General features: G+C 62.4%; 75 protein-coding genes and 1 tRNA gene (1 of these 76 running past the window's edge). 38 read left to right on the forward strand and 38 right to left on the reverse strand.

The genetic code is table 11. The features are described 5' to 3' along the window. The 6 genes from ABM562_RS24490 to ABM562_RS24515 form a co-directional block, all read left to right on the forward strand. A protein-coding gene (locus ABM562_RS24490; RefSeq protein WP_115085611.1) for an amino acid ABC transporter permease crosses the window boundary here: on the forward strand, positions 1-380 show its 3' portion. 367 nt of this gene lie to the left of the window's left edge; only the last 380 of its 747 coding nucleotides appear in the window; the start codon falls outside the window, past its left edge; the stop codon is at positions 378-380. Then, a complete protein-coding gene (locus ABM562_RS24495) occupies positions 377-1045 on the forward strand; it encodes an ABC transporter permease subunit (protein WP_166675653.1) in 669 nt (222 codons plus the stop codon). The genes ABM562_RS24490 and ABM562_RS24495 overlap by 4 nt, the downstream gene beginning before the upstream one ends. Beyond that, entirely contained in the window at positions 1042-1776 is a 735-nt protein-coding gene (locus ABM562_RS24500; protein WP_115085609.1) for an amino acid ABC transporter ATP-binding protein, read from the forward strand. The genes ABM562_RS24495 and ABM562_RS24500 overlap by 4 nt, the downstream gene beginning before the upstream one ends. A 65-nt stretch (positions 1777-1841) precedes the next feature. After that, positions 1842-3749 carry a two-component sensor histidine kinase AauS gene (gene aauS, locus ABM562_RS24505; protein WP_115085608.1) on the forward strand — a complete coding sequence of 636 codons (1908 nt, stop codon included), beginning with the start codon at positions 1842-1844 and terminating at the stop codon, positions 3747-3749. Then, on the forward strand, positions 3746-5071 hold the full coding sequence (aauR, locus tag ABM562_RS24510; RefSeq protein ID WP_115085607.1) for a two-component response regulator AauR: 1326 nt from the start codon (positions 3746-3748) through the stop codon (positions 5069-5071). The genes aauS and aauR overlap by 4 nt, the downstream gene beginning before the upstream one ends. A 33-nt stretch (positions 5072-5104) precedes the next feature. Next, positions 5105-5431 (forward strand): GlpM family protein, encoded by a 327-nt coding sequence (locus ABM562_RS24515; protein WP_162195932.1) that lies wholly within the window; start codon positions 5105-5107, stop codon positions 5429-5431. Positions 5432-5527: 96 nt separating this feature from the next. Here the strand turns inward: ABM562_RS24515 and ABM562_RS24520 are convergent, their stop codons facing one another. Continuing rightward, the gene (locus ABM562_RS24520) at positions 5528-6520 is read right to left on the reverse strand and encodes an alpha/beta fold hydrolase (protein ID WP_115085606.1); all 993 of its coding nucleotides are present in this window, start codon (positions 6518-6520) and stop codon (positions 5528-5530) included. 196 nt (positions 6521-6716) lie between these two features. Here ABM562_RS24520 and ABM562_RS24525 point away from each other — a divergent pair, with 196 nt between their 5' ends. Beyond that, the gene (locus ABM562_RS24525; RefSeq protein WP_460423630.1) at positions 6717-12146 is read left to right on the forward strand and encodes a dermonecrotic toxin domain-containing protein; all 5430 of its coding nucleotides are present in this window, start codon (positions 6717-6719) and stop codon (positions 12144-12146) included. Positions 12147-12195: 49 nt separating this feature from the next. Here the strand turns inward: ABM562_RS24525 and metE are convergent, their stop codons facing one another. Beyond that, the gene (metE, locus tag ABM562_RS24530; protein ID WP_460423632.1) at positions 12196-14505 is read right to left on the reverse strand and encodes a 5-methyltetrahydropteroyltriglutamate--homocysteine S-methyltransferase; all 2310 of its coding nucleotides are present in this window, start codon (positions 14503-14505) and stop codon (positions 12196-12198) included. Between the two features lie 110 nt (positions 14506-14615). Between metE and metR the strand changes: the two genes are divergently transcribed. Continuing rightward, positions 14616-15533 carry a transcriptional regulator MetR gene (gene metR / locus ABM562_RS24535; RefSeq protein ID WP_045197692.1) on the forward strand — a complete coding sequence of 306 codons (918 nt, stop codon included), beginning with the start codon at positions 14616-14618 and terminating at the stop codon, positions 15531-15533. Between the two features lie 3 nt (positions 15534-15536). Here the strand turns inward: metR and ABM562_RS24540 are convergent, their stop codons facing one another. Together ABM562_RS24540 and ABM562_RS24545 are read right to left on the reverse strand one after the other, a co-directional pair. After that, on the reverse strand, positions 15537-16175 hold the full coding sequence (locus ABM562_RS24540) for a LysE family translocator (RefSeq protein WP_115085603.1): 639 nt from the start codon (positions 16173-16175) through the stop codon (positions 15537-15539). Between the two features lie 22 nt (positions 16176-16197). Beyond that, positions 16198-16611 carry an NUDIX hydrolase gene (locus tag ABM562_RS24545; protein ID WP_115085602.1) on the reverse strand — a complete coding sequence of 138 codons (414 nt, stop codon included), beginning with the start codon at positions 16609-16611 and terminating at the stop codon, positions 16198-16200. 184 nt (positions 16612-16795) lie between these two features. Here ABM562_RS24545 and ABM562_RS24550 point away from each other — a divergent pair, with 184 nt between their 5' ends. Beyond that, a complete protein-coding gene (locus tag ABM562_RS24550; protein WP_460423635.1) occupies positions 16796-21097 on the forward strand; it encodes a DEAD/DEAH box helicase in 4302 nt (1433 codons plus the stop codon). Here ABM562_RS24550 and ABM562_RS24555 read toward each other — a convergent pair. Next, the gene (locus ABM562_RS24555) at positions 21090-21353 is read right to left on the reverse strand and encodes a type B 50S ribosomal protein L31 (protein ID WP_115085600.1); all 264 of its coding nucleotides are present in this window, start codon (positions 21351-21353) and stop codon (positions 21090-21092) included. The two genes, ABM562_RS24550 and ABM562_RS24555, sit on opposite strands and share 8 nt — an antisense overlap. A 201-nt stretch (positions 21354-21554) precedes the next feature. On the opposite strand from ABM562_RS24555, the gene ABM562_RS24560 reads away from it, so the two are divergent. Continuing rightward, entirely contained in the window at positions 21555-23165 is a 1611-nt protein-coding gene (locus ABM562_RS24560) for an FMN-binding glutamate synthase family protein (protein ID WP_460423637.1), read from the forward strand. A gap of 5 nt (positions 23166-23170) precedes the next feature. Here the strand turns inward: ABM562_RS24560 and ABM562_RS24565 are convergent, their stop codons facing one another. Genes ABM562_RS24565 through ABM562_RS24575 form a run of 3 tightly spaced genes read right to left on the reverse strand, consistent with a single transcriptional unit; the run spans position 23171 to position 26054 of the window. Continuing rightward, a complete protein-coding gene (locus ABM562_RS24565) occupies positions 23171-24721 on the reverse strand; it encodes a glycosyltransferase family 39 protein (protein ID WP_460423639.1) in 1551 nt (516 codons plus the stop codon). Continuing rightward, positions 24718-25683, reverse strand: a complete 966-nt coding sequence (locus ABM562_RS24570) for a glycosyltransferase family 2 protein (RefSeq protein ID WP_460423641.1) — start codon at positions 25681-25683, stop codon at positions 24718-24720. Before ABM562_RS24570 ends, ABM562_RS24565 begins: the two co-directional genes overlap by 4 nt. Continuing rightward, complete coding sequence (locus ABM562_RS24575) at positions 25680-26054, reverse strand: GtrA family protein (RefSeq protein ID WP_115085596.1); 375 nt, start codon at positions 26052-26054, stop codon at positions 25680-25682. Before ABM562_RS24575 ends, ABM562_RS24570 begins: the two co-directional genes overlap by 4 nt. Positions 26055-26317: 263 nt before the next feature. On the opposite strand from ABM562_RS24575, the gene ABM562_RS24580 reads away from it, so the two are divergent. Beyond that, positions 26318-27442, forward strand: coding sequence for an OpgC family protein (locus ABM562_RS24580; RefSeq protein ID WP_460423643.1), 1125 nt, complete (start codon positions 26318-26320; stop codon positions 27440-27442). A 143-nt stretch (positions 27443-27585) separates the two neighbouring features. Here the strand turns inward: ABM562_RS24580 and ABM562_RS24585 are convergent, their stop codons facing one another. Continuing rightward, positions 27586-28176, reverse strand: coding sequence for a hypothetical protein (locus ABM562_RS24585; protein ID WP_460423645.1), 591 nt, complete (start codon positions 28174-28176; stop codon positions 27586-27588). A 243-nt stretch (positions 28177-28419) separates the two neighbouring features. Further along, a complete protein-coding gene (locus tag ABM562_RS24590; protein ID WP_115085593.1) occupies positions 28420-29841 on the reverse strand; it encodes an amino acid permease in 1422 nt (473 codons plus the stop codon). 437 nt (positions 29842-30278) lie between these two features. Here ABM562_RS24590 and ABM562_RS24595 point away from each other — a divergent pair, with 437 nt between their 5' ends. After that, the gene (locus tag ABM562_RS24595) at positions 30279-33404 is read left to right on the forward strand and encodes a transglycosylase domain-containing protein (RefSeq protein ID WP_460423647.1); all 3126 of its coding nucleotides are present in this window, start codon (positions 30279-30281) and stop codon (positions 33402-33404) included. Here ABM562_RS24595 and ABM562_RS24600 read toward each other — a convergent pair. After that, positions 33401-33979 (reverse strand): C40 family peptidase, encoded by a 579-nt coding sequence (locus ABM562_RS24600; protein ID WP_460423649.1) that lies wholly within the window; start codon positions 33977-33979, stop codon positions 33401-33403. The genes ABM562_RS24595 and ABM562_RS24600 overlap by 4 nt on opposite strands. A 143-nt stretch (positions 33980-34122) precedes the next feature. On the opposite strand from ABM562_RS24600, the gene ABM562_RS24605 reads away from it, so the two are divergent. Continuing rightward, entirely contained in the window at positions 34123-34692 is a 570-nt protein-coding gene (locus ABM562_RS24605; protein ID WP_134061526.1) for a PadR family transcriptional regulator, read from the forward strand. Continuing rightward, positions 34689-35456 (forward strand): siderophore-interacting protein, encoded by a 768-nt coding sequence (locus ABM562_RS24610; RefSeq protein WP_115085589.1) that lies wholly within the window; start codon positions 34689-34691, stop codon positions 35454-35456. Before ABM562_RS24605 ends, ABM562_RS24610 begins: the two co-directional genes overlap by 4 nt. Before the next feature lie 9 nt (positions 35457-35465). Here the strand turns inward: ABM562_RS24610 and ABM562_RS24615 are convergent, their stop codons facing one another. After that, a complete protein-coding gene (locus ABM562_RS24615; RefSeq protein ID WP_115085588.1) occupies positions 35466-36119 on the reverse strand; it encodes a Pr6Pr family membrane protein in 654 nt (217 codons plus the stop codon). Between the two features lie 4 nt (positions 36120-36123). Further along, positions 36124-36345 (reverse strand): VF530 family protein, encoded by a 222-nt coding sequence (locus tag ABM562_RS24620; protein WP_045197670.1) that lies wholly within the window; start codon positions 36343-36345, stop codon positions 36124-36126. A gap of 197 nt (positions 36346-36542) precedes the next feature. Here ABM562_RS24620 and ABM562_RS24625 point away from each other — a divergent pair, with 197 nt between their 5' ends. The 7 genes from ABM562_RS24625 to cmoB all read left to right on the forward strand — a co-directional run bounded on the left by ABM562_RS24625 (position 36543) and on the right by cmoB (position 47616). Continuing rightward, positions 36543-38609: a TonB-dependent receptor gene (locus tag ABM562_RS24625; protein WP_460423652.1), complete on the forward strand. Its 2067-nt coding sequence runs from the start codon at positions 36543-36545 to the stop codon at positions 38607-38609. Between the two features lie 266 nt (positions 38610-38875). Continuing rightward, positions 38876-40234: a carbohydrate porin gene (locus ABM562_RS24630; protein WP_134061523.1), complete on the forward strand. Its 1359-nt coding sequence runs from the start codon at positions 38876-38878 to the stop codon at positions 40232-40234. 30 nt (positions 40235-40264) lie between these two features. Further along, positions 40265-42673 carry a glucose/quinate/shikimate family membrane-bound PQQ-dependent dehydrogenase gene (locus ABM562_RS24635; RefSeq protein WP_115085585.1) on the forward strand — a complete coding sequence of 803 codons (2409 nt, stop codon included), beginning with the start codon at positions 40265-40267 and terminating at the stop codon, positions 42671-42673. 156 nt (positions 42674-42829) lie between these two features. Further along, positions 42830-45250 carry an endopeptidase La gene (gene lon / locus ABM562_RS24640; protein ID WP_460423654.1) on the forward strand — a complete coding sequence of 807 codons (2421 nt, stop codon included), beginning with the start codon at positions 42830-42832 and terminating at the stop codon, positions 45248-45250. A 191-nt stretch (positions 45251-45441) separates the two neighbouring features. Continuing rightward, a complete protein-coding gene (locus ABM562_RS24645) occupies positions 45442-45834 on the forward strand; it encodes a protease inhibitor I42 family protein (protein WP_115085583.1) in 393 nt (130 codons plus the stop codon). Positions 45835-45919: 85 nt separating this feature from the next. Then, positions 45920-46663, forward strand: coding sequence for a carboxy-S-adenosyl-L-methionine synthase CmoA (cmoA, locus tag ABM562_RS24650; protein WP_115085582.1), 744 nt, complete (start codon positions 45920-45922; stop codon positions 46661-46663). Further along, positions 46660-47616, forward strand: coding sequence for a tRNA 5-methoxyuridine(34)/uridine 5-oxyacetic acid(34) synthase CmoB (gene cmoB / locus ABM562_RS24655; RefSeq protein ID WP_115085581.1), 957 nt, complete (start codon positions 46660-46662; stop codon positions 47614-47616). Before cmoA ends, cmoB begins: the two co-directional genes overlap by 4 nt. Positions 47617-47686: 70 nt before the next feature. Here the strand turns inward: cmoB and ABM562_RS24660 are convergent, their stop codons facing one another. The 5 genes from ABM562_RS24660 to ABM562_RS24680 form a co-directional block, all read right to left on the reverse strand. After that, complete coding sequence (locus ABM562_RS24660; RefSeq protein WP_115085580.1) at positions 47687-47893, reverse strand: hypothetical protein; 207 nt, start codon at positions 47891-47893, stop codon at positions 47687-47689. 98 nt (positions 47894-47991) lie between these two features. Further along, complete coding sequence (locus ABM562_RS24665; protein WP_115085579.1) at positions 47992-49320, reverse strand: OprD family porin; 1329 nt, start codon at positions 49318-49320, stop codon at positions 47992-47994. 100 nt (positions 49321-49420) lie between these two features. Continuing rightward, on the reverse strand, positions 49421-52582 hold the full coding sequence (locus ABM562_RS24670) for a CusA/CzcA family heavy metal efflux RND transporter (protein WP_460423657.1): 3162 nt from the start codon (positions 52580-52582) through the stop codon (positions 49421-49423). A gap of 13 nt (positions 52583-52595) precedes the next feature. Continuing rightward, entirely contained in the window at positions 52596-53810 is a 1215-nt protein-coding gene (locus tag ABM562_RS24675) for an efflux RND transporter periplasmic adaptor subunit (RefSeq protein ID WP_460423659.1), read from the reverse strand. A 37-nt stretch (positions 53811-53847) separates the two neighbouring features. Further along, positions 53848-55101, reverse strand: coding sequence for a TolC family protein (locus tag ABM562_RS24680; protein WP_460423661.1), 1254 nt, complete (start codon positions 55099-55101; stop codon positions 53848-53850). A 204-nt stretch (positions 55102-55305) separates the two neighbouring features. On the opposite strand from ABM562_RS24680, the gene ABM562_RS24685 reads away from it, so the two are divergent. Both ABM562_RS24685 and ABM562_RS24690 read left to right on the forward strand, forming a co-directional pair. After that, positions 55306-55980 (forward strand): heavy metal response regulator transcription factor, encoded by a 675-nt coding sequence (locus tag ABM562_RS24685; RefSeq protein ID WP_045197646.1) that lies wholly within the window; start codon positions 55306-55308, stop codon positions 55978-55980. Beyond that, complete coding sequence (locus tag ABM562_RS24690; protein WP_346617322.1) at positions 55977-57368, forward strand: heavy metal sensor histidine kinase; 1392 nt, start codon at positions 55977-55979, stop codon at positions 57366-57368. The genes ABM562_RS24685 and ABM562_RS24690 overlap by 4 nt, the downstream gene beginning before the upstream one ends. Before the next feature lie 139 nt (positions 57369-57507). On the opposite strand, the gene pdxJ is transcribed toward ABM562_RS24690, so the two are convergent. The 10 genes from pdxJ to rpoE all read right to left on the reverse strand — a co-directional run bounded on the left by pdxJ (position 57508) and on the right by rpoE (position 67539). Then, positions 57508-58233, reverse strand: a complete 726-nt coding sequence (gene pdxJ, locus ABM562_RS24695; protein WP_267954166.1) for a pyridoxine 5'-phosphate synthase — start codon at positions 58231-58233, stop codon at positions 57508-57510. A gap of 63 nt (positions 58234-58296) precedes the next feature. Continuing rightward, positions 58297-58980 (reverse strand): DNA repair protein RecO, encoded by a 684-nt coding sequence (recO, locus tag ABM562_RS24700; protein WP_115085574.1) that lies wholly within the window; start codon positions 58978-58980, stop codon positions 58297-58299. 57 nt (positions 58981-59037) lie between these two features. After that, positions 59038-59940 carry a GTPase Era gene (gene era, locus ABM562_RS24705; RefSeq protein ID WP_115085573.1) on the reverse strand — a complete coding sequence of 301 codons (903 nt, stop codon included), beginning with the start codon at positions 59938-59940 and terminating at the stop codon, positions 59038-59040. Beyond that, positions 59933-60622, reverse strand: coding sequence for a ribonuclease III (gene rnc, locus ABM562_RS24710; RefSeq protein ID WP_115085572.1), 690 nt, complete (start codon positions 60620-60622; stop codon positions 59933-59935). Before rnc ends, era begins: the two co-directional genes overlap by 8 nt. 248 nt (positions 60623-60870) lie before the next feature. After that, positions 60871-61725 (reverse strand): signal peptidase I, encoded by an 855-nt coding sequence (gene lepB / locus ABM562_RS24715; protein WP_115085571.1) that lies wholly within the window; start codon positions 61723-61725, stop codon positions 60871-60873. A gap of 5 nt (positions 61726-61730) precedes the next feature. Further along, positions 61731-63530: a translation elongation factor 4 gene (gene lepA, locus ABM562_RS24720; RefSeq protein WP_115085570.1), complete on the reverse strand. Its 1800-nt coding sequence runs from the start codon at positions 63528-63530 to the stop codon at positions 61731-61733. A gap of 225 nt (positions 63531-63755) precedes the next feature. Next, a complete protein-coding gene (locus tag ABM562_RS24725; RefSeq protein WP_166675652.1) occupies positions 63756-65153 on the reverse strand; it encodes a DegQ family serine endoprotease in 1398 nt (465 codons plus the stop codon). Between the two features lie 204 nt (positions 65154-65357). After that, positions 65358-66323 carry a MucB/RseB C-terminal domain-containing protein gene (locus ABM562_RS24730; protein WP_134061517.1) on the reverse strand — a complete coding sequence of 322 codons (966 nt, stop codon included), beginning with the start codon at positions 66321-66323 and terminating at the stop codon, positions 65358-65360. Positions 66324-66335: 12 nt separating this feature from the next. After that, positions 66336-66926, reverse strand: coding sequence for an RseA family anti-sigma factor (locus tag ABM562_RS24735; RefSeq protein ID WP_115085567.1), 591 nt, complete (start codon positions 66924-66926; stop codon positions 66336-66338). A 31-nt stretch (positions 66927-66957) separates the two neighbouring features. Beyond that, on the reverse strand, positions 66958-67539 hold the full coding sequence (gene rpoE / locus ABM562_RS24740) for an RNA polymerase sigma factor RpoE (protein WP_010220971.1): 582 nt from the start codon (positions 67537-67539) through the stop codon (positions 66958-66960). Positions 67540-67971: 432 nt separating this feature from the next. Here rpoE and nadB point away from each other — a divergent pair, with 432 nt between their 5' ends. Beyond that, on the forward strand, positions 67972-69588 hold the full coding sequence (gene nadB, locus ABM562_RS24745; RefSeq protein ID WP_115085566.1) for an L-aspartate oxidase: 1617 nt from the start codon (positions 67972-67974) through the stop codon (positions 69586-69588). Here the strand turns inward: nadB and ABM562_RS24750 are convergent. Both ABM562_RS24750 and ABM562_RS24755 read right to left on the reverse strand, forming a co-directional pair. Continuing rightward, positions 69557-70009: a protein YgfX gene (locus ABM562_RS24750; protein ID WP_115085565.1), complete on the reverse strand. Its 453-nt coding sequence runs from the start codon at positions 70007-70009 to the stop codon at positions 69557-69559. The two genes, nadB and ABM562_RS24750, sit on opposite strands and share 32 nt — an antisense overlap. Then, a complete protein-coding gene (locus tag ABM562_RS24755) occupies positions 69993-70247 on the reverse strand; it encodes an FAD assembly factor SdhE (RefSeq protein ID WP_115085564.1) in 255 nt (84 codons plus the stop codon). The genes ABM562_RS24750 and ABM562_RS24755 overlap by 17 nt, the downstream gene beginning before the upstream one ends. A gap of 165 nt (positions 70248-70412) precedes the next feature. Between ABM562_RS24755 and ygfZ the strand changes: the two genes are divergently transcribed. Then, positions 70413-71354, forward strand: coding sequence for a CAF17-like 4Fe-4S cluster assembly/insertion protein YgfZ (gene ygfZ, locus ABM562_RS24760; RefSeq protein WP_115085563.1), 942 nt, complete (start codon positions 70413-70415; stop codon positions 71352-71354). 54 nt (positions 71355-71408) lie between these two features. Continuing rightward, positions 71409-72215: an HDOD domain-containing protein gene (locus tag ABM562_RS24765; protein ID WP_115085562.1), complete on the forward strand. Its 807-nt coding sequence runs from the start codon at positions 71409-71411 to the stop codon at positions 72213-72215. Here ABM562_RS24765 and ABM562_RS24770 read toward each other — a convergent pair. Continuing rightward, positions 72212-73591: a sensor histidine kinase gene (locus tag ABM562_RS24770; RefSeq protein ID WP_134061515.1), complete on the reverse strand. Its 1380-nt coding sequence runs from the start codon at positions 73589-73591 to the stop codon at positions 72212-72214. The two genes, ABM562_RS24765 and ABM562_RS24770, sit on opposite strands and share 4 nt — an antisense overlap. Beyond that, complete coding sequence (locus tag ABM562_RS24775) at positions 73584-74255, reverse strand: response regulator (RefSeq protein ID WP_115085560.1); 672 nt, start codon at positions 74253-74255, stop codon at positions 73584-73586. Before ABM562_RS24775 ends, ABM562_RS24770 begins: the two co-directional genes overlap by 8 nt. 201 nt (positions 74256-74456) lie before the next feature. Between ABM562_RS24775 and ABM562_RS24780 the strand changes: the two genes are divergently transcribed. The 5 genes from ABM562_RS24780 (at position 74457) to ABM562_RS24800 (ending at position 79830) form a co-directional block, all read left to right on the forward strand. After that, positions 74457-75746: an OprD family porin gene (locus ABM562_RS24780; RefSeq protein ID WP_346617324.1), complete on the forward strand. Its 1290-nt coding sequence runs from the start codon at positions 74457-74459 to the stop codon at positions 75744-75746. A 34-nt stretch (positions 75747-75780) separates the two neighbouring features. Continuing rightward, positions 75781-76761, forward strand: coding sequence for a Bug family tripartite tricarboxylate transporter substrate binding protein (locus ABM562_RS24785; protein WP_115085558.1), 981 nt, complete (start codon positions 75781-75783; stop codon positions 76759-76761). Between the two features lie 70 nt (positions 76762-76831). Next, entirely contained in the window at positions 76832-77290 is a 459-nt protein-coding gene (locus ABM562_RS24790; RefSeq protein ID WP_115085557.1) for a tripartite tricarboxylate transporter TctB family protein, read from the forward strand. A gap of 1 nt (position 77291) precedes the next feature. Then, positions 77292-78806 carry a tripartite tricarboxylate transporter permease gene (locus tag ABM562_RS24795; RefSeq protein ID WP_115085556.1) on the forward strand — a complete coding sequence of 505 codons (1515 nt, stop codon included), beginning with the start codon at positions 77292-77294 and terminating at the stop codon, positions 78804-78806. Next, complete coding sequence (locus tag ABM562_RS24800; RefSeq protein WP_115085555.1) at positions 78799-79830, forward strand: AbrB family transcriptional regulator; 1032 nt, start codon at positions 78799-78801, stop codon at positions 79828-79830. Before ABM562_RS24795 ends, ABM562_RS24800 begins: the two co-directional genes overlap by 8 nt. A 44-nt stretch (positions 79831-79874) precedes the next feature. Here ABM562_RS24800 and ABM562_RS24805 read toward each other — a convergent pair whose 3' ends face one another. From ABM562_RS24805 to ung, 4 genes are all read right to left on the reverse strand, one after another. After that, positions 79875-82139, reverse strand: coding sequence for an autotransporter outer membrane beta-barrel domain-containing protein (locus ABM562_RS24805; protein ID WP_460423670.1), 2265 nt, complete (start codon positions 82137-82139; stop codon positions 79875-79877). A gap of 221 nt (positions 82140-82360) precedes the next feature. Further along, a complete protein-coding gene (locus ABM562_RS24810; RefSeq protein WP_460423672.1) occupies positions 82361-84256 on the reverse strand; it encodes a hypothetical protein in 1896 nt (631 codons plus the stop codon). A gap of 187 nt (positions 84257-84443) precedes the next feature. Beyond that, on the reverse strand, positions 84444-86378 hold the full coding sequence (locus ABM562_RS24815) for a hypothetical protein (protein WP_460423674.1): 1935 nt from the start codon (positions 86376-86378) through the stop codon (positions 84444-84446). A gap of 128 nt (positions 86379-86506) precedes the next feature. Continuing rightward, complete coding sequence (gene ung, locus ABM562_RS24820) at positions 86507-87199, reverse strand: uracil-DNA glycosylase (RefSeq protein ID WP_115085551.1); 693 nt, start codon at positions 87197-87199, stop codon at positions 86507-86509. A gap of 126 nt (positions 87200-87325) precedes the next feature. Between ung and ABM562_RS24825 the strand changes: the two genes are divergently transcribed. Beyond that, the gene (locus ABM562_RS24825) at positions 87326-88435 is read left to right on the forward strand and encodes an enoyl-CoA hydratase/isomerase family protein (RefSeq protein ID WP_134061510.1); all 1110 of its coding nucleotides are present in this window, start codon (positions 87326-87328) and stop codon (positions 88433-88435) included. Between the two features lie 8 nt (positions 88436-88443). Here ABM562_RS24825 and ABM562_RS24830 read toward each other — a convergent pair whose 3' ends face one another. After that, positions 88444-88821 carry a hypothetical protein gene (locus tag ABM562_RS24830; RefSeq protein WP_115085549.1) on the reverse strand — a complete coding sequence of 126 codons (378 nt, stop codon included), beginning with the start codon at positions 88819-88821 and terminating at the stop codon, positions 88444-88446. 213 nt (positions 88822-89034) lie between these two features. Between ABM562_RS24830 and ABM562_RS24835 the strand changes: the two genes are divergently transcribed. The 5 genes from ABM562_RS24835 to ABM562_RS24855 all read left to right on the forward strand — a co-directional run bounded on the left by ABM562_RS24835 (position 89035) and on the right by ABM562_RS24855 (position 92898). After that, positions 89035-90525 (forward strand): sensor domain-containing diguanylate cyclase, encoded by a 1491-nt coding sequence (locus ABM562_RS24835; protein ID WP_115085702.1) that lies wholly within the window; start codon positions 89035-89037, stop codon positions 90523-90525. Then, positions 90522-90743: a cysteine-rich CWC family protein gene (locus ABM562_RS24840; RefSeq protein ID WP_115085548.1), complete on the forward strand. Its 222-nt coding sequence runs from the start codon at positions 90522-90524 to the stop codon at positions 90741-90743. The genes ABM562_RS24835 and ABM562_RS24840 overlap by 4 nt, the downstream gene beginning before the upstream one ends. A gap of 27 nt (positions 90744-90770) precedes the next feature. Beyond that, a complete protein-coding gene (locus tag ABM562_RS24845; protein ID WP_460423677.1) occupies positions 90771-91463 on the forward strand; it encodes a pseudouridine synthase in 693 nt (230 codons plus the stop codon). A gap of 319 nt (positions 91464-91782) precedes the next feature. Continuing rightward, positions 91783-92667, forward strand: coding sequence for an alpha/beta fold hydrolase (locus tag ABM562_RS24850; protein WP_115085546.1), 885 nt, complete (start codon positions 91783-91785; stop codon positions 92665-92667). Between the two features lie 157 nt (positions 92668-92824). Further along, positions 92825-92898 (forward strand) — tRNA-Gly (locus ABM562_RS24855). A gap of 58 nt (positions 92899-92956) precedes the next feature. Here ABM562_RS24855 and ABM562_RS24860 read toward each other — a convergent pair. Beyond that, entirely contained in the window at positions 92957-93364 is a 408-nt protein-coding gene (locus tag ABM562_RS24860) for a DUF2388 domain-containing protein (RefSeq protein WP_233673913.1), read from the reverse strand. Positions 93365-93512: 148 nt separating this feature from the next. On the opposite strand from ABM562_RS24860, the gene ABM562_RS24865 reads away from it, so the two are divergent. Beyond that, a partial coding sequence (locus tag ABM562_RS24865) for a SulP family inorganic anion transporter (RefSeq protein WP_460423680.1) occupies positions 93513-95223 on the forward strand: 1711 nt, incomplete at its 3' end.

Here is a 95223-nt window from a genome sequence, read left to right on the forward strand (position 1 = left end):
CTGCGCGGGTTTGCGAACAAGTGCGTACCGGTATCCAGGCGTTGCCCCGCGGCCAGGAAGCCGCCGCCCGCGCCATGGGCTTCAGCCTGCCGCAGGTGTACTGGAACGTGCTGCTGCCGCAAGCCTACCGGATCATCATTCCGCCACTGACCTCGGAATTTTTGAACGTGTTCAAGAACTCCTCGGTGGCCTCGCTGATCGGCCTGATGGAGCTGCTGGCGCAAACCAAGCAGACCGCCGAGTTCTCGGCCAACCTGTTTGAAGCCTTCACCCTGGCCACCCTGATTTACTTCACCCTGAACATGGGCCTGATGCTGCTGATGCGCATGGTCGAGAAAAAAGTCGCGGTACCCGGACTGATCTCCGTGGGGGGCAAATAATGGACTTCAGTGGAATCATCCCTGCCCTGCCGGGCCTGTGGAACGGCATGGTCATGACCCTGCAACTGATGGTCATGGGCATTGTCGGCGGTATCGTGCTCGGCACCATCCTGGCCCTGATGCGCCTGTCGTCGAGCAAGCTGCTGTCGAATTTTGCCGGCGCCTACGTCAACTACTTCCGCTCCATCCCGCTGCTGCTGGTCATCACCTGGTTCTACCTGGCGGTGCCGTTCGTGCTGCGCTGGATCACCGGCGAAGACACCCCGGTCGGGGCCTTCACCTCTTGCGTCGTGGCGTTCATGATGTTCGAGGCGGCGTATTTCTGTGAAATCGTCCGTGCCGGCGTGCAGTCGATCTCCAAGGGCCAGATGGGCGCCGCCCAGGCCCTGGGCATGACCTACGGCCAGACCATGCGCCTGATCATCCTGCCCCAGGCGTTTCGCAAGATGACCCCGCTGCTGCTGCAGCAGAGCATCATCCTGTTTCAGGATACCTCGCTGGTGTACACCGTCGGCCTGGTCGACTTCCTCAACTCGGCACGGGCCAGTGGCGACATCATCGGGCGCTCCAATGAGTTCCTGGTGTTTGCCGGCGCCGTGTACTTCGTCATCAGCTTCTCCGCTTCCTTCCTGGTCAAGCGTCTGCAGAAAAGGATAACCGTATGATCTCCATCAAGAACGTCAACAAGTGGTACGGGGACTTCCAGGTTCTGACCGACTGCAACACCGAGGTCAAGAAAGGCGAAGTGGTCGTGGTCTGCGGCCCGTCGGGCTCGGGCAAGTCGACCCTGATCAAGTGCGTCAACGCCCTGGAACCCTTCCAGAAGGGTGACATCATCGTCGACGGCACCTCGATTGCAGACCCCAAGACCAACCTGCCCAAGCTGCGCTCGCGGGTCGGCATGGTGTTCCAGCATTTCGAGCTGTTCCCGCACCTGACCATCACCGAAAACCTGACCATTGCCCAGCGCAAGGTGTTGGGCCGCAGCGAAGCCGAAGCGACCAAGAAGGGCCTGGCCCTGCTCGAGCGCGTCGGCCTCAGCGCCCACGCCAAGAAGCACCCGGGGCAACTGTCCGGTGGCCAGCAGCAACGTGTGGCCATTGCCCGCGCCCTGTCGATGGACCCGATCGTCATGCTGTTCGACGAACCGACCTCGGCACTGGACCCGGAAATGGTCAGCGAAGTACTGGACGTAATGGTCGAGCTGGCCCATGAAGGCATGACCATGATGTGCGTGACCCACGAAATGGGCTTCGCCCGCAAGGTCGCCAACCGGGTGATCTTCATGGACAAGGGCAACATCATCGAAGACTGCACCAAGGAAGAATTCTTTGGTGACCAGAGCGTACGCGACCAGCGTACCCAGCACTTCCTCAGCAAGATCCTGCAACACTGAGGTCACAACGCTGCTTGTCCGGTGTACGCCGGGCAGGCAGCGCTGTTAGTTACCGGGCTACTGTGATGAAATGCGACCCTACGCTCTTTCGCCCTGCCAAGCCTGCCCTTGCCGTGAAACCCCGTCTGATCCGCCAACTGCTGTTACCGCCACTGATCATCCTGCTGATGATCGGTCTGGGCGTGGCCGGTTTCATGATCAGCGAACACAACGGCATCCGCACCTTGAGCGAAAACGGCGAGCGCCAGCTCGAGCTGCACGCGCGCGCGGTCGAGAGCGAGATCAGCAAGTACACCTACCTGCCGAGCCTGCTGGAGCTTGAAAACAACGTTTCCAACCTGCTCACCGAAGCCGATGGCGAACACCGCCAGGCGGTCAACGAATACCTTGAAGGCCTGAACCGCCGCAGCCGTAGCCGGGCGATCTTCGTCCTCGACACCACCGGCCGGGTCCAGGCCACCAGCAACTGGCGCGATGTCGACAGTTTCCTCGGTGAAGACCTGTCGTTCCGCGCCTATTTCCAGGACGCCGTGCGTGGCCAGCCAGGGCGCTTCTACGGCATCGGCAGCACCACCGGCGAGCCGGGTTATTTCCTTGCCCACGGCCTCGAAGAACACGGCAAGATCATTGGTGTAGCGGTGATCAAGGTGCGCCTGGAGGCCATGGAAGAACGCTGGCAACGGGCACGCCTTGAAGCTTTTGTCAGCGACGAGAACGGCATCATCATCCTCTCCAGCGACCCGGCGCGGCGGCTCAAGTCGGTGCGCCCGCTGACCCCGGAAATCAAGGAGCGCCTGGCGCGCAGCCTGCAGTATTACTGGTGGCCGCTGAATGAACTGGAACCGCTGTCGCGAGAGAAAATCGCCGACGGTGTCGAGAAGCTGAGCTTCCCGGCCAATGCCGAACTCGGCGACGGCCGCCGCGAAGTGGCTTATCTCGCGCAAACCCGGCGCCTGAGCGATACGCCCTGGCACTTCACCCTGCTCACGCCCTTGCAGGACCTGCGCCGCGAATCCATGGTCCAGGGCATCCTGGTCGGCGTCGCCTTTGCCTTGCTGGCCATCCTGCTGATTGCCTGGAACGAACGGCGCAAGGTGATTGCCACCCGCCTGGCCGCTCGTGAAGCGCTGGAAGAAGCCAACAGTCAACTGGAACGCAAGATCGCCGAACGCACTGCCGACCTGCGCGCCAGCAACGAACGCCTCAAGGGCCAGATCCGCGAACGCCGGCATGCCGAACAGACTTTGCGCCACGCCCAGGATGAACTGGTCCAGGCCGGCAAGTTGGCAGCCATCGGCCAGATGTCGACCAGCATCGCCCATGAACTGAACCAGCCGCTGGCCGCCCTGCGCACCTTGTCAGGCAACAGCGTGCGCTTCCTCGAACGCGGCGCGCTGGAAACCGTCAGCACCAACCTGCGCACCATGAACGACCTGATCGACCGCATGGGCCGTATCACTGCCAGCCTGCGCTCCTTCGCCCGCCGCGGTGAAGACAGCGGCAAGGCCTCGCTGAGCAAGGCCGTCGAGGCCAGCCTGCAGGTGCTGGGCAACCGCATCGCCGGCTGCCATTTGCAGCTGCACAGCAACTACGAAGACCAGAAGCTGGCTATCGACCAGACCCGCCTGGAGCAGATCCTGGTCAACCTGATCGGCAACGCCCTCGATGCCATGGCCGCGCAACCCATGCCGCAACTGTGGCTGGAAGGCGAGCTGCTGGGCGACAAATACCGCCTGCGGGTGCGCGACAACGGTCACGGCATCGATGACGAAACGCGCAAGCACCTGTTCGAACCGTTTTTCACCACCAAACCGGGAGAGCACGGCCTGGGCCTGGGCCTGACCCTGTCTGCCAGCCTCGCCGCCGCCGCCAAGGGCAGCCTCAGCGTCGAACATCCCGCCACTGGCGGTACCGCGTTCGTGCTTAGCCTGCCGCTGGTCAATGCCCCCACAGAATCAGCCGAGTCCCTATGAACCAAGCGCCCCTTACCGTCCTGATCGTCGAAGACGACCCGCATGTGCTGCTCGGCTGCCAGCAGGCGCTGGCGCTGGAAGACATCGCCTGCGAAGGCGTCGGCAGCGCCGAAGAAGCCCTGCAGCGTATCGGCGATGACTTTGCCGGCATCGTTGTCAGCGATATCCGCCTGCCCGGCATCGATGGCCTGGAACTGCTCAGCCGCTTGAAAGCCCGCGACCGCAGCCTGCCGGTGGTGCTGATCACCGGCCACGGCGACATCGACATGGCGGTCGGTGCCATGCGTAACGGCGCTTACGACTTCATGGAAAAGCCCTTCGCCCCGGAACGCCTGGTCGAAGTGGTGCGTCGTGCCCTGGAACAACGCGGCCTGTCCCGCGAAGTGTTCGCCCTGCGCCGCCAACTGGCCGGGCAAAGCACCCTTGAAGGGCGCATCATCGGCCGTTCGCCGGCCATGCAGAACCTGCGCGAACTGATCGCCAACGTCGCCGATACCTCGGCTAACGTGCTGATCGAAGGCGAGACCGGCACCGGCAAGGAACTGGTCGCCCGCTGCCTGCACGATTTCAGCCGCCGCCAGGGCGCGCCGTTCGTGGCGCTCAACTGCGGCGGCCTGCCGGAGAACCTGTTCGAGAGCGAAATCTTCGGCCACGAGGCCAACGCCTTTACCGGCGCCGGTAAACGGCGGATCGGCAAGATCGAGCACGCCAACGGCGGCACGTTGTTCCTCGACGAAGTCGAAAGCATGCCACTCAATCTGCAAATCAAGCTGTTGCGTGTATTGCAGGAGCGCACCCTGGAGCGCCTGGGCTCGAACCAGAGCATTGCCGTGGATTGCCGGGTGATCGCCGCGACCAAGTCCGACCTCGACGCCCTGGGCCAGAGCGGGCAGTTCCGTAGCGACCTGTACTACCGGCTGAACGTGGTGACCCTGGAGCTGCCGCCACTGCGCGAGCGCCGTGAAGACATCCTGCAACTGTTCGAACACTTCCTGCAGCAGTCGTCCCTGCGCTTCGACCGGGAAACCCCGCAACTGGACAGCCAGACCCTGTCGCGGCTGATGGCCCACGACTGGCCGGGCAACGTGCGCGAACTGCGTAACGTCGCCGAGCGCTACGCCCTGGGCCTGCCCGCATTCAAGAAGGCCGGGGCCAGTGCCAACCAGGGCCTGGGCTTTGCCGAGGCGGTCGAGGCCTTCGAGCGCAATCTGCTCAGCGATGCCTTGCAGCGCACCGGCGGCAACCTCAGCCAGGCGAGCCAGGAGCTGGGCATGGCCAAGACCACGCTGTTCGACAAAGTGAAAAAGTATGGCCTGGGCTAACCGGCCGGTGAAACGGGACAAGACGTGGACCTGATACTCAAAGCCTGCCTGGGCGCTGCCGTAGTGGTGATCCTTGCCGCCCTGGCGAAGACCCGCAACTACTATATTGCCGGCCTGGTGCCGCTGTTCCCGACCTTCGCCCTGATCGCCCACTACATCGTCGGCAAGGGCCGCTCGCTGGATGACCTGAAGACCACCATCCTGTTCGGCATGTGGTCGATCATCCCCTACTTCGTCTACCTGGCGGCGCTGTACCTGCTGGTCGATCGCCTGCGCCTGGAGGCTTCGCTGGCCCTGGCGGCGGTGGCCTGGCTGGTGGCGGCGACGGTGCTGGTGAGTGTCTGGGTAAGGCTGCATTAAGGCTCTTGGGGGCTACTTCGTAGCCCATCGCCGGCAAGACCGGCTCCCACAAAATCCGGTGCATGCAGATCCTGTAGGAGCGGGCTTGCCCCGCGATCAGTACACCGCCAGATGGGTATCGGCCAGCCGTTGCGTCTTCAGATAGGGCAGCACCGCACCCAGCAACGGCCCCTTGAACTGCTCCTGAAAACGATGGGCCAGGCCCGGAATCAGCCGTAACTGGCTGCCCTTGATGTGCGCAGCCAGGTGCACACCGTGCATCACCGGCAGCAGCGGGTCGGCGGTGCCGTGCACCACCAGGGTCGGCAGGCGCAGGGTGTTGAGCATCTCGACCCGGCTCTGTTCGGCCAGGATCGCCATGATCTGGCGCTTGACCCCTTCGGGATTGAAGGCGCGGTCATAGGCAAGCGCCGCCTGCTCGAGCAGCGCCTGGCGGTCATCCTCGACCTCGGGGCTACCCAGGGCCGCCAGCAGGTCGGCCTGCTGCTCAAGCGCCACCTCGCGATTCGGCGCGCCACGCCGGGCCAGCAACTGCACCAGCGCCGGGTTCGGTGCCGGCAAGCCCTGGGCACCGGAACTCGACATGATCAGGGTCAGGCTCTCGACCCGCTCCGGCGCCTGCGCCGCCAGGTGCTGGGCGATCATCCCGCCCATGCTCACGCCCATGACATGAAAGCGCCGCACCTGCAGGGCATCCATCAGCCCCAGGCCGTCTTCGGCCATATCGCTCAGGGTGTAAGGCGCGGCCACCGGCAGGCCGAGCTTGTAGCGCAGCAGCTCGAAGGTCAGGTTGGCGCCGTTGGGGGCCTGGTTCCAGCTGGACAGGCCGACATCGCGATTGTCGTAGCGGATCACCCGAAAGCCCTGCTGACAGAGGGCGACCACCACTTCATCGGGCCAGTGGATCAGTTGCCCGCCCAGGCCCATGACCAGCAGCAAAGCCGGGTCCGAATCGCGGCCGATACTCTGATACGCCAGGCTGACCTGCGAAAGCTCGACCCGTTCGGTCGGCACGCTGACGTCGCAACGCGACGCCGCAAAAGAAGGAACGGCGCACATCAGCGCCAGAAAAAAAGCAAAAGCCCGCATGAGCGAAACACCAGAATGCAAATCCCCAGTAGAGCGCGAGTCTGATGAACTTCGTTCAAGCGCGCTGCCACAGTTGCGTGACAGTTTGATGAATGGCGCCCAACGGTATTCAGCAATATGTACCGCAGCGATCAACCCGGTTTCCCGCCCAATGTTGAATGCCATTACCGGCATTACCTGAATCAGGAAATCTGCGATGAGTGAGCTACCTGAAACACTCGAACGGCTGTCTCTATCCCCTGTCGAATTTGTTGCCGATCGGTCAACTGCGTCGGTCATACCCACCGCCATCGTCAGACGCTGGGAAGATCATCTGCAAACCTTCAACACCTTGCTAACCGAAGCCCCTGGCGTTCACCAGGCATTACTCGGGCTGGTGCGCACACAATTGCGCGCAGACCCGGTTACCACCGCCCTGCGCTTTCCGGTGGGCACCGGGGGGCATACTTCGGATGTCAGCCTGGTCGCGCTTGCCGCACATGTTCGCCATCACCCACAGCCCCCCGCCAACCTGGACGATACGGCCCAGGTGGTGGCCCTGGACAACCGCAGCCCGCTCCTGCACCTGACTCCCACGCAACTACTGGCTCGTGTCGCCAGCCTGGACATCGTTGGTGCTGTCCGACAGCAATGGAACAGCTACTGGCAAGCACGGGCCAAAGGTACGCCGGTCAGCCGCCGCACCCACGCCCAAAACCAGTACCACGGCCTGCTCAGTGCACGCTGGGAAGCGGCGCTGGCAGCAGGTGAGTTCAATGCCCAGCAGCAACGTCCGGTCAACGGCGTGCTGGCCAATCCTGAGTGGTTACGCCTGGACAACAAGCAGCTCTATTTGCAGACACCCTCCCTGGCAGGAAAAGCAGTGGCTGGCGCGCTGCTGTTCAGTGTCGAGAATGAGCCTGGGCTAATTCTCTACAGACCTGGCAATCAACCTGCATTCACTGCCTATGAGACGCACCAAGCGCTGACAGACGCCCTCATGGAACACCCCGGCGACTCGACGGACACCGTGAGTTTCCAGAACCACGACACCCTCTCGGCCGGGTTCACCACACTGTTCGACAGCTTGCTCGATGCGCGATTGAAGGCTCTGGACCATGACCCAGGCGCCGATATCCGACAATACGCTGAACTCGCCCTGTCCCTTATCCATTGGGTCGATCACGAGCAACGCAATCCATCCGTGCTTCATCCCCCTCCTGTGCTCGTGGAAGAAGACCACGAAGAGGTGCCACAACCCTCGTTTTTTGACTTCGGCAATCTGCGAGTCGACATTCCCTACCCTGTGCGCTTGCAGCAGATCAACCGGCAAAGGCATCTACTGGACAGTATTACCGAGCAAAACCTGCAATCGCTGCAAGATCAGCACAACGCGCTGGTCGCCGCCTGCGAGGACGCTGAAAAGGCCGCTGAACAACAGCTACTGGTTGACCCATGGCGCACGGATGAAACGCCCACGGCCGCTGGCGACCTTATCGCAGCCCATCATAAAGGCCTGCGCGCTCATGCTCGCCTGCAGAACCTGCTGGGGCAGCTCGATAACGAGGAGTTGCGCTGGGTGGAAAGCCTGCTCGATGCCCCCGACGCCTTTCCGAGCCTGGGCTCGAGCATTGCCGCCGCCCATCCGGTACTGAATACCACCAGTGTTCAACAAGGTACTGAGACTGTAACCAGCACCGTTGTCCAGGACTGCATTGTCGTGACGCTGCAGGAACAGCATGCGCAGCACAGCCTGCTACTGTATTGGCCAGGCGAACAGGGAGGGCTGCTACGTTGCGCCAACCAGAGTGAATTAGAGCGATGCTTCGGCCTCTCTGATTCAAGCCAGCAGTCGTTGAGCCTTTCGGCCATAACCGGTGATGTGCTGGCCAAGGTGCTGACTTACCACCTGACCCGCTGCAAGGCAGCGGCCCAAACCAGCGCGTCGGCATCGGCAAGCACTGCGGATGATTCGCTTGCACGTATTCGAGAGTCGCTCACGCACGCCTTGCAGGTTCCGCGTCATGCCGCGCGTGAATATGCCTTCGGCCTGATGAAAGAGCAGCAAGCCAGCGCCACCTTGAGCAACGTCTCCTTCCCCTGGCTGGCAGGCCTGACGACGCCCATTCGAGCGGCCCTGAAATCGGACATGCTGGAGTATATCGACGCCATGCGTCGCTCCCAGGCACTGATCGCCCGCGACCTGCCTCATCTCTCGCTGTTTTGCCGTCAACACATCTACAGTCGCCTGGTGCAGGATTTCCCGAGCTACGACGGCAGCCCTATCAGCATTGACCTGCCGAAGAGTACGTCCAAACGCAAAGAGCCGATCGCCGGCAGCGGTGCCCCTGGTGTTCCGTACCGAGAAGTGTTGGTGGCCAGTGACGAACGGGAGGTCATGAGCCTGGAAACGCTGCTCCTGGAGCACATCGATGATGCGATGAAAGGTCGACTGCAGTTCATGACTTTGCACATAGCAACGTCGCAGCCAGTGCTTGAACAGGCTCTGCAAGGCGGTATCAACGCGGCGTATCTAGTGGCGCTAACCCGAGATCTCGACCTGGCCCAGAAACGCGAAGACATGATTCTTGCCGCCTATCGTGGCACCCACGAAGATTCCTTCGCCCGCCAGTTTCGCCGTGAATGCCTGGGTGCCCCCTTGCGTCTGATGCTCAAGATGCAAAGTACCCACGCCAGGGCAACCGGCGATATCAACGCCCAGGGACAGGCGATCTTCGACATCGCCATCGATGCCGACAACGCTGAAGCCTTTCTGGCCGATGGTCACAGCATTCGTCTGATCCCCGCCCGGCTCACCGCGGGTGGGGAAGATACCGAAGGATATGGTGTCACCCTTTCCGGCGTGACCTTCGTTACCGACGAAAAAAGCGACACGACCTTGCTCTACCGCCCTGATCATCCGAAAAAATACCTGCGCCAGTACTCCAGCCTGGAAGATGCCCGCATGGGCTTGTACGAGTTGATCAAGCAAAGCGCAGAGATCGATTACCTGGCCGACCGTGCCTTGCTGGGCGACCCGGACACACACAAGTCACGCATGCGCCAGGCCATAGGGCATCGCTTCAATGGCATCATCGGACTAGGATCGGTGTGGCCATCGACCACCTCGCTTGCCCAGCACCTGCTTGACGCCCAAGGTGGCCGGGTACTGGAGGCTCATCGCGCGACATCGCGATCGAACAATCAGCTGTGGCTGGAAAACTTCGCCTATCAAAGCGGCATGATCTTCAACCACATCAAGATGGCGCTGGGCCTGGTGCCGGTAGTTGGCACCGCCGTTGGCATCTATGACTTCTTCGAAGCCAGCGCCAAGGCCGCTTCGGCATTGGTCCACGGCCAGGTAGGCAAGGCATTGGACGAACTGGAGCAAGCGCTGCTGGCCTTCATTGATGCGGCGATGGACGTGCTGCCCAGTGTCGTCGCCAAGGCCAGCGCGGCACGCCTACTGACCGGCCAACGCCAACTGCGGGTACTGCAAAGCGGCCCTCAATCAGGGTTCAGGCCTGGCTCGGCTGACGCCAGCCAGCGCCTGTCGCGCTTTGCCGGTTATGAATATCAAACACCCCTTTCACTGACCGCGATCCAGCCTGGTAACAGTGCCAAATACCGGGGCATCTACCGGCATGCCGAGGGGGATTTCATCCTCATCGAAGACCGCCCTTGCCAGGTGGAGTGGCTCGAGACCGAACATACCTGGCGTCTGCGCGGTACCACCGGGAAAACCTGGAAGAAAAACATCGCTCTGGATGAGACTGGCCAATGGGATACCCATTTCGCCCTCTACGGTGTGCATCTGCAAGGTGGCGGTTCGGGTGGTGGCCAGATAGTCGGACGCCTGGCCGACCTCGCTGATCCTTTGTGGCCTGCCCCTATACGTGATCGGCTGCCCCGCTGGTGGACTGATGCCACCCATCGTCGTCGCTTGGCTCTGAAGGAAAACACTGAACGCACCTACAGCAAGCTGGCTGATCAGTATGACCCCAATGACCAACTGAAAAACAACGGTTCTTCCGACCCCATCGAACTCGCGCGCATCGACCGGGCTTGCGCAGACGAAATCGCCGAAGCCAAAGCCGTGTTCAAGACGCTGGAGGAATACCGCCCCTTGCTCTCCGGTAACAACCTGGCCGACAACAGCCGATTCAAGAACAGTGCTGTAACCATCATCGTCCATCGCTCGTTCAATCGGGTTAGCCACGCCAGGAAGCTCGCCAAGACGGTGCAAAACAGCATCGGCCACTCAGGAACCACCCTACTGACCCAGGCACAATTTGATCAATACATCCAACGAATCAAGAAGTTCATCGAAACCCTGGATCACATCGAGAACCTGGAAAAAGACATCAGGACCTGGCTTGCGCGTACGACGAATAAACAGACGATTACTGCTGTGAATGCCGACTTACCCAAGATACTCAACGTCAATCATTTCACCACAAAAACCAGCGAACTTGCCCAGCTCGTACATATTGCCCGCCCAACAAACGACCTGGCCTGGCAGTATTTCAATGACAGCATCAAGCAGGCGGTAAAACGATTTGAGCACGCCTTGAGCAATCATCATAACGTGCACAAAATCAGCCTTGCGAGTGAGCGCAAGACACTCTTGAGAGACTGTGTCGTGGTCTATCAGCAGCACATTTCAAATCTCAGGCTGTGGTCGGTCAACTACCCGCAGTATTTTGATTCAACCTTTATTGCGCCAATCGGCGAGGCCATGGAGCAACTGACCCGGTTGGCCAACAAGGAATTGGGCACAGCGGGTGCAGCCGGTGCAAGCCAGACAGTAAAGCCCAAACCTGCGGCCCCAGGGCAGCCGCCCTCTCGTGTATTTGAAACGGAAGATGAGTATTTTCTGATCGGCTCCGAATCCGTTGCCTCAGGCGCTCAGCCGCACCGATTCAGCGTCACTGGCCCCGGAGGGCTCACGGAAACCTATGTGCAAGGCCCTCGGGGTAAATGGCAATTGGAGTCGCCACGGCCCCCCGCTGCCGGGACGCGATTCAGCCTGCAACAGCTGATGACTGAAGCAAAACAGCGGCTGGGCAACATCGAACAGGATGCCACTCGCATTCGCGCCTACATAAAACCTGACTCAATTCCCGCAGAGTTGGAAGACTTGATGAATGAGTTGGCCGAACAATTGAGATCCCGTGCTCAAAAAATTCATCAACTCGACGACAAACAGCCACTCATTGCCAGCCTAAGAAGCAAAGCGGCGCAGCTTGCCGTACAAGGCAAGCAGCTGCGAATCACGCAGGCATTGGCCAGCCAGAAACCCAATGCCGGCCATCTGGATTACCTGGTTGCACAGCAGGCAGTCGACATTATAAAAAAGGAAGGGCTTATCGAACTTGCCCGAAGCCCAGAGGGGCGCCGCGACTTCATGCAGGAATACGAAGTTCGCGACTTGACGCAAACACCACCACGGCCCCTGTGGTATGCGCACTTCCATTACAACGCACAGTCAGCAGCGTTCAGCGACTTTGTCAAAGCCCACCTCAAGTTGCGCGACTACCGCTATCTGGGGTCAAAATGGCAACAATCGCTGGGCGCTCAGGCTGAAACTATCTGGCGCGGAGACATCAACCGAGAAATCGTAAGCAAGCATTTTCAATCGCTATGAGCTAATCCAGGCGCCAAGGGAACAGGCAAGCTGCTCCCTTGGCGTATTCTCAGGCCAGCTCGCTGCGCAATTGCCGCGCCGCCGCCACCATGTTCACCAGCGCCGCTTCCGTCTCCGGCCAGGCGCGGGTCTTCAGGCCGCAGTCCGGGTTGACCCACAAGCGTTCGGCCGGGATACGCTTGACCGCCTTGCTCATCAGCTGGACCATCTCGGCAGTGTCCGGCACCCGTGGCGAGTGGATGTCATAGACGCCCGGGCCAATGTCGTTGGGGTAGTCGAAGGCTTCAAAGGCTTCCAGCAGTTCCATGTCCGAGCGCGAGGTCTCGATGGTGATGACGTCGGCGTCCATGGCGGCGATCGCTTCGATCACATCGTTGAACTCGCTGTAGCACATGTGGGTGTGGATCTGGGTTTCATCGCGCACACCGCTGGAGCACAGGCGGAACGCTTCCACCGCCCAGTCCAGGTACGCCTGCCACTGCGCACGGCGCAGCGGCAGGCCCTCACGGAATGCGGCTTCGTCGATCTGCACGATCTTGATGCCAGCGGCTTCCAGGTCCTGCACTTCGTCACGGATGGCCAGGGCCAGTTGTTCGGCCTGAACCTTGCGCGACACGTCTTCACGCGGGAACGACCACATCAGCATGGTGACCGGGCCGGTCAGCATGCCTTTCATGACCTTGCTGGTCAGGCGCTGGGCGTATTCGATCCAGGCCACGGTCATGGCCTGCGGGCGGTTGAGGTCGCCATAGATGATCGCCGGTTTCACGCAACGCGAACCGTAGCTCTGGACCCAGCCGTAACGGGTGAAGGCATAACCGTCCAGTTGCTCGGCAAAGTACTCGACCATGTCGTTGCGCTCGGCTTCACCGTGCACCAACACATCCAGGCCCAGGCGCTCCTGCACCTGCACGGCATGGCGGATCTCGCTGTGCATGGCGTCGGTGTAGTCGTTGGCCGAGAGTTTGCCCTGCTTGTAGGCTTGACGCGCCAGGCGGATCGCCGAGGTCTGCGGGAAAGAACCGATGGTGGTGGTCGGGAACGCCGGCAGTTGCAGGCGCTGACGCTGGGCTTCGATACGCTGGACGAAGGCCGACTGGCGCTGACTGTCGGCAGCGGTCACGGCAGCCAGGCGGGCCTGAACCTGCGGCTTGTGAATGCGTGGCGACTCGGCACGGCGCTTCTGTACGGCACGGCTGTTGCTCAGGGCGTTCTGCACGGCAGGCAGGTGCGGATTGTCCAGGGCCTTGGCCAGCACGGCGATTTCCTCGCACTTCTGCACGGCAAAGGCCAGCCAGCTTTTCAGTTCGGCATCGAGCTTGTCTTCCCGGCCGAGGTCCACCGGGCTGTGCAGCAGCGAACAGGAGCCGGCCACCCAGAGGTTGGCACCAAAGCGTTGCTGGGCTTGTTGCAGCTGCTCCAGCGCCTTGTCCAGGTCACAGCGCCAGACGTTGCGGCCGTTGACCACACCCAAGGACAGCACTTTATAGGTAGGCAGGCGATCGAGTACCGCCGGCAGTTGTTCCGGTGCGCGCACCAGGTCGATATGCAGGCCATCCACCGGCAGGCCGACGGCCAGGCCGAGGTTGTCTTCCAGGCCGCTGAAGTAGGTGGCGACCAGCTTCTTCAGGGGCGAGTACTGCAGGATGTGGTAAGCACGTTCGAAGGCGTTCTTCCATTCCTGCGGCAGGTCAAGGCCGAGGATCGGCTCGTCGATCTGCACCCACTCCACGCCCTGGCGCGACAGGCGGCTGAGGATTTCGCCGTACACCGGCAGCAGCCGCTCAAGCAGGTCGAGCTTGTCGAACTCGCCGCCCTTGGCCTTGCCCAGCCACAGGTAGGTCAGCGGGCCGATCAGCACCGGCTTGACCGCGTGGCCGAGGGCCTGGGCTTCGGCAACTTCTTCGAACAGCTGTTCCCAACTGAGCAAAAAGCGCTGGTCGGCGCTGAATTCCGGGACCAGGTAGTGATAGTTGGTGTCGAACCACTTGGTCAGCTCTTGCGCATATTGCGTCTGGCCGTGGCTACCGCCGCAGCAGGTGCTGGCGCCACGAGCCATGGCGAACAGGGTGTCGAGGGTCGGCAGGCCATTGTCGCCCCTGACCTGGGCGAAGCGCTCGGGGATCGCCCCGAAGGTCAGCGAGTGGGTCAGGACCTGGTCGTACCAGGCAAAATCGCCGACCGGCAGCAGCTCGATACCGGCGTCTTTCTGCAGCTGCCAGTGGCGGGCGCGCAGTTCGCGGCCAACAGCCTCGAGACCTGCCTGATCGAGATCGCCTTTCCAGTAGGCTTCTTGCGCTTTTTTCAGTTCGCGGTCAGCGCCGATGCGCGGGAAACCAAGGTTGTGGGCCAATGCCATGAGAAAACGTCCTCCCTGTAAAAGATGACGCTATTGTCGACAGCCAGACCAACATGAGACAAACTCAATAAATTCGTGTTCATCTCAAAATTTACTCATGGAGCCCCTCGGTGCTGGAAATTCGTCACCTGAAAACCCTGCACGCCCTGCGCGAAGCCGACAGCCTGGTCGAGGCCGCCGAACGCCTGCACCTGACCCAGTCGGCGCTGTCCCATCAGTTCAAGGAGCTGGAAGAGCGCCTGGGCATGCCGCTGTTCATGCGCAAGACCAAGCCGCTGCGCTTCACCAGCGCCGGCCTGCGCCTGCTGCAGCTGGCCGATGCCACCCTGCCGCTGCTGCGCGGCGCCGAGCGCGACATCGCCCGCCTGGCCGGTGGCACCGCCGGGCGCCTGCACATGGCCATTGAATGCCACAGCTGCTTCCAGTGGCTGATGCCGACCATCGACCAGTTCCGCGATGCCTGGCCGGAGGTCGAGCTGGACCTGGCCTCGGGTTTTGCCTTCGCCCCGCTGCCAGCCCTGGCCCGTGGCGATCTGGACCTGGTGGTGACCTCCGACCCGCTGGAGCTCAGCGGCATTACCTACGTGCCGCTGTTCACCTACGAAGCCATGCTCGCCGTGGCCAACCAGCACCCCCTGGCGCACAAGCCGTACATGGTGCCGGAAGACCTGGCCACGGAAACCCTGATCACCTACCCGGTGGAGCGCGACCGCCTGGACATCTTCACCCGCTTCCTGGAGCCGGCCGACGTCGAGCCGGCGCAGGTGCGCACGGCCGAGCTGACGGTGATGATGATGCAACTGGTGGCCAGCGGCCGCGGGGTCTGCGGCATGCCGCACTGGGCCCTGCACGAGTACAGCTCGCGCGGTTACGTGAAGGCCAAGCGCCTGGGTGAGAAAGGCCTGTTTGCCACGCTGTACGCGGCGGTGCGCAGCGACATGCTCGATGCGCCATACATGCGCGACTTCCTGCTGACCGCCAAGGATACGTCCTTCTCCACCCTCGACGGCGTCAGCGCGGTACGTTGAGCCTTATACGGTCCGGCGCTGCTCCTGCACCAGGCGCAGCGCCAGGCCGGCCAGGACGAAGCCCATCACGTAGCGCTGCAGCATCAGCCACAGCGGGTAACGCACGAACCAACCGGCAATGCCGGCGGCGAACAGGGCAATCAGCAGGTTGACCGAGAAGCTCACGGCGATCTGGGTCAGGCCCAGGGCCAGGCTCTGCGCCAGCACCGAACCGTTTTCCGGCGAGATGAACTGTGGCAGCACCGAAAGGTAGAACACCGCCACCTTGGGGTTCAGCACGCTGGTCAGAAAGCCCATCAGCACCAGCTTGCGCGGGGAATCCGGGGCCAGTTCACGGGGCTCGAACGGCGAGCGGGCACCGGGCTTGACTGCCTGCCAGGCCAGCCACATCAAGTAGCCGGCACCGGCCCACTTGAGCAGGTCGTAGGCCAGCGGCACGGCCATGAACAAGGCGGTCAGGCCAATGGCTGCGGCGCTCATGTGCACCAGAAAGCCGCCCACCACGCCGAGCAACGAGGTTACCCCGGCCGTGCGGCCCTGGCAGATCGAACGGGAAATCAAATAAATCATGTTCGGCCCCGGGGTCAGGACCATCAGCAGCGCGGCGCCGATAAACAGCAGCCATTCATGGGTGGGGATCATCGGCATTCCTTTGCAAGTGAGATCAGGCAGGGGTTGTAGTTAACTGCCGGTACAGGGGCAGAATCAAGTCCCGTGTGAGCGGAGCCAGCTCAAGGGTCAGTTGCTTGCGTGCCGAGATCCACACCACTTCTTCGATTTCTGCGGCGGGCTCGACCGGCATGGCGGTGTGCACCTTGAAAATCTCGGCCTGGACTACAAAACCCGGCTCGTTGGCGGCCGGGGCACTGAACTGGCCCAGATACTCGGCGTCGTGCGGCTCGATCGCCAGGCCCAGTTCTTCGAACAGCTCGCGGGCCAGGGCATTGACCGGCTGCTCGTCGGCCTCGATCTTGCCGCCAGGCTGCATGAACGCCTGGGTACCGCGCTTGCGCACCAGCAGGGTACGGCCTTGCGGGTCAAGCAGGAGGGCAGCGGCGATGCGGATGGTTTTGCTCATGGGACGCTCGTGAACGGGAAAGCGCGCAAGGATCACATGTTGGCGGGGGCCTTTCAATGGTGGAGCGGGCTTGCCCCGCGATCAGGCTGGCCTGTGCGATTGCATCGCGGGGCAAGCCCGCTCCCACACACCGGTCTGACGAACGCCCCTTGCAACCCCGCACCATTGGCCGCATAAACAGCCCATGAACCTCCCCGCCCTCAAGCACCCGGAACTGGACGCCTTCCACCCCGCGGTCCGCACCTGGTTCCAGCGCCAGTTCCCAACGGTAACCGCCGCCCAGGCCCGGGCCTGGCCGTTGATTCGCAGCGGGCAATCCTTGCTGGTCGCCGCACCCACCGGTTCAGGCAAAACCCTGACCGCCTTCCTGGCGATCCTCGACGAGCTGTTCGAACAGGGCCTGGCCAGCGCAAACCTGCCGGACCAGACCCAGGTGCTCTACGTCTCGCCACTCAAGGCACTGTCCAACGATATCCAGATCAACCTGCAGGCGCCGCTGGCCGGGATCAACGCGGTGCTGGCCGAACAAGGCCTGGAGCCGCTGGAAATCCGTACGGCGGTACGCAGTGGCGACACCCCGCAAAAGGAACGCACGGCCATGCGCCGCCAGGCGCCGCATATCCTGGTCACCACCCCCGAATCGCTGTATGTGTTGCTCGGCTCGGCCTCCGGGCGCCAGGGCCTGGCCAGCGTACACACGGTGATTGTCGATGAGATCCACGCCCTGGCCGGCAACAAGCGCGGCAGTCATCTGGCCCTGAGCCTGGAGCGCCTTGAAGCGCTGTGTGGCCGGACATTGCGGCGCATCGGCCTGTCGGCCACGCAACGACCGGTCGAGCGGGTGGCGCAATTTCTGGCAGGCAAGGCGCGCGAGTGCGCCATCGTCGATATCGGCCATGCCCGTCCCCGTGACCTGGGCCTGGAAGTACCGCCGGTGCCACTCGGGGCGGTGATGGCTACTGATGTCTGGGGCCTGGTTTACGACCGTCTGGCGGCCCTGGCCCGCGAGCATCGCACCACCCTGGTGTTCGTCAACACCCGGCGCCTGGCCGAACGCCTGACCCGCCATTTGAGCGAGCGCCTGGGCCGCGATGCCGTGGCTGCGCACCACGGCAGCATGGCCAAGGAATACCGCCTGGACGCCGAGCAACGGCTCAAGCGCGGTGAGCTGCAGGTGCTGGTGGCCACCGCCTCGCTGGAGCTGGGCATCGATATCGGTGAAGTCGAGCTGGTGTGCCAGATCGGCTCGCCCGGTTCGATTGCCGCGTTTTTGCAAAGGGTCGGGCGCTCCGGGCACCAGGTCGAGGGCACGCCCAAAGGCCGGCTGTTCCCGCTGTCGCGCGACGACCTGATCGAATGCGCGGCACTGCTCGATTGCGTACGCCGCGGCGAGCTGGACCGCTTGCAGGTACCGCAAGCTCCGCTGGACGTATTGGCGCAACAGATCGTCGCCGAGGTCAGCAACCAGGAGTGGCACGAGCAGGCGCTGTTCGACTGCCTGCGCCGGGCCATGCCCTACGCCGAGCTGGATCAAGACCATTACCAGGCGCTGTTGCGCATGCTTGGCGAAGGCTTCAATGGCCGCCTGGGCATCCGCAGCGCCTACCTGCACCGTGATGCAGTCAACGCCACCCTGCGCGGGCGGCGTGGCAGCCAGCTGACGGCCTTGACCAGCGGCGGCACCATCCCTGATAACGCCGACTACACCGTGGTGCTCGAACCCCAGAGCCTGAACATCGGCACCGTCAATGAAGACTTCGCGGTCGAAAGCATCGCCGGCGATATCTTCCAGCTGGGCAACGCCTCCTACCGCATCTTGCGCGTGGAAAGCGGCCGGGTGCGGGTCGAGGACGCCAAGGGCCTGCCGCCGAGCATCCCGTTCTGGCTCGGCGAAGCGCCGGGGCGCAGTGATGAGCTGTCAGCAGGCGTCGCGCGCCTGCAAGGCGAGATCGACCAGCGCCTGAGCGATAGCGATGGCCAGCTGCAACCGCTGCTCGACTGGCTCACGGCCGAACTGGGTCTGAGCCTGGACAGCGCCGAACCATTGCTTGAGTACCTGGCCCACACCCGCCAGGTGCTCGGCGCCCTGCCCTCGCAGCAAACCCTGGTGATGGAGCGTTTTTTCGACGAGTCCGGCGGTACCCAGCTGATCATCCATTCGCCGTTCGGCAGCCGCATCAACCGCGCCTGGGGCCTGGCCCTGCGCAAGCGCTTTTGCCGCACCTTCAACTTCGAACTGCAGGCTGCGGCCAGCGAAGACGCGATTGTCCTGTCGCTGTCGGCCAGCCACAGTTTTGCCCTGGAAGAGGTCTGGCGTTACCTGCACAGCAACAGCGCCGAGTCGATCCTGGTTCAGGCCCTGCTCGATGCGCCGCTGTTCGGTGTGCGCTGGCGCTGGAATGCCGGTACCGCACTGGCGCTGCCGCGTTTTGTCGGCGGGCGCAAGGTGGCGCCGCAGATCCAGCGGATGAAAAGCGAAGACCTGATTGCCGCGGTGTTCCCCGACCAGATCGCCTGCCTGGAAAACCTTGCCGGCGAGCGGCAGATACCCGACCACCCGCTGGTCGAGCAAACCCTCGACGACTGCCTGCACGAGGCCATGGACAGCGAAGGCTGGCTGGCGCTGCTGCGGCGTATCGAGCAAGGCCGGATCAAGCTGGTTGCCCGTGACCTGCCGGCACCTTCGCCGCTGGCCTCGGCCATTCTCAACGCACGGCCCTATACCTTCCTGGATGACGCACCGCTGGAAGAACGGCGTACCCAGGCCGTACTCAACCGCCGCTGGAATCAAGCGCAGAGCAGCGATGACCTGGGCGCGCTGGATCCGGAGGCAATCGCCGCGGTACAAGCCGAAGCCTGGCCAATGCCAACCCGTAGCGACGAAATGCATGAAGCCTTGATGAGCCTGGCCGGTATCAGCCAGGCCGAAGCCGAGGCCAATGACGGCTGGCAGGACTGGCTGGCGGCGCTGGGCAAGGAAGGCCGCGCCTGCCGTCTGCAACTGGCTGGGGGGCAAGCGTTGTGGCTGGCCCGCGAACGCCTGGTACTGCTGCGCACCCTTTATCCGCAGGCTGTCGTCACGCCTGAGGTCGCCGCCCTGCCCGGCTTTGCTCAAGCCATGGACGCCGATGCGGCGCTGGTCGAGCTGCTGCGCGCGCGCCTGAGCGGTTTCGGCCCGCTGACCAGCGAGCAGATTGCCGCACCGCTGCAACTGTCGATCAGCGCCATCGAGCAGGCCCTGGCCCGCCTGGAAGGCGAAGGTTACGTGCTGCGCGGGTACTTCCAGCCGAGCCAGCAGCCGGGCCAGCAGGCACTGCAATGGTGCGAACGCCACCTGCTGGCGCGCATTCATCGTTACACCATCAAGCGCCTGCGCCGGGAAATCGAACCGGTCAGCCTGCAGGACTTCATGCGTTTTCTGTTCGACTGGCAGCACCTGTCGCCCGCCTCGCGCCTGCAAGGGCAGGCAGCGCTGAGTGCCGTGCTCGATCAGTTCGAAGGTTACCCGGCAGCTGCAGCAGCCTGGGAAAGCGACCTGCTGCCCACCCGGCTCAAGGACTACAGCCCGCGCTGGCTCGACGAAGCCTGCCGCGCCGGCAAATACGCCTGGGCGCGTCTGGCCCCGAGTGCCGCAGCCAGTACCCTGCGCAGCACGCCACTGGTGCTGCTGCCACGGGCTCGCCTGGGTTTGTGGCGGGCCCTGAGCCCGGCGCTGGACAGCAGTGAACTGAGCCTGCGTGCCCAGCGCGTGCACACCGTCTTGAGCGAGCACGGCGCCTTGTTCTTCGAAGAGCTGGTGCAAGACGCCCACCTGCTGCCCAGCGAACTGGAGAACGCCCTGCAGGAGCTGGTGGCCGCCGGCTTGATCAGCGCCGACAGCTTTGCCGGCCTGCGCGCCCTGATCACCCCGGCCAGCAAACGCCAGGGCCGTAGCCAGCGCCGCGATCGCGGGCCGTTGTTCGGCGGCATGCAAGACGCCGGGCGCTGGGCCCTGCTGCGCAAGCCCAGTGCCAAGCGCGACGAAGACCTCGAACACATCGCCCGCACCTTGCTGCGCCGCTATGGCGTGATCTGCTGGCGCTTGCTTGAACGCGAAGCCGACTGGCTGCCCAACTGGCGCGAACTGCTGCGCTGCTACCACCGCCTGGAAGCCCGTGGCGAAATCCGTGGCGGACGCTTTATCAGCGGCCTGGCCGGCGAGCAGTTTGCCCTGCCCGAGGCCGTGGCGCTGCTACGTGAAGTGCGCCGGCGCCCGCTCGATGGCAGCCTGGTAGCAATCAGCGCCAGCGACCCGCTGAACCTGGTCGGCACCCTGCTGCCAGGCAACAAGGTCCCGGCGGTCAGCGGCAACCGCCTGCTCTATCTGGATGGTGCGCCGGTGGCGACGCTGATTGCCGGCAAGGTCCAGTTCAGTGGTGACGATGAATTGGCGGCGCAGGGCGAGTGGCGCGGTCGTTTGATCCGCGATCCTGCCCTGGTCACTTGACCTGCGGCGCAGCGAACCCGGCGAAACGCTTGTTGAAGCCAGCCACCCGGCCTTCGACCGTAGCCTTGCGCTGCTGGCCGGTATAGATCGGATGCGAAGCACTGGACACATCCAGAGCCACATAGGGGTAGATCTTGCCGTCACTATGGGTATGGCTGCGGTCAGTGTCGACGGTCGAGCCGATCAGGAAATACACATCTGCAGCGGTGTCGTGGAACAACACAGGACGGTAGTCGGGGTGAATGCCGGGTTTCATGGCCAAGCCTCTCGGGAAAATGAACGAAGACGAATTGATACTATATAACATACCAATAAATCGCAAATACAAATGATTTTCGATTCCAAGATGAAGCTTGCAGCCCTTGCGCGCTGCGGGCTGGCGCTTTAATCCCCAACCGGGATAAGGTCGGGGTTTGACCAGGCCCTGAGCCTGACCGCGCCATCGCAAGGAAACCGTATGAGCCTGTCACTTCTCAGCCGCTACGCCTTCTTCGCTGCCTGTGTGTTGTTCACCCTGGCCAGCCTGCCCTTTCTCCACCACGAATGGCTGTGGCCGTTCACCCTGGTGACCGCCGTGCTCAGCCTGATCGGCCTCGGCGACCTGCTGCAAAGCCGTCACGCGGTGCGCCGCAACTACCCGATCCTCGGCAACATCCGCTATCTGGTCGAAGGCATTCGCCCGGAAATCCGCCAGTACCTGCTGGAGGCTGACAGCGATGCCCTGCCGTTTTCCCGGGCGCAGCGCTCGCTGGTGTATGCGCGGGCCAAGAACGAAGCGTCGGACAAACCCTTCGGCACCCTGATCGACGTGTACCAGTCCGGTTTCGAGTTCATCGGCCACTCCATGCGCCCGGCGCCGCTCAGCGACCCGTCGAACTTTCGGGTAATCGTCGGTGGCCCGCAGTGCGGGCAGCCGTACTCGGCTTCGGTATTCAACATCTCGGCCATGAGTTTCGGTTCGCTCAGCGCCAACGCCATCCGCGCCCTGAACCAGGGCGCCAAGCTCGGCAACTTCGCTCACGACACCGGTGAAGGCAGCATCAGCCCTTATCACCGCGAGCACGGTGGCGACCTGACCTGGGAGCTGGGCAGCGGCTACTTCGGCTGCCGCACCTCGGACGGGCGCTTCGACCCCGAGCGTTTCGCCGAACAGGCGCGCAACCCGCAGGTGCGGATGATCGAGATCAAGATGAGCCAGGGTGCCAAACCCGGCCACGGCGGCATCCTGCCCAAGCACAAGGTCACCCGCGAGATTGCCGAGACCCGCGGTATCCTGATGGGTGAAGACTGCATCTCGCCGTCACGTCACAGCGCCTTCTCCACCCCGATCGAGATGATGCAGTTCATCGCCCAGTTGCGTGAGCTGTCTGGCGGCAAGCCGGTAGGATTCAAGTTCTGCCTCGGTCACCCGTGGGAGTTCATGGGCATTGCCAAGGCCATGCTGGAAACCGGCATCCTGCCCGACTTCATTGTCGTCGACGGCAAGGAAGGTGGCACCGGCGCTGCGCCCGTGGAATTCACCGACCATATCGGCGTGCCGCTGCGCGAAGGCCTGCTGTTCGTGCACAACACCCTGGTGGGCCTGAACCTGCGCGACAAGATCAAGCTCGGCGCCAGCGGCAAGATCGTCAGCGCCTTCGACATTGCCAGCGTGCTGGCCATCGGCGCCGACTGGGCCAACTCGGCGCGCGGCTTCATGTTTGCCATCGGCTGCATCCAGTCGCAAAGCTGCCACACCAACAAATGCCCGACCGGCGTCGCCACTCAGGACCCGCTGCGCCAGCGCGCCCTGGTGGTGCCCGACAAGGCCGAGCGAGTATTCAACTTCCACCACAACACCCTCAAGGCCCTGGCCGAGATGCTTGCCGCCGCCGGCCTCGATCACCCCTCGCAGCTGGAAGCCAGGCACCTGGTGCGGCGCATCTCGGCCACCGAGATCAAGCTGTTCTCGCAGATGCATGTATTCCTCAAGCCGGGTGAATTGCTCAATGACGAGGTCAATGGCGAGTTCTACTCGCGGATGTGGCAGATGGCGCGGGCCGACAGTTTCGAACCGCTGGCCGCCTGACAGGTTCAATGGCCAGTCGTCTGCGACTCTGATCGCTCGGGCACTGCGAACAGCATTGCCCGGGTCTCTCCCGCCCTGATTTCCGCCAGCTTGGTCCAGTTACCGGGCAAGTGACGTTCGTTACCAGGGCCCGGAACGCCACCTACCCACCATACCCTGCCGGATTTCGGCGCTAACGCTTGAGGCATCTGTACGTACAAGTGCTCCGCCCGGGAAAAGAGCAATGTCGCACCACCATAGCTGGAGCTCGAGGTGCCGGTACTATCGCCCTTCGCACCATTTTCATAGATCAACGGTATGCTACCGGTCCTGTTGTAGTACGCCACACTGAAGTACCAATACAGGCCATCGACAACTATCAAGTCTCCCTGCTGCCACTGTGCGTTGACCCCATCGACCACAACATCCAGGCGATTGACATACCAGCCTACGGCATCATTCAAGCTGTGCTGCTGGCTGTAGATACGCGCAATGCCGGTCACTTCCAGCGTCAGGCAAGCGGCGGCCAACAGCCAGGCCAAGCCACGATGACTGGCTGCAAGGCGATCCAGCGCCAATGCCAGCACAATCGGCAAACCGACAGCCGCGAACAACAGATAGCGTTCGACGAACAGCGGCATCGCGAATGAAATGCACCACACCAGCACAAGTGGAACATAACTGGACGCTACGATCAGAGCGTTCGGGCGCAAGGCCTGCCTATCCCTGCGCAGAATAAAAACCGAGGCAACGAGCAACACCATTGGCATCACCAGGAATATCGGCCGAGGATAAGCACTACCGTTATCGAGGGTGAAAAACTGCCACACGGCAGCAGGAAGCGTTTCAAGTGTCACCCGAGGAATCCAGGAGACTGCCGAAGTATGTCCCAACTGCCCCACCAGCGAGGGCAGCCAAGGCAGATAGGCGAGCGCGATTGCCACATTGCACAGCCACCACGGCCAGGCTCGAACAAGACGCCGTGTATCCTTCACACATAACAGATACAACCAATGCGCCGCGGCGCAGAGTACGGTGAAATAGTGGGTATACAGCCCGGCCACCATCAGCATTGCATAAAGCATCAGGAGAGGCTTTTGTGCCGGTCTGCTCACCCAGAGCAAAAGCACAAAGGTTGCTGCCAGTAACAACATGCCCAGCAACGAATACATCCGTACTTCCTGGCTGTAACGCACCGCGATGGGCAGCAGCGCCAGCAATGACCCGGCGATCAAGGCTGCTCGCAGGGAGGCCAGTCTGCGCGTTAGCCACATGCCCAGAGCCACCGTCAGCACGCCCGTGAACACACTAAGGCCACGAAGGGCCAACACGTCGCTGCCCAGCCAGTGCATCCAATAATGCAATAGCAGGTAGTACAACGGCGGATGAACGTCGCGAGCGGTGTGGAACAGGATCTGCGACGGTGACAAGGCACTCAGAGCCACGGAAAAAGCTTCGTCGTACCAGAGCACCGGTTGTGTTACCTGGTAAAGACGCACAGCGCTGCTCAGCAGCAATATGGCCAAGCAAGCCAGCGGCCATGCAACCTGAGTCCGCAGGCGCAGCGTCAGGCTCATCTGCTCTCCTTGAGCAAAGGCCTATGGGTGTGCTGCTCGGGTTTTCCGACAATACTTTTTATAACGTAGCGAGGACGATGCTTGGCCTCCATGTAAATACGGCCGATGTATTCCCCCAATATGCCGATGCCGATCAGCTGTACCCCACCGAGGAACAAAATCGCTGTCATCAACGACGGATATCCGGGCACATCGTTGCCGAACAGGATCTTGTCTACTACCAGGTAACCGGCGTACAGCAACGCCAATAAAGAAATGCACGCGCCGAGGTAACTCCACAGGCGCAAGGGCAAGGTGCTGAACGAGGTGATGCCGTCCAGCGCCAGGTTCCACAGGCGCCAGGCGTTGAACTTGCTGCGGCCCACTGCCCGCGCCGCGCGGTCGTATTCAACAATGGCAACATTGAACCCCGCCCACGACAGCACGCCTTTCATGAACAACTGCTGTTCGGGCAGGGTCTTGATCACGTCCACCACCTTGCGGTCCATCAAGCGGAAATCGCCGACGTTTTCTTCAATATGGGTATAGGCGATGCGATTAAGCAGGCGATAGAACAGCGAGGCGCTGCGGCGCTTGAGGTAGCCATCACTGGAGCGGTCCCGGCGTTTGGCCAGAACCACGTCGGCGCCGTTCTGCCATTCATCAATCAACTGCGCAACCACCGCCACCGGGTCCTGCTGGTCAACGTCCATGGGCACCACGGCGTCACCGCTGGCGTACTCCAGGCCGGCGAACAAGGCCGGCTCCTTGCCAAAGTTACGCGAGAAGTTGATCAACACCACGTCGCTGTCGGTCAGGGCGATGGAGCGGGCGATCTCGGCCGTGCGATCACTGCTGCCATCGTTGATGAACACGATTTCGATGAGGTGGGCCTGCAGCGCGGGTTCCTGCCTCACCGCCTGGTAAAACCCCCTGACGGCCTGCTCTTCGTTGAACACCGGCACGATCAGCGAGACTTTCATGGCTCGGCCCTGCGAAACACCAACCACCTGGACAACAGGAAGCCACACGTCAGACTGATCAGGGAAAACGTCACCACCGTGATCATCCCGTGCAGCCGCCAGTGGTCGCCCATCCAGCCCACTGCCAGGCTGACCCCGCCCAGGCACAGCATGAACAGCAGGTAGCGGCCGAACGAAGGCGACACGGCGAAGGTGTAGAGGGCATTTACATAAAAGGAAAGACTTGCTGCAACGCAAAACGCCAGCAGATTACTGAGGGCCTGAGTTAAAGCGAACACTTCCCTGAGCACGAAAAAGAGCTGCCAATGGACCAGGGTATTGGCAATACCGATCACGGCATAGGTGGAAAACCCTTTCCATACGTTGGCCATTGCGCGTCACGCCTCGATGGCTGTTGCGGCTGAACTCAAGCAGGCCACGTAACCCGTGGTTCGTCTACTAGCAAATCTGACAGGTACGGGTGATTTGCGATCAACGGTCTACCGCGCAAGGGGCGAATAGAGACATTCAGTAATAAGCCCCCTTTGCAATTACCCACGAATACCGCCACCCTGCCCCCCGCCCGACGTGCGGCGCGAGAGAATGCCGCCGTGCGCCTGTCACTACTTAACCAACTGTTCAAGAGCCCGCTGCCATGCTTAACGGACGCGACCCGCGCATCGATTTTTTTCGAGGCCTGGCGTTGATCTTCATTTTCTGGGATCACGTCCCCCACAACCCTTTAGGCCAGATCACCCTGCGTAACATCGGTTTCAGCGATGCTGCGGAGATTTTCGTCTTCCTCGCTGGCTACGCCGCGGTACTGGCTTACGGCAAAGTCCTGCAACGCGACGGCTACCTGATCGCCTGCGTGAAGATCCTGCGCCGTACCTGGGTGCTGTATGTCGTGCATATCTTCCTGCTGGCGATGTTGATGGGCATCGTGTTCTACGCCAACAGCCATGTGCAGACCCGCGACCTGGTGCAGGAGATGGGCCTTACCCACTTCATCACCAACCCTCAGCAAGCCCTGACGGACGAGTTGTTGCTGCGCTTCAAGCCCAACCTGATGGACCCGCTGCCGCTGTACATTGTGCTGCTGGCCGGTTTGCCCCTGGTGCTGCCGTTGCTGATGCGCATGCCCTGGGCGGTAGTGGGGGTATCGATGGCGGTGTATCTGATGGCCCCGGGGTTCGGCTGGAACCTGGCGAACTTCTCCGATGGCGTGTGGTATTTCAACCCGGTCACCTGGCAGTTCCTGTTCATCCTCGGTGGCGCAGCGGCGCTTTACGGGCAACAGGCACGGCCGCCACAAACCCGGCCGTTGCGGCGCCAACCGCTGTTTCTGGCGGCAGCCGCCTACTCGCTGGCGGCAGGCATCATTACCCTGTCCTGGCGCTGGCCAGAGCTTCACGATGCACTGATGCCGGCCAGTATCAACAATCTGCTGTACCCAATCAGCAAGACCGACCTGTCGCCGGTGCGCCTGTTGCACTTCCTGGCCCTGACCTACGTCACGGCCAAGCTGCTGCCGGGCAGCGGCTGGACGCAGAACTGGCTGGCGCAGCAAACCTGCCGCATGGGCCGCTACTCACTTGAGGTGTTCTGCCTGGGGGTACTGCTTGCGCCCTTGGCGGACATGATCAATGCCATGGCCGGCGATGCCTTTGCCATGCAGATATTCACCGCACTGGTGGGTGTCGCCGTCATGGCCCTGCTCGGCGCCTGGCTGGATTTCAACAAACGCCTGAACCAGCCGATGCGTGCGGTTGCCACCTGAAAAACGCAATCGACATAGGGACCGGCCTTGCTCAGGCCGTTCCTGAGTTCCAAGCGACTGTTGCGCCACCAGCGCGGCCGGGTCAAGAGATCGAGTTTGCAGGATAGGCGTATTCGACGGGATTGCAGATCAATCGCACCTGTTCAGATCTCGTCCGGATGACTCAGGTAGGCGCTATTGGTTTCCAGGACGTTGACGTGAAAGTCCATTGCCTGGGCGCCATGGGCGGCAATACAGGTGACCGGCCTGCTCCTCCAGGCTTTATTGCGGTAATAGCTGAGCGTTTGCTCGCGCAGAGCGAGGGGCTTGCCTGTGTCCAGGGAAATCAGACGGCTGAGAATCGCGCCACCGTCCAGTTGAATCTCTTGGCCGCTGGCGCCGTCAGCAACACCCACGGCTTCCAGGCCGAATTTGGCTGGCGATTGCTCTTTCGGGTCGAATGCACCGAAGTAACCATTTTTGTAGCCAATGCATTTACCGAAATGGGCCTTGCTCCTGACGTACAAGATGTAGCCGCCCTCAGTGAAGCGCACGTAGAGCTTCAAGGGCTCCGACGTCAGCTTCTCGTTCACGTGACCGAGCATGTGCCCGGCGCTGGGAATGTTGATGCTGGTCCAGGTGAAGGTATCTTGCGGATCGGCGTAGAAGACCGAATGCAACTGGTCGAGAAAGCCAAAGCGGCCCGAGGGGGTTGAGAGTGTGGCGATGAACGAACGTTGTCGATGGGTGGTCATGCTGCGGCTCTCCTGAGTCCATGAAGGCGTAACTGCCTTCGCAGCGATTCTCGGGATTGCAACTGCGCCGGTGCGGTACTTAATTGTTCTTCACCAGATCCCCCAGAGAATCTCAAGCGCGCAGTGCAGCAGATACATCTGCAAGATCTGTTGGCTGCCAACGACTTTCCCGGCAATCCGTGAAGAACCCCCAAAAAAAAGCCCGTATCCATCGATACGGGCTTTTTCATGACAACCAGAGGGTCAGGACACTGAACTTGCAGCGCGCTGCTCCACGGTGCTTGGCGACAGCTTGAGCACGTAGTAGAGCACGGTCAGCATCACCAGGAACGCCGGGCCGATGTACAGGGCCACGCGGGTTTCCTCGAAGTAGGCCATCAGGCCGACCACCAGGATCAGGAACGCCAGCGCCAGATAGGAGCTCAGCGGCCACAGCCACATGCGGTATTTCAGTGCGGCACGCTCGGCGTTGCTCAAGCCCGCGCGGAATTTCAGCTGGGCCAGGAGGATCATCACCCAGGTCCAGATCGCGCCGAAGGTGGCGATGGCGGTTACCCAGACGAAGACTTTTTCCGGTACCAGGTAGTTGGCCAGCACGCCCAGCAGCAAGGCTGCAATCGACAGCAACAGGGCATTACGCGGCACGCCGTTGCTCGAGGTGCGGGCGAAGGTGGCCGGGGCCTGACCGTTCTGCGCCAGGCTGTAGAGCATGCGTCCGGTGCTGAAGATACCGCCGTTGCACGACGACAGCGCAGCAGTGATCACCACGAAGTTGATGATACCGGCAGCGGTCTTGATGCCCAGACGCTCGAAGGTCATCACGAACGGGCTGCCCTGGCTGCCGATTTCGTTCCACGGGTAGATCGACAGGATCACGAACAGTGCGCCGACGTAGAACAGCAGGATGCGCCAGAACACCGAGCCGATGGCCTGGGGAATGGTCTTTTGCGGGTTGCGTGCTTCACCGGCAGTCAGGCCGATCATCTCGACGCCCAGATAGGCGAACATCACCATCTGCAGCGACATCAGCACGCCGGTCACGCCATTGGGCATGAAGCCGCCGTTGCTCCAGAGGTTGGAGATGCCCATCGCCACGCCATCGTTACCGAAGCCGAAAGCGATGACGCCAATGCCACCCAGGACCATGGCAATGATGGTGACGATCTTGATCAGGGCGAACCAGAACTCGAACTCACCAAAGGCCTTGACGGCGATCAGGTTGATCGCGCCCATGCTGCCCAGGGCCGCCAGGGCCCAGATCCAGCGCGGCACTTCGGGGAACCAGATGCCCATGTAAATGGCCACCGCGGTGATTTCCGCCACGCAGGTCACCAGCCACAGGAACCAGTAGTTCCAGCCGGTGAGAAAGCCCGCCAACGGGCCGAGGTAGTCTTGAGCGTAGCGGCTGAAGGAGCCGGCTACCGGGTTGTGCACGGCCATTTCGCCGAGGGCGCGCATGATCACCAGGATCGCCAGGCCACCAATGATGTAGGACAGCATGATGGCTGGTCCGGCCATTTCGATGGCCTTGGCCGAACCCAGGAACAGGCCGACACCGATACAGGCGCCCAGCGCCATCAGGCGAATGTGGCGTTCGCCGAGTTCTCGCTTGAGTGGGCCGCCCTGGGCGGTCTCACCATGAGAAGGGTGGTTGCCGACTGGCATAGAAATACAACCTCATTTTGTTATTGGATATGACCATTCGTGCAGGCCTGGCATCGCCGGTAGGCTTGATGCGTTGCCTCGCCGGGCACCGCCTTGTGAGCGGGCCCGTCTGCCGTCAGTGCAAAACCGGCAGAGCGAAAGGGGCGAGCAGTATAGAAAGGCCCCTGCAGGACATTTCACTGTATAAAGCGCGATATTTGGCGAGAACTCTCGGCAAAATCCGCTTCTACGGAGGGGCATTCCCCGTGCTTTAGCCTCTGCAGGAAACAGGGCGGCTAACATAGCACCAAAACGGGGCAATTCAAGCTCCACCAAAGGAGCATTTCTGACACGTTTTTAGGAAATGCCCGGCAACTGACTACAAAATTTTCACCAAACCCGGCCACCGTCTAAGCTTCAGGCAAGCAAGACGAAAATACGTAGCCGGGCTGAAGACTATGGGCGCATTGTGGCAATCGGAACCGAACAGTACGGAAGCTCCCCCTGAACAACTCCCATTGCCGAAAAGCCCACGCCAGCGCCATCTCTGGTGGCGGCTGTTCTGGTTGGTGCTGCTGATCGCCCTGATCGCCCTGGGTTACGCCGTCACTACCGAAATACACACCTCGCGCCTGCAATCCCGGGAGTTCAGCCGGTTCGCCGCGACCCTCAGCTATTCCATGCAGCCCGGCCCCAGCGATGCCATTCGCTACCCGGGTGAAGGTCCGTTCGACAAGCGTCTGGGCTACAGCTCTCTGGGTGAATTCCTGCCGCGCCTACTGAAGCGCGACTACGTGATAAACGAGCAGACGCGCTTTTCGCCTGCGCTGATGGACTACGTCGATCACGGCTTTTTCGTTCCCTACGCCGAAAAAATTCAGGCCGGCTTGTCGATCACCGACTGCAAGGGCGATGCGCTGTACCAGTTTCATTACCCGCAGCACCTGTACCCCGACTTCGCCTCGATCCCGCCGGTCATTGTCCACAGCCTGCTGTTCATCGAAAACCGCGACCTGCTCGACCCCAACGACCCGCTGAACAACCCCGCCGTGGACTGGCCGCGCTTTGCCAAGGCCGCCTATACCCAGGTGGCGAAGTACCTGGCCCTGCCCGGCCAGTCGGCGGGCGGCAGTACCCTGGCGACCCAACTGGAAAAATACCGGCATTCCCCCGACGGCCTGACCGCCTCGGGCAGCGAGAAGATCCGCCAGATGATTTCCGCCAGCGTGCGCGCGTATAAAGGTGGCCCGCAGACCCTGGACACACGCCAGCGTATCGTGCGCGACTACCTCAACAGCGTACCGCTGTCGGCGGTGCCCGGGCATGGCGAAGTGCATGGCATGGCCGAGGGTTTGCGCGTCTGGTATGGCGCTGATTTTGCCCAGGTCAACCAGGCCCTGTCGTCCACCGACAACGACCCCGCGAGCCTCGCCACCCGTGGCCTGGCCTTGCGCCAGGTGCTGTCGCTGATGATCGCCCAGCGCCGCCCCTCGCACTTTTTGTCCAAGGGGCGTGCGGAACTGGCGCTGCTGACCGACAGCCACATCCGCATCCTCTCGGCCAGCAACATCATCGACAAGCCGCTGGCGGATGCGGCCCTCTCCAGCACGGCCATCTACCGCGACTGGGTGGCCCAGCCGACCATTCAGCCGATCGTTACCAACAAAGGCATCAGCGTCGCCCGCAGCCGCCTGTCTTCGGCGCTGGGCCGGCCGTTGTATGACCTCGACCGTCTCGACCTGTCGGCCACCAGCACCCTGCAGTCGGATTTGCAGGGCCAGGTCAGCCAATACCTGAAGAACCTCGCCGACCCGGCCTTTGCAGAAAAAATGGGCCTGTTTGGCGAACGCTTGCTGACCCCGACCAGCACCACCCAGGTGCGTTACAGCTTCACCCTGCTGGAGCGTACCGCCGATGGCTCGAGGGTGCGGGTACAAACCGACAGCACCGACCAGCCCTTCGACATCAACGAAGGCAGCAAACTGGAACTGGGCTCCACCGCCAAGCTGCGGGTACTGACCAGCTACCTGGAAATAATCGCCGAACTGCACGACAAGTACGCCGCTACCCCGGCCGCCGAGCTGAAAAAAGTCCAGGTGGCCGAGCTGGACTTCATCACCCGCTGGGCCATCGACTACCTGGTCCAGAACAAGGACCGCGACCTCAGCGCCATGCTCAACGCCGCGCTGGAGCGCAAGTACTCCGCCAGCCCCGGCGAAGCCTTCTTCACCGGCGGCGGCCTGCATGTATTCAACAACTTTCGCAAGGAAGACAACGGCCGCATCCCCACCCTCAAGGACGCCCTGCGCGAGTCGATCAACCTGCCGTTCATTCGCCTGATGCGCGATCTGGTGCGCTACAGCACCTACCAGCAGCCGGGCAATAGCGCCAGCCTGCTCAAGGACGATGCCGAACCGCGCCGCCAGGAATACCTGGCACGTTTTGCCGACAAGGAAGGCACCGATTACATGCGCAGGTTCTGGAAAAAATACCAGCGCAAGACCTCGCAACAGCGCCTGGACACCTTCCTCGACAGCCTGCGGGTCACACCGATCCGCCTGGCCGCGGTGCACCGTTACCTGTTTCCGGAAGCCGACCAGGCCACCTTCAATGCGTTCGTCCAGGCTCACCTGAAAAAGGACCGGGTCGAGAACAAACGCCCGGCCACCAAGCAGAACACCGTCACCGAGAAACGCCTGCAAGAGCTGTACGAAGCTTACCGGCCAGGCGCCTATGACCTGCCCGACCAGGGCTTTATCGCCAAGGTGCATCCGCTGGATTTGTGGCTGCTTGGCTATCTGCTGCAACACCCCAGCGCCACCTTCCAGGAGGCGGCGCAGGCCGGCCATTTTGAACGCCAGGAAGTCTACGGCTGGCTGTTCAAGAGCCGCCACAAGGGCGCGCGCGACAGCCGCATCCGCACCCTGGTGGAAATCGAAGCCTTCCTCGATATTCATCAACGCTGGAAACGCGTCGGCTACCCCTTCGACCACCTGGTACCGTCGCTGGCCACCGCCATCGGCAGCTCCGGCGACCGTCCGGCAGCCCTGGCTGAACTGATCGGGATTATCCAGAACGACGGCGTACGCCTGCCGGTGCTGCGCATCGACACCCTGCACTTTGCTGCCGACACACCCTACGAAACCCGTCTGACCAGCGACCCCGACCTGGGCCAGCGAGTGCTCTCGGTGGAAGTCGCCCGGGCCCTGCGCGGCGCCCTCTCGCAAGTGGTGGATGCCGGTACCGCGCGGCGAGTGTCGGGCAGCTTCAAACTGGCCGACGGCAGCCCGCTGGTGATGGGCGGCAAGACCGGTACCGGCGACAACCGCATCGAAAGCTTCGGCGCCGGCGGGCGGCTGATCGGCTCACGCTCGCTGAACCGTACCGCCACCTTTGTGTTCTACCTCGGAGAAAACCACTTCGGCACCCTCACCGCCTTCGTCCCCGGCCGTGCCGCGGAGTCCTTCCGCTTTACCTCGGCGCTGCCGGTGCAGGTGCTCAAGGGCATGGCGCCAATCCTGATGCCGTACCTGGAGCCGGGCAGTCACACCCTGTGCAAGCCACCGCGGATGGTGCAGCGCTAGTGGAAGCGCTTGGCAGTCGTATAGCTTTTGGCCCAGTAGCTGTTGCTCAGGGAATCGATACGGATGTTCTTGCCGGTGCGGGGGGCGTGGATGAAGCGCCCTTCGCCGATGTACAGGCCGACGTGACCGATCCGGCCCTGGCCATTGCGATTGAAAAATACTGCGTCTCCGCGTTTTAGCTGGCTCTGCTTGATGGTCCGGGCGCCGGACTTAAGCATGGCCGCGGTGGTGCGCGGAATCCTGATATCGGCCTCGTGGCGAAACAGGTAGACCAGCAGCCCACTGCAATCAAACCCGCCCTTTACCGACATGCCGCCCCAGCGATAGGGCACGCCGATCAGTTCGTGTGCGCGCTCGACCAGACGATCGAGGTTGGCTTCCAGTTCGTGCCGCACAGTGTGCTCACGAGCGATATGGGTCACGGAGAAACTGGCCTGGGCAAAAAATGACAGCCCCCAGAGCAGGCCGATGAAAAAAATTGAACGCGCCACGGAGAAATACTCACAGGTGAAGAAAACGTGGCGAATCTTAGGAGCGATTTCCGTGTGTGTGTAGATCAAGGCAATCCGAGGCATCTGTAGGAAAACCCTGAAGCATTCCTACACAAATTCAGCGCTTCCTACGATCATCATGAGAAATATTCCTATTCTCACGCTTGATTTAAGATATATCTTGAGTAATATCTGAAGATACATCTAACGCAAACGGAGATTCCCCCATGCGTGACCATCATCCCCACCGCGAACATGGCGACCGGCATGACGGCTTCGAACGTCGTCACGGCCGTGAACGTGGCGACCGCGGCCCCCGCGTGTTTGCCCCCGGCGACCTGAAGCTGCTGCTGTTGTCGATGCTGGCCGAACAGCCCTGCCACGGCTACGACCTGATCCGCCAGATCGAAAGCCTCTTCGATGGCAGCTACAGCCCCAGCCCCGGGGTGATCTACCCGACCCTTAATTTCCTTGAAGAAGCCGAGCTGATCAGCGGCCAGACCCAAGGCAGCAAGCGCCTCTACGGCATTACCCCGGCCGGGCAGAAGTCCCTGGCCGACCAGGCCATTGCCCTGGACGGGGTACGCATGCGCATCGAAGTCAGCAAGCGCTCGCTGCGCGGCCACGACCGCCCGGCAGAGATCCACGAGGCCGTACACAACTTGCGCCACGCCCTGCAGATGCACAGCGGGCGCTGGAACCCGGCGGAAATCGAGCGGGTCCGTACCCTGCTCAATGACACCGCCAAAGCCATCGTCGCAGGGCCCACTGCGACCTCACCGGAGCAACCCGAATGACTGTTAGCGAAAACGCCACCATTCACCGCGTCAACCACGAGATCAAACACCGCCGCCTGAACGTGCTGCGGGTTACCGACCTGACCCCACGCATGCGCCGCATCACCCTCGGCGGGCCAGAGCTGCAAGGCTTTGCCAGCGTTGGCAGCGACGACCACGTCAAGCTGATGTTCGCCTGCTCGGCAGAAGAACAGGCGGTGCTCGACAACCTCGATTTCAGCCGCGACGGCCTGCGCCCGACCATGCGCGAATACACCCCGCGGCGCATCGACCTGGCGGGCGGCGAGATGGATATCGACTTTGTCCTGCACGGCGACGGCCCTGCCTCCACATGGGCGGCCCAGGCGCAGGTCGGCCAGGTGCTCAACATTGCCGGCCCGCGAGCCTCGCTGGTGGTGCCGGACATCTTCGACAGCTACCTGCTGATCGGTGACGAAACCGCGATCCCGGCCATCGCCCGGCGCCTGGAAGAACTGCCCGCGGGCCGCAAGGTGGTGGCAGTGATCGAGATCGAGGATGCCCAGGAACAACAGCCACTGGCCAGTGCTGCGCAGGTCGAGGTGATCTGGGTACAGCGTCAGCAGCAGGATCTGCTGGAAGTGGTGAAGGACCTGCCCCTGCCAAGCGGTCAGCTGTATACCTGGGTAGCCCTGGAAAAGTCGCTGATGCGTAAGACCAAGCGCCTGCTGATTGATGACAAGGGCGTCAAGGAAGACCTGATCAAGGCCGCCGCCTACTGGCACCTCGATCCACACGACGAATAAACGGCTACCTCAGGGTTGCGTCCTGGCCTTGGCCAGGCGCCCGCCCTGCCAATGATCGAGGCCAAGCAACAGCAGGCCGATAGCGACGAATCCACCGAGAATCGCCAGCGCATTGAGCAGCACCTGGCCGTAGCCCAGTTCGGCCACGTCGATGAACGGATAGGGATAGGCGCCCAGCACATGCCCGCGCAGCAGCGCGTAGGCAAAATACCCCGCCGGATACAGCAGCCAGGCCAGCAGATGCCTGAAGCGCAGGCTGCCCTTCTCTACACAGCACCACCAATAGGCCACGAACAGCAGCGGCATGACATCGTGCAGCAGCTCGTCCGCCAGCCATTGCCAGCCTTGCGGGTGCCACAGGTGACGCAGTAACAAGCTGTAGGCAAGGCCCACGAGGATGATGCTCGCGGCAATCCCGGAACTGACCCAGGGCGCGAGAAAGAAGCGCCGCAGCGGCGAGTCCCGGCCGAATGCCGCGTGACTGAGCACTACGGCGACCAGAGTGTTGCTGAGCACGGTGAAGAAACTGAACAAGCTCACCAGGCCACCCAGCAGGCTGGCCTGTTCCTGCCAGCGCGCCAACAACAGCAGGTACATCTGGATTGCCAGCGCGCTCCAGCCCAGGCACGCGGCCAGGGCGATGAACAGTCTGCGCCGGCTCACCGGCTCAGCGGCCGCGTTGCATTTTCAGGTACAGGCGCTCGACCTTTTCCCGGGCCCAGGGCGTCTTGCGCAAGAAGGTCAGGCTCGACTTGATGCTCGGGTCGCTCTTGAAGCAGCGGATATCGATGCGCTCAGCCAGGCCATCCCATTGGTATTTCGCGACCAGCGCGGTAAGGATCTGCTCCAGGGTCACGCCATGCAGCGGGTTTTGATTTGCGGCGGTCATGCCTGTGCTCCAGCCAACGAAAGGTGCGCACCTTAGCCGAGGCACGGCTGCAAGTCTTCAGACTTTTCGCATCCAAGGTGCTGCTTACAGACATTCTAGTGTGGGCAAAGGCTCTAGCCAGCGCATGGGCGTTTTATCTTTCATGGTAATGTTATATTGTATCAATACTATAACACTGCCAAGGACCCCTTCCCTCCATGCGTCACTTACCCCTGCGCCTCTCCCCCCTCGCCGCTGCGCTCTGGCTCGCCTCGCCCTTGAGTCAGGCTGTCGAGCTGCAACCCCAGGTGATCACCGCCAACCCGCTGGGCAACAGCGAACTGGCCGCGCCCAGCACCGTACTCGACGGCGACAACCTGGCCCTGCAACAGAAAGGCAGCCTCGGCCAGACCCTGAACAACCAGCCCGGCGTCGCCTCGACCTGGTTCGGCCCCGGTGCCAGCCGCCCGGTGATCCGCGGTCTGGACGGCGACCGTATCCGTATCCTGCGCAACGGTGTCGGCGCCCTGGATGCCTCTTCGCTGTCTTATGACCACGCCGTGCCACTGGACCCGGCCACCGTCGAGCGCATCGAAATCGTCCGCGGCCCGGCCGCATTGCTCTACGGCGGCAACGCCATCGGCGGGGTGGTCAACAGCTTCGACAACCGCATCCCGACCTCGCCCATCGACGGCATTCACGGGGCGGGCGAACTGCGCTATGGCGGTGCCGACACCACCCGCAGCAGCGCCGGCAAGCTGGAGGCCGGTGACGGCCGCTTCGCCCTGCACCTGGACGCCAACAGCCGCCAGTTCAATGACCTGCGCATTCCCGGCTACGCCCGCAGCTCGAAAGTGCGCGACGCCGACGAACCGGGCAGCAAACACCGCCTGGAGAACAGCGACGGTCGCCAGGATGGCGGCGCGCTGGGTGGTTCCTACCATTGGGATCATGGCTATGCCGGCCTTTCCTACAGCCGCTATGACTCCAACTACGGCTCGGTGGCCGAACCGGGCGTGCGCCTGGACATGCAACAGGATCATTACGGCTTCGCCTCGGAACTGCGCGACCTCGACGGCCCGTTCAGCTCGGTGAAGGTCGACCTTGGCTACACCGACTACCAGCACCGCGAGGTTGAAAGCGGCGAGGTGCATACCACCTTCAAGAACAAGGGTTACGAGGCGCGGGTCGAAGCCCGGCACCAGCCGCTGGGGCCGGTCGAAGGGGTGATTGGCGCCCAGGTCAGCCGCAACGAGTTCTCCGCCCTCGGCGAAGAAGCCTTTGTGCCGCAGACCGACACCAACAGCCTGGCGCTGTTCATGCTCGAGCAGTGGCAAGCCACCGAACGCCTGAACCTGAGCCTGGGCGGGCGCCTGGAGCACACCCGGGTCGAACCCGACAGCAAGGGCAGCGAGCGCTTTGCCGAGGCCGATCGTTCGAGCAGCTTCACCGCGGCCAGCCTGTCGTCCGGCGCGGTCTACGAGCTGACCCCGGTCTGGTCCCTGGCCGCGACCCTGGGCTACACCGAGCGCGCACCGACCTTCTATGAGTTGTACGCCAACGGCGCCCACGTCGCCACCGGCACCTACGAGGTCGGCGATCCGAACCTGAGCAAGGAGAAAGCCATCTCCAGCGACCTGGCCTTGCGCTTCGACAATGGCACGCACAAGGGCAGCGTCGGCGTGTTCTACAGTCATTTCCGCAACTACATCGGCCTGCTGGCCAGCGGCAACCTGCGCGAAGGCCATGACCACGACCATGGTCACGGCGATGAAGAGCACGATCACGACCACGACCATGATCATGACCACGGCGGCGATGTGCCTGAATACCTCTACCACGGGGTTCGCGCGCGCTTCTACGGCATCGAGGCCCAGGATCGCTGGCAATTGGCGCAAAACCGCTACGGCAGCTTTGCTCTGGAACTGTCCGGCGACTACACCCGGGCCAAGAACCTCGACACTGGCGAAGACCTGCCGCGCATCGCCCCGCTGCGTCTGAACAGTGGTCTGCTGTGGGAACTGGACCGCTGGCAGGCACGGGTGGATGTGCAACACGCCAGTGCCCAGCACAAAAAGCCGGCCAACGAGACCAGCACCGACGGCTACACCACCCTCGGCGCCAGCGTTGGTTACCGCTTCGACATCGGCCAGAGCCAGTGGCTGGCCTTTGTTCGCGGCGAGAACCTCACCGACCAGACCGTGCGCTACTCAAGCTCGATCCTGCGCGACATCGCCCCGGCACCAGGGCGTAGTGTCGAAGTCGGCCTGCGTACCACCTTCTAAGCCAACACCCATCCCGAGGGAGTCGGCCGCATCGCCGGCAAAGCCGGCTCCCACAAGGGATCAGTGTCACCTGCCTCAGCCGGACTGTTACCGATCCGGCAACGGTGCCTCTCGTTGAATTGACTTTTTTTCTTACAAGTTCAGCTATATCCTCCCCGCCGCAAGCTGAACCGCTTCAGTTTATTTCCCTGCAGCTTTATCGCCGATGATCCTCGGAACTCGGTGGCCTTGCCGTTTTTTCAATAATCAAAAGATAGCGCTATCTCATGCCTCAGATTGATCGTTTCCGCTTTTCCCCCGCCACCCGGACACTGCTTTCGGGTCTGGCCATCGCCAGCCTCGCGCCCTGCGCCCAGGCCGCGGCGATGTTCGCCAGCGACTCGCCATGGATGCTTGGCGATTGGGGCGGTACCCGCACGGAGCTGGCTGAACGCGGCTACGACTTCACCCTCGGTTACACCGGCGAGATGGGCGCCAACCTGCATGGCGGTTATGACGACGACAAGACCGCGCGCTACAGCGACCAGTTCGCCCTCGGCACCCACCTGGACCTGCAGAAGATCCTTGGCTGGCACGATGCCGAGTTCCAGCTGACCGTCACCGAACGGCACGGCAACAACATCAGTAACGACCGCATCAATGACCCACGCGTCGGTGGCTTTACCTCGGCCCAGGAAGTCTGGGGCCGCGGCCAGACCTGGCGGCTGACCCAGATGTGGATCAAGCAGAAGTACTTCGACGGCGCGCTGGATGTGAAATTCGGCCGCTTCGGTCAGGGCGAGGACTTCAACAGCTTCCCCTGCGACTTCCAGAACCTGGCGTTCTGCGGCTCGCAGGTGGGCAACTGGGTAGGTGACATCTGGTACAACTGGCCGGTCAGCCAGTGGGCCCTGCGGGTCAAGTACAACCTGACCCCAGAGCTGTACGCGCAAATCGGCGCCTATGAGCAGAACCCCTCCAACCTCGATCGCGGCAACGGATTCAAGCTCAGCGGCAGCGGTACCCAGGGCGCGGTGATTCCGGTCGAACTGGTCTGGAGCCCGGCTGTGAATGGCCTGAAAGGGGAATATCGCGCCGGTTACTACTACAGTAATGCCAAGGCAAGCGATGTCTACAAGGACAGCAACGAACAACCGGCAGCATTGAGCGGCCAGGCTTACCGCAGCAGTTCGAGCAAGCACGGCTTCTGGCTCGGTGCCCAGCAACAGGTGACGTCGCTGGCATCAGACCACTCGCGAGGGTTGAGCGTATTCGCCAACGCCACGCTGCACGACAAGAAGACCAATGCCATCGACAACTATGTTCAGGCAGGTGTGGTGTACAAGGGGCCCTTCGATGCCCGCGCCAAGGACGACATCGGTTTCGCCCTGGCACGCGTGCACGTCAACCCTGCCTACCGCAAGAACGCCCAGGCCATCAATCAGGCTCGCGGCGTCAGCGACTACAACGATCCCCTGTTCCGTCCGATCCAGGACACCGAGTACAGCGCCGAGCTGTATTACGGCATCCACCTGGCCGACTGGCTGACCGTGCGCCCGAACCTGCAGTACATCCGCCATCCCGGTGGCGTGAGCCAGGTCGATGACGCACTGATCGGCGGGATCAAGATCCAGAGCAGTTTCTAACCACCCTTTTCACCTAACGGAGAACACACGATGAGCACTGATGGTGCCTTGAGTAGAACCCGCTGGCTGCCGCGACTGATCGGTGTGCTGTTGTTGCTGATGGGCCTGGCCCTGCTGGCTGGCGGTATCAAACTGAGCCAGCTGGGCGGTTCGCTGTATTACCTGATCGCCGGCATCGGCTTCGCCCTGTCCGGCATCCTGCTGCTGGCCCTGCGCCGCAACGCCCTGGGCCTGTACGGCCTGGTGCTGCTGGGCAGCACCCTGTGGGCATTGTGGGAAGTGGGCCTGGACTGGTGGCAACTGGTACCGCGCCTGGCCCTGTGGTTCGCCCTGGGTGCGGTGTTGCTGCTGCCGTGGGCGCGCCGCCCGCTGCTGGGCAACCCGTCCAAGGTCAACACCGGCCTGCTGAGCCTGGCCGTGGTGCTGTCCGGCGCCACTGCAGTGGCCAGCCAGTTCACCCACCCGGGTGAAATCAAGGGCGAGCTGGGCCGCGAAAGCGCCGAGATGAGCAGCACTGCACCGCAGATGCCGGATGGCGAGTGGCAGGCCTATGGTCGCACCGAATTCGGCGACCGCTATTCGCCGCTGCGCCAGATCACCCCGCAGAACGTGCACAAGCTGCAGGAAGCCTGGCGCATCCGCACGGGTGACCTGCCAACCGACAACGACCCGGTCGAGCTGACCAACCAGAACACCCCGCTGAAGGCCAACGGCAAGCTGTATGCCTGTACCGCCCACAGCAAAGTGCTGGCCCTGGACCCGGACACCGGTGCCGAAATCTGGCGTTTCGACCCGCAGATCAAGAGCCCGGTGGGCTTCAAGGGCTTCGCCCACATGACCTGTCGTGGCGTGTCGTATTACGACGAGAACAACTACGTCAATGCCGACGGCAGCCCGGCGCCGAAAATCAGCGACGCCGGCCAGGCCGTTGCCATCGCTTGCCCGCGTCGCCTTTACCTGCCGACCGCCGACGCCCGCCTGATCGCCCTGAACGCCGACACCGGCAAGGTCTGTGAAGGTTTCGGCAACCAGGGTGTGATCGACCTCACCACCGGCATCGGCCCGTTCACGGCTGGCGGTTACTACTCCACCTCGCCTGCAGCGATCACCCGCGAACTGGTAATCATCGGCGGCCATGTCACCGACAACGAGTCGACCAACGAGCCGTCCGGCGTGATCCGCGCCTACGACGTGCACGACGGCCGTCTGGTGTGGAACTGGGACAGCAACAACCCGGACGACACCGCACCGCTGGCACCCGGCAAGACCTACAGCCGCAACTCGGCGAACATGTGGTCGCTGGCCAGTGTCGACGAGAAACTGGGCATGGTCTTCCTGCCGCTGGGCAACCAGACCCCGGACCAGTGGGGCGCTGACCGCACCCCGGGCGCCGAGAAGTACAGCGCCGGCATCGTCGCCCTGGACCTGGCCAACGGCAAGGTACGCTGGAACTACCAGTTCACCCACCACGACCTGTGGGACATGGACGTCGGCAGCCAGCCAACCCTGCTGGACCTGAAAACCGCCGACGGCGTGAAACCTGCACTGATCGCCCCGACCAAACAGGGCAGCCTGTACGTGCTCGACCGTCGCGACGGTACGCCGATCGTGCCGATCCGCGAGATCCCGGTACCGCAAGGTGCAGTCGAAGGCGACCGTACTGCGCCGACCCAGGCCCGCTCGGACCTCAACCTGCTCGGCCCGGACCTGACCGAACAGGCCATGTGGGGCGCCAGCCCGTTCGACCAGATGCTCTGCCGCATCCAGTTCCGCGAACTGCGCTACGAAGGCCAGTACACCCCGCCGTCGGTGCAGGGCAGCCTGGTCTATCCGGGTAACGTCGGCGTGTTCAACTGGGGCAGCGTCTCGGTCGACCCGGTTCGCCAACTGCTGTTCACCACCCCGAACTACATGGCTTTCGTCTCGAAGATGGTGCCGCGCGCCGAAGTCGCCGCCGGTAGCAAGCGCGAGAGCGAAACCAGCGGTGTGCAACCCAACACCGGCGCACCGTACGCGGTGATCATGCACCCGTTCATGTCGCCACTGGGCGTACCGTGCCAGGCGCCAGCCTGGGGCTACGTGGCCGGTATCGACCTGACCACCAACCAGGTGGTATGGAAGCACAAGAACGGCACCAGCCGCGACAGCTCGCCAATCCCGATCGGCCTGCCGATTGGCGTGCCAAGCATGGGCGGCTCGATCGTCACCGCTGGCGGCCTGGGCTTCCTCAGCGGCACCCTGGACCAGTACCTGCGTGCCTATGACACCAACACCGGCAAGGAGCTGTGGAAATCGCGCCTGCCGGCCGGTGGCCAGGCCACGCCGATGACCTACACCGGCAAGGACGGCAAGCAGTACGTGCTGGTCACCGCCGGTGGTCACGGCTCGCTGGGCACCAAGATGGGTGATTACGTAATCGCTTACAAATTGGCTGAGTAGACCTTAGCTGCTAGCTGCAAGCTTCAAGCTGCAAGCACCGCGCTCCCCACTTGCGGCTTGTAGCTTGAAGCTTGAAGCTTGAAGCTTGAAGCTTGAAGCTTGAATCTTTCCTCCACCCGCCCCATCTAAGCACCATAGTCATTGAGCAGGTGCGCCATGAGCGATCAGCAGGATCTACCGGAACATCCCGAGGAAGACGCCGAAGTCGAACATCTCGAAACCTCCGAACACAGCGGCCATAACCTCGCCTTGCCGGGCCAGCAGTTACCCGACAAGGTCTATATCATCCCGATCCACAACCGCCCGTTCTTCCCCGCGCAAGTATTGCCGGTGATCGTCAATGAAGAACCCTGGGCCGAAACCCTGGATCTGGTAGCCAAGACCCCACATCACTCCCTGGCCCTGTTCTTCATGGACACGCCGCCAGAAGACCACCGTCATTTCGACACCTCGGCCCTGCCGCTGTACGGCACCCTGGTCAAGGTGCACCACGCCAGCCGCGAGAACGGCAAACTGCAGTTCGTCGCCCAGGGTCTGACCCGGGTGCGCATCCGTACCTGGCTCAAGCACCATCGCCCGCCGTACCTGGTCGAGGTCGAATACCCGCATCAACCGAGCGAGCCGACCGACGAGGTCAAGGCCTACGGCATGGCCCTGATCAATGCAATCAAGGAGCTGCTGCCGCTCAACCCGCTGTACAGCGAAGAGCTGAAGAACTACCTCAACCGCTTCAGCCCCAACGATCCGTCGCCCCTGACCGACTTTGCCGCCGCGCTGACCTCGGCCACCGGCAACCAGTTGCAGGAAGTGCTCGACTGCGTGCCCATGCTCAAGCGCATGGAAAAAGTCCTGCCGATGCTGCGCAAGGAGGTCGAAGTCGCGCACCTGCAGAACGAGATCTCTGCCGAGGTGAACCGGCAGATCGGCGAACACCAGCGCGAGTTCTTCCTCAAGGAGCAGCTCAAGGTCATCCAGCAGGAGCTGGGCCTGACCAAGGACGACCGCAGCGCGGACATCGAACAGTTCGAGCAGCGCCTGCAAGGCAAGACCCTGCCCGCCGCCGCGAAAAAGCGCATCGACGAGGAGCTGGGCAAGCTGTCGATCCTCGAAACCGGTTCGCCGGAATACGCCGTCACCCGCAACTACCTGGACTGGGCCACCGCCCTGCCCTGGGGTGTCTACGGCAAGGACAAGCTCGACCTCAAGCACGCGCGCAAAGTGCTCGACCAGCATCACGCAGGCCTCGATGACATCAAGGAACGCATCCTCGAATTCCTCGCCGTGGGTGCCTACAAAGGCGAGATCAGCGGCTCCATCGTGCTGCTGGTAGGCCCGCCGGGCGTCGGCAAGACCAGCATCGGCAAGTCCATCGCCGAATCCCTGGGCCGGCCGTTCTACCGCTTCAGCGTCGGCGGCATGCGCGACGAGGCCGAGATCAAGGGCCACCGCCGCACCTACATCGGCGCCCAGCCGGGCAAGCTGGTGCAGGCACTCAAGGATGTCGAGGTGATGAACCCGGTGATCATGCTCGACGAGATCGACAAGATGGGCCAGAGCTACCAGGGCGACCCTGCCTCGGCGCTGCTGGAAACCCTCGACCCCGAGCAGAACGTCGACTTCCTCGACCACTACCTGGACCTGCGCCTGGACCTGTCCAAGGTGCTGTTCGTGTGCACCGCCAACACCCTCGACTCGATCCCCGGGCCGTTGCTCGACCGTATGGAAGTGATTCGCCTGTCCGGCTACATCACTGAAGAAAAACTGGCCATCGCCAAGCGCCACCTGTGGCCCAAGCAGTTGCACAAAGCCGGTGTGGCCAAGACCAGCCTGAGCATCAGCGACAGCGCCCTGCGCACGGTGATCGAAGGTTATGCCCGCGAAGCCGGTGTGCGCCAGCTGGAAAAGCAGCTGGGCAAGCTGGTACGCAAGGCGGTCGTGCAACTGCTCGAAGATCCCGAGAAAAAGATCAAGATCGGCCCCAAGGACCTTGAAGCATCGCTGGGCATGCCAGTGTTTCGCAGCGAACAGGTGCTCTCCGGCAAGGGCGTGATCACCGGCCTTGCCTGGACCAGCATGGGCGGCGCCACCCTGCCGATCGAGGCGACACGCATCCACACCCTCAATCGCGGCTTCAAACTGACCGGTCAGCTGGGTGAGGTGATGAAAGAGTCCGCCGAAATCGCCTACAGCTATGTCAGTGCCAACCTCAAGCAATACGGCGGTGATCCGAGCTTCTTCAATGAGGCCTTCATTCACCTGCACGTACCGGAAGGTGCCACGCCCAAGGACGGCCCCAGCGCCGGGGTGACCATGGCCAGTGCATTGCTGTCGCTGGCCCGTGACCAGGCACCGAAGAAAGGCGTGGCCATGACCGGCGAACTGACCCTGACCGGCAAGGTCCTGCCGATCGGCGGGGTGCGCGAGAAGGTCATTGCGGCGCGGCGGCAGAAGATCTTCGAGCTGATCCTGCCGGAAGCCAACCGGGGTGATTTCGAAGAGTTGCCGGATTACCTCAAGGAGGGTTTGAGCGTGCACTTTGCCAAGCGCTTCAGTGATGTGGCGAAGGTGCTGTTCTAACCCCGGACCATAGATGTGGGAGCGGGCTTGCCCCGCGATCGGGCGCGCAGCGGGCGCAATTCAGGCTTCACCTGGAGTGCTGGCTGTACCGGCCTCATCGCGGGTCAAGCCCGCTCCCACAGTCAATGCAGGCCCTTGCCCTGCGATCATCTTCGGTTATGCTGCGCTATCGTCGCCTATCCGGAGCTTTCATGACTGCTGCCCGCCTGCTCGTTCCCCTGAGCCTCGCCCTGCTTGCCGCCTGCGCACAAAAACCGGTGCATAACGTCGAACTGGACAAACAGGCCGACTGCCCGCTGCAACTGCAAACGGGCCAGAACCTCACGCTGACACTGCCCAGCAACCCCAGCACCGGTTATCGCTGGCTAGTACAAAACCCAGCCACCGGCATCCTGCGCAGTCTCGGCCCCGAGGTCTACAGCCACCCGGAAGACGCCGGCGTGGTCGGCAGCGCCGGGCAATCGGTGTGGCGCTTCCAGGCCCAGGCCGCTGGCGAAGGCCATCTGCTGCTGGTCTACCAGCAGCCCTGGGCCCCGGAAGTGCGTCCGGTGCAGACCTTCGACTGCGCAATCACGGTGAAGTAGGCCGCGCTGGTCAGCGGGCCATGCATCCTGCCGCCAGTTTGGCTAAAATGCCGGCCCTTTACCGCCCAACGCCTGGATTGCCCCCGTGAGCAAAGAACCCGACCGCCTATTCGCCCAGCCCCTTGGCCAGGTGCCCGACTTCGTCTTCAACGAAGACGTGGTGCGGGTGTTCCCGGACATGATCAAGCGTTCGGTCCCCGGTTACCCGACCATCGTCGAGAACCTCGGCGTGCTTGCCGCCCAGTTCGCCCAGCCCGACACGGCCCTGTACGACCTGGGCAGCTCGCTCGGTGCCGTGACCCAGGCCCTGCGCCGGCATGTGCGCAGCGAGGGTTGCCGGGTGATTGCCATCGACAACTCGGCGGCCATGGTCGAGCGCTGCCGGCAGTACCTCAACGCCCAGGACTCGATGTGCCAGGAGCTGCTGCCGGTCGAGGTGATCGAAGGCGATATCCTCGCCCTGCAATTCCAGCCGGCCTCGGTGGTGGCGATGAACTTCACCCTGCAGTTCATTGCCCCCGAACAGCGTCTGGAACTGCTCACGCGCATCCGCCAGTCGCTGCTGCCGGGCGGCGCGCTGATCCTCTCGGAGAAGCTGCGTTTCGTTGACGATGAGGAACACGCGCTGCTCACCGACCTGCATGTGGCCTTCAAGCGGGCCAATGGCTACAGCGAACTGGAAATCGCCCAGAAGCGCAGCGCCATCGAGAACGTGATGAAGCCCGACAGCCTCGAAGAACACCGCGAACGCCTGCTGGCGGCCGGATTCTCGAAAGTCGTACCCTGGTTCCAATGCCTTAACTTTGCCTCGTTGATTGCCCTGCCATGATTGATCTGTCCCCCCTGGTCCGCCGCTTGGCGGGCACTCCCCTGGCGCAATGGGCACAAGGCCTGCAAGCGCAACTCGACGCCAAGATGGAAAAGGGTCATGGCGACCTGGAACGCTGGCAGGCTGCGCTGGATGCCCTGCCAGCGCTGACGCCCACGCGCATTGACCTGCAAAACGGCCTCAATCTGGATTGCGACTGCGATGACGACTCCCGTGCGCGCATGCAGCAGGCGTTGATGGGCCTGTCGCCGTGGCGCAAGGGCCCGTTCGATCTGTTCGGCGTGCATGTCGATACCGAGTGGCGCTCGGACTGGAAGTGGTCGCGGGTTGCCCCGCACCTGGACCTCAAGGGCAAGCGGGTACTGGATGTCGGTTGCGGCAACGGCTACTACCAGTGGCGCATGCTTGGTGCCGGTGCCGACAGTGTCATCGGTGTCGACCCCAACTGGCTGTTCTTCTGCCAGTTCCAGGCCGTGCAGCGCTACCTGCCGGAGCTACCGGCCTGGCACCTGCCCTTCGCCCTGGAAGACCTGCCGGCCAACCTCGAAGGCTTCGACACGGTATTTTCCATGGGCGTGTTCTACCATCGCCGCTCGCCCATCGAGCACCTGCTGGCGCTCAAGGACTGCCTGGTCAAGGGCGGTGAACTGGTGCTGGAAACCCTGGTGATCGAAGGCGACGAAAATCAGGTACTGGTGCCGGAAGATCGCTACGCACAAATGCGTAACGTCTGGTTCCTGCCGTCGGTGCCGGCCCTTGAGCGCTGGTTGCGCCGTGCCGGTTTCAGCGATGTGCGTTGCGTCGACGTCAGCACCACCAGCGTCGAAGAACAGCGCAGCACCGAATGGATGCGCTACCAGTCGCTCAGCGACTTCCTCGACCCCGACGACCACAGCCGCACCATCGAAGGCCTGCCGGCACCACGGCGCGCCGTGCTGGTGGCGCGCAAGTAAAACAGGCGCCCGTGTAGGGCGCCAAAGTTCACCTTTTCCGTTGGAGCGGGAGCTTCGAAGGTGAATGGAGCTACTCCTTGGCGACCTGCCTGCTCGCCGTGTCAGGTTTTTGCGCGTCGGACTTGGCCACTGCCTGGTCCTTCTTGCCGTGAATCTGTTCCTGGCTGAGGCGGAAGTTTTCCCAGAACTGCTTCGAACGCTCCGCCCCGCCTTCGGCCAGTGCCGCGCTACTGCCCAGGGCCAATACAGCCATCAGCACATACTTGTTCAGGCTCATGTTGCTCACCTCGTGATTGAATTTCAGGACAGTTCAATCTTACGGAGGGCAAGCTAACGCCAAGGTGAGGCGGACATTACAGTGCTGCAAGATTCGCCCTACAGCAGGGTCAGCGGGTACTCGACAATCAGGCGCACCTCATCCAGGTCCGATTCGAAAGCCGTGGCCCGGGTCGTGGCCTGACGCACGCGCAGCGACAAATCCTTGAGGCTGCCGGACTGCACCACGTACTTCGCCTCGATATCGCGCTCCCAGCGCTTCTGCCCGGTCAGCGGGTTGCCGTCGGCATCGCGGCGCATGTACACGCCATTGGCATCGGAATAATCGATGCCGCTACCACGCCCGTAGCGGCTCATGAACGACAGGCCCGGCACACCATAAGCGGTCATGTCGAGGTCGTAGCGCAGCATCCACGAGCGTTCTTTCGGCGAGTTGAAGTCGCTGTACTGGATCGAGTTGTCGAGGTAAATCGAGTCGGACTGGCGCACGTAGTCAAAGTCGTTGTCGCCCTGGTTGCGCTGGTGCGACAGGGCCAGGGTATGGGCGCCATAACTCACGCCGACGCGGGCGCTCCAGATGTCATTGTCGAATTTGCCCAGCAATTGCTGGCCCTCATCCTTGGCCTTGTAGTAGTTGAAGCTGGTGAAGCCGGTCAGCTCGTCGGTGATCGGGTACTTGTAGCTGACACCGGCGTAGTACTGATCCCAGGCGTCCTTCAGACGGCTGCTGTAGAGGCTCAGGCTGAGGTTGTCGCTGGCCTGGTAATCGCCGCCAAAATAGCCCAGCCAGGGCGAATCGACGGGGCCGCCGTAAAAGGTCACGAAGCCGTCGCGGTTGTTGCTCGATAGCGGCTGGCTCATGGCGTGCAAGCGCCCGCCCTGGACTTTCAGGCCTGCCAGGCTGGTGTTCTCCAGGGTCCAGCCGGTGAAACTTTCCGGCAACAGGCGCGAGTCGCCGAAGTGCACCACCGGGGTGGTCGGGAACACGTCACCAAACTTCAGCTCGGTATCGAACAGGCGCGCCTTGATCGCGCCGCCCAGCTTGCTGAAGTTGCTGGCGGTATTGCCATTGCGGTCCACCGGCAGCATGTCGAACGAACTGCGCCCGCCGCTGCGGCCATCGCCGCTGTCGAGCTTGAGGGCGAGCATGGCGTGGGCATCCAGGCCAAAACCCACGGTGCCCTCGGTATAACCCGACTCGAAACGGGCGATAAAGGCCTGGGCCCAGGCTTCGGCGTAGCCGGCCTTGCCGGTGGGCGACTGTTCGCCTTTACGGTAGTCGCGGTTGAAATAGAAGTTACGGCTGAGCACCGTCAGGCTGCTGTCTTCGACAAAGCCGCCACCCTCGGGCTGGCTGACGGCATTGGCGGTAGCGCAACTGGCCAGGGCCAGGGCCCCGGTAAAACAGGCTGTGGTTTTATTCCCCATCTTCAACTCCTGATTATTGGCAGAGATACGCAAGGCGCCCGCAATGCGGGCGCCATGGGTATCCTGACAAGGGCTGAATAACCCGAAGATGAGCGGCGAATTACAGTTTCGTCACCTCGGATACGACCTCTTCCTCGTCTTTGCGGTGAGCCCAGTAATACAACGCGGGCAATACCAGCAGGGTCAGCGCCGTGGACGAGAGAATGCCGCCAATCACCACGGTGGCCAGCGGCCGCTGCACTTCGGCGCCGGTGCCGGTGGCCAGGGCCATGGGGATAAAGCCCAGGGAGGCGACCAGCGCGGTCATCAGCACGGGCCGCAAGCGCGTCAGTGCGCCTTCGTCGATGGCCTGATTCAGCGAACGACCCTGCTCGCGCAGGCCGCGGATAAAGGCAATCATCACCAGACCGTTGAGCACCGCGACCCCGGACAAGGCAATAAAACCCACGCCTGCCGAGATCGACAGGGGGATATCCCTTAGCCACAGGGCCACCACCCCGCCGGTTAGGGCGAAGGGAATACCGGTGAACACCAGCAGCCCGTCCTTGAGGTTGTTGAACATCATGAACAACAGGCCAAAGACCAGCAGCAAGGCCACCGGCACCACCACCTGCAGACGCTGCGCCGCCGACTGCAACTGCTCGAACTGGCCGCCCCAGCGGGTCCAGTAACCGGCCGGGATGCTCACCTGGCTATCGATGCGCGCCGCCGCCTCGTCAACGAACGAGCCGATATCCCGGCCGCGCACGTTGGCGCTGACCACCACCAGGCGCTTGCCGTCCTCGCGGCTGACCTGGTTGGGGCCCTGCACTAAGTCCAGGCTGGCCACATCCGCAAGGGTGATAAAGCCGATCTGGCCACCGCTGCCGCTGCTGGCCGGCACCGGTATCAGCAACTGCGACAGGCCGTCGATATCGGTGCGCAGGGTGTCGGACAGGCGCACCACCATGTCGAAGCGCCGATCCCCCTCATACAGGGTACCGGCCTGACGACCACCCACGGCCACGGCAATGGTGTCCTGCACGTCACCGACATTGAGGCCATAGCGCGCCGCTTTGTCGCGGTCGACGTCAATGGTCAGCACCGGCAACCCCGAGGTCTGCTCGACCTTCACCTCCGACGCCCCCGGCACCGCCTGCAAGGTACTGGCGATCTTCGCCGCGGTGCTGTTGAGCACGGCCATGTCATCACCGAAAACCTTCACCGCGACATCACTGCGCACCCCGGAGATCAGCTCGTTGAAGCGCAACTGGATCGGCTGCGACAGTTCATAGTTACTACCCGGCACCCGCGCGCTGGCGCGCTGGATGTCGGCAATCAGCTGTTCGCGACTCTTGCTCGGGTCGGGCCACTGGTCTTGTGGTTTGAGCATTACATAGCTGTCGGAAATGTTCGGCGGCATCGGGTCCGAGGCGATCTCCGCGGTACCGGTGCGGGCGAATACGCGCTCTACTTCCGGCACCTGACTGAGCACGCTCTGCTCCAGGCGCTGCTGCAACTGTACCGACTGGCTCAGGCTGGTGCCGGGCACGCGCAGGGCCTGCAGGGCAAAGTCGCCTTCGCTGAGGCTCGGCACGAACTCGCTACCCATGCGGCTGGCCAGCACGCCCGAGAGCAACACGGTGAGCGCGGCGAGTGAAAACGCCAGCGGGCGATGGCCCATGACCCACTTGAGCAACGGCGCATAGCCGCGCTTGGCGCTGCGCATCAACAGGTTCTCGTCTTCCTTGACCTTGCCGGTCACGAACAGGGCAATGGCCGCTGGCACGAAGGTCACCGACAGCAGCATGGCACCGAGCAAGGCGATCACCACGGTAAACGCCATCGGGTGGAACATCTTGCCCTCGACCCCGCTCAGGGCAAAGATCGGCAGGTACACCACCATGATGATCAACTGGCCGAAAATCAGCGGCCGGCGTGCTTCGCGGGCGGCATTGAACACTTCGTGCAGGCGTTCGGAACGGGTCAACAGGCGGCCGTGATGCTGCTGGGCATGGGCCAGGCGCCTGATCGCATTTTCGACAATCACCACCGCGCCATCGACGATGATGCCGAAGTCCAGCGCGCCCAGGCTCATCAGGTTGGCACTGACCTTGTTGCCGAACATGCCGGTGAAGGTGAACAGCATCGACAGCGGAATGACCATGGCGGTAATCAGCGCTGCGCGAATGTTGCCGAGGAACAGGAACAGAATGACGATGACCAGGATCGCGCCTTCGATCAGGTTCTTCTTCACCGTGGCAATGGCCTTGTCGACCAGGTTGGTACGGTCGTAGACGGTAACCGCACTCACTCCTTCAGGCAGCGAGCGGTTGATCTCCACCAGCTTTTGCGCCACCGCCTGGGACACCGTGCGGCTGTTCTCGCCGATCAGCATGAACACCGTGCCCAACACCACTTCGCGGCCGTTTTCGGTTGCCGCGCCGCTGCGCAGTTCACGCCCGATACCAACTTCGGCGACGTTGCGCACACGGATCGGCGTGCCGTCGACGTTGGCCAGGACGATATTGGCGATGTCATCGATGCCGGCCAGTTGCCCCGGTGCGCGAATCAACAACTGCTCGCCGCGACGCTCGATGTAGCCGGCACCGACGTTGGCGTTGTTGCGCTCAAGAGCGGTGAGCAGGTCGCCCAGGGTCAGCTTATAGGACGCCAGCCGTTTGGGGTCTGGCGCAATCTGATACTCCTTGGCGAAACCACCGATGGTGTTGATCTCCGCCACCCCACGCACATTGCGCAGTTGCGGCTTGATGATCCAGTCCTGGATCTCGCGCAGGTCGGTCGGCGTGTAGGGGCTGCCATCGGTCTTGCGCGCATCGTCGGCAGCTTCGACGGTCCACAGGAAGATCTCGCCAAGGCCGGTCGAGATCGGGCCCATGGCCGCTTCAACGCCTTCCGGCAATTGTTCACGCGCCTGCTGCAGGCGCTCGTTGACCAGTTGCCGGGCGAAGAACAGGTCGGTGCCCTCCTCGAAGATCACCGTCACCTGCGACAGCCCCGAACGCGACAGCGAACGGGTCTGTTCCAGCCCCGGCAGGCCGGCCATCGCGGTTTCGATGGCGAAGGTGATGCGTTGCTCGGTTTCCAGCGGCGAAAAGCCCGCGGCCTGGGTGTTGATCTGCACCTGGACGTTGGTGATGTCCGGCACGGCATCGATCGGCAGCTTCTGATAGCTGGCAACCCCCAGACCGGCCATCAGCAGCACTGCCAGCAGCACCATCAGGCGCTGCTCGATGGCAAATTGTATGAGGCGTTCGAACATGTGAGGTTCCCGGTCAGTGGGCGTGTTCGGCGCTGGCCTTGCCCAGCTCCGATTTGAGGATGAAGCTGCCCTGCGCCGCCACTTGCTGGCCGGCCTGCAGGCCCTTGCGGATCTCGACGAAGCCGTTGGCACTGGCGCCTGGTTCAACCGCCTGGGCGATGAAGCCTTCGGTGGTGCGCACGAACACCGTGGGTTGCTCTTCCAGGGTCTGCAGGGCCTGGTCCGGTACGCTCAGGGCGGCGGAATACTGCTCGGTGGGCACCTGCACGGCGACGAACAGGCCGGGGCGCCAGGCGCCTCGTGGGTTGTCGAGGGTGACCCGCACAGCGGCGGTACGGGTCTGCTCGCCGAGCAGGCTGCCCACATGGGTGACCGTTCCGCTGACCTGCTCGCCCAGCTCACTGGCGACGATGGTCACCGGCATGCCGGCGCGTACTTTAGGCAGGTCACGGGGCGCCACACCGAAGGTCGCCCAGACCCGCGACAGGTCCGAGAGGGTGAAGGCGGCGCTGGTTTCGTTGACCACCTCGCCCGGAACCAGGTGCTTCTCGACGATCTGCCCGGCAAAGGGTGCGCGCAGCTCGTAACGGTTGCCGCCGGCCAGGACCACGCTGCCGCTCAGGGCGCTGATCTTCTGCCGGGCGTTGGCCTGGGCGATTTCCGCCTCCTGCAGGACCTGACGGGCCTGCTGGTAATCCTGCTCGGCGGAGATACCCTCCTGCCACAGGTCCTTCTCGCGCTGGTAGCTGCTGCGGGCGAGTTCCAGGCGGCGCTGGCTGGCGGCCAGTTCACTGCGCTGCTCGGAGATCTGCGGGCTGGCGATGACCGCCAGCAAGTCGCCGGCCTTGACCTGCTGGCCAAGCACCACGGCGACTGACTCGACCACCCCGCCAGCACGCGGTACCAGGTGCGCGGTGCGGTCTTCGTCGAAACGGATCTCGCCGGGCAGGGACAGGCTGCGCTGCAGTTGGCGCAGGCCAACGGTGGCCAGTTCGATACCGGCCAGGTCGATCTGCTCCTGGCTGAGGGTCAGTGCGCCCTCTTCTTCGTGACCTTCTTCGGCTTTTTCCGATTCGCCATGTTCTTCTTCCTCGTGATCGCCTTCGGCATGGGCGTGAGCGGATGCAGGGGCGGCGGCAACCGGGCCGCCCTGGCGCGCCAGCAGCACGCCCAGGCCCAGGCCGAGCAGCAAGGCCGCGACCAGCAGCGTGGTGGACTTCTTGTTCATGCAGGTTCCTCAGCAAATAGTCGGGTGAAGGTCGCGTTCAGCGACTGGCGAGGCTCAGGTCGCCAAAGATCCGTTCCAGGCGAACCCGCGCCTCGCTGCCCTGGGCCTGCGCCTGCAGGTATTGCAGGCGTGCCGCCACCAGCGTGCGCTGGGCATCGAGCACATCGAGGAAGGCGAACTTGCCGCGCTCGAAGCCGCGGGTGGCGGCATCCAGCGCCTGCTGCGCCGAGGGCAGGATCGCGCGGTCGAAGGTCTGCACCTCCTGGACCGCCGTGCTCCACTGGGTCAAGGCCTGGATCACTTCGCTGCGCAGGCGCAGTTCGGCGCCATTGCGCTGATCGCGGGCCTGGTCGGCGCGCCGGGCGGCGGCGAGGACGTTGCCCTGGTTGCGGTCGAACAAGGGAATCGGCACGGACAGCCCGACCACATTGATGCGCTCACGGTCGGTTTCGCTGTACTGGCTGCCGACGCTGACGGTCAGGTCGGGGATGCGCTGACTGCGGGCCAGGCCCAGGGCCGCTTCGCGCTGGTCGATCTGCAGGCGGGCCAGACGCAGATCGGCTGTCTGCTCCAGGCGATCAAGCAACAGCGCGCGGCTGGGAATGCTGTTGTCCGTGACCAGGCCGCCGTCGACCCGGCTGAATTGCACCATCGGCGCGCCGGTCACGGCCGCCAGCTGCTGGTAGGCGATGGTCAGTGCCTGCTCGGCACGGCCCTGCTCCAGGCGCACCTCGGACAGCTGCACCTGGGCGCGGGTTGCCTCGACCGGCGATGCGCTGCCGGCCCGGACCCGGCCTTGCACCACCTGCAAGGCTCGCTCGCTCAGGCGCAACGACTGTTCGGCCAGCTGCAAACCTTCCTGAGCCTGGGCTGCGGCCTGGAACGCACCGATGACTTCGGCACGCAATACATTGCGCTGACGCTCCAGCTCCAGCGCCGCAAGCTCGGCATCGCGTCCGGCGACGTCCAGACGTGCACCGCGCTTGCCACCCAGCTCGAACAGCTGGCTGACGCCGACGGTGGTGGTCTGCGAGCCCTTGCGGGTGTCTTCCACTTCCCAGCTCAGTTCCGGGTTGGGCAGCACACCGGCCTGGCGCCGTTCGCCTTCGGCAATGTCGATGCCCCAACGCGCTGCGGCAAGCTCGGGGTTGTTGTCGCGGGCCGCCTGCAGCGCCGACTCCAGGGTCAATACGCGCTCTTGCGCCAGGGCCAGCGCCGGCAAGACTAGCAACAGCAGTGCCAGCAATATTCGGCCAGGGCCTGTGCCTGGCCGGTCCAGGGTGTAAAACATGGCAGACTCCTGCGCCTTGATCGGAGCCCGCACTCTAGTAATCGAGGTTTATCGCCAGGATGACTCAAGTATTACAAATCTGTAATCCAGGCAAACCGCGCGCCCGGATGGCTTAGTATCCGCCGCTCGATGCAATTCACCGCTTGACCTTGCAGTAACTACAGGGTTGAGAATCAGCGCCTTTCACTGCCAACGAGTCATTTCATGCGTCTACTGATTGTCGAGGACGAACTGCGCACCGCCGAATACCTGCAACAGGGCCTGCGCGAAAACGGTTACATCGTCGATTGCGCCCACACCGGCGCCGACGGCCTGCACCTGGCTCGGCAGCAGGCCTATGACCTGGTCATTCTCGACGTCAACCTGCCCGAGCTCGATGGCTGGACCGTGCTGCAGCGCCTGCGCGCCGAGTCCAGCACGCGGATCATGATGCTCACGGCCCACGGCCGGCTGGCCGACCGGGTCAAGGGCCTGGACCTGGGTGCCGACGACTACCTGCTCAAACCCTTCGAGTTCCCTGAACTGCTGGCGCGCATCCGCAGCCTGCTGCGACGCAACGACCAGGCGCTGCAACCGAACACCCTCAAGGTCGCCGACCTGGAGCTGGACCCCAGCCGTCACCGCGCCTACCGCAGCGGCCAGCGCATCGACCTGACCGCCAAGGAGTTCGCCCTGCTGCACCTGCTGATGCGCCAGAGCGGTGAAGTGCTGTCGCGCACGCAGATCATCTCGCTGGTCTGGGACATGAACTTCGACTGCGACACCAACGTCGTGGAAGTGTCGATCCGCCGCCTGCGGGCGAAAATCGACGACCCCTTCGACAACAAGCTGATCCATACCCTGCGCGGCGTCGGCTACGTACTCGAGGCCCGCGAATGAAACCTGCGCGCCTGTCACTGCGCCTGGGCCTGAGCGTCAGCCTGATGGGCGCGGCACTGGTGCTGCTGCTCGCCTGCCTGGCGGTGTTTGCCCTCGACCATGAGCTGGACAGCCGTGCACGCAAGCACCTGGCCAACAAGATGGCGCAGATCGAACACAGCCTGACCATCGACCTCAAGGCCGCCGACCTGCGCACGCCGGTACATCCGCTGCTGGATGTGGTCATGGGCCACGACAACCTGAGCCTGAGTGTCATCGCCTTGACCGGTCGCCATTCGGCCTTGCTGACCCTGGGCCCGGCCCTGGAAGCCAGCGCCTTGCTGCAGATTGAGAGCGGCCCGCAGCTAAGCTTCAGCCCGTGGCGCGATCAGGAAGGCGAGCACCTGCTCACCGCCTCGCGGCTGATGCGCCTGCAGGACGGCACCCTGGTGCGCGTGCTGCTGACAGTCAACCGTGCCGACGACCATGCCCTGCTCCAGGCCTACCTGGGCTCGACCCTGTGGGCCTTGCCGTTGCTGCTGGTGCTGATCGGCCTGGGCGCCTGGAAGCTGGTCCAGCGCGGGCTGCTGCCATTGCGCCGCTTCCGCCGGGTTGCCGAACAGGTCTCGGCGCAAACCCTCAGCCACCGCCTGCCGGAAACCGGCCTGCCGCAAGAGCTGGGTGACCTGGCAGGTGGTATCAACATCATGCTCGACCGCCTGGACGACGGTGTGCAGCGGCTTTCGCAATTTTCCGATGACCTTGCCCATGAGTTGCGTACGCCCATCGGCAACCTGATGGGCAAGGCCCAGGTCACCCTCACCCGCGAGCGCTCCAACGACGAGTACCGCGAAGCGCTGGAAAACAGCATCGAAGAACTGACCCGACTCAACCGCATCATCAACGACATGCTGTTTCTGGCCCAGGTCAGCCAGCCACAGACGCAGGTGCCGCTCAAGCCAGTGGTGCTGGCCGACGAGGTACAGCGGGTGTGCGAACTGTTCGAATGCAATGCCGAGCAAAAAGGCATTGCCTTGCGCGTACAGGGCTGGGGCACGGTGCTGGGCGAGCGGTTGATGGTGCAGCGGGCGCTGTCCAACCTGCTCAGCAATGCGATCCGCCATGGGTATGAGGGGCAGCCGATCGATATCGCGATTGAACGTAGGGACGGTTCGGTGTGGGTGTCGGTGGAGAATCGCGGGCCGGGTATTGCCCAGGCGCATTTGCCGCACCTGTTCGAACGCTTTTACCGCGTGGGTTCGGGGCGCTCGCGGCTGGAAGGCGGGACGGGCCTGGGGCTGGCGATCGTGCGCTCGATCATGCAGGTGCATGGCGGGCGGGTTGAGGTGCACAGCGAACTGCAGGGGGTGACGCGGTTCAGCCTGGTGTTTGCCGATACTACCGAATAAATGGACCTACACCCAATCGTGTGGGAGCTGGCTTGCCAGCGATGAGGCCAGTACAGGCAGCACATCCACTGCCTATTAGGCGACCGCTACGCGCTCGATCGCTGGCAAGCCAGCTCCCACAGGATTGGCGTCGAATCTGTTAGTGCCGGCTGGCCGCCAGGATCAACGCCTTCATCTCTGCCACCGCCGACTTGAAGCCGACGAACAGCGCATGGGCCACCAGCGCATGGCCAATGTTCAGCTCGTTGATACCCTTGATCGCCGCCACTGCCTCAACGTTGTGGTAATGCAGGCCATGACCGGCATTGACGATCAACCCCTGGCCCAGGCCGAAGGCCACGCCATCGGCCACACGCTTGAGCTCTTCGGCCACTTCACTCGGGGTCTGCGCATCGGCATAACGGCCGGTGTGCAGCTCGATGGCCGGTGCACCGACACGGCGCGACGCTTCGATCTGGCGCTCGTCGGCATCGATGAACAGCGATACTTCCGCGCCCAGGCGCGACAGACGCTCGACCGCAGCCTTGATTCGCGCTTCCTGGCCGGCAACATCCAGGCCGCCTTCGGTGGTCAGCTCCTGACGGGTTTCCGGGACCAGGCAGATATGCGCCGGGCGAATGCGTTCGGCGAAAACCATCATTTCTTCGGTGACGCCCATTTCAAAGTTCATGCGCGTCTGCAGCACGTCCTTGAGCAGCAGCACATCACGCTCCTGAATGTGCCGGCGGTCTTCGCGCAGGTGCACGGTAATGCCATCGGCACCGGCCTCTTCGGCGTCCAGCGCGGCTTTGACCGGGTCCGGGTAGCGGGTGCCACGCGCCTGGCGCAGGGTCGCCACGTGGTCGATGTTCACGCCGAGCAGCATGCGGTTGCTTTGAGTCACGAAGAGGCTCTCCTGAAGATTGAGCCCCACAGCATACGACGTTGTTCAGCGCTTGCGAAACAGTTCGCGACTGACCAGCGGCCGACCGCCCAGATGCACGGCCAGGGCCTGGCGCATCAGGCGCTTGGCCGCGCTCAGGGCGCCGGGAATTTCCCAGTCGGCATCGGCCATGGCCAACAGCTCGGCACCGTTGAACAGCCCCGGCTGCAACAGGTAGACCCGCTCAAGCCCGGCATCGACCTGCAAACGGTACAGGCCATCGACGGCCAGTGGTTCGCCGTTGACGTCATGGTCGAGGGCAAAGGCGTAACCCAGCTCGTCCAGCAAGCGCCACTCGAACGCCCTTAGCAGCGGCTCCAGCGGACGACCGGCGGCCAGCGCCTGCAAGGTCGCAGCATAGTGCTCGAACACCACCGGATGCGGATCCTCGGCGGGCAGTAGGCGAATCAGCAGCTCGTTGAGGTACAGCCCGCTGAACAGCGCATCGCCATGCAGCCAGGCCGCCACGCCGACGCTGTCCAGACGGCCGACATTTTTCAGCTCGCCGCGGCCGCGAAATTCCACTTCAAGGGGTACGAAGGGACGCACCTGGCTGCCGGCCTTGCCACGGGCACGGCGCATGACCGCGCGCAGGCGCCCTTGCGGGGTGAGGAAATCCACCAGCGCGCTGGTTTCACGGTAGGCCCGGCTGTGCAGCACGTAGGCCGGTTGGCCAACTGGCAGTTCCATGAGCGGCGCTTCAGAAAAGGTTCGACCCGGCAGCGCACGCTACCGGGCCTGGAGCGATCAGAGGTCGCCGTAGCCCAGCGAACGCAGGGCGCGCTCGTCGTCGGACCAGCCACCCTTGACCTTGACCCAGAGGTTGAGCATGACCTTGGCGTCGAACAGCACTTCCATGTCCTTACGCGCCTCGGAGCCGATGCGTTTGATCCGCTCGCCCTTGTCGCCAATGATGATCTTCTTCTGGCCGTCACGCTCGACCAGGATCAGCGCATGGATGTGCAGGATCTTGCCCTGCTGCTTGAACTCTTCGATCTCGACGGTGATCTGGTACGGCAGCTCCGCGCCGAGCTGACGCATGATCTTCTCGCGTACCAGCTCTGCCGCCAGGAAGCGGCTGCTGCGGTCGGTGATCTGGTCTTCCGGGAAGAAGTGATCGTTTTCCGGCAGGTGCTTGGCGATCAGGCCTTCCAGCGCTTCCAGGTTATGCCCCTGCTGGGCCGAGATCGGCACGATTTCGGCGTTAGGCAGTTGCTCCTGCAGCCACTGCAGGTGCGGGATCAGGTCGGCTTTCTCTTCGATCCGGTCGGTCTTGTTGATCGCCAGGATCACCGGGCCCTGCACGTACTGCACGCGCTCGAGCACCAGCTGGTCTTCGTCGGTCCACTTGGTGCGGTCAACGACGAAGATCACCACATCGACGTCCTTGAGGGCGGCCGAGGCGGTTTTGTTCATGTAGCGGTTGAGCGCCTTTTCGTTGCTCTTGTGCATGCCCGGGGTATCGACGTAGATCGCCTGGACATCACCCTCGGTCTTGATCCCGAGCATGTTGTGGCGGGTAGTCTGCGGCTTGCGCGAGGTGATCGCGAGCTTTTGCCCGAGGATATGGTTGAGCAGGGTCGACTTGCCCACGTTCGGGCGGCCGACAATGGCGACATAGCCGCAGCGGGTAGTGTTGGTATCAGTCATTGCCATTCTCCACGCCCAGGGCGATCAGTGCTGCGGCGGCCGCGACTTGCTCGGCGATACGCCGGCTGACGCCTTGCCCTCGGCTTTTTTCAGTCAAAAGGGTCACTTCGCATTCGACGAAAAACGTCCGGCAATGGGGTTCACCTTGAATATCCACCACTTCGTAGCGCGGCAGTTCGCAGCCCCGTGACTGCAGGAATTCCTGCAGACGGGTTTTCGGGTCCTTGTTGGTATCGACCAGGGTCAGGCTTTCGAATTCGCCCGCCAGCCATGCCAGCACCCGCTCGCGGGCGGTCTGCATGTCCGAATCCAGGTAGATGGCACCAATCAGCGCCTCCAGGGCATCGGCAAGGATCGACTCGCGGCGGAAACCGCCGCTCTTCAGCTCGCCCGAGCCCAGGCGCAGGTATTCGCCCAGGTCAAAGCCTCGGGCCAGTACCGCCAGGGTCTCGCCCTTGACCAGCCGCGCGCGCAAGCGCGACAGCTGGCCTTCGCGGGCCTGGGGGAAGCGCTCGAACAGCGCTTCACCGGCGACGAAGTTGAGGATCGCATCGCCGAGGAACTCGAGGCGTTCGTTGTTGCGCCCGGCAAAACTGCGGTGCGTCAGGGCCAGCAGCATCAGCTCCTGGTTCTTGAAGGTGTAACCGAGCTGGCGCTCGAGGCGGCTCAAGGAAACGCTCACAGTGTACCCACGCGCAGTTCGTGGTCGAAATTCAGCCCGCACGCCTGGGCGCGAGGCTCACACTTTGCAACTCGGTACGCCGCCATCGGGGCTACCGTCGGATTTAACGCGTTGTTCAAATCAACATCCTGAAAGACTGTTTGGCTCATGCTCGCTGGCCGGGGTGATCGGTTGAATCCAGGGATCCCTGAACACAGCCTATGCCAGAAACGCATTCGGCGCTGTCCCAGGACAGCGCCGTTGTGGTGTTACTTGATCAACCCGACCCGCGACAGGTTCGGGAAGTGGCTCAGTTTAGGCTCTGGCCAGCTCATCCAGACCGCGAAGGCCTTGCCGACGATGTTCTTGTCCGGAACCATGCCGTGCAGTTCCTTGGGAATGTTGGGATCATCCCAGTAACGGCTGTCGTTCGAGTTGTCGCGGTTGTCGCCCATCATGAAGTAATGGCCGGCAGGGACTGTCCATTGCTGGTCAGGCGGCATGCGGTAACGGCTCATTTCCTTGCGGATCAGGTGCTCGGCTTCGCCCAGTTTTTCCTTGTACAGCTCGGCGCTGCCCAGGGTGCCCGGCTCGGTACCGACCAATTGCTCGGCAATCGCCTGACCGTTGACGGTCAGCTTCTTGTCGCTGGTGTAACGAATCTGATCGCCCGGCAGGCCAACCACACGCTTGATGTAGTTGACGTTCGGGTCGCTCGGGTAGCGGAACACCATGACATCGCCACGCTGCGGGTCACCGACCTCGATGACCTTCTTGTCGATCACCGGCAGACGAATCCCGTAGGAGAATTTGTTCACCAGGATGAAATCGCCCACTTCCAGGGTCGGCTTCATCGACCCCGAAGGGATCTGGAACGGCTCGACCAGGAACGACCGCAGCACCAGGACAATGAACAGCACCGGGAAGAACGATTTACCGTACTCGACCAGCAACGGTTCCTTGTTCAGGCGCTCGACCACTGCCATCTCTGGCTGGCTGACGCTGCCCTGATAGTTGACGATTGCCGAACGCCGGCGCGGGGCCAGGAACAGCAGATCGACCAGGGCCAACAGACCGCAGACGGCGACGGCGATGACAAGCAACAGCGGGAAATTTAGCGACATAGGACCTAACTATCCAACCTGAGCACGGCGAGGAAGGCTTCTTGTGGGATTTCCACGTTGCCGACCTGTTTCATGCGTTTCTTACCGGCCTTCTGCTTCTCCAACAGCTTGCGCTTACGGCTAACGTCACCACCGTAGCATTTGGCCAGTACGTTCTTTCTGAGCGCCTTGACAGTGGTACGCGCAACAATCTGCCCGCCAATGGCGGCCTGGATTGCCACATCGAACATCTGCCGAGGAATCAGTTCCTTCATCTTCTCGGTCAATGCGCGGCCCTTGTAGTGCGCATTGTCGCGGTGCACGATCAGCGCCAGGGCATCGACCTTGTCACCGTTGATCAGTACGTCAAGCTTGACCAGGTTAGCCGACTGGTAGCGGTCGAAATGGTAGTCCAGCGAGGCGTAGCCACGGCTGGTGGACTTCAGGCGGTCGAAGAAGTCCAGTACCACTTCGTTCATCGGCAGATCGTAGCGTACTTGCACCTGCGAACCGAGGAACTGCATGTCGCGCTGCACGCCACGCTTCTCGATGCACAGGGTAATGACGTTACCCAGGTGCTCCTGAGGCACCAGGATGGTGGCCGAAACGATCGGCTCACGGAAGTCTTCGACCGCGGACACATCCGGCAGCTTCGACGGGTTGTCGACGTAGATGGTTTCGCCGGTCTTGAGCTTGACCTCGAAGATTACGCTTGGCGCGGTGGTGATCAGGTCCAGGTCATATTCGCGCTCGAGGCGCTCCTGGATGATCTCCATGTGCAGCATGCCGAGGAAGCCGCAACGGAAGCCGAAGCCCAGGGCGTCGGAGCTTTCCGGCAGGTACTGCAGCGACGAATCGTTCAGGGTCAGTTTTTGCAGAGCGTCACGAAAATCTTCGAAATCTTCGGAACTGACAGGGAACAGGCCGGCATAAACCTGCGGCTGAATGCGTTTGAAACCTGGCAGCACCTCGACCTCGGGGGTCGTGCTCAGGGTCAGGGTATCGCCCACTGGCGCACCGTGAATGTCCTTGATGCTGGCGATGATGAAGCCTACTTCACCGGCTTTGAGGTCAGCGGTCTGGGTGTGCTTGGGATTGAACACACCGACGCTGTCGACCAGGTGGATCTTGCCGGTGGACTTGACCAGGATCTTGTCGCCCTTCTTCACCCGGCCGTGACGTACACGCACCAGGGAGACGACGCCCAGGTAGTTGTCGAACCAGGAGTCGATGATCAGCGCCTGCAGGGGCGCCTCGATGTCACCGGTAGGCGCAGGAATGGTTTGCACCAGGCGCTCGAGCACCTCGTCCACGCCCATGCCGCTCTTGGCGCTGCAGGCTACGGCGTCGGTGGCGTCGATGCCGATGATCTTCTCGATCTCGTCCTTGACCTTGTCCGGGTCGGCCTGGGGCAGGTCCATCTTGTTCAGCACCGGCATGACCTCAAGGCCCTGCTCGATGGCGGTGTAGCAGTTGGCAACCGACTGGGCTTCTACGCCCTGGCCGGCATCGACCACCAGCAAGGCACCTTCACAGGCCGCCAGCGAGCGGCTGACTTCGTAGGTGAAGTCGACGTGGCCGGGGGTGTCGATGAAGTTCAGCTGATAGGTTTTGCCGTCCTGCGCGGTGTAGTACAGGGTGACGCTGTGGGCTTTGATGGTGATACCGCGTTCACGCTCCAGGTCCATGGAATCGAGTACCTGGGCTTCCATTTCACGCGCAGTCAGGCCACCGCACATCTGAATGAAGCGGTCGGCCAAGGTCGACTTGCCATGGTCAATGTGGGCGATGATGGAGAAATTGCGGATATGACTCAAATCACTCACGGGTCAACACTCAAAAAGGCTGCGGGCCGAACGCCCACCGAAAAATAGCCGGGAATTGTACCTGAAGCTTGACGTTGGCGTCACGTGAACTGTGGGCAAGGGAACCGCAGGAAATGTTTCCAAGTCGGGACGCCGCCCCGCCGCTCCCACAGCCTGCCTGCAAGGGCCTGGGGCAGCACCCAGAAAAAAGGGCAGCCGAGGCTGCCCTTTTCTGCTCAACCCGGCTTATTCAGCCAGTTTGAAGGTGATGAAGCTGGCGCGCCCCTGACGCAGGACGCGCATGGACACCGAACGGTTCTTCGGCAGCTCCTTGGCGATTTCGGTGAACTGCTTGGCCGAGAGGATCGCCTGGTTGTTCAGGTGGCTGATGACATCACCCGGACGCAGCCCGATCAGCGCGGCCGGACCTTCCTGGACTTCCTTGATGACTACGCCGCCCTTGAGCTCAAGGGCCTTTTTCTGCTCGGCGGTCAGGTCGGACACCGACACGCCCAGGCGGTTGCTGCTGCGCTCGACACCGCCGTTGGCGTTGGTGGTGATCTCGGCGTCGTCATCCGGCAGTGCGCCGATGGTGATGTCCAGCGATTGACGCTTGCCATTGCGGATGATGTCCAGCTTGGCCTTGGCGCCGTCCTTGAGGCCACCGACCAGGTGCGGCAGGTCGGCAGACATGACGATCGGCTGACCGTTCATGCTCAGGATCACGTCACCGACCTGCAGGCCACCCTTGGCCGCCGGGCCGTCTTCCAGCACCTGGGCGACCAGGGCACCGGCCGGCTTGTCGAGACCGAAGGATTCAGCCAGGTCCTTGTTGACCTCCTGGATCACCACGCCCAGCCAGCCACGGCTGACCTTGCCGTCTTTCTTCAGCTGGTTGGAGACATCCAGCGCCACGTCGATCGGGATGGCGAACGACAGGCCCATGAAGCCGCCGGAACGGGTGAAGATCTGCGAGTTGATCCCCACTACTTCACCGTTCATGTTGAACAACGGGCCACCGGAGTTACCCGGGTTGATCGCCACGTCGGTCTGGATGAACGGCACGTAGGTGTCGTTGGGCAGGGTGCGACCCTTGGCACTGACGATGCCTTTGGTCACCGAATGGTCGAAACCGAACGGCGAACCGATGGCCAGCACCCACTCACCGACCTTGAGCTTCTCGGAGTCACCCAGTTTGACGGTCGGCAGGTCCTTGCCTTCGACCTTGAGCAGGGCCACGTCGGTGCGCGGATCGGTGCCGACCAGCTTGGCCTGCAGCTCGCTGCGGTCCGACAGGCGGACGATGATCTCGTCGGCATCGGCGACCACGTGGTTGTTGGTCAGCACATAACCGTCGCTGGAGATGATGAAGCCCGAACCCAGCGATTGCGCTTCACGCTGACGGTCACCGCGCGGCGAACGCGGGGCCTGTGGCATGTTGCGTTCGAAGAACTCGCGGAACATCGGCGGCAGGCCTTCGAGGTCTGGCACCTGCCCCGCCGCATACTTGCGGTCGGGCAGTTTCTGCTTGGTACTGATGTTGACCACCGCAGGCGATGCCTGCTCGACCAGGGTGGTGAAGTCCGGCAGGGCTTCGGCCTGGGCGGTGAGCACCTGGCCGAGCATGAACACGGCGGCGACCATCGATAAGTAGGTTTTCAAGCGTGGTATTGACATACGGCTCCCGTCACAACGAGCGTGGTTAGCAGTAGGGACCTGCAGAAGCAGGAAAGGCCAGCCCCCGAAAGGACTGACCTATAGAAAAATTCTGGAGTTTTTGCAAACTGCAAAGCTTGCCAATCATGTCAGCCAAGCAATCCTCGACCTGTCAGCCTCATTGCCTGCGCCTCATTTTTTCACCTGGGCATCCTGGACGCGCATGGACAGCGCGATGCGTTCGGCAGTACCGATAGGGATCTCGCCAACCACGGTGACCATCATTTCACCCTTGGGCGTGGTCAACCGGCGGGAGACCGCTACGGTCGGGCCCAGTTGCGTGCGGATATCGGCAGCAGTGCCTTTATCCAGGGCTTCGACGAATACCGAGAAGCGCGCCAGGCCGTCGTCGTACATCAGGCTGCTGACCGCGTTCTTGCTTTGCGGATCCTTGCGCACCGAACTGTTGATCAGTTCAAAGCCCGGAGGCAACCAGTCCGAACGCCAGCCGGTGACAGGCTGGGCAGCTTGCGCGCTCAGTTGAGCGAGCGGCTTGCAGATACCGCTGGCCTTGAGTTCATCGTCGGTTGGCGCGTCACGGGTATCCAGGCGGGTGAACTGGAAGCGCTCCAGCAACCGCCCTCCGTCATCGAGCATCAACGACTTGAGCGGCAGCCCGGTCTGGCGATCCAGGTGCAGCTCGAAGGCATAACGGTGTTGATCACGCGGGGTAAGGGTGACGATGACCGCTTCACGGTCTGCCACCCTGGACTTGCCGGCGACCCCGAGGTCGTACCAGCTCATCAGCTTCAAGGGGTCAAGCACTCGCGCCGCCGCTTCCGGGGTATTGGCCACACCTGCCACCAGGGACCCGCTTACGCACTGGGTATGACCATCGACACGCACGACTTCCTGGGCCGAGCCATCGAGCTGCAACAGCCGCTCGCTGACCTTGCCGTCCTGGACACGATGCCAGATATCGTGGGTGGAGAAGCTACCGTTACGCTCGTAAACGAAAGTACCCTGATAACTCTGCTGTTGCTCGGCCTGGGCCAGACGTTTGAGCCAGTCACCTGCCTCCGGAGAGGAGTTGGCGGCAAGGGCCGGCAGCGTCAACCAGCCACCAAGCAGCAGCGGTATGAGAGGTAGCGCGCGCATGATCCTCCTTACTTAGCGATTTTCCAGGCTGGCTGCACGTGCGTACGGCAGAGCGCTCTCGGTACCCTTGAGGGCTGCTTCCTGAGCATGCTGACGCAGGTAGCCAGGCAGACGCTGGTCATGCCAGCCGGTTTGCCCTTGCAGCACGCCATTGGCCATCGGGCCTGGCTGATCTGCACTTTCACTATAGCCTGCCAGTACGGCCGGGCCTTGCGCTTGTGGCAGGCTCAGGCCTTGCTGGGCCGGCTGCTGGGCCGCCAGCTGGGCACCGCTGATTTCATCCTGGTTGTACAGGCGTACACCGGCCAGTACCGCGACAGTCACCGAAGCGGCGACGGCCAGGCGGCCCAGGCTGCGCCATGGGCCACGAGAGGCCTTGGCGGGAGCGGCTTCATCGGCCAGCGCGGCGGATACGGCCGAAGCGATATCCAGCCGTGGCAGTACCAGCTCCTTGTGCATGGCTGCACGGGCAACCTGGTAACGCGACCAGGTGGCACGGGTTTCGGGATCATCGACGGCATTCAATACCCGACGTAATTCCAGTTCGTCCGCTTCGTTATCCATCACCGCGGACAGCGATTCCTGCAAAGCTTCACGACTCATGGCGGTTCCTCTCTTGGCTGTCGCCGCTGTCTCAGGTTTCCTGCAACAACGGCTGCAGGGCTTTGTCTATGGCCTCCCGAGCGCGGAAGATTCGAGAGCGCACGGTACCCACTGGACACTGCATGACGCTTGCAATGTCCTCGTAACTCAGACCATCGAATTCACGTAAAGTTAACGCCGTACGTAAATCTTCTGGCAGTTGCTGAATGGTCCGATGGACGGTGCCTTCGATCTCATCTCGCAACAACGCGCGCTCGGGGGACTCCAGATCCTTGAGGCCATGATCGCCGTCGTAAAATTCCGCATCCTCGGAACTTACATCGCTGTCCGGTGGCCGCCGACCGCGGGACACCAGATAGTTTTTTGCCGTGTTGATGGCAATGCGGTACAGCCAGGTATAAAAGGCGCTGTCACCACGAAAATTACCAAGCGCCCGGTAAGCTTTGATGAAAGCTTCCTGCGCTACATCCTGGGCTTCATGGGTGTCGTGTACAAAACGCACGATCAACCCGAGAATCTTGTGCTGATACTTCAGCACCAACAGATCGAACGCTCGCCTGTCGCCACGCTGCACGCGCTCGACAAGCTGCTGATCCTCTTCCTGGGTTAGCATGAACACTCCTCAGTGAACTCGAAGGAGCGTTGCAACAGCCATCGTTCAGGCTTGCAACCATAGACTCGGGCTTTTCGCAAAAGTTCTCCCCTCCAAGCAAGTTTCCTGCGGCCCTTGGTCGGCTCGCACGAAAAACGCAGCGCGGTCACGGCCGGCTGCGTCGATAATCGGGTCTCGAATACGCAGACAGTGCCTTCAAGGGGCGCCTGCCGTGCGTCGCCGCGGCATTGTGGCGTGCGGGCATCCTTCTATGGATATCCGTGCACCACGGAAAGTTCCCACAAAAGGCTGCCTGGACTGCGCAAGCGCCATTGGAAATCAGGGCCTTGGGGCTGCTATAAAGGCAGCCGGTCCAGATTCACGATAGTTTCACAATGCCATAAGCGCCTGACTATTGTGCCGATCCCCCCCTTCAGATACTAGTGTCCTGACATGAGCCAACAATTCCAACATGATGTTCTCGTGATCGGCAGCGGCGCCGCCGGCCTCAGCCTGGCCCTGACCCTCCCCGGTCACCTGCGCATCGCCGTGCTCAGCAAGGGCGACCTCGCCAATGGCTCGACCTTCTGGGCCCAGGGTGGCGTGGCCGCGGTGCTGGACGACACCGACACGGTGCAATCCCACGTCGAAGACACCCTCAATGCCGGCGGCGGCCTGTGCCATGAAGACGCCGTGCGCTTCACCGTTGAGCATAGCCGCGAAGCGATTCAGTGGCTGATCGACCAGGGCGTGCCGTTTACCCGTGACGAACACGCCGGCGACGAAGACAGCGGCTTTGAATTCCATCTGACCCGTGAAGGCGGCCACAGCCATCGGCGCATCATCCACGCCGCCGATGCCACGGGGGCGGCGATCTTCACCACCCTGCTGGCACAAGCGCGCCTGCGCCCGAACATCGAGCTGCTGGAGCAGCGGGTGGCAGTCGACCTGATCACCGAGCGGCGCCTGGGCCAGGACGGCGATCGCTGCCTGGGGGCCTATGTCCTGGACCGCAATACCGGAGAGGTCGACACCTTCGGCGCCCGCTTCACCGTGCTGGCTACCGGCGGCGCGGCCAAGGTCTACCTGTACACCAGCAACCCCGACGGCGCCTGCGGCGATGGCATCGCCATGGCCTGGCGTGCCGGTTGCCGGGTGGCCAACCTTGAGTTCAACCAGTTCCACCCAACCTGCCTGTACCACCCGCAGGCCAAGAGCTTCTTGATTACCGAAGCCCTGCGTGGCGAGGGTGGCTTGCTCAAGCTGCCCAATGGCGAGCGTTTCATGCCGCGCTTCGACCCGCGTGAAGAACTGGCCCCGCGCGACATCGTTGCCCGCGCCATCGACCATGAAATGAAACGCCTGGGGGTGGACTGCGTCTACCTGGACATCAGCCACAAGCCGGCCGAATTCGTCAAAAGTCACTTCCCGACCGTTTATGAACGCTGCCTGACCTTTGGCATCGATATCACCCGCCAGCCGATCCCGGTCGTGCCGGCCGCCCATTACACCTGCGGCGGGGTGATGGTCGACGAACAGGGCCTGACCGACGTACCGAGCCTGTACGCCATCGGCGAAACCAGCTTCACCGGCCTGCACGGCGCCAATCGCATGGCCAGCAATTCGCTGCTCGAATGCTTCGTTTACGGGCGTTCGGCCGCCAACGACATCGTCGCCCGCCTGGATCAGGTCGAAATGCCTCAGGCGCTGCCATGCTGGGATGCCAGCCAGGTCACCGATTCGGACGAAGACGTGATCATCGCGCACAACTGGGACGAACTGCGGCGCTTCATGTGGGACTACGTGGGGATCGTGCGCACCAACAAGCGCCTGCAGCGTGCCGAGCATCGGGTACGCCTGCTGCTCGACGAAATCGACGAGTTCTACAGCAACTACAAGGTCAGCCGCGACCTGATCGAATTGCGCAATCTGGCCCAGGTTGCCGAATTGATGATCCGCTCGGCCATGCAGCGCAAGGAAAGCCGCGGCCTGCACTACACCCTGGATTACCCGGGCATGCTCAGCGAGGCCCGCGACACTATCCTGCAGCCGCCCACCTACGCCGACTGAACTTCAGACGCAAGCGCAGGCGCCGGTGCTGCACCGGCTCCAGCGCGTCGAACGCTATGCACTGACCCTCACTGAAACGCCGCCCGGCCCTGCGAAAGCGCAGTACCACCCATCCGGGCAAGGCCAGGCTGTCGGGCTTGAGCTGCACCGCCTGCCAGCCCTGGGCGCGGCTGAACAACTGCCAGCCGTGGGCATCGCGGCGCAGTGCGGTAATGGCGTTGGGATCGGTCAGCAAAATGCGCCGGGGGATGATCCAGGCGCCGTGCAGCAGGCACAAGGCGATGGCCGCCAGGCGCAACCACAAGGGAACCTGTAGCAGGCTCAGTGCCAACAAGGCCAGCAGCAGGCTGACGAGGTACGCCGCCAGCAGGGCCCTTGAGCCCTGCCAGCGACATTCGAAGCGGTCACTTGGGCTGGACACGGTCCAGGATGATGCGAACCATGCGTTGCAGTTCCGGGTCTTCGGACTCGTTGCGTTCCATGAACCAGCCGAACATGTCCTGGTCTTCGCAGCCGAGCAAACGCCAGTACAGCTGTCGATCTTCCGGGCTCAGGGTTGGAAAAACGTCCTGGCTGAAAGGAACCAGCAACACGTCCAGCTCGAGCATGCCGCGGCGGCTGTGCCAAAAGAGCTTGTTGAGTTCAATTTGTTCGACCATGAAGCCCTCCAAAAATAGGCCGCCAGTATACAGAGCCAGCAGCCGAGGGACACGCGACGTTGGTCCGGACATGTGAGCAAATAATGACGGAGGGCCGCGCTCAACTACCTATTTTGCCAACAGCGCTCTATCATGGCCCCCAGACCTATCACCTTGCGATAAACCATGGCCGATTCCGCTTTTTTCTGCACCCTTTCCCATGAAGGCGTTCTCGCCGTCCGCGGTTCGGACGCCGGCAAGTTCCTGCAAGGCCAGTTGACCTGCAACATCAGTTACCTCAACGACCATACCGCCAGCCTCGGCGCCCGCTGCATGGTCAAGGGCCGCATGCAGTCGAGCTTTCGCATCCTCCCCGAGGGCGATGGCTACTTGCTGGCGATGACCCGCGAACTGCTCGAACCGCAACTGGCGGACCTGAAGAAATATGCGGTGTTCTCCAAGGCCAAGCTGACCGACGACAGCGCCGCCTGGGTGCGTTTCGGCCTGCACAACGGTGCAGCCGCCCTGCAGGCCCTGGGCCTGGAAGTGCCGGCGCAGACCGACGCCGTAACCCGTCACAACGGTCTGATTGCCATCGAGGTCTCGACCGCTCGTGTCGAGTTGTGGGTACCTGTCGAACAGGCCGAAGCGGTGCAAGCCCAACTGGCTGCACACCTGGCCAGTGCTGATCTCAACGACTGGCTGCTCGGCCAGATCCGCGCCGGTATCGGCCAGGTCATGCTGCAAACCCGCGAGCTGTTCATCCCGCAGATGATCAACCTGCAGGCCGTGGGTGGCGTGAGCTTCAAGAAAGGCTGCTACACCGGCCAGGAAATCGTCGCGCGCATGCAGTACCTGGGCAAGCTCAAGCGCCGCCAGTACCGCGTGGCGCTGGCCGAAGGCAGCCTGCCGGAGCCCGGTACCGAAGTGTTCTCGCCAACCCATAACTCCTCCGTCGGTGAAGTGGTGCTGGCCGCCCGCAGCGAACAGGGCTGCGAACTGCTGGCCGTACTGACCGCCGATGCCGTGGAAGACAACAACCTGCACCTGGGAAGCCCCGAAGGCCCGCGCCTGGCGCTGCTGACGCTTCCTTACGAACTGGATCGCGATCGCGAAATCCAGCGCTGAGCCTGCTCCCGCCCTCCCGGGCGGGGCACTCCTGAATTGCGGTAGAGAATCACCATGAACAAGATGGCCGAGATGATCCAGGCCCACCTGCTGAGCGCCATCGACAACGATGACCTGGTGCTGCCGACCCTGCCGGAAGTGGCCTTGAGCATTCGCGAAGCCGCCGAAGACAGCGAGATCAGCGTCAGCACCCTGAGCAAGGTGATCGGCCGCGATGCGGCGCTGTCAGCGCGCCTGATCAAGGTGGTCAACAGCCCGCTGCTGCGCGCCGCCACCGAGGTCACTGACCTGCACACGGCCATCACCCGCCTGGGCATCAACTACAGCTGCAACCTGGCGATCGGCCTGGTGATCGAGCAGATCTTCCACGCCCGCTCCGATGTCGTTGAACAGAAAATGCGCGAAATCTGGGCGAAAAGCCTGGATGTGGCCGGCATCAGTTATGAACTGTGCTTGCGCTTCACTCAGCTCAAGCCGGACCAGGCGGCATTGGCCGGGCTGGTCCACCAGATTGGCGTGCTGCCGATCCTGCTGTATGCCGAAGAGCACAACGAGCTGCTTTCCGACCCGGTCAGCCTGAACTATGTGATCGAGCAGATTCACCCGGCACTGGGCGACAAGATCCTCAGTGTCTGGGAGTTTCCCGAGCAACTGGTGCACCTGCCCGGGCTGATCCAGGACCTGGACCGCGGCACCGACAAGGTCGACTACGTCGATATCGTGCAGATCGCCCAGGTGCTCAGCAGCAACAGCAAGGAACGGCCGCTGGCCGCCCTGCCCGCCTACCGCCACCTCGGCCTGCCCACCGGCACCGAGCTGCAGGCCAGCGACCTGCTCAATGCCAAGGCGATGTTCCGCTAGTCGGTGCTGAAGCTGACCCGCACTTTCAAACCGCCGCGCTCGCCATCATGCAGGCTGATCTGCGCCAGGTGCGCCCGGCAGATCTCGCCGACAATCGCCAGGCCCAGGCCCGTGCCTTGCGCACTGCGCCGGTAGAAACGCTCGAAGACCTTTTCCCGCTCGTTTTCAGGAATGCCGGGGCCATCGTCCTCGACTTCGAGAACGCCCGGCTCGCTGACCCGCAGGATCACGTTGCCGCCCTTGGGCGTATGGGCCAGGGCGTTGTCCACCAGGTTGCTGAGCAGTTCGTTGAGCAGGGTTGGCTCACCGCGCACCCACACCGGCACCTCGGCCTCCAGCGCCAGGGCCACGCCACGAGCATGGGCCAGCGGCGCCATGGCCATGCCCAGTTCACGGGCCAACTGGCTCAAGTCGAGCAATTGCGCGCCACCTTCGGCAATCGCCCGCGCGCCGTTCTCGACCCGCGCCAGCGAGAGTAGCTGGTTGGCCAGGTGGGTCAGGCGATCGGTGCCTTGCGCGGCGGACTCCAGGGTTTCACGCCAGACCTGCGGCTCGTTCGAGCGCAGCCCCAGTTCGACTCGCGCCTTGAGCGCCGCCAAGGGCGTGCGCAGTTCATGGGCGGCCTCGGCAATGAACTGCGCCTGCCGCTCGAACTGGCCGCGCAGGCGTTCGGTAAAGTGATTCAGGGCGCGTACCAATGGGCTCAGCTCACGCTGCACCTGCACCACCGGCAAGGCCCGCAGGTCATCCGGCTGACGCTCTTCGACGGCACTGCGCAAGCGCTCCAGCGGGCGCAGGGCGGCGCTGACGGCAAACCACACCAGCATCAGGGCGCCAAGGGCGAGCATGCCCAAACGCAGCAAGGTATCGGCCATCAGGCTGCGGGCCATGCGCACCCGGGCTTCTTCGGTCTCGGCCACGCGAATTTCGGCCATGCCGTTCATGTTCGGCTCGCTGACCGCCTTGAGCAGGCTGACCACGCGCACGTCCTGGCCAAGGTAGCGGGCGTTGTAGAAGCGTGCGAGGGCCGGGTAATCGTCAGTGCGCGGGGTATTGGGTGGCGGTGCTGGCAGGTTTTCGTAGCCGGAGATCAAGCGCTGGTGAATGTCGTTGACCTGGTAGTAGATACGTCCGGCGCTGTCGTAGGCAAAGGTGTCCAGAGCCACATAAGGCACATCGGCGCTGAGGGTACCGTCACGCTGCGACAGGCCGGCGGCAATGGTCCGCGCCGAGGCCAGCAAGGTACGGTCGTAGGCGGTGTCGGCGGCTTCACGGCCGTTCCAGTAGGCGCTCAGGCCGCTGGCCAGCATCAGCACTACCAGCAAGATCGCCAGGTTCCACAGCAGTCGCCCACGCAGGCTGCCGCTGTCACGCATCTTTATGCTCGAGCAGGTAGCCGAGCCCCCTGAAGGTGACGATGGCCACGGCATGGCCGTCGAGCTTCTTGCGCAGGCGGTGCACATAGATTTCGATGGCGTCGGCGCTGGCTTCTTCGTCCAGGCCGAACACCTGGGCGGCCAGTTGCTCCTTGCTCATCACCCGCCCGGGCCGGGCGATCAGGGCTTCGAGCACGGCCTGTTCGCGGGAGGTCAGGGTCAGCAGTTCTTCGCCGAGGCTGAAGCGCCGGGTATCGAGGTCATAGACCAGCGGCCCGCAGCGCTGTTGGCGTTCGCCACCGAGGACGCTGCGGCGCAGCAGGGCCTTGACCCGCGCTTCCAGCTCGGTCAGCTCAAAGGGTTTGGCCAGGTAATCGTCGGCACCCAGGTTCAGGCCATGGACCCGGTCCTTGACGTCGCTGCGCGCGGTCAGCATCAGCACCGGCACGGTCTTGCCGCGGGCACGCAGGCGCGCCAGCACCTCGAAGCCGTCCATGCGCGGCAGGCCGACATCGAGCACCGCCACGGCATATTCCTCGCTGGCCAGGGCCAGGTCGGCGGCCACGCCATCATGCAGCACATCCACGGTCAGGCCGGTGCTTTTCAGGGCCTGGGCCACGCTTTCGGCCAGTTGCAGATGGTCTTCGACGAGCAGCACACGCATCGATCTCTCCCCTTTGCGTCGCGTTCAATGGCGCGGAGTGTACAGCCGACAGCCCGCCTGTGAAGCCTTCGCAGCAATCAAAAGCTGCTGAAAGGTTAGCGAAAGGTTCACGTCCTAGCATCCTCTCACGGCTCACTCTGCTTGCCGTAAAACCGGACCCAAGGTCCGAACTAATAAGAACAATAACGGAGTCACTCCACGATGCTGTCCATGCAGCCGCAGGCGTACGCGCCTACCCGACGTCTACCCTCCCGCCAGACCGCAGTTGCCAGCGCCCTCGCCCTTGCCGGCGTCGCCCCGTTGAGCCAGGCCGCCTTCTTCGATGACAGCAAGGCGAGCTTCGAAACCCGTAACATGTACTTCAATCGCGACTTTCGCGACGGCACCAGCGCCCAGCAATCCAAGCGTGACGAATGGGCCCAGGGCTTCATGCTCAACTTCGAGTCGGGCTATACCGAAGGTACCGTAGGCTTTGGCCTCGATGCCCTGGGGATGCTCGGTATCAAGCTCGACTCCAGCCCCGACCGCACCGGCACCGGCCTGCTGCCGACCCACGACGATGGCCGCGCCGCCGACGAGTATTCCAAGCTCGGCCTGACCGGCAAGGTGAAACTCTCCGAGACCGAATTGAAGATCGGTACCCTGATCCCGGAACTGCCGACCTTGCAGCCCAACGACGGGCGCATCCTGCCGCAGACCTTCGAGGGCGGCCTGCTGACCTCGGGCGAAATCAAGAACCTGACCTTCACCGGCGGGCGCCTGGAAAAAGCCCGTGACCGCGACAGTACCAACAACGAGGATATCGCCCTCAACAACAAGAACAGCCGCTTTCTCGGCACCGTCGCCGGCAACCATTTCGACATGGCCGGCCTGGACTACAAGTTCACTGACAAGATCACCGGCAGCTACCACTGGGCCCAGCTCGATGACGTCTACCGTCAGCACTTCGTCGGCATGATCGCCTCCCAGCCCTGGGGCCCGGGCACCTTCGGCGCCGACCTGCGCATGGCCTTCAGCGACGACCAGGGCCAGGCCCGCGGCGGCAACATCGACAACACCGCGCTCAACGGCATGCTCAGCTACGGCCTCAATGGCCACAAGCTCAGTGCCGGCTACCAGCACCTGTCCGGCGACACCGCCTTCCCCTATGTCGATGGCGCCGACCCGTACCTGGTCAACTTCGTGCAGATCAACGACTTCGCCGGCGCCGACGAGCGTTCCTGGCAAGCCCGTTACGACTATGACTTCGCCAAGCTTGGCATCCCCGGCCTGACTTTCATGACCCGCTACATCAGCGGCGATAATGTCAGCCTGGCCGATGGCGGTGAGGGCAAAGAGTGGGAACGCAACACCGAGTTCAAGTATGTGGTGCAAAGTGGCGCCCTGAAAAACGTCGCCGTGCGCCTGCGCAATGCCACCTTCCGTTCCAACTTCGCCCGCGATGCCGACGAAGTGCGACTGCTGGTGAGTTACAGCCTTGCGCTGTGGTAATCCCTGACAACAATAATGCTCACGGAGATAGACGATGACTTTTTCACTGCGCCGTATTGCCCTCGCCACCGGTTGCCTGCTGCTTGCCGGTAACGTCCTGGCCGCGGAACCGAAACGCCCCGAATGCATCGCCCCGGCCTCGCCCGGCGGTGGCTTCGACCTGACCTGCAAGCTGGTGCAAAGCGCCCTGGTCAACGAGAAGATCCTCAGCAAGCCGATGCGCGTCACCTACATGCCTGGCGGTGTCGGCGCGGTGGCCTACAACGCCGTGGTCGCCCAGCGCCCGGCCGATGCTGGCACCCTGGTAGCCTGGTCCAGCGGCTCGCTGCTGAACCTGGCCCAGGGCAAGTTCGGCCGTTTCGACGAGAATGCCGTGCGCTGGCTGGCGGCGGTGGGTACCAGCTACGGTGCCATTGCGGTGAAAAACGATTCGCCCTACAAGACCCTCGACGATCTGGTCGCGGCATTGAAGAAAGATCCGAGCAAGGTGGTGATCGGCTCCGGCGGTACCGTTGGCAGCCAGGACTGGATGCAAACCGCGCTGATCGCCAAGGCCGCCGGGATCAACCCGCGCGACCTGCGCTACGTCGCCCTGGAAGGCGGCGGCGAAATCGCCACGGCACTGCTCGGCGGGCATATCCAGGTCGGCAGTACCGACATTTCCGACTCCATGCCGCACATCCAGAGCGGTGATATGCGCCTGCTCGCGGTGTTTGCCGAAACCCGCCTGGACGAACCGGAAATGAAGAACATCCCCACGGCCAAGGAACAAGGCTATGACATCGTCTGGCCGGTGGTGCGCGGTTTCTACCTCGGGCCAAAAGTGACCGATGAAGAGTACGACTGGTGGAAGGCCTCGTTCGACAAGCTGTTGGCCTCGGAAGAGTTCGCCAAGCTGCGCGACCAGCGCGAGCTGTTCCCCTTCGCCATGACCGGTGCCGAGCTGGACACCTACGTGAAGAAGCAGGTGGCTGACTACAAGGCCCTGGCCAAGGAATTTGGCTTGATTCAGTAAGCCTCTCCCTTTTCGAACGCATCGCGGGGCAAGCCCGCTCCCACTTGCCCCGCGAAAAGAGGATTCCGCAATGATCCTGCAACGCCTGTTCGCCCTGTTTTTGCTGGCGGTGTGCACCGCCCTGGCCGTAATGGCCTGGCCCTACCAGGCAGCCTTTTCCTACGAACCGGTCGGCCCTCGCGCCTACCCCTTGCTGATGCTGGGCCTGATGGCCGCAGGCTTGCTGTACCTGGCCTTTCGCCCCACGCCCATCGTGCACAAGGACGACGAACCGCAACTGGACCGCGAAACCCTGAACAAGATCGGCCTCTGCGTCGCCTTGCTACTGGTCTTCGCCGCCACCTTCGAGCCGCTGGGCTTCATTGTCAGCAGCATCCTCATCGGCGTGCCGATGGCGCGCCTGTATGGCGGGCGCTGGCTGCCCAGCGTGGTGATCATCGGCCTGATGAGCATCGCCCTGTACTGGCTGTTCGACCGCGTGATGGATGTGCCCCTGCCCCTCGGCCTGCTCGACGTTCTGGAGAACTGACATGGATACGCTTGGCTATCTCGGCCAGGGCTTCGGCGTCGCCCTGAGCCCTTACAACCTGGTTACCGCCCTTGCCGGCACGCTGATCGGCACCGTAGTCGGCCTGCTGCCGGGCCTGGGCCCGATCAACGGCGTAGCGCTGTTGATCCCGATTGCCTTTGCCCTGGGCCTGCCGCCGGAGTCGGCGCTGATCCTGTTGGCGGCGGTGTACCTGGGCTGCGAATACGGCGGGCGGATCAGCTCGATCCTGCTCAACATCCCCGGTGAAGCCTCGACGGTCATGACCACCCTCGACGGCTACCCCATGGCCCGCCAGGGCTTGGCCGGGGTGGCGCTGTCGCTGTCGGCCTGGAGCTCGTTCATCGGCGCCTTTATCGCGACCTGCGGCATGGTGCTGTTCGCGCCGCTGCTGGCGAAATGGGCGATCGCCTTCGGACCGGCGGAATACTTCGTACTGATGGTGTTTGCCATTGTCTGTCTCGGCGGCATGGCTGGTGACCGGCCACTGAAGACGTTCATTGCTGCACTGATCGGCCTGTTCCTCTCCAGTGTCGGCATCGATGCCAACAGCGGCGTCTACCGTTTTACCGGCGACAGCGTGCACCTGGCCGACGGCATTCAGTTCGTGGTGCTGGTGCTCGGCCTGTTCTCCATCAGCGAGATCCTCCTGCTGCTGGAAAAAACCCATCATGGCCACGAAGCAGTCAAGGCCACCGGGCGCATGCTGTTCAACTTCAAGGAAGCGGCGTCAGTGTTCGTGGTGAACATTCGCTGCGGCCTGCTCGGTTTCATCATGGGCGTGCTACCCGGCGCCGGCGCGACCCTGGCCAGTGCCGTGGCCTACATGACCGAGAAACGCATCGCCGGTGCCAGCGGCACTTTCGGCAAAGGTGACAAGCGCGGCCTGGCGGCGCCGGAAACCGCCATCGGTGCTTCCTGCTGCGGCGCCCTGGTGCCGATGCTGACCCTTGGCGTACCCGGCTCGGGCACCACGGCGGTGATGATCGGCGCCCTGACCCTGTACAACATCACGCCGGGCCCGATGCTGTTCGCCCAGCAACCGGACATCGTCTGGGGCCTGATCGCCTCGTTGTTCATCGCCAACATCATGCTGGTGATCCTCAACATCCCGATGATCCGCATCTTCACCCGCATCCTTGCCGTGCCGAACTGGGCGCTGGTGCCGGTGATCGCGATCATCACCGCGATCGGTGTGTACGCGGTGCATGCCACCACCTTCGACCTGTTCCTGATGATCGGCATCGGCATCTTCGGCTACATCCTGCGCAAGCTGGACTTCCCACTGTCGCCGATCCTCCTCGGGTTCATCCTCGGCGGGCTGATGGAGCAGAACCTGCGCCGCGCGCTGTCGATCTCCAACGGCGCTCTGGATATCCTCTGGTCGAGCCCGATCAGCATCAGCGTCTGGGCCCTGACCATCGCCATGATGCTCCTGCCGCTGCTGCGCATCTGGCGCAAGCGCAGCCTCCAGCGCCGTGCCCTGGCCGATGTCTGATGGGCGACTGAAACTGTACTGGGCCACCGGCCTGGTCGGCTTGGCTGGAGGTTACCTCGCCAGCCTGGTCGGCTGGCCACTGCCATGGATGGTCGGCTCGTTGCTGGCGATCATCCTGGTGCGTTGCCTGACGCCCTGGCAATTGAGCGAGATCCCCGGTGGGCGCAAATGCGGGCAGTGGATCATCGGCATCGGTATCGGCCTGCACTTCACCCCGGCGGTGGTCGAGCAGGTGGCGAGCAACTTCGGTTTGATTTTCTGCGGGGCACTGATCACCAGTGTCTCCAGTGTGGTCGGGGTGTGGTTGCTCAGGCGCACCGGGGAAGACCGCGCCACGGCGTTCTTTTCCAGCATGCCCGGTGGCTCCGGGGAGATGGTCAACCTCGGTGCCCGTAATGGCGCGGTACTCAGCCAGGTGGCGGCGGCGCAAAGCCTGCGGGTGCTGGCGGTGGTGCTGTGCGTGCCGGCGCTGTTCAAGTTCCTGCTCGGCAATGGCGTGCCGCTGACCCATACCGGCAGCGTCAACTGGGGCTGGCTGTTGTTGATCTGCCCACTGGGCGTGTTGCTGGCCCTGGGCTGGCAACGCCTCAAGCAACCCAATCCCTGGCTGTTCGGGCCGTTGCTGGTGGCGGCGGTGGCCAGTGTCAGTGCCAACCTGCAGGTTGCCCTGCCCGATGGCGCCAGCCAGATCGGCCAATGGCTGATCGGCAGCGGCCTGGGCTGCCACTTCAACCGCGCGTTCTTTCGCCGGGCGCCGTCGTTTCTCGGGCGCACCTTGATTGCCACGGCCTTGACCATGCTGATCGCCGGCCTCGCCGCGTGCGTGCTCAGCGTCATGACCAACCTCGACCTGCGCTCGCTGACCCTGGGCATGATGCCCGGTGGCATCGCCGAAATGAGCCTGACCGCCGAAACCCTGCAACTGTCGGTGCCACTGGTCACGGCGCTGCAGGTGATGCGCTTGCTGTTCGTGCTGTTTCTGGCCGAGCCGTTGTTCAGGCATTGGGACAAACGCTGCGACTGAAACAAAAAAGAGGAAGCCAGGGCTTCCTCTTTTTCATTGCACGCTTACCAGGTGAAGCGCACGCCGACGTTGGCACCGAACGGCTTCTCGATCTTGTCGCCGTTGCTGTAGTCGATATCGGCATGCAGCTGCAGGCGCTCGGACAGCGACACGGCGATACCGGCACCGACCTCGGCACGCGAGCCTGACAGGTCATTGTTGAACACGTTGTCGTTGACCTTGACCTGGTTGTTCTTGGCGAACTCATGCACCGCCGCAGCGCGCAGGTATGGCTGGGCAAAGCGGCCCTCACCCAGATCAAAGTTGCGACCCACCGTGGCACCGGCCTTGCCAAGCACCGAGGTGGTCCGGTCGCCTTCTGCCTTCAGGCCGCTGTCCAGGTCATAGGACGCGCCCTGGATGCTCACCGCCGACACCTGGGCGAAGGGTTCAACGAAGTAGCCGTCATCGAGCTTGATGTGGCGACCGAACTCGGCCGACGCCCCCACACCGTTGGTCTTGTAGTTGCCCTTGGCCTGGCTACCGTCGCTCATGGCTACCTTGGACTTGTTGTCGAAGCGGTTGACCTTGGCCACGGCGTCGAAGTAGTAACCGCTGTCCTGATCCAGCCAGGTGGTGTAGGCACCGGCGTAGTAGCTGTCGACCGTACCGGTGGTACCGCGGCTCAGGTCCAGATCCGACTTGCTATGACCGGCCAGTACGCCGACCAGCCACTGGCTGTCGCCCAACTGCGCGTCGGCACCCAGGGTGAAGCCTTGCTGGGTCTGCTTGTAGGCGGTGCCAGACGACTCGGCAACGTTGTACTTGCTGCCATAGGCACGGCCCCAGGCGCCGCTTTTACCTTCGTTGTAGCGCAGCTCGCCCATGCGGGTGCGCAGCGACGACAGCTCGCCGTACCAGATGGTCGGGGCGGTGTTGAACAGCGCCAGCACCGAACGGGTACCGGGGCTGATGACCTTTTTCTCGGTGTCCAGGTGCCAGTCGTTGCCTTCCTTGGTCAGACCGTAGGAAAACGCACCCAGGTCTACAGGACCGTTCAACAGGCTGAACTCGGCATCGCCGCCACCGGTAGTGACCACGGTGATTCGCTCGACGGCGGCCGGGTCATGACCACTGGCACTGATGGCGAGGGTATGCTGACCATCGGCCTGACCGCTGACATTGAGCAGGTCAGCTTCGCCAGTGGCGAAGTCCGCCGACATATGAAAGGTGCCGTTGCCAGACAACTCGCCCAGGTCCAGGCGATAGAACTGGCCTGGCTCGCCAAATTGCACATGACCGCCCTGCAGGCTCAACTGCTCAACCTGGCTGTCGCCAATCAGCGCCCAGGTGCTGTCGCCATTGAGCGCCAGCGCATCGACGTTTTCCAGGCGCCCCTTGAACAGCGATTGATCGTTCAGGCTCAGTTGCGCCACGCCGCCCGCGGCGACGATCACGTCACCTTCCAGGCTGGCGTTGCTCAAGTTCAGTTGCGCAATGCTGCCTTCGCCGACCTGAATGTTACCGGCCAGGGCGCTGCGGCTGACCTGCATATCTGCCGAGCCGGCGTTCTTGAGCTCAAGCCAGTTGCCGTTGGCGCCTTCCAGGCTCGAACCATTGAGCACGTCGATACGGGCGGTAGTTGCAGAGTCCACCACCAGGGCCGCTCCTGTCCCCCCGATCACTTTGCTATTGTCCAGGAGCAACGTCGGGGCCTGGTCGTTGGCTTCAGAGCCGTAGTATTCATGGGACAAGCGCACGCCGCTCTCGGCGCCTTCTATCACGCTGTTGTACGCCTGCGCCTGGCCGCCGATCATCAGCAGACCATCAGCCGTAGCGCCGCTCAGGCTCGAGTCTTTGAGCGACAGGCTGCTATAGGCGCTGAGCGTTGCACCGAATCGGCCACCGGTGATTTCGCTGCTCTGGACCTGGACCTCAGAACCGGTTGCCGAGCCATCCATTAATCGACCAATCGTCAGGCCGCTGCCTTGGGCGCTATCGATACGAGCGTTAGCGATGCGGGCGGTACCACTCACCAGGGCAACAGCATTGTTCGAGCCCCCGGCAGTGACCGTGCCACCGTCGATGTTCAACTGGCCCTTGCGCACTTGAATGTGCTCGGTACGGGAACCCTGGACATTCAGGCTGGCATTTTCCATTACGCGATAGTTGTAGGACGGCGTCCCCGAGGTAGCCGTAAAAGTCTGGTTGCTTTCGACAACCTTGGTGATAGCCAGGGCCTGAGCCGATACCATCACCAAGGGGGCGACAAAGGCTGCCTGCAAGGCGCAAGAAAGCGCCGAGGGTTTGAAGATGCTTGGCTTGGTCATGAAAATCTACTCCGCAGCATTGATACTATTCAGTTCCGGATTAAACAGAGCCAACTAGTTCAAGCCCCGTTTGTTCGGAGCGCAGAATAGAAACTTCTGACAGAATCTTATGTAGGAATATTCCTCATAAGAAGTAGGCGCAATCAACAGGCAGTGTCGCGCCCATATAGAAAAAATGAAGCCGAGCATTGCTCGGCTTCATTCGTTATCAAACACTCAGCTTATGGCCTTCCTGGGCAAAGCCCGGTCCCCTGTTCGCCAAAGTAGTAGTAAGACTTCACTGGAGAACGGCCAATTGCCTGGCCACCACGTTCCTGAATCCAATACAGCTCGACAAAACCGCTGCGCAGCGGCTCCATGCAGGGATCCCACGGGATCATGAGATTTACCCCAGTGTCAACTTCGTTTTGATTGAGTACTTCCCGTGGAAAAGATGAACGCGTCGCTTCGACAGGCACCGAACTGGTAAAACCTTCCAGGCCCAGCCAGTGCAAAGTAACGGTGTCGCCCACTTGAAGACTCTGAGCATCAAGAACCCTGGCATTAACGCCTCGCCATGGAGAATCGGAGCAACTGATACCCACTTGGTTACCAAGCAAATTCAACTCGGGCTCGTTGACCTCTGCCAATGGAATGGCACTGACATCCACCAATTGACTGCCCGACGCCTGGAAGTTGGTAGTGGTCGCATTGGCAAAGATCTTATAGAACAGCGGGATGTCCGTTCCATTGCCGACCGTGACAATATCGTCCCAGCTGATTTGCAACGGGATCGAGTCACCGGGATTGTCTGTGCCCTGCACTGTATATTCGGCCACCAACAGATTTTCTGCGCCATAGTAAAGCCGAATAACTTCACCCACTTGTGCAGGATCATAAAGGGCAAAACTGACGTCGGCAGGCTGGTCTGCATCCTCTGGACGCAGAAGATTCAGTTCACCCGTCGACGAGGTCAGGAGTGGAACATCCAGCTCCGGATTGACCGGATCGGGCTCGCCCGGATTAGGCGGCCCAATCAACTCCAGGTCAACTTCCACGTCCAGGACAGGAGAAGGGTAGGTTTTGCTGCGGATGACTTCATAGCGCACTTTGGCCGTATGCTCGGTCCCCTCGACCCCGTTGGAAATAGTCGCCCACGATGCAGTAAACGGCAAAGGCCAGTTAGGCGTTGGTGGCAGGATGGCTCGATTCACATAAATATCATTCCAGTACACACGTACTTCATCGCCCGCCAGGGCATTGGTATATTCATCCACCTCGATCAGCACGCCTTCACGTGCCTCGACAATATCAATGGGCGCTGCATCCACCCTGGGTGGTAGCAGGTCGATTGGCGTTGGCTCGAGGATTACGAATACTTGCTGACGGTGTGCCAGCTTGCTCGGATTGCCGGCCCGGTCTTCCAGTATATAGGTCACCTGCTTGGTACCCGGCCCAGCAAGGAGCAACTCTTCTGTTGTCAGCACTACATTGATGGGCCTTTCACTGACCAGCCCGCCCTTATTGGGTTGGGACTGCTCATCGCCAAAGAGGATTGCCCAATAGTCACCCACTTGCGGGTCAAGGTAGTCTGGAATCTGCAACACTAACTGATTGTCGTGCGCTTCCAGATACTCAGGCGTCACCGTGGCCTCCGGCAGATCCGCCGGAAGAATGATTGCCGCTGGAAAAGCACCCTGATTCGGATCTAGCCTGTCTACTGTTACCGTAAGATTTTGCGAAACCCCATCATTGGGATTTATGGAGTTGACTACATCAAAGTAGACGATTTTCTCACCGTGAGACTCAAGCACCGGGTCCTGTAGCGTCACGGGAATGGGAAACGAGACCACATGGGGCACCGGCAACTCAAAACTGTGAACGGGCCTTTCGTTAATGTAAACGGTCACCGTATCGATCGTGCTGGGTGGCCCGACTGTAGTGAAAGCCGGAATTTCCACCTTGAGCCCTTCGGGGATTTTCGGTGTACGCAGCAAATTAATCTGTCCCCCTTCAATATTTTGCTCTGTGTTAGTGGGAACAGGCGGATTGAACAAATTCCGAAAACGTCTAGGCTGCGGCGCTCGCGTCTTGGCTGTTGCGACCAGCACGCCGGTTGTCTTTTCAAACTTGGTCATCTTGGTATCTCCTGAAATATAAATAGATTTGGAACACCATCAGCACCACACCGTCGGCCCAGCCGCCACCCTGCCGTTCAACAGCCAAGTGGTAACAAAGCCAAACATTGTTCAAAGCAGAACGTCACCCTAAGTACGGGTGCTCAGCACTTCACCGTGCTGAGCAAAACCTCATGCACGACACTGTTCAAGTTTCCGGATCACAGTACAAACCCGTGCTCAGATCGAGGACCGAGAGTCGCGCGCGCGCTAATCCAGAGTTGCCCGCACCGCTTCCGTCAGCCTTATCAAGTCGGTAACGGACATTCCCGCCGCCACGCCCGTCCTCCCGTGCTGCCAACTTGATCAACGGGTCGTAGGGCAGCACGGTAAAGATGTAACCCTGCTCGGACTCAAGATCCTCACGGGTCAGCACATGTTCGAAACTTGCCTGGGTCCCGGGAATAGGGTTATTACCTATCTGGCCGTAGTCGCCTTCCCAGTGCAGGGTAATTTTGTCATCTACCTGAAATTGCGAGTCTTTGGGGATTTCTACCCGCACGCCCAGCCACGGCTGGTTGCTGCAATTGATCCACTGGTTTCGATCGGCGTCTGGGAAAGTGGCCGGCGCCAGGCCTTCGATAACACGCACCTCGACACGCACGGGTGTTACGGGCGACCTTTGCCGGTTAACCCCGTTGAAGGTGGTGTACTGCATGGGGAGTGCCGGTGAATTGCCGACCCCATGGATAATCGTCCAAGGAACGCTCAGCACAATCAATTGCCCGCCGACATCCTCAGCCTTAACCTCGTAGCGATCTACCGCCTGCGGATGGCTCCCCCAGAACAATTCCAGCACCTGACCGGCTTGCGGGTTGTCGTACAGACGGATCTCGACGCGCGCGTCCTGCCCGGCATCGGCGCCTGTCAGTACATCGTCGGCGGTCATGCCCTTGACTACAGCCGGTAGCAACAAGGGGTTGACCGGATCCGGACCGGGAGGCGGACCGGCCACCGTCAGGTCGACGTCTACCCATAAGGTCGCGGAAGTGAGCAAAGCCCCGCCGCGTCGCCAGGTGTAGTGCACCCGATCAACAAAAGGTGCAGCAAAGCCTCCTGCCGCGAGGATTGCCCAACTGACCGGGGCCCTCAAAGGCCATTGCTGATTGTCTGACAGGGTTATCAAGCGAAGCGGCAGCCCACGCCAGTAGGCCTGAACCTGATCGCCTGCCTGTGCGTCGGTGATGGCGTCAATATGAACTTCGACGCCTGTCTGGGCGTCTTCCAGGTCGATCAGCCCATCAGCATCGAACCTGGGCACCCGAGGATCAGGCAAGGCTCCCGGCAACTCATCCAGCACCACCTCAAGCCGCTGGACCTCGGACTTTGGCCCGCGGTTACCGGTTCGATCTTCCAGGCGATAGTAGGCTTCATGTGGGCCTGAACCGCTCTCACGGACCAGCATCGCATCGTATTGCACAATGATCGGAGCGTTGACATCGGTAATGCGCAACTCACCAGCGTAGGGCAGTTCGAGGGATTGCTCATCCGTTTCAATGGCGGGCAACTTTTCCCAGTAATACATCAGCAGGTCGCCCACCCTGATATCTGGCCAAGGCTCGACCCGGGCATCGACTGAGTCGTGCCGGCTGAGGTAATCCTCGGTGACGCCGCTGATCAGGACTTCCTGATCAAATTGCAGGGGCCTACCTTCCTCGTCGCCATTTGGCGCCTGCTTGTCGATAAACAAGTGCGTTGCGTGCGAAAGGGACGGGTTCACCGTTACCGTAACGCGGTATTCGACCCGCGCAGAGCCCGGTGCCGCCATGTAGTCCGACGGCATCGTGCAGACCACTGGAATAACATCAGCCGGGATGACCGGTTGCGGGAAGGTGAATGTTTCAACCACATCCCCTCGCCAGAGAAACTCGACCTTGGTGTCAAAGTCCGGAGGCGCAGTATCGTAGTCCGCCCAGATCTCCTCGATCCTGATCTCCAGTGGACGTAACTGGTCTTCCTTGCGCACCAAATGCCCCAGTACGTCATCGTCCGTCAGTTCCATGGCGGCCGGAACGACCGGTGCGGCGTAACGCTCCCGGGGTTTTACCGGATCATCAGCAGTACCAGAATCATCCGAGCCCATGGCGACAGTTCCTTCCAGCGAAGAGGACCGTGGCAGCCAGCCTGTAGCTGACTGCCGTGGAAAACCTGGAAGTATTAGATGCCTATTTCAAATCGGCCGAAACTGACAAAAATGCTAGGTACCCAGCCTCAAACCGGCGGCAAACGCCAGTCGATCGGGCTCAACCCGCGCTGCTCGAGGAAGCGGTTGGCCTGGCTGAAATGCCCGCAACCGAGAAAGCCCCGGTAAGCCGACAGCGGCGATGGATGCACCGACTTGAGCACCAGGTGCTTGGTGGCATCGATCAACTTCTGCTTGCTCTGGGCATGGGCGCCCCAGAGCAGGAACACGCTGTTGGGCTGGTGTTCGCTGACCACTTCGATGATGCGGTCGGTGAAGAACTGCCAGCCCCGGTTGGCGTGGGACGCGGCATTGGCCCGCTCGACGGTCATGGTGGTGTTGAGCAGCAACACGCCCTGCTCGGCCCAGGACTGCAGGCAGCCGTGCTTGGGGATCTCGATGTTCAGGTCACGCTGCAACTCTTTGTAGATGTTCACCAGCGACGGCGGCGGCGCCACCCCCGGTTGCACCGAGAAGCACAGGCCATGGGCCTGGCCCGGGCCGTGGTACGGGTCCTGGCCGAGGATCACCACCTTGACCTGGTCCAGCGGGGTGGAGTTGAGGGCGTTGAAAATCAGCGGGCCCGGCGGGTAGATCTCTTTGCCGGCGGCGTGTTCCTCACGCAGGAATTCGCGCAGCTGGTGCATATAGGGCTGGTCGAACTCGGCGCGCAGGGCCTCTTTCCAGCTCGGTTCAAGTTTGATGCGGTCGTCGTCAGTCATGGTCGGGTCCGTAAAACAATGGCGCGACACTAGGAAAGCTGCCTGCGCTTGTCAATCGATCCGACCGGCGACCGCCGAAATCGCCAGCAGCGGCCATACTTGTGCGGATCACTCGAGAGGTCGCCCATGGCTGCAGTACAGTGCGAAGAACTCACCGGCGTCGACGGCGCGCGCATCGGTGTCGCCACACTCAATGCGCCACAAACCCTCAATGCCTTGTCGCTGCCGATGATCGAGGTGCTCGACGAACAGCTCAAGGCCTGGGCCGATGACCCGGACATCGTCTGCGTGCTGCTGCGCGGCGAAGGCGCCAAGGCTTTTTGCGCCGGTGGCGAGGTGCGCAGCCTGGCCCAGGCCTGCCGTGACCATCCCGGCCGGGTACCGCCCCTGGCGGCGCAGTTCTTTGCCGCCGAGTACCGCTTCGACTACCGCCTGCATACCTACCCCAAACCGCTGATCTGCTGGGGCCATGGCCATGTGCTGGGCGGCGGCATGGGCCTGTTGCAGGGCGCCAATGTGCGCGTGGTAACCCCAAGCAGCCGCCTGGCCATGCCGGAAATCAGCATCGGCCTGTACCCGGATGTCGGCGGCAGCTGGTTTTTGTCGCGACTGCCCGGCAAGCTGGGCTTGTTCCTCGGCCTGACCGGCGCGCCGATCAATGCCACCGATGCCCTCGACCTGGGCCTGGCGGACCGTCTGCTCGGTGAAAGCCAGCAGGAAGAACTGCTCGATGACCTGCTGCAGTTGAACTGGCAGGAGCAAACCGCCCTGCAGCTCAACAGCCTGCTCAAGGCCCAGCAGCATGGCGCCCAGGCTGAACGCCCCGAAGCCCAGTGGCTGCCCAGGCGCCAACAGATCGACGCCCTGCTCGATGTCGCCGACCCGGTGTGCGCCTGGCGCGCCATCGCCCAGTTGCGCAACCACACCGATCCACTGCTGGCCAAGGCCGCACAAACCATGCTCGAAGGCAGCCCGCTGACCGCTCATCTGGTCTGGCAGCAGATCCAGCGCGCCCGCCATCTGTCACTGGCGCAGGTGTTCCAGATGGAATACACCATGAGCCTCAATTGTTGCCAGCATCCGGAGTTCAGCGAAGGGGTACGCGCACGGCTGATCGACAAGGACCAGAAACCGCGTTGGCACTGGGCGGACATTGCCCAGGTGCCAACGGCGGTGGTCCAGGCGCATTTCAGCAAGGCTTGGGAAGGTCGTCACCCCTTGGCGGACCTCGCCTGAATGGCGCCTCAGCGGCGCCAGTTGCGATCCGGCCAGCCGTCACGGTTGCGATCGTGACGTGACGAGCCCTGACGATAGCGGTCATGGCCGCGGCCCGGGTAAGGCTTGTAGTAGTTATGCGGCGTTTCACGGTAGTAGCCGTGGGGCGCCGGACGATAGTAGTGCGGTGGCGGCGCGTAATAACGCGGGGGTGGCGCCACGTAGTAGCGCGGTTGCGGCGCTACGTAATAGCCGCGGCTGTAGGGGTAGGACGGTCGATAGTAACCCGGATAACCGTAGCGGTCGGCGGTGTAGATTTCAGTGCGGTAGTAACCGTTACCTCCGTAGGGGACACAAGCGGTTGTCAGCAAACCCAGCACTACAATCAGCAAAAGTCGGCGATACATGGCGGCCTCCTGGACCGCGAAACTGCCCATCCCAGCGGCGCTGGTCGGCGTCGATCGGCAAGCGTTCATCGACATTGAATAAGACTGCCAAAACCAGGTCCGGTGCCATTGCTGCAATAAATTGAAACAAGGCCGATACCCTTAAAAATCGTAAAGTTATTTTTCCGCCAGACCACTAGAATGAAGGCCAATGGCCCACAGACCGGGAATGTCATGCCGCCTCGTTCCGCCCTGTTTTCGCAGCGCTCGCTGATCCTGACATTACTGCTGTTGCTCGCCTGCGGCTTCCTGTCGACCTCCTTGCTCAGCTACTTCGCCTCACGCAGCTCGATCCGCGACAGCATCATCAACACCGAGCTGCCGCTGACCTCCGATACGGTCTATTCGGAAATCCAGAAGGACCTCGTGCGGCCGATCCTGATCTCGTCGATGATGGCCCACGACACCTTCCTGCGCGACTGGGCCCTGGGCGGCGAGCGCGACACCGCCCAGGTCACCCGCTACCTGGGCGAAATCATGCGCCAGTACCAGGCCTACACGGCGTTCTTCGTCTCCAGCAACACGGGTGTCTACTACCAGGCCAAAGGCGTACTGAAGAAGATCGACCCACAAGAACCGCGGGATGCCTGGTACCAGCGGGTGCTGAAAATGAACACGCCCTACGAGATCAACGTCGACCTCGACATGGCCAATCAGGACCGCCTCACGGTATTCATCAACTACCGGGTGTTCGATTACGACGGCAAGTTCATCGGCGTTGCCGGTATCGGCCTGACCGTCGAAGCGGTGATCCGCCTGATCGATGACTATCAGCAGCGCTACCAGCGCCAGGTGTTCTTCGTCGACCAGCAGGGGCTCATCGTGCTGACCGGCTCGAACGGCGGGCCCCACGGTGCCAGGACCGGGCAGTCGCTGGTCGAACTGGACGGGTTCGGGCAAATGCCCCAACCGGTCAGCGGCAGCCACGAGTACCGCAGCAGCGACGGCCACAGCCATTTCCTCAACGTGCGCCTGGTGCCGGAGCTGAACTGGTACCTGTTCGTCGACAAGCGCGAAGACGGCGCCATGGACGCCATTCGCCAGTCGCTGTACCTGAACCTGGCAATCTGCGCGATGATCACCCTGGTGGTGCTGTCGCTGCTCAATGCCATGGTCAAGCGCCATCAGGACAACATCGAGGCCCTGGCCACCCTCGACAGCCTCACCGGCCTGCCCAACCGCCGCGGTTTCGACCTGCTGGCCGCGCAAGCCCTGCAAGAAGCCCAGCGCGAACCCAAACCGCTGATCGCCCTGCTGATCGACCTCGACCACTTCAAGGCGCTCAACGACACTCACGGCCACCTGGCCGGCGACGAAGTGCTGCGCCAGTTCGCCCAGGTGCTGGAAGAGTGCCTGCGTCATGCTGATATCATCTGCCGCTGGGGTGGTGAGGAATTCATCGTGCTGCTCAAGGACACCGACAGCCACAGTGCACTGGCGGTGGCCGAGAAGATTCGCAGCAAGACCGAAGCACTGGCTTTTACCTATGCTGAGCAACCGATCCACCTGACCGCCAGCATCGGCTTGAGCAACCTGCAGGCCGACGACACCCTGCACAGCCTGATTGCCCGTGCCGATCACGCCCTTTACCGGGCCAAACAGAGTGGACGCAACCGCGTTTGCGCCGAGATGCCCCGATCCGACCATGAACAGCCTCGATCATGAATGACAGCCGCCTTTGCCCCGCCTGTGGCGCCAGCAACCGTTGCAGCCTGGCCGACCCGCGCACGGCCGCCCAGGCCTGCTGGTGCTATGGCGTGAGCATCGACCCCAAGGTCCTGGAGGCCCTGCCGCCCGAACTGCGCGACAAGGCCTGCCTGTGCCCGCGCTGCGCCGAGGTCGAGGCGCAATTGCAGGCAGCCAAGGCCTCGCCCGAAGGTTAAACTGTCGCGCCCTGCGCCTGGCTTTGTATGCGTCTCGATCGATTCCTCAGCAACCTGCCCTGCTTCAGCCGTCAGCAAGTCCGCCTGCTGCTGGTCGAGCGGCGCGTACGCGTGGATGGCCAGTGCGTCAGCGATCCGCGCGTCGAGGTGCGCGAGTTCAGCCGCATCGAAGTCGACGAGCAACTGCTGCAGGCCGGGCGCCCGCTGCGCTACCTGATGCTGCACAAGCCCCAGGGTTGCGTCAGTGCCACCCAGGACCCGCAGCACCCCACCGTGATCGAGCTGATCGACCAGCCCGATACCCAGGACCTGCATATCGCCGGGCGCCTGGACTTCAACACCACCGGGCTGATGTTGCTGACCAACGACGGCCTGTGGTCGCGGCGCCTGACCCAGCCGCAGACCAAACTGCCCAAGGTCTACTACGTCGAGACCGAGCAGGAGATCGACGAGCATTACATCGACAAGTTCCGCCAGGGCTTCTACTTCGCCTTCGAAGACCTCACCACCCAGCCCGCCGAACTGACCCTGCTGGGCCCGCGCAGCGCACGCCTGAGCATCGTTGAAGGGCGCTATCACCAGGTCAAGCGCATGTTCGGCCACTTCGACAACAAGGTCCTGCGCCTGCACCGCGAACGCATGGGCCCATTGCAGCTGGACCCGAACCTGCAACCGGGCCAGTACCGGGCGCTCTATCCGGAAGAAATCCAGGCGATCTGAGCCTGCGACCGCCTGGCGGAAAAATTTCACCAATTGCCCGAAAGGCACTTGCGGGTTGCCCAGGTGCCTGCTTGAATCCAATCGTCAGTCTGCATGTGACTCACCGGTCACAGTCGTAGTCCAAGACACCTTTTTGCTGGCGACCCGTGCCTCGAAGCATCGGCGTCCGGCAGATTGCCCTCCTAGAACAATACCGGTCGACCAGCGTGCCAACGGATCGACCAGGGCCCTCAGCTACTTCAAGGCGTATGCCTACCTGTCATAAAGAACGCGCATCCTTGCATGTGCGAACACCCTTTTTGCGCCAGGAGTCGACGACATGAGGCCAGAAATCGCTGTGCTTGATATACAAGGTCAGTATCGGGTTTACACGGAGTTCTATCGCGCAGACGCCGCTGAGAAGACGATCATCCTGATCAATGGCTCGCTGGCCACTACGGCCTCCTTTGCCCAGACGGTGCGCAACCTGCACCCGCAATTCAACGTGGTGCTCTATGACCAGCCCTACGCCGGCAAGTCCAAGCCACACAACCGCAACGAACATCTGCTGACCAAGGAAACCGAAGGGCAGATCCTCCTGGAGCTGATCGACCATTTTGGCGCCGATCACGTCATGTCCTTCTCCTGGGGCGGCGCCTGCACCCTGCTGGCCCTGGCGCACAAGCCACGGCGCATCGAAAAGGCCGTGGTCAGTTCGTTCTCGCCGGTGATCAACGAACCGATGCGCGACTACCTCGAACGCGGTTGCCAGTACCTGAGCGCCTGCGATCGCTACCGGGTCGGCAACCTGGTCAATGACACTATCGGCAAGCACCTGCCGTCGCTGTTCAAGCGCTTCAACTACCGGCACGTCAGCAGCCTGGACAACCACGAATACGCGCAGATGCACTTTCACATCAACCAGGTGCTCGACCACGACCTGGGCAACGCTCTGCGGGCGGCGCGGGTGATCGACATTCCGGTGCTGTTCATGAATGGCGAGTGGGACGAATACACCACCACCGAGGATGCCCGCCAGTTCGGTCAGCATGTGCGCAACAGCCACTTTCGCGAGATCCGCGCCACCGGCCATTTCCTCGACATGGAACACAAGGCCGCCTGCCGCGACACCCGTGAAGTGCTGCTGGGTTTCCTCAAGCCTGCGCTGAAAGAATCGCGTCCCCGTTACAGCTACACCCAGGAGCACCATGCACTGGCTATCTGAGCGACACGGTGACCGCTAGCGCAGCCTCCTGCATCAACGGCCCCAAAGGCCAGAAAGAAGATGCACGACCTTGCACTAGCGGCCACCGGCCGATGGCTCTGCAGCAACAAAGAGCTTCAAATCGCGGCGAAGTTCTGGTACAAAGTCAGCCCTGAAAGCGGGTGTCGTATAATGGCATTACTCCAGCTTCCCAAGCTGATAACGAGGGTTCGATTCCCTTCACCCGCTCCAGTTTCTTTCAGGTTTCAGCGCAGCTGAGGCCTTGGCCACCGCCCTGGTGGCTGTTTCGCTAAATCCCCTTCGCCTCAACTGCTGCCAGCACCAGTATTCCCTGGGCCAGCTCGCGGTCCGTTGCGCCTGCTCCACGCCCCTCGCTGCGCAACCAATTCAGCGCCGATTGCAGATAGACACCCCGGTAAGCCCCGTCACTGGCAATGAACGCCGCAGCATCGTCACGGGCTTGTGCAAGCACCCGCTTGCCATCGCTGCCGGAAGTCCCCTCGGAGGCCATGGTGGGCCCGAAGGTGGTTGCCCCGGTGAGCATGAAGGGCACGTACACCGTGGCCCCCAGGGTCAGCATGCCATCGACATTGCCAGTGCCATCGCCAAAGATGTCGCCCATGCCCTGGGCGGTGCAGCACCAGGCCAGGCTCAGCAGGATTGCGGGCTTTTTCCAGCTATTGATCGTGCGTTCCATCGGCTTCCATTCAATGTCCCTGTAATCGGCCGGCATTCTCCACGGCTTGAACCAGACTTAACAGCGGTGTTTTTGATTTGACGCCCTGCCCAGGCACTACGCACTGCGCTTTAATAGCCCACCGCGAAACACTCGAAAGGATCCGTGCATGTTTCTCTCCCGCTGGCTGCCAGGCCTGGCCAATCTGTTGCAATACCGCCGCGAATGGTTTCGCCATGACCTGCAGGCCGGTTTGTCGGTGGCGGCGATCCAGATTCCTATCGCCATTGCCTATGCGCAGATCGTCGGGCTGCCGCCGCAGTACGGCTTGTATGCGTGCATCCTGCCGATGATGGTCTATGCCCTGATCGGCAGTTCGCGGCAGTTGATGGTCGGCCCGGATGCCGCCACCTGCGCCATGGTCGCCGGGGCCATTGCACCGTTGGCCATGGGCGACCCGGCGCGGCTGGCGCAGTTGTCGGTGATTGTCACCATCCTGGTCGGTTTGATGCTGATCGGTGCCGGGCTGGCGCGGGCCGGGTTTATTGCCAGTTTTTTCTCGCGGCCCATTCTCATCGGCTACCTCAACGGTATTGGCCTGAGCCTGCTGGCCGGGCAACTGGGCAAGGTGGTGGGATTCCAGATCGAAGGCAACGGCTTCATCCTCAGCCTGATCAACCTGCTGCAGCGCCTGGAGGAAATCCACTGGCTGACCCTGGTGATCGGCGTCGCCGGGCTGGGTTTGCTGATCTGGCTGCCGCGCCGCTACCCGCGCCTGCCGGCGGCGCTGGTGACCGTGGCAGTGGCAACCCTGGTGGTCGGGCTGTTTGGCCTCGACCGCTTCGGCGTGGCGATTCTCGGCCCGGTGCCGGCCGGCATGCCGGAACTGGCCTGGCCGCAAACCAATCTGGAAGAGATGAAAAGCCTGCTGCGCGATGCCCTGGGTATCGCCACCGTGAGCTTTTGCAGCGCCATGCTCACTGCCCGCAGCTTTGCTGCCCGCCATGGATATGCGATCAACGCCAACCATGAATTCCTGGCGCTCGGGGTAACCAACATTGCCGCCGGGGTTTCCCAGGGCTTTGCCATCAGCGGCGCCGACTCACGCACCGCGGTCAACGACATGGTCGGTGGTAAAAGCCAGCTGGTGGGGATTATCGCCGCCCTGGTCATCGCCCTGATCCTGCTCGCCTTCACCACGCCCATGGCCTGGATTCCCCAGGCCGCCCTCGGCGCGGTGCTGCTGATGGCCGGCTGGGGCCTGATCGATGTGCAGTCGCTGAAGAAAATCTACAGCCTCAGCCGCTTCGAGTTCTGGTTGTGCGTGCTGACCACCGTCGGCGTGCTCGGGGTCGGCGTGCTGCCGGGCATCATCATCGCCGTGACCCTGGCGATCCTGCGCCTGCTCTACAGCATCTATCAGCCCACCGATGCAGTGCTCGGCTGGGTACCGGGCATCGAAGGCCAGGTCGACATCCGCCGCCACCAGGATGCGCGCACGGTGCAGGGGCTGGTGGTGTATCGCTTTGACGATGCGATCCTGTTCTTCAATGCCGACTACTTCAAGATGCGTTTGCTTGAGGCGGTGCAGCGCGAAGAGCAGCCGCGCGCGGTGCTGTTCGATGCCGAGGCGGTCAGCTCGATCGATGTCAGCGGCATCGCTGCCCTGCGCGAGGTGCGCGATACCTTGAAAGCCCGCGGCATCTACTTCGGCATCGCCCGGGCGCGCGGGCGCTTCTTGCGCATGCTGGTGCGCTCGGGGATCGCGCGGGAGATGGAGAACGGCTTGCTGTTTGGCTCGGTGCGCTCGGGGATCAGGGCGTATCGGTTATGGCGTAACCGCAGTCGCAGGGCAACGGTGCCGGGGATGGAAACGGCAT

The sequence above is a fragment of the Pseudomonas sp. ZL2 genome, from assembly GCF_054788455.1.

Coding starts and splice junctions, on each gene's coding strand:
- ABM562_RS24500 (WP_115085609.1), top strand. CDS start 1,042: ATGATCTCCATCAAGAACGTCAACAAGTGGTACGGGGACTTCCAGGTT.
- aauS (WP_115085608.1), top strand. CDS start 1,842: ATGAAATGCGACCCTACGCTCTTTCGCCCTGCCAAGCCTGCCCTTGCC.
- aauR (WP_115085607.1), top strand. CDS start 3,746: ATGAACCAAGCGCCCCTTACCGTCCTGATCGTCGAAGACGACCCGCAT.
- ABM562_RS24520 (WP_115085606.1), bottom strand. CDS start 6,520: ATGCGGGCTTTTGCTTTTTTTCTGGCGCTGATGTGCGCCGTTCCTTCT.
- ABM562_RS24525 (WP_460423630.1), top strand. CDS start 6,717: ATGAGTGAGCTACCTGAAACACTCGAACGGCTGTCTCTATCCCCTGTC.
- metE (WP_460423632.1), bottom strand. CDS start 14,505: ATGGCATTGGCCCACAACCTTGGTTTCCCGCGCATCGGCGCTGACCGC.
- ABM562_RS24540 (WP_115085603.1), bottom strand. CDS start 16,175: ATGATCCCCACCCATGAATGGCTGCTGTTTATCGGCGCCGCGCTGCTG.
- ABM562_RS24545 (WP_115085602.1), bottom strand. CDS start 16,611: ATGAGCAAAACCATCCGCATCGCCGCTGCCCTCCTGCTTGACCCGCAA.
- ABM562_RS24550 (WP_460423635.1), top strand. CDS start 16,796: ATGAACCTCCCCGCCCTCAAGCACCCGGAACTGGACGCCTTCCACCCC.
- ABM562_RS24555 (WP_115085600.1), bottom strand. CDS start 21,353: ATGAAACCCGGCATTCACCCCGACTACCGTCCTGTGTTGTTCCACGAC.
- ABM562_RS24560 (WP_460423637.1), top strand. CDS start 21,555: ATGAGCCTGTCACTTCTCAGCCGCTACGCCTTCTTCGCTGCCTGTGTG.
- ABM562_RS24565 (WP_460423639.1), bottom strand. CDS start 24,721: ATGAGCCTGACGCTGCGCCTGCGGACTCAGGTTGCATGGCCGCTGGCT.
- ABM562_RS24570 (WP_460423641.1), bottom strand. CDS start 25,683: ATGAAAGTCTCGCTGATCGTGCCGGTGTTCAACGAAGAGCAGGCCGTC.
- ABM562_RS24575 (WP_115085596.1), bottom strand. CDS start 26,054: ATGGCCAACGTATGGAAAGGGTTTTCCACCTATGCCGTGATCGGTATT.
- ABM562_RS24580 (WP_460423643.1), top strand. CDS start 26,318: ATGCTTAACGGACGCGACCCGCGCATCGATTTTTTTCGAGGCCTGGCG.
- ABM562_RS24585 (WP_460423645.1), bottom strand. CDS start 28,176: ATGACCACCCATCGACAACGTTCGTTCATCGCCACACTCTCAACCCCC.
- ABM562_RS24590 (WP_115085593.1), bottom strand. CDS start 29,841: ATGCCAGTCGGCAACCACCCTTCTCATGGTGAGACCGCCCAGGGCGGC.
- ABM562_RS24595 (WP_460423647.1), top strand. CDS start 30,279: ATGGGCGCATTGTGGCAATCGGAACCGAACAGTACGGAAGCTCCCCCT.
- ABM562_RS24600 (WP_460423649.1), bottom strand. CDS start 33,979: ATGCCTCGGATTGCCTTGATCTACACACACACGGAAATCGCTCCTAAG.
- ABM562_RS24605 (WP_134061526.1), top strand. CDS start 34,123: ATGCGTGACCATCATCCCCACCGCGAACATGGCGACCGGCATGACGGC.
- ABM562_RS24610 (WP_115085589.1), top strand. CDS start 34,689: ATGACTGTTAGCGAAAACGCCACCATTCACCGCGTCAACCACGAGATC.
- ABM562_RS24620 (WP_045197670.1), bottom strand. CDS start 36,345: ATGACCGCCGCAAATCAAAACCCGCTGCATGGCGTGACCCTGGAGCAG.
- ABM562_RS24625 (WP_460423652.1), top strand. CDS start 36,543: ATGCGTCACTTACCCCTGCGCCTCTCCCCCCTCGCCGCTGCGCTCTGG.
- ABM562_RS24630 (WP_134061523.1), top strand. CDS start 38,876: ATGCCTCAGATTGATCGTTTCCGCTTTTCCCCCGCCACCCGGACACTG.
- ABM562_RS24635 (WP_115085585.1), top strand. CDS start 40,265: ATGAGCACTGATGGTGCCTTGAGTAGAACCCGCTGGCTGCCGCGACTG.
- lon (WP_460423654.1), top strand. CDS start 42,830: ATGAGCGATCAGCAGGATCTACCGGAACATCCCGAGGAAGACGCCGAA.
- ABM562_RS24645 (WP_115085583.1), top strand. CDS start 45,442: ATGACTGCTGCCCGCCTGCTCGTTCCCCTGAGCCTCGCCCTGCTTGCC.
- cmoB (WP_115085581.1), top strand. CDS start 46,660: ATGATTGATCTGTCCCCCCTGGTCCGCCGCTTGGCGGGCACTCCCCTG.
- ABM562_RS24660 (WP_115085580.1), bottom strand. CDS start 47,893: ATGAGCCTGAACAAGTATGTGCTGATGGCTGTATTGGCCCTGGGCAGT.
- ABM562_RS24665 (WP_115085579.1), bottom strand. CDS start 49,320: ATGGGGAATAAAACCACAGCCTGTTTTACCGGGGCCCTGGCCCTGGCC.
- ABM562_RS24670 (WP_460423657.1), bottom strand. CDS start 52,582: ATGTTCGAACGCCTCATACAATTTGCCATCGAGCAGCGCCTGATGGTG.
- ABM562_RS24675 (WP_460423659.1), bottom strand. CDS start 53,810: ATGAACAAGAAGTCCACCACGCTGCTGGTCGCGGCCTTGCTGCTCGGC.
- ABM562_RS24680 (WP_460423661.1), bottom strand. CDS start 55,101: ATGTTTTACACCCTGGACCGGCCAGGCACAGGCCCTGGCCGAATATTG.
- ABM562_RS24685 (WP_045197646.1), top strand. CDS start 55,306: ATGCGTCTACTGATTGTCGAGGACGAACTGCGCACCGCCGAATACCTG.
- ABM562_RS24690 (WP_346617322.1), top strand. CDS start 55,977: ATGAAACCTGCGCGCCTGTCACTGCGCCTGGGCCTGAGCGTCAGCCTG.
- pdxJ (WP_267954166.1), bottom strand. CDS start 58,233: ATGCTGCTCGGCGTGAACATCGACCACGTGGCGACCCTGCGCCAGGCG.
- recO (WP_115085574.1), bottom strand. CDS start 58,980: ATGGAACTGCCAGTTGGCCAACCGGCCTACGTGCTGCACAGCCGGGCC.
- era (WP_115085573.1), bottom strand. CDS start 59,940: ATGACTGATACCAACACTACCCGCTGCGGCTATGTCGCCATTGTCGGC.
- lepB (WP_115085571.1), bottom strand. CDS start 61,725: ATGTCGCTAAATTTCCCGCTGTTGCTTGTCATCGCCGTCGCCGTCTGC.
- ABM562_RS24725 (WP_166675652.1), bottom strand. CDS start 65,153: ATGGTCGCCGCCGTGTTCATGCTCGGCCAGGTGCTCACCGCCCAGGCC.
- ABM562_RS24730 (WP_134061517.1), bottom strand. CDS start 66,323: ATGCGCGCGCTACCTCTCATACCGCTGCTGCTTGGTGGCTGGTTGACG.
- ABM562_RS24735 (WP_115085567.1), bottom strand. CDS start 66,926: ATGAGTCGTGAAGCTTTGCAGGAATCGCTGTCCGCGGTGATGGATAAC.
- rpoE (WP_010220971.1), bottom strand. CDS start 67,539: ATGCTAACCCAGGAAGAGGATCAGCAGCTTGTCGAGCGCGTGCAGCGT.
- nadB (WP_115085566.1), top strand. CDS start 67,972: ATGAGCCAACAATTCCAACATGATGTTCTCGTGATCGGCAGCGGCGCC.
- ABM562_RS24755 (WP_115085564.1), bottom strand. CDS start 70,247: ATGGTCGAACAAATTGAACTCAACAAGCTCTTTTGGCACAGCCGCCGC.
- ygfZ (WP_115085563.1), top strand. CDS start 70,413: ATGGCCGATTCCGCTTTTTTCTGCACCCTTTCCCATGAAGGCGTTCTC.
- ABM562_RS24765 (WP_115085562.1), top strand. CDS start 71,409: ATGAACAAGATGGCCGAGATGATCCAGGCCCACCTGCTGAGCGCCATC.
- ABM562_RS24770 (WP_134061515.1), bottom strand. CDS start 73,591: ATGCGTGACAGCGGCAGCCTGCGTGGGCGACTGCTGTGGAACCTGGCG.
- ABM562_RS24775 (WP_115085560.1), bottom strand. CDS start 74,255: ATGCGTGTGCTGCTCGTCGAAGACCATCTGCAACTGGCCGAAAGCGTG.
- ABM562_RS24780 (WP_346617324.1), top strand. CDS start 74,457: ATGCTGTCCATGCAGCCGCAGGCGTACGCGCCTACCCGACGTCTACCC.
- ABM562_RS24785 (WP_115085558.1), top strand. CDS start 75,781: ATGACTTTTTCACTGCGCCGTATTGCCCTCGCCACCGGTTGCCTGCTG.
- ABM562_RS24790 (WP_115085557.1), top strand. CDS start 76,832: ATGATCCTGCAACGCCTGTTCGCCCTGTTTTTGCTGGCGGTGTGCACC.
- ABM562_RS24795 (WP_115085556.1), top strand. CDS start 77,292: ATGGATACGCTTGGCTATCTCGGCCAGGGCTTCGGCGTCGCCCTGAGC.
- ABM562_RS24800 (WP_115085555.1), top strand. CDS start 78,799: ATGTCTGATGGGCGACTGAAACTGTACTGGGCCACCGGCCTGGTCGGC.
- ABM562_RS24805 (WP_460423670.1), bottom strand. CDS start 82,139: ATGACCAAGCCAAGCATCTTCAAACCCTCGGCGCTTTCTTGCGCCTTG.
- ABM562_RS24810 (WP_460423672.1), bottom strand. CDS start 84,256: ATGACCAAGTTTGAAAAGACAACCGGCGTGCTGGTCGCAACAGCCAAG.
- ABM562_RS24815 (WP_460423674.1), bottom strand. CDS start 86,378: ATGGGCTCGGATGATTCTGGTACTGCTGATGATCCGGTAAAACCCCGG.
- ung (WP_115085551.1), bottom strand. CDS start 87,199: ATGACTGACGACGACCGCATCAAACTTGAACCGAGCTGGAAAGAGGCC.
- ABM562_RS24825 (WP_134061510.1), top strand. CDS start 87,326: ATGGCTGCAGTACAGTGCGAAGAACTCACCGGCGTCGACGGCGCGCGC.
- ABM562_RS24830 (WP_115085549.1), bottom strand. CDS start 88,821: ATGTATCGCCGACTTTTGCTGATTGTAGTGCTGGGTTTGCTGACAACC.
- ABM562_RS24835 (WP_115085702.1), top strand. CDS start 89,035: ATGCCGCCTCGTTCCGCCCTGTTTTCGCAGCGCTCGCTGATCCTGACA.
- ABM562_RS24840 (WP_115085548.1), top strand. CDS start 90,522: ATGAATGACAGCCGCCTTTGCCCCGCCTGTGGCGCCAGCAACCGTTGC.
- ABM562_RS24845 (WP_460423677.1), top strand. CDS start 90,771: ATGCGTCTCGATCGATTCCTCAGCAACCTGCCCTGCTTCAGCCGTCAG.
- ABM562_RS24850 (WP_115085546.1), top strand. CDS start 91,783: ATGAGGCCAGAAATCGCTGTGCTTGATATACAAGGTCAGTATCGGGTT.
- ABM562_RS24860 (WP_233673913.1), bottom strand. CDS start 93,364: ATGGAACGCACGATCAATAGCTGGAAAAAGCCCGCAATCCTGCTGAGC.